Source organism: Limnothrix sp. FACHB-406 (assembly GCF_014698235.1).
Taxonomy (GTDB): domain Bacteria; phylum Cyanobacteriota; class Cyanobacteriia; order CACIAM-69d; family CACIAM-69d; genus CACIAM-69d.
Genome location: NZ_JACJSP010000009.1, coordinates 1 through 115,343, shown reverse-complemented (window position 1 = coordinate 115,343; position 115,343 = coordinate 1). Strand labels below are relative to the sequence as shown.

At 55.3% G+C, this 115,343-nt stretch carries 90 protein-coding genes, 1 pseudogene and 1 riboswitch; of the genes and pseudogenes, 45 read left to right on the top strand and 46 right to left on the bottom strand.

The window, feature by feature from the left end; all coding sequences use genetic code 11:
- Positions 1-124 precede the first annotated feature (124 nt).
- Both H6G53_RS10865 and mnmE read left to right on the top strand, forming a co-directional pair.
- On the top strand, positions 125-766 hold the full coding sequence (locus H6G53_RS10865) for a DUF1499 domain-containing protein (RefSeq protein WP_242030825.1): 642 nt from the start codon (positions 125-127) through the stop codon (positions 764-766).
- A gap of 130 nt (positions 767-896) precedes the next feature.
- Positions 897-2,306: a tRNA uridine-5-carboxymethylaminomethyl(34) synthesis GTPase MnmE gene (mnmE, locus tag H6G53_RS10860; protein WP_190532832.1), complete on the top strand. Its 1,410-nt coding sequence runs from the start codon at positions 897-899 to the stop codon at positions 2,304-2,306.
- Between the two features lie 46 nt (positions 2,307-2,352).
- Here the strand turns inward: mnmE and H6G53_RS10855 are convergent, their stop codons facing one another.
- Both H6G53_RS10855 and H6G53_RS10850 read right to left on the bottom strand, forming a co-directional pair.
- Positions 2,353-2,904 carry a Uma2 family endonuclease gene (locus H6G53_RS10855; RefSeq protein ID WP_190532829.1) on the bottom strand — a complete coding sequence of 184 codons (552 nt, stop codon included), beginning with the start codon at positions 2,902-2,904 and terminating at the stop codon, positions 2,353-2,355.
- A 93-nt stretch (positions 2,905-2,997) separates the two neighbouring features.
- Complete coding sequence (locus H6G53_RS10850) at positions 2,998-3,972, bottom strand: isoaspartyl peptidase/L-asparaginase (protein ID WP_190532826.1); 975 nt, start codon at positions 3,970-3,972, stop codon at positions 2,998-3,000.
- Between the two features lie 573 nt (positions 3,973-4,545).
- On the opposite strand from H6G53_RS10850, the gene H6G53_RS10845 reads away from it, so the two are divergent.
- The gene (locus H6G53_RS10845; RefSeq protein ID WP_190532823.1) at positions 4,546-6,552 is read left to right on the top strand and encodes a CHASE2 domain-containing protein; all 2,007 of its coding nucleotides are present in this window, start codon (positions 4,546-4,548) and stop codon (positions 6,550-6,552) included.
- Positions 6,553-6,874: 322 nt separating this feature from the next.
- Here H6G53_RS10845 and H6G53_RS10840 read toward each other — a convergent pair whose 3' ends face one another.
- Complete coding sequence (locus H6G53_RS10840; protein WP_190532820.1) at positions 6,875-7,117, bottom strand: hypothetical protein; 243 nt, start codon at positions 7,115-7,117, stop codon at positions 6,875-6,877.
- A 524-nt stretch (positions 7,118-7,641) separates the two neighbouring features.
- Between H6G53_RS10840 and H6G53_RS10835 the strand changes: the two genes are divergently transcribed.
- The gene (locus H6G53_RS10835) at positions 7,642-10,665 is read left to right on the top strand and encodes a GGDEF domain-containing phosphodiesterase (protein ID WP_190532817.1); all 3,024 of its coding nucleotides are present in this window, start codon (positions 7,642-7,644) and stop codon (positions 10,663-10,665) included.
- On the opposite strand, the gene recJ is transcribed toward H6G53_RS10835, so the two are convergent.
- The 5 genes from recJ to H6G53_RS10810 all read right to left on the bottom strand — a co-directional run bounded on the left by recJ (position 10,637) and on the right by H6G53_RS10810 (position 15,546).
- Positions 10,637-12,799, bottom strand: coding sequence for a single-stranded-DNA-specific exonuclease RecJ (recJ, locus tag H6G53_RS10830; RefSeq protein ID WP_190532813.1), 2,163 nt, complete (start codon positions 12,797-12,799; stop codon positions 10,637-10,639). The two genes, H6G53_RS10835 and recJ, sit on opposite strands and share 29 nt — an antisense overlap.
- 37 nt (positions 12,800-12,836) lie before the next feature.
- Positions 12,837-13,586: a 3-oxoacyl-[acyl-carrier-protein] reductase gene (fabG, locus tag H6G53_RS10825; RefSeq protein WP_347343125.1), complete on the bottom strand. Its 750-nt coding sequence runs from the start codon at positions 13,584-13,586 to the stop codon at positions 12,837-12,839.
- A 150-nt stretch (positions 13,587-13,736) separates the two neighbouring features.
- A complete protein-coding gene (pyrE, locus tag H6G53_RS10820; RefSeq protein ID WP_190526955.1) occupies positions 13,737-14,345 on the bottom strand; it encodes an orotate phosphoribosyltransferase in 609 nt (202 codons plus the stop codon).
- 62 nt (positions 14,346-14,407) lie between these two features.
- The gene (locus tag H6G53_RS10815) at positions 14,408-14,569 is read right to left on the bottom strand and encodes a hypothetical protein (RefSeq protein WP_190532809.1); all 162 of its coding nucleotides are present in this window, start codon (positions 14,567-14,569) and stop codon (positions 14,408-14,410) included.
- A complete protein-coding gene (locus tag H6G53_RS10810; protein ID WP_099534760.1) occupies positions 14,569-15,546 on the bottom strand; it encodes a cysteine synthase A in 978 nt (325 codons plus the stop codon). The genes H6G53_RS10815 and H6G53_RS10810 overlap by 1 nt, the downstream gene beginning before the upstream one ends.
- A 534-nt stretch (positions 15,547-16,080) precedes the next feature.
- Positions 16,081-16,243: riboswitch (cyclic di-AMP (ydaO/yuaA leader) on the top strand.
- A 6-nt stretch (positions 16,244-16,249) separates the two neighbouring features.
- On the opposite strand from H6G53_RS10810, the gene H6G53_RS10800 reads away from it, so the two are divergent.
- Positions 16,250-17,611: an ArsB/NhaD family transporter gene (locus H6G53_RS10800; RefSeq protein WP_099534766.1), complete on the top strand. Its 1,362-nt coding sequence runs from the start codon at positions 16,250-16,252 to the stop codon at positions 17,609-17,611.
- A gap of 259 nt (positions 17,612-17,870) precedes the next feature.
- Here H6G53_RS10800 and H6G53_RS10795 read toward each other — a convergent pair whose 3' ends face one another.
- From H6G53_RS10795 to H6G53_RS10770, 6 genes are all read right to left on the bottom strand, one after another.
- Positions 17,871-18,209: a DUF86 domain-containing protein gene (locus H6G53_RS10795; protein WP_190532807.1), complete on the bottom strand. Its 339-nt coding sequence runs from the start codon at positions 18,207-18,209 to the stop codon at positions 17,871-17,873.
- Positions 18,196-18,552, bottom strand: a complete 357-nt coding sequence (locus tag H6G53_RS10790; RefSeq protein ID WP_190532803.1) for a nucleotidyltransferase family protein — start codon at positions 18,550-18,552, stop codon at positions 18,196-18,198. Before H6G53_RS10790 ends, H6G53_RS10795 begins: the two co-directional genes overlap by 14 nt.
- Positions 18,553-18,611: 59 nt before the next feature.
- Positions 18,612-18,968, bottom strand: a complete 357-nt coding sequence (locus H6G53_RS10785; protein WP_190532799.1) for a DUF86 domain-containing protein — start codon at positions 18,966-18,968, stop codon at positions 18,612-18,614.
- The gene (locus H6G53_RS10780) at positions 18,955-19,311 is read right to left on the bottom strand and encodes a nucleotidyltransferase family protein (RefSeq protein WP_190355471.1); all 357 of its coding nucleotides are present in this window, start codon (positions 19,309-19,311) and stop codon (positions 18,955-18,957) included. The genes H6G53_RS10785 and H6G53_RS10780 overlap by 14 nt, the downstream gene beginning before the upstream one ends.
- Before the next feature lie 132 nt (positions 19,312-19,443).
- Positions 19,444-19,803 (bottom strand): VOC family protein, encoded by a 360-nt coding sequence (locus H6G53_RS10775; protein WP_190532797.1) that lies wholly within the window; start codon positions 19,801-19,803, stop codon positions 19,444-19,446.
- A gap of 6 nt (positions 19,804-19,809) precedes the next feature.
- Positions 19,810-21,321, bottom strand: a complete 1,512-nt coding sequence (locus H6G53_RS10770; RefSeq protein ID WP_190532890.1) for a UbiD family decarboxylase — start codon at positions 21,319-21,321, stop codon at positions 19,810-19,812.
- A 176-nt stretch (positions 21,322-21,497) separates the two neighbouring features.
- On the opposite strand from H6G53_RS10770, the gene H6G53_RS10765 reads away from it, so the two are divergent.
- Complete coding sequence (locus tag H6G53_RS10765) at positions 21,498-24,014, top strand: HAD-IC family P-type ATPase (RefSeq protein WP_347343124.1); 2,517 nt, start codon at positions 21,498-21,500, stop codon at positions 24,012-24,014.
- Here H6G53_RS10765 and H6G53_RS10760 read toward each other — a convergent pair.
- Both H6G53_RS10760 and H6G53_RS10755 read right to left on the bottom strand, forming a co-directional pair.
- Positions 23,995-25,296: an acyltransferase gene (locus H6G53_RS10760; protein WP_190532794.1), complete on the bottom strand. Its 1,302-nt coding sequence runs from the start codon at positions 25,294-25,296 to the stop codon at positions 23,995-23,997. The two genes, H6G53_RS10765 and H6G53_RS10760, sit on opposite strands and share 20 nt — an antisense overlap.
- Complete coding sequence (locus tag H6G53_RS10755; RefSeq protein WP_190532791.1) at positions 25,286-25,429, bottom strand: hypothetical protein; 144 nt, start codon at positions 25,427-25,429, stop codon at positions 25,286-25,288. Before H6G53_RS10755 ends, H6G53_RS10760 begins: the two co-directional genes overlap by 11 nt.
- On the opposite strand from H6G53_RS10755, the gene H6G53_RS10750 reads away from it, so the two are divergent.
- Positions 25,428-26,846 (top strand): hypothetical protein, encoded by a 1,419-nt coding sequence (locus H6G53_RS10750; RefSeq protein ID WP_190532788.1) that lies wholly within the window; start codon positions 25,428-25,430, stop codon positions 26,844-26,846. The genes H6G53_RS10755 and H6G53_RS10750 overlap by 2 nt on opposite strands.
- A gap of 212 nt (positions 26,847-27,058) precedes the next feature.
- Here the strand turns inward: H6G53_RS10750 and H6G53_RS18725 are convergent, their stop codons facing one another.
- Positions 27,059-27,193, bottom strand: coding sequence for a CU044_2847 family protein (locus H6G53_RS18725; RefSeq protein WP_242030823.1), 135 nt, complete (start codon positions 27,191-27,193; stop codon positions 27,059-27,061).
- Between the two features lie 247 nt (positions 27,194-27,440).
- Here H6G53_RS18725 and H6G53_RS10745 point away from each other — a divergent pair, with 247 nt between their 5' ends.
- A complete protein-coding gene (locus H6G53_RS10745) occupies positions 27,441-27,926 on the top strand; it encodes a transposase (RefSeq protein WP_190532785.1) in 486 nt (161 codons plus the stop codon).
- Between the two features lie 282 nt (positions 27,927-28,208).
- Here the strand turns inward: H6G53_RS10745 and H6G53_RS10740 are convergent, their stop codons facing one another.
- The 3 genes from H6G53_RS10740 to H6G53_RS10730 all read right to left on the bottom strand — a co-directional run bounded on the left by H6G53_RS10740 (position 28,209) and on the right by H6G53_RS10730 (position 36,089).
- On the bottom strand, positions 28,209-30,173 hold the full coding sequence (locus tag H6G53_RS10740) for a GAF domain-containing protein (protein WP_190532782.1): 1,965 nt from the start codon (positions 30,171-30,173) through the stop codon (positions 28,209-28,211).
- Positions 30,174-30,809: 636 nt separating this feature from the next.
- Positions 30,810-34,550, bottom strand: a complete 3,741-nt coding sequence (locus H6G53_RS10735) for a GAF domain-containing protein (RefSeq protein ID WP_190532779.1) — start codon at positions 34,548-34,550, stop codon at positions 30,810-30,812.
- 801 nt (positions 34,551-35,351) lie between these two features.
- Positions 35,352-36,089, bottom strand: a complete 738-nt coding sequence (locus H6G53_RS10730; RefSeq protein WP_099534996.1) for a DUF554 domain-containing protein — start codon at positions 36,087-36,089, stop codon at positions 35,352-35,354.
- A gap of 355 nt (positions 36,090-36,444) precedes the next feature.
- On the opposite strand from H6G53_RS10730, the gene psb32 reads away from it, so the two are divergent.
- The 9 genes from psb32 (at position 36,445) to H6G53_RS10685 (ending at position 46,220) form a co-directional block, all read left to right on the top strand.
- Entirely contained in the window at positions 36,445-37,173 is a 729-nt protein-coding gene (psb32, locus tag H6G53_RS10725; RefSeq protein ID WP_190532776.1) for a photosystem II repair protein Psb32, read from the top strand.
- Positions 37,174-37,813: 640 nt separating this feature from the next.
- Positions 37,814-38,515 (top strand): aldehyde oxygenase (deformylating), encoded by a 702-nt coding sequence (locus H6G53_RS10720; RefSeq protein ID WP_099534994.1) that lies wholly within the window; start codon positions 37,814-37,816, stop codon positions 38,513-38,515.
- 381 nt (positions 38,516-38,896) lie between these two features.
- Positions 38,897-39,928, top strand: a complete 1,032-nt coding sequence (locus tag H6G53_RS10715; RefSeq protein ID WP_099535008.1) for a long-chain acyl-[acyl-carrier-protein] reductase — start codon at positions 38,897-38,899, stop codon at positions 39,926-39,928.
- A 97-nt stretch (positions 39,929-40,025) separates the two neighbouring features.
- Positions 40,026-41,030 (top strand): acetyl-CoA carboxylase carboxyltransferase subunit alpha, encoded by a 1,005-nt coding sequence (locus tag H6G53_RS10710; RefSeq protein ID WP_190528362.1) that lies wholly within the window; start codon positions 40,026-40,028, stop codon positions 41,028-41,030.
- Positions 41,031-41,100: 70 nt separating this feature from the next.
- Positions 41,101-41,532, top strand: a complete 432-nt coding sequence (psb28, locus tag H6G53_RS10705; protein ID WP_370567696.1) for a photosystem II reaction center protein Psb28 — start codon at positions 41,101-41,103, stop codon at positions 41,530-41,532.
- A gap of 242 nt (positions 41,533-41,774) precedes the next feature.
- On the top strand, positions 41,775-42,692 hold the full coding sequence (locus H6G53_RS10700; RefSeq protein ID WP_190532773.1) for a TIGR01777 family oxidoreductase: 918 nt from the start codon (positions 41,775-41,777) through the stop codon (positions 42,690-42,692).
- Positions 42,693-42,893: 201 nt separating this feature from the next.
- On the top strand, positions 42,894-43,577 hold the full coding sequence (locus tag H6G53_RS10695; protein WP_190532772.1) for a class I SAM-dependent methyltransferase: 684 nt from the start codon (positions 42,894-42,896) through the stop codon (positions 43,575-43,577).
- A gap of 87 nt (positions 43,578-43,664) precedes the next feature.
- A complete protein-coding gene (locus H6G53_RS10690; RefSeq protein ID WP_190528358.1) occupies positions 43,665-44,657 on the top strand; it encodes a methyltransferase domain-containing protein in 993 nt (330 codons plus the stop codon).
- A 129-nt stretch (positions 44,658-44,786) separates the two neighbouring features.
- Positions 44,787-46,220 carry a cytochrome P450 gene (locus H6G53_RS10685; RefSeq protein ID WP_190532769.1) on the top strand — a complete coding sequence of 478 codons (1,434 nt, stop codon included), beginning with the start codon at positions 44,787-44,789 and terminating at the stop codon, positions 46,218-46,220.
- A 36-nt stretch (positions 46,221-46,256) separates the two neighbouring features.
- On the opposite strand, the gene H6G53_RS10680 is transcribed toward H6G53_RS10685, so the two are convergent.
- Positions 46,257-47,645, bottom strand: coding sequence for an FGGY-family carbohydrate kinase (locus tag H6G53_RS10680; RefSeq protein WP_190532766.1), 1,389 nt, complete (start codon positions 47,643-47,645; stop codon positions 46,257-46,259).
- Between the two features lie 118 nt (positions 47,646-47,763).
- Between H6G53_RS10680 and H6G53_RS10675 the strand changes: the two genes are divergently transcribed.
- The 8 genes from H6G53_RS10675 (at position 47,764) to H6G53_RS10640 (ending at position 59,030) form a co-directional block, all read left to right on the top strand.
- Positions 47,764-49,182 carry an aldehyde dehydrogenase family protein gene (locus H6G53_RS10675; RefSeq protein ID WP_242030822.1) on the top strand — a complete coding sequence of 473 codons (1,419 nt, stop codon included), beginning with the start codon at positions 47,764-47,766 and terminating at the stop codon, positions 49,180-49,182.
- A 220-nt stretch (positions 49,183-49,402) separates the two neighbouring features.
- Positions 49,403-50,983 carry a phosphoglycerate dehydrogenase gene (gene serA / locus H6G53_RS10670; protein WP_099534988.1) on the top strand — a complete coding sequence of 527 codons (1,581 nt, stop codon included), beginning with the start codon at positions 49,403-49,405 and terminating at the stop codon, positions 50,981-50,983.
- 849 nt (positions 50,984-51,832) lie between these two features.
- Positions 51,833-53,563 (top strand): ATP-binding cassette domain-containing protein, encoded by a 1,731-nt coding sequence (locus H6G53_RS10665; RefSeq protein ID WP_099534987.1) that lies wholly within the window; start codon positions 51,833-51,835, stop codon positions 53,561-53,563.
- Between the two features lie 107 nt (positions 53,564-53,670).
- Positions 53,671-55,269 carry a 2,3-bisphosphoglycerate-independent phosphoglycerate mutase gene (gene gpmI / locus H6G53_RS10660; protein WP_099534986.1) on the top strand — a complete coding sequence of 533 codons (1,599 nt, stop codon included), beginning with the start codon at positions 53,671-53,673 and terminating at the stop codon, positions 55,267-55,269.
- A gap of 80 nt (positions 55,270-55,349) precedes the next feature.
- A complete protein-coding gene (gene secG, locus H6G53_RS10655) occupies positions 55,350-55,580 on the top strand; it encodes a preprotein translocase subunit SecG (RefSeq protein ID WP_099534985.1) in 231 nt (76 codons plus the stop codon).
- Positions 55,581-55,593: 13 nt separating this feature from the next.
- Positions 55,594-56,445, top strand: coding sequence for a peptidase (locus tag H6G53_RS10650; RefSeq protein WP_190532763.1), 852 nt, complete (start codon positions 55,594-55,596; stop codon positions 56,443-56,445).
- Positions 56,446-56,521: 76 nt separating this feature from the next.
- Positions 56,522-56,866 (top strand): DMT family protein, encoded by a 345-nt coding sequence (locus H6G53_RS10645; protein WP_190355617.1) that lies wholly within the window; start codon positions 56,522-56,524, stop codon positions 56,864-56,866.
- 76 nt (positions 56,867-56,942) lie between these two features.
- Entirely contained in the window at positions 56,943-59,030 is a 2,088-nt protein-coding gene (locus tag H6G53_RS10640) for a thioredoxin domain-containing protein (protein ID WP_190532761.1), read from the top strand.
- Positions 59,031-59,234: 204 nt separating this feature from the next.
- Here the strand turns inward: H6G53_RS10640 and H6G53_RS10635 are convergent, their stop codons facing one another.
- From H6G53_RS10635 to H6G53_RS10615, 5 genes are all read right to left on the bottom strand, one after another.
- The gene (locus H6G53_RS10635; protein WP_190532758.1) at positions 59,235-59,732 is read right to left on the bottom strand and encodes a hypothetical protein; all 498 of its coding nucleotides are present in this window, start codon (positions 59,730-59,732) and stop codon (positions 59,235-59,237) included.
- Positions 59,733-59,934: 202 nt separating this feature from the next.
- Complete coding sequence (locus H6G53_RS10630; RefSeq protein ID WP_099534981.1) at positions 59,935-60,453, bottom strand: tetratricopeptide repeat protein; 519 nt, start codon at positions 60,451-60,453, stop codon at positions 59,935-59,937.
- 279 nt (positions 60,454-60,732) lie between these two features.
- Complete coding sequence (rplT, locus tag H6G53_RS10625; RefSeq protein WP_099534980.1) at positions 60,733-61,092, bottom strand: 50S ribosomal protein L20; 360 nt, start codon at positions 61,090-61,092, stop codon at positions 60,733-60,735.
- Positions 61,093-61,218: 126 nt separating this feature from the next.
- Positions 61,219-61,416, bottom strand: a complete 198-nt coding sequence (rpmI, locus tag H6G53_RS10620; protein ID WP_099534979.1) for a 50S ribosomal protein L35 — start codon at positions 61,414-61,416, stop codon at positions 61,219-61,221.
- 157 nt (positions 61,417-61,573) lie between these two features.
- Positions 61,574-61,807: a DUF3134 domain-containing protein gene (locus H6G53_RS10615; RefSeq protein ID WP_234407086.1), complete on the bottom strand. Its 234-nt coding sequence runs from the start codon at positions 61,805-61,807 to the stop codon at positions 61,574-61,576.
- A 151-nt stretch (positions 61,808-61,958) separates the two neighbouring features.
- On the opposite strand from H6G53_RS10615, the gene H6G53_RS10610 reads away from it, so the two are divergent.
- Positions 61,959-62,546 carry a PAP/fibrillin family protein gene (locus tag H6G53_RS10610; protein WP_099535004.1) on the top strand — a complete coding sequence of 196 codons (588 nt, stop codon included), beginning with the start codon at positions 61,959-61,961 and terminating at the stop codon, positions 62,544-62,546.
- 27 nt (positions 62,547-62,573) lie between these two features.
- Here H6G53_RS10610 and H6G53_RS10605 read toward each other — a convergent pair whose 3' ends face one another.
- Positions 62,574-63,659, bottom strand: coding sequence for an ABC transporter permease (locus H6G53_RS10605; protein ID WP_190532756.1), 1,086 nt, complete (start codon positions 63,657-63,659; stop codon positions 62,574-62,576).
- Positions 63,660-63,795: 136 nt separating this feature from the next.
- On the opposite strand from H6G53_RS10605, the gene tatC reads away from it, so the two are divergent.
- Positions 63,796-64,593, top strand: coding sequence for a twin-arginine translocase subunit TatC (gene tatC, locus H6G53_RS10600; RefSeq protein ID WP_190532753.1), 798 nt, complete (start codon positions 63,796-63,798; stop codon positions 64,591-64,593).
- 121 nt (positions 64,594-64,714) lie between these two features.
- On the opposite strand, the gene H6G53_RS10595 is transcribed toward tatC, so the two are convergent.
- The 4 genes from H6G53_RS10595 to H6G53_RS10580 all read right to left on the bottom strand — a co-directional run bounded on the left by H6G53_RS10595 (position 64,715) and on the right by H6G53_RS10580 (position 68,142).
- Positions 64,715-65,254 carry a COP23 domain-containing protein gene (locus H6G53_RS10595; protein ID WP_099534975.1) on the bottom strand — a complete coding sequence of 180 codons (540 nt, stop codon included), beginning with the start codon at positions 65,252-65,254 and terminating at the stop codon, positions 64,715-64,717.
- A gap of 452 nt (positions 65,255-65,706) precedes the next feature.
- Positions 65,707-66,354: an anti-sigma factor gene (locus tag H6G53_RS10590; protein WP_190532749.1), complete on the bottom strand. Its 648-nt coding sequence runs from the start codon at positions 66,352-66,354 to the stop codon at positions 65,707-65,709.
- 383 nt (positions 66,355-66,737) lie between these two features.
- Positions 66,738-67,394 carry a sigma-70 family RNA polymerase sigma factor gene (locus H6G53_RS10585; protein ID WP_099534973.1) on the bottom strand — a complete coding sequence of 219 codons (657 nt, stop codon included), beginning with the start codon at positions 67,392-67,394 and terminating at the stop codon, positions 66,738-66,740.
- A gap of 193 nt (positions 67,395-67,587) precedes the next feature.
- On the bottom strand, positions 67,588-68,142 hold the full coding sequence (locus H6G53_RS10580; RefSeq protein WP_099534972.1) for a late competence development ComFB family protein: 555 nt from the start codon (positions 68,140-68,142) through the stop codon (positions 67,588-67,590).
- 611 nt (positions 68,143-68,753) lie between these two features.
- On the opposite strand from H6G53_RS10580, the gene ftsH2 reads away from it, so the two are divergent.
- The 4 genes from ftsH2 (at position 68,754) to H6G53_RS10560 (ending at position 73,694) form a co-directional block, all read left to right on the top strand.
- Complete coding sequence (gene ftsH2 / locus H6G53_RS10575) at positions 68,754-70,646, top strand: ATP-dependent zinc metalloprotease FtsH2 (protein ID WP_099534971.1); 1,893 nt, start codon at positions 68,754-68,756, stop codon at positions 70,644-70,646.
- Positions 70,647-70,708: 62 nt separating this feature from the next.
- Complete coding sequence (locus H6G53_RS10570) at positions 70,709-70,864, top strand: hypothetical protein (protein ID WP_190532746.1); 156 nt, start codon at positions 70,709-70,711, stop codon at positions 70,862-70,864.
- Between the two features lie 360 nt (positions 70,865-71,224).
- Positions 71,225-72,340: a phospho-N-acetylmuramoyl-pentapeptide-transferase gene (gene mraY, locus H6G53_RS10565; protein WP_190355623.1), complete on the top strand. Its 1,116-nt coding sequence runs from the start codon at positions 71,225-71,227 to the stop codon at positions 72,338-72,340.
- 391 nt (positions 72,341-72,731) lie between these two features.
- Entirely contained in the window at positions 72,732-73,694 is a 963-nt protein-coding gene (locus H6G53_RS10560; protein ID WP_190532880.1) for a glycosyltransferase, read from the top strand.
- A 74-nt stretch (positions 73,695-73,768) separates the two neighbouring features.
- Here the strand turns inward: H6G53_RS10560 and argS are convergent, their stop codons facing one another.
- Positions 73,769-75,523 (bottom strand): arginine--tRNA ligase, encoded by a 1,755-nt coding sequence (gene argS / locus H6G53_RS10555; protein WP_190532878.1) that lies wholly within the window; start codon positions 75,521-75,523, stop codon positions 73,769-73,771.
- Positions 75,524-75,741: 218 nt separating this feature from the next.
- Positions 75,742-76,272: a pentapeptide repeat-containing protein gene (locus tag H6G53_RS10550; protein ID WP_190532743.1), complete on the bottom strand. Its 531-nt coding sequence runs from the start codon at positions 76,270-76,272 to the stop codon at positions 75,742-75,744.
- Positions 76,273-76,780: 508 nt separating this feature from the next.
- Here H6G53_RS10550 and H6G53_RS10545 point away from each other — a divergent pair.
- Positions 76,781-77,521, top strand: a complete 741-nt coding sequence (locus tag H6G53_RS10545; protein WP_347278345.1) for a tetratricopeptide repeat protein — start codon at positions 76,781-76,783, stop codon at positions 77,519-77,521.
- 93 nt (positions 77,522-77,614) lie between these two features.
- Here the strand turns inward: H6G53_RS10545 and H6G53_RS10540 are convergent, their stop codons facing one another.
- The 5 genes from H6G53_RS10540 to H6G53_RS10520 form a co-directional block, all read right to left on the bottom strand.
- The gene (locus tag H6G53_RS10540; protein WP_199291608.1) at positions 77,615-78,511 is read right to left on the bottom strand and encodes a tetratricopeptide repeat protein; all 897 of its coding nucleotides are present in this window, start codon (positions 78,509-78,511) and stop codon (positions 77,615-77,617) included.
- 221 nt (positions 78,512-78,732) lie between these two features.
- The gene (locus H6G53_RS10535) at positions 78,733-79,095 is read right to left on the bottom strand and encodes a response regulator transcription factor (RefSeq protein WP_099534967.1); all 363 of its coding nucleotides are present in this window, start codon (positions 79,093-79,095) and stop codon (positions 78,733-78,735) included.
- A gap of 59 nt (positions 79,096-79,154) precedes the next feature.
- On the bottom strand, positions 79,155-79,634 hold the full coding sequence (locus tag H6G53_RS10530) for a secondary thiamine-phosphate synthase enzyme YjbQ (protein WP_190532740.1): 480 nt from the start codon (positions 79,632-79,634) through the stop codon (positions 79,155-79,157).
- A 604-nt stretch (positions 79,635-80,238) separates the two neighbouring features.
- Positions 80,239-81,969 carry a ShlB/FhaC/HecB family hemolysin secretion/activation protein gene (locus tag H6G53_RS10525; protein WP_242030819.1) on the bottom strand — a complete coding sequence of 577 codons (1,731 nt, stop codon included), beginning with the start codon at positions 81,967-81,969 and terminating at the stop codon, positions 80,239-80,241.
- A gap of 326 nt (positions 81,970-82,295) precedes the next feature.
- Entirely contained in the window at positions 82,296-82,757 is a 462-nt protein-coding gene (locus H6G53_RS10520) for a hypothetical protein (RefSeq protein WP_190355625.1), read from the bottom strand.
- Between the two features lie 292 nt (positions 82,758-83,049).
- Between H6G53_RS10520 and H6G53_RS10515 the strand changes: the two genes are divergently transcribed.
- The 5 genes and pseudogenes from H6G53_RS10515 to miaA all read left to right on the top strand — a co-directional run bounded on the left by H6G53_RS10515 (position 83,050) and on the right by miaA (position 88,871).
- Positions 83,050-84,138, top strand: coding sequence for an isochorismatase (locus tag H6G53_RS10515; protein ID WP_190532736.1), 1,089 nt, complete (start codon positions 83,050-83,052; stop codon positions 84,136-84,138).
- Between the two features lie 112 nt (positions 84,139-84,250).
- A pseudogene (locus H6G53_RS10510) lies at positions 84,251-84,679 on the top strand (SufE family protein); the annotation flags it as partial.
- 226 nt (positions 84,680-84,905) lie between these two features.
- The gene (locus H6G53_RS10505; protein WP_190532730.1) at positions 84,906-86,234 is read left to right on the top strand and encodes a recombinase family protein; all 1,329 of its coding nucleotides are present in this window, start codon (positions 84,906-84,908) and stop codon (positions 86,232-86,234) included.
- Between the two features lie 423 nt (positions 86,235-86,657).
- Positions 86,658-87,539, top strand: a complete 882-nt coding sequence (locus tag H6G53_RS10500) for a prohibitin family protein (RefSeq protein WP_190528325.1) — start codon at positions 86,658-86,660, stop codon at positions 87,537-87,539.
- 159 nt (positions 87,540-87,698) lie between these two features.
- The gene (gene miaA, locus H6G53_RS10495) at positions 87,699-88,871 is read left to right on the top strand and encodes a tRNA (adenosine(37)-N6)-dimethylallyltransferase MiaA (protein ID WP_190532727.1); all 1,173 of its coding nucleotides are present in this window, start codon (positions 87,699-87,701) and stop codon (positions 88,869-88,871) included.
- A gap of 206 nt (positions 88,872-89,077) precedes the next feature.
- On the opposite strand, the gene H6G53_RS18975 is transcribed toward miaA, so the two are convergent.
- Positions 89,078-90,808 carry an ATP-binding protein gene (locus tag H6G53_RS18975; RefSeq protein WP_190532724.1) on the bottom strand — a complete coding sequence of 577 codons (1,731 nt, stop codon included), beginning with the start codon at positions 90,806-90,808 and terminating at the stop codon, positions 89,078-89,080.
- 1,429 nt (positions 90,809-92,237) lie between these two features.
- Between H6G53_RS18975 and H6G53_RS10485 the strand changes: the two genes are divergently transcribed.
- The 6 genes from H6G53_RS10485 to H6G53_RS10460 all read left to right on the top strand — a co-directional run bounded on the left by H6G53_RS10485 (position 92,238) and on the right by H6G53_RS10460 (position 100,987).
- Complete coding sequence (locus H6G53_RS10485) at positions 92,238-93,476, top strand: EAL domain-containing protein (RefSeq protein ID WP_190532720.1); 1,239 nt, start codon at positions 92,238-92,240, stop codon at positions 93,474-93,476.
- A gap of 1,060 nt (positions 93,477-94,536) precedes the next feature.
- Positions 94,537-95,832, top strand: coding sequence for a response regulator (locus H6G53_RS10480; RefSeq protein WP_190532717.1), 1,296 nt, complete (start codon positions 94,537-94,539; stop codon positions 95,830-95,832).
- Between the two features lie 309 nt (positions 95,833-96,141).
- On the top strand, positions 96,142-96,444 hold the full coding sequence (locus H6G53_RS10475; protein ID WP_234407082.1) for a glutaredoxin family protein: 303 nt from the start codon (positions 96,142-96,144) through the stop codon (positions 96,442-96,444).
- A 24-nt stretch (positions 96,445-96,468) separates the two neighbouring features.
- The gene (locus tag H6G53_RS10470) at positions 96,469-97,995 is read left to right on the top strand and encodes a UDP-N-acetylmuramoyl-L-alanyl-D-glutamate--2,6-diaminopimelate ligase (protein WP_190532875.1); all 1,527 of its coding nucleotides are present in this window, start codon (positions 96,469-96,471) and stop codon (positions 97,993-97,995) included.
- Between the two features lie 247 nt (positions 97,996-98,242).
- Positions 98,243-100,177, top strand: a complete 1,935-nt coding sequence (locus tag H6G53_RS10465; RefSeq protein WP_190355633.1) for a response regulator transcription factor — start codon at positions 98,243-98,245, stop codon at positions 100,175-100,177.
- Positions 100,178-100,609: 432 nt separating this feature from the next.
- The gene (locus tag H6G53_RS10460; protein WP_190532714.1) at positions 100,610-100,987 is read left to right on the top strand and encodes a response regulator; all 378 of its coding nucleotides are present in this window, start codon (positions 100,610-100,612) and stop codon (positions 100,985-100,987) included.
- A gap of 153 nt (positions 100,988-101,140) precedes the next feature.
- Here the strand turns inward: H6G53_RS10460 and H6G53_RS10455 are convergent, their stop codons facing one another.
- The 7 genes from H6G53_RS10455 to H6G53_RS10425 all read right to left on the bottom strand — a co-directional run bounded on the left by H6G53_RS10455 (position 101,141) and on the right by H6G53_RS10425 (position 112,274).
- On the bottom strand, positions 101,141-102,016 hold the full coding sequence (locus H6G53_RS10455; RefSeq protein WP_190532711.1) for a transglutaminase family protein: 876 nt from the start codon (positions 102,014-102,016) through the stop codon (positions 101,141-101,143).
- A 78-nt stretch (positions 102,017-102,094) separates the two neighbouring features.
- Positions 102,095-102,763 (bottom strand): pseudouridine synthase, encoded by a 669-nt coding sequence (locus tag H6G53_RS10450; protein ID WP_099534951.1) that lies wholly within the window; start codon positions 102,761-102,763, stop codon positions 102,095-102,097.
- A gap of 65 nt (positions 102,764-102,828) precedes the next feature.
- On the bottom strand, positions 102,829-104,565 hold the full coding sequence (locus tag H6G53_RS10445) for a diflavin flavoprotein (protein ID WP_190532708.1): 1,737 nt from the start codon (positions 104,563-104,565) through the stop codon (positions 102,829-102,831).
- Positions 104,566-104,985: 420 nt separating this feature from the next.
- On the bottom strand, positions 104,986-106,401 hold the full coding sequence (locus H6G53_RS10440) for an aldehyde dehydrogenase (protein WP_190532705.1): 1,416 nt from the start codon (positions 106,399-106,401) through the stop codon (positions 104,986-104,988).
- 415 nt (positions 106,402-106,816) lie between these two features.
- Entirely contained in the window at positions 106,817-107,863 is a 1,047-nt protein-coding gene (locus H6G53_RS10435; protein WP_099534947.1) for an ABC transporter substrate-binding protein, read from the bottom strand.
- A 412-nt stretch (positions 107,864-108,275) separates the two neighbouring features.
- Positions 108,276-108,806: a DUF4214 domain-containing protein gene (locus H6G53_RS10430; RefSeq protein WP_158234531.1), complete on the bottom strand. Its 531-nt coding sequence runs from the start codon at positions 108,804-108,806 to the stop codon at positions 108,276-108,278.
- A 309-nt stretch (positions 108,807-109,115) separates the two neighbouring features.
- The gene (locus H6G53_RS10425) at positions 109,116-112,274 is read right to left on the bottom strand and encodes an AAA family ATPase (protein WP_190532703.1); all 3,159 of its coding nucleotides are present in this window, start codon (positions 112,272-112,274) and stop codon (positions 109,116-109,118) included.
- Between the two features lie 271 nt (positions 112,275-112,545).
- Between H6G53_RS10425 and H6G53_RS10420 the strand changes: the two genes are divergently transcribed.
- Positions 112,546-113,664 carry a C1 family peptidase gene (locus tag H6G53_RS10420; protein WP_190532700.1) on the top strand — a complete coding sequence of 373 codons (1,119 nt, stop codon included), beginning with the start codon at positions 112,546-112,548 and terminating at the stop codon, positions 113,662-113,664.
- Positions 113,665-113,951: 287 nt separating this feature from the next.
- On the top strand, positions 113,952-115,031 hold the full coding sequence (gene fni, locus H6G53_RS10415) for a type 2 isopentenyl-diphosphate Delta-isomerase (RefSeq protein WP_190532697.1): 1,080 nt from the start codon (positions 113,952-113,954) through the stop codon (positions 115,029-115,031).
- Positions 115,032-115,343: the final 312 nt, after the last annotated feature.

The window sequence follows — 115,343 nt, the reverse complement described above, 5'->3', positions numbered from 1 at the left end:
AGCTCAACTAGGCTAAAAACTGAGCCGATCCAACTCAATTGGCTAAGCTCAGTTCGTCCAATTCAGTTCATTCAATTCAAGACCCAAAATTAACAAACGGCGGATGCAACCTATGGGTGGGGTGATGGGGAAACCACAAGATCAAAATCAGTTCAGAACCCAAAGCCATTCGCTGCGATCGGGCAACGGCAACGCCCCCGGCTGGTTGGCTTGGGTGGCCGCCCTGCTGCTGTGGCTACCGGCAACCACGGCCTGGGCCGCGCCCGGGCCGGTCATGGGTTCTGTTTTTGGCAATTTGTTTGCGGGCAATCGCCCCGAAAACTTGGGCGCAGTGGCGGGTCAACTTCGCCCCTGTCCCAACAGTCCCAATTGCGTCAGCAGCCAAACCCCAATCACGGATTTGCAACACACGATCGCCCCGCTCCAGATTATGGGCGATGCTGATCATGTCTTTGCGGCCCTGACCGAATTGGTGAAAGCGACGGAACGCACCACCGTGATTACTGAATCGCCCGATTATCTCTACGCAGAATTCGCCACACCGCTGCTGGGGTTTGTGGATGATGTGGAATTTTTGCTAGATGGAGAAACCAATCAAATTCAGGTGCGATCGGCTTCGCGATTGGGAGAATCAGACTTGGGACTCAATCGCCAGCGCATCGAAACCCTGCGGGCCCAATTGACCCAAAAGCTGGCTTTGGAACAGGCCGCATTGATCCCCACGCTCTCGAATTCAACTCCTGAGAATTCAACTCCTGAGAGTTAATTTCTTGATCATTCAGCCCCTGAATGAGTTTTCTAAACTCATGGGCTAATTTGGGCGAATTCATGTCCTAGATCAGTCCCCTGATTCCTGAAAACAGAACCATTGCAGAGGATTGCAACAGACCGAACCTATGGGTGCATCGGCCACAAAGCAAGACACGATCGTGGCGATCGCGACGGCGATTGTGCCGCAACAGGGCAGCGTTGGCATTGTGCGGATGTCGGGGCCCGAGTCCTGGGCGATCGCCCGGCGAATTTTTCGGGCCCCTGGCTCCCAACCCTGGGAAAGCCACCGAATTTTGTATGGCTATTTGCACAATCCCCAAACGGGCGAAACCGTTGACGAAGCGTTGCTGTTGTTGATGGCGGCTCCGCGCACCTACACCCGCGAGGACGTGGTGGAACTCCACTGCCACGGGGGAATGATGGTGGCGCAACAAACACTACAGCTCTGTTTGCAGCAGGGGGCGCGTCTGGGGCAACCGGGGGAATTTACGCTGCGGGCGTTTTTGAATGGGCGGATTGACCTGACCCAGGCGGAAAGCGTCGCGGACTTGGTGGGGGCCCAGTCGCCCCAGGCGGCCCAGGCGGCCTTGGCGGGGGTGCAAGGGAAGCTGGCCCGGCCGATTCGCGATTTGCGATCGAGCTGCATGGACTGGTTGGCGGAAATTGAGGCCCGCATTGATTTTGAAGATGACCTGCCGCCGCTGGATTTGCCCGCCGTGACAGCGGCCCTGCAAACCATCGCCAGCCAGATCGATCGCTGGTTGGCCACGGCCGATCGGGGTGAGCTGTTGCGCAGCGGCTTGAAGGTGGCGATCGTCGGGCGACCGAACGCGGGCAAGTCCAGCCTGTTGAACGCCTGGAGCCGGAGCGATCGGGCGATCGTCACGGAGTTGCCGGGAACCACACGGGACGTGGTGGAATCGCGGCTGGTGGTGGGCGGCATCCCAATCCAAGTGCTGGATACGGCGGGGATTCGGGAAACCGATGACCTGGTGGAAAAAATTGGGGTGGAGCGATCGCGGGCCGCGGCCCGATCAGCGGATCTGCTGCTGTTGGTGATTGAAGCGCCCCGGGGCTGGACGGGGGGCGATCGAGCCATCTATGAACAAATCCGCGCCGCCGACCCCGATCGACCTCTGCCGCCAACCGTTTTGGTGGTGAACAAAATCGATTTGGTGGCTCCGGAAACGATTTCATCTCTGTTGCCCCAGGATTTTGCCCAGGTGGTTTACACGGCGGCGGCAGAAGGGCGCGGCATTGACGATTTGGAGCAGGCGATTTTGCAAATTACCCGATCGGGTCGGGTGCAGGCGGCTGATTTGGATGTGGCGATTAATCAGCGGCAAGCGGCGGCCCTGCTGCGGGCCCAACAGGCGATCGGGCGGGTCTGCGAAACCATGGATCAACAATTGCCCCTGGATTTTTGGACGATCGACCTGCGGGATGCGATTCAAGCCCTGGGGGAAATCACCGGCGAAGAGGTCACAGAATCCGTGCTCGATCGAATTTTCAGCCGCTTTTGTATTGGCAAATAATTGGCAAATAATATTAAGCAGCTAATCAACAAATAGCGTTGAGCGGCTAATCCAAACCTTGATAGAGGGCGCTGATTGAAAACTCCAAATCCAAACTGGTTAGCATTACTTGATCGCCCGTTTGGTAAACTGTTAAGGCCCAAGCACCATCGACCTGGCGACGATAACAACTGACCAGGGGTTGATCCTGTGCAATTAACAGATATTCCATTAACGAATCCAGTTTTTGATAGTCCTCAAACTTTTGGGTGCGATCGAATAATTGGGTACTAGGCGAAAGTACTTCTCCAATCAATTTGGGATAGCGTTTGACTTGGCGATCCAGGCGATCGCGCGGGTCACAGGTGACAAAAATATCGGGATAGTAATAGAACTGATCTTGGTAGGCAACTTTGACATTGCCCGAATGAAACCGACAGTCCGAATTGCCCAAGTGCAAATTAATGAGCGTTAACAAATTGAGGGCAATTCGATCGTGGTTATCCGTGCCGCCCGCCATCGCATAAACCAGCCCCTGACGATATTCGTGGCGGTGGGGGCTGGCTTGTTCTAGCTCTAAATAATCCGCAGGGCTGATGTAATTAGGAACGGCAATCATGGCGGCGCGGCGCGGTTTGGCTAAGTCAATTTTAACCAGCTTTAACCAGTTCCATTTAACCAACCCAACGGGCCGTGCCGGGGCCGATCGCCCCTAGCAACTGCCCACTTGCAAACCGTCGGGCAACTCCAGCGTATCGCCCAGGGTCGCGCCGTTGTGGTAAGCCGCCAGCAAGACTTCACTGGTTTTGCCCCAGGAGATCGCCCCGGTGGCATCCAGCCCGATCGCCCCCAAATCGCGACCCCGATCGGCCGCCTCCGCCATCGACTTTTCAAAGGCCGCCGCCAGGCCCAGGCCGTCATCCACCCGGATCACAATCTTGGCCGCCAAGCATTCATCCAAAATGTCTTCGCCAATGCCAGTGCAGCTCACGCCCGCGCGGGCCGTGGCGTAGTTGCCCGCTGGGGTGGCGGAGTCGCTGACCCGGCCAATGCGCTCAAAGCCTTTGCCTCCGGTGGAAGTGCCGGCCGCCACGCGCCCTTGCTGATCCAGCGCTACCACCCCGATCGTGCCGCGGCCCGCCGAGTCCGACCGCGCACCGGCCTCAACTTCGGCGATCGTGGAAGCCATCGATCGCTTGCTGAAGTTGTCCTTGCGCTCCTCGATCCACTCGTTCAGCCGCAAATCCGTCAGCGGGTTATAGATCGGCAGGGCTAGTTCTCGCGCCAACTCCGCCGATCCCACATCCGACAACACCCGATCGCTCTGGGTTTGCAAAAAGGCCGCCAGTTCGATCGGGTTTTGGATCCGCGACACATTAATCGTGCCGCTGAACCGTTGGGCGCTGCCATCCATCAGGGATGCGCTCATGCGAATTTGCCCATCGGACTGCAACACCGATCCCGTACCCGCATTGAAGCGCGGTTCATCTTCCAACAACCGACAGCCCAGCACCACCGCTTCCTGGGCGCTGGCTCCGGCCAACAAACGTTCATAGACCTGTTCCACAATGCCGGACAGCAGCGCCCGAACGGCGGCCACGCCCCCTTTGCCCTGGAGCGAGCTGCCCGCACCGCCGTGGATGATCAATTTGGGTTGGGTGTTGGGTTGTGTAGATGCTTGACTCATGGCGGGTGATCGAAAGGGCGATCGCAAAAAGACCGCCTCAGATTGTCCGGCTTTGGGGGAGGCTTGTCCAGGGCATCGGAAGAGGGCGAAAGCCTTAGAGAATCCATGAAACGGGTCGATCGGGATTTGCTAAGCCTTGACCCGATGCCGACCAAACACCGACCCGATCCCGATCGCGACGGGACTAGGGGGTAAGAAGGAGACCATTCAAGTATCAATTTTGACGAACCAGCCGCCGCCTTGGCCCGCAACGCCTCTTCGTTCTAATTCGGGGATCTTGCTCGTTCTCCAGCCAAGCAGGCTACAAATGTTCCAGAATCAGCGATTCTGAGGATTCAAGGCTAAGGTAGGGGGTGATCGCGGCGACTCTCACTCAATTACTGATCTCAAGCATCATCAATTCATAGCAATCCAGCGATCTGAGTAGATCTAAGGAGGTTCAAGGAGATCCGAGAAGATTTCAGGAGATCCGAGAAGCTTCAAAGAGATCTGAGCGGATCAACGAAGCAATGATTTAGCACCTGACCGGCCCGGCCATCCCCATGACCATCCGCCCACCGTCGCCTGCGTTCCATGTTGGCTCAACCCTTGCTTAAAACCCTTACGAAATGGATTCGCCTCCTGAATCGGTTATGGGCCGGGTCAGTGTTGCTGTCTTGGCGCGATGGGACAGCGATCGCCCTGTTGGTGGCGGTGGTGGTGGTGATGGTGCGGGGGTTGGGCTGGATGCAGGGGACAGAGTGGGCGGCGTTTGATTTGCTGGTGCGGTGGCGGCCGGCCCGTTTGGAGCAACGGGTGGTGTTGGTGGTGGTGACGGAAGCGGACTTGCGCTTGTTTCGGCAATGGCCCCTGTCCGATGAAAAGTTGGCGGACTTGCTGGAAACGTTGGAAGAGTATGAACCCCGGATGATTGGGCTGGATTTGGTGCGGGATTTTCCCATGCCCCCGGGCAACGATCGCCTGGAAAAGTTGCTGCGCCAGTCCGATCGCCTGGTGGGGATCCGCAAGGTCAGTGGCGAGGGCATCGCGCCGCCCCCGGCCCTCATCCACAAACCTGGGGCGATCGCCGCGTCGGATTTGCTGCTGGATCCCGATCGCAAGGTACGGCGGGCGATTTTGTCCCTGGCTGACCAGCAGGATCAAGCGGTCTTTGGTTTGGGAACCCAATTGGCGCTGAACTATCTGGAGCGCCAGCCCAACCCGATCACATTGGAAGCCCTTGATGAAGAAGCGGGCCTCTATCAACTGGGTCGCGCCACCATCGCCCCCTTCCAGGGCAATGACGGAGCCTATGTGGGGGCGATCGATGATGGCTATCAACTGCTGTTGGACTATCGCGGCTTGGCCTGTCCCACGGACAGCCAGCGCAATTGCGGGTTCCAGGTTTATTCGGCCAATGATGTTTTGAATCGACGAGTGCCCCTGGATGCCCTCTACGATCGACTGGTGTTGGTGGGAGTCACGGCGGAAAGTCTGGGCGATCGGTTCTATACCCCCTACAGCGACACAGACCAGGGCCCACAACTGACCTCCGGCGTGGAAATTCATGCCACGATCGCCAGTCAACTGCTATCGGCGGCGATCGACGGTTGGCCCCTTCTTCAGGTTTGGAGCGACTCCTGGGAAATGGGCTGGATTGTGTTGTGGACTGTGGGGGGCACGCTGCTGGGCTGGACCCTGCGCCAACCGTTGCTGTTGTTTGCCATGACGGCTTTGGGCATCGTGGCCATTCTGGCGGCCGCTTGGCAAGCGTTGCAATGGATGGTTTGGATTCCGCTAGTGCCACCGGTTTTGGGGCTGGTGGGCGGTTCCTTTGGGGCCTCGTTGGGGTTGGCGGCCAAAGAACGGCGCGATCGACAAACCATCACCGAGCTGTTTGAGCGCTACGTTACACCGCAGGTGGCCCAGGTGATTTGGCAAAGCCGCCATCAAATTGTGCGGCGCGGAGAATTCATTGGGCAAATTTTGCCAGCCACGGTCATGTTTGCGGATTTGGTGGGGTTCACGTCGATCGCGGAATCCAACCCACCGGAAATTATCTTTCCCTGGCTGAATGAATATATGCAGTCCATGACCCAAAGCGTGCTCGATCGCAACGGCATCGTGAACAAGTTCATTGGCGACGCAATCATGGCCCTGTTTGGCGTACCGGTTCCCCAATCGCGCGATCACCAGGTGGGTGACGATGCGATCGCCGCCGTCACCTGTGCCGTGGAGATGGGTCAACGGCTCCAGCGATTAAATCAACAGTGGCGCGATCGGGGCCGCCCCACCGCCGCCATCCGAATTGGCATCGCTTCGGGCCCCGTGATGAGTGGTTGCATTGGCAATGTCCGCCGGTTGGAATACACCGTTATTGGGGACACTGTGAACATAGCCGCCCGATTGGAAAGTTATGACAAGTCCTTTGATGGGGGGCTTTGTCGCATTTTCATTGAAGAAGAAACCTATCGCCATGTGCGCGACCGCTTTCCCACCCGCTTCATTGGCCCAGTTACCCTCAAGGGGCGAGAACGGGCCACAAATATCTATCAAGTGCTGTTACCTTTGCAGCCAGATGATCTCAACAAAACCCCTTAGAATGCTCGCTGCAACCCCTGCTTTCCCACATTCTGGAAGAGCAAGGTTAAACCGGCCCCGTCGGCCCAAGAATGGAAAAAGACTCGCATCACCCGGTCGGCAGGTTTTGAAAATGGTGCGGGTGAAAGTGGTGTGGGATCGGTCAATCTCGATCCATCCTGTTCCAGCTCTCTTAGCTCAGGCTATCCCAGTCTCCCATGGGACTTTTGGGCAAACACCAGCATTATTCAGCCATTTCTGAAGTATTTTAGAACCACTTTTCAAGTTATTTTGCCGACCGGCTCTTGGGTGATTTTTTCTAGTCATTTTCTTTAGTCATTTTTTAAAGGCATTTTGCTGCTTTTTTCAAAATTCCTTTTCCAATCCACTTCAAAACCCACTTCCTAAGCGCATCCCGTGGCAATGGCCCAATCCCGATCGCCCACTCAGCCACTGATTGACTAGTTTGCTCGGTCACCGATCGCAGGGGCCCCGGAGCTAAACCGGCTCGATCGACCGTCGGCCCAGCGGCCACCAGCCCCTTGATCCAGACCTCAGACGAAATATGAAAGGGTGCAATTCTCATTCATCACCTAAAATGTGACCTTGTTCAACACCAAGCAAGAAGGGGCGAATATCTTTGGAGGAATACCCTTGAGCAAAGATATTCCTCCAAAGATCTTTGTTATGCCATCACTTTGATCACAGCATTGCATCCGGTCTGCTCGGTGACGAATGGCCAAGATTTCTTCTGTTGATTGCCGATGGGTTGCCTATTGATTGCCTCTTAATTGCCTGTCAATCGTTAATTGCCTGTCAATCGCCCATTGCCTGTGTGTTAGTTGCCTGTGTGTTAATTGCCCTGTTCATGACCTGCTAGCGACCTGTTGACGACCTGTCAATCACCTGTTAATCCCCCGTTGATGCCTATCAATTCCCCGTTGACTGCTTGGCAATCGCCCGTGGATCAGATAGCGATCCCCGTTGATTGCCCTCGATCGCCCAGTTGATCGCTCACCTGCCAACTGTCTGTCGGGAGGTCACCACCCACCCCGAAGCCCCAACAATCACGCGGCGGCCCAGTCGCTTTGTGCTTATTTGGTTTTGTCTATGAAGATGCCTTGGCTACCCACGATCGTTGCGAGCGGAACTGTTGTTGCGATTTTGGCCGGCACTTGGCTGTTTGATCAGGCCGATCGCGATCGCCGTTTATACGATCGACGATCACGCATTTCGGCGGAGCTGACGGCCCTGGAAACCCAAATTCAAAGCAACCTGAAGGTGCGGGCCATGCTGGGCTACAGCCTCGCCACCTACATTGCCACCGAAGGGCGGCTCAACACCGCCGCATTTAACACCTTTGCCGGTTCAATCATTGCCGATGATCCGGCCATTCAAGCGGTGCAGGTGGTGCAGGGGCCGCGGGTTTTATACCGCTATCCCCCGTTGTCACCCACCGAAATTAACCCCCGAGTTCCCACTTCAGCCGCTTGTCCGCCCCAATCGATCGCAGCGGGTCGATCGTGGGCCCCTTCTTGGACATTAGCCACGGATTTACCCTGGGATTTAAATCCCGTTTGCCTCCCCCGTCTCCAGTTCGATCGCCCCCGGCCTCTGCTTCTCATCAACACCACCATGCCCATTCGCCAGTTGGCCCCCTCGAGTCAACCCCCCATCCAGGTGCAAGTGGCAATCAAGGTTAACCAAGTGGTGGAAGATTTGCGCGCCAATCGCCAATCGTCGGTGCATCTGGCCGTGTGGGTGCGAGGTCAAGCGCTGGAGCGGCAGTTTGGGGAATTAATTTTGGCTCGCCAGCAACCGGTGCGATCGTTCCTGCAAGTGGGCAACAGCCATTGGGAACTGGCGGCCCTGCCCCGAGATGGTTGGGTGCTGTACTCGCGTCGATCGCTCTGGACTTGGTTAACCGGCTGTGGCTTGGCGATCATTGGCGGTATCCAGATCTATCGCTGGATGCAATTGCCCGCCCGCCTGGCCGATCGGGCGCAATCCAACGAAGACCGCTGGCAACTGGTGCTCCAGGGCAACAATGACGGCATTTGGGATTGGAACCCCAAGTCCGATGAAGTGGTCTACTCCAGCCGCTGGAAATCCATGTTGGGCTATCAAGCCGATCAAATTGGCAACCGCCGATCGGAATGGATTTCTAGAGTGCATCCCGATGATTTGGGTCGGGTTTTGCGGGGCTTTGACGATTATGTCAACCGCAAAATCGATGAATATTCCATGGAATATCGGCTGCGATGTCGCGATGGCCAATACAAATGGATTTCGGCTCGGGGTCAAGCCCAGTGGGATCGCCGGGGACAAGTGCAAAGAATGGTGGGATCCATTACCGACATTGACAAACGCAAGCGCTCAGAAGCAGCCCTCCGAGAAAGCGAAGAACGGTTTCGGGCAATTGTGGAACAGGCCGCGATCGGGATTTGCCAAATTGACCCCAACGGCCGCTATTTACATGTCAATCAGCGGTTCTGTAACCTCCTGGGCTACACAGAAGCAGAACTTTTGCAGCAAACTTTCCAGGATTTGACCTATCCCGGCGACTTGGCCGAAAACCTCCAACAATCCCAGCGGCTTTGGCGAGGCGACATTTCCTCCTTTTCCCTGGAAAAACGCTACCTGCGCAAGGACGGTCAGCTCCAGTGGGTGAATGTGACCGTTTCCCTGGTGCAATCCGCCAGCGACGCACAACCCTACACCCTGGCCCTGGTTGAAGACATCAGCGCCCGCAAACAGGCGGAAGAACAGCTAACCTACAACGCGTTCTACGATGCCTTGACCGGGCTGCCCAATCGAAACTTATTTGTCGATCGGCTGAAAGTTTGCCTCAGCCAATCCCAGCGCCACGCCAATCGGATGTTTGGGGTGTTGTATGTGGACCTCGATCGGTTCAAAGTGGTCAACGACAGCCTGGGACACCATGCGGGCGATGAACTCTTGGTGCAAATTGGCCGCCGTCTGCAAAGTTGCCTGCGGTGCAACGACACCGTGGCCCGGCTGGGGGGCGATGAGTTTGCCGTGATTTTGGATGATGTGGGCACGAGTGAGGAAGCCCTTTGGGTGGCCGATCGGGTGCAGGAACACCTGAAACAGCCCTTTCATATCCATGGCCATGACTTCTACACCAGCGCCAGCATTGGCGTGGCCCTCAGCCAGGATCCCGCCACCCAACAGCCCTACGCCAACTGGCAAAACCTCATGCGCGATGCGGATATTGCCATGTATCGCGCCAAGGCCAACGGCAAGGGCTGCTCCCAAGTCTTTGAGCCAATGTTGCACCACAGCACCCTCACGCAGTTGCAAATCGAAAGCGATTTGCGCCAAGCCCTCAGCAACAACGGCTTAGAGGTCTATTTCCAACCGATCGTCCGCATTCAAGATCGGCGGTTGGTGGGCTTTGAGGCCCTGGTGCGCTGGAACCATCCCCAACAGGGTTGGATCTCGCCGTCCGTGATGGTGGCCGCAGCCGAGGAAACGGATTTGATTGTGCATTTGGGGGAATGGGTGTTGGCGGCGGCCTGTGCCCAACTGCAACAGTGGCGATCGCACTGGCATCGGGATCATAGCCATCTCCCCCTCTCCATTAGCGTCAACATTGCGGGGCGACAGTTTGCCCAAGCGAATTTGGTGCAGCAGATTGAACGAACCCTGATGGAAACGGGCTTGCCGCCGGCCTGTTTGCGGATTGAGGTGACCGAAAGTGTGATTGCGGAGCGGGTCGATTCGGTGGTGGATAAGCTGGCACGGCTCAAGGCGTTGGGGGTGCAATCCTGCATTGATGATTTCGGCACGGGCTATTCTTCCCTCAGCCGATTGCAGCAGTTCCCGATCAATGCCCTGAAGGTCGATCGCTCCTTCGTGAAGGATCTGCCCTACTCGGAAGACAGTGCTGCCATTGTGCGGACGATCGTGAACTTAGCCCGCAGTTTGAACATTCACACGGTGGCCGAGGGCATTGAAACCCCAGAACAGTTGCAATGCCTAGAACAGTTGGGCTGTGACTATGGCCAGGGCTTTTTGTTTGCCAAACCCATGCAGGCGGCCGCGGCGGAGGAATTGTTGAGGGGCGATCGGGTGCTATCGGTCATTCGGCCCCAGTTAGGCCTGAATTAGCGGGATCAGCCCCAGTTAGGGCCCCTTTGGCGGCGGCAATCAGCGATCTAAAAAAGGGATGATTCAAATCCACTGGCTCGGCCGTTTCCCGGTTGGGGCCGAGCAGGCCGGTGGGTTCCCCGTCCACTAGGGCCAGCACTTTGCCCTCGGGGTTGCGGATCCGTAATTCTGGCTGGCCGTCCCGATCGCCCCAGGCGCAGTTGTAGGGGCGATCGCGGAAGGTAAAGTTGGCCCGCTTGGGACTTGGGGGAGCAAGAGGCTGGCGGCTATTGGGGGCAAGGGGCTTAAGCCCCTTGTCTGGTACGGCGGCTGTTACGGCTGGATCGTAGGTGGCCGGGCGATCGGCTAGGACGGGCGATCGAGCCGGGGCACTACCAGCGACAGCGGGCCGGATCGCCACCACATCCAGTTCCAAATTCACCGCGCCGTTCCAGTGGTTTTCCTTGAGCTGATAGGCCACATCCACCACGGGCGGCAACGGAAACGCATCGCCCCAGCGCCAGGCGATCGCCTCCATTTGGCCCGTCCCATCGGACACCGTGAGCCGCAAATGCTTGCGATCCTGCCCCAACTGCCGCTGACCCACCACCTGCAATCCCGGCGACCAAAACACCGGGTCGGGGTTACCAATGCCGCAGGGGTGCAGCATATCGATTTGTTCGTACAGCTCCCCATCCAGCTCGCCCAGGCTGGCCCGCACATCGGGCTGCACCAGCGGGCAAATATGCTCCGGTTGCAAGCAGGTTTGGGCAAATTCCCGCAACCGCGCCTCAAAAGCCGGCAAATTGGCCGCCGGGAGCGAAAAGCCGCCCGCCGCCCGGTGGCCGCCATGCTTGGTTAGCAGGTCTTTGCAATATTCCAGGGCTTCAAACACGTTGAATTCCGGGATGCTGCGGGCGGAACCGCGCACCTGCTCGGGGTTTTCTTCTTCGTAAGTGCCGATGAACACGGGCGCACCGTAACGCTCCACCAACCGCGAGGCAACAATCCCGATCGTCCCGTGGTGCCAATCCGGTTGCACCACCAGCATCACCCGCGCCGCCTTCAGATCCAAATCGCTGGACTGATACCAGGCGTGGGCTTCCTGCTCAATTTGGTTACAAATTTGTTGGCGCTTCTGGTTGATTTCCTCGCATTGCATGGCCCGCTCTAGGGCCTCACCACTGTCATCGGTGGTCAGCAGGTCGATCACCACATTCGGCTGGTGAATCCGCCCCACGGCGTTGATCCGCGGCCCGAGCCGAAAGCCGATCGCCTCCGGTTTTAGGGGGCCTTTGCTGGTGCTGGCCGTGGCGTTGCCGTCCCCTTGCCCATCGCCGGCCACGCTGATCCCCGCCACCTGTTGCAGGGCGCGAATTCCGGGCACGGTAGAAAAGGGCAACAAACTGAGGCCCCGCCTGACCCAGCGCCGATTCACGCCGGTCAGGGGCGCAAGGTCGGCGATCGTCCCCAGGGTGAACAGTTGCAACAGGGATTTCCACGGGGCCGATCGCTCCATCCGCTGGGCCAAAGCAACGGCCAACACGTAGGCCACACCGACCCCGGCCAATCCGGCGTAGGGCGAGGCCGGGTCGATTAATTTCGGGTTCAGGATCGCGTTGGCGGGCGGAATTCGGGGCGGCACATCGTGGTGATCGGTCAGGATCACGGTTAACCCCAGCTCCCGGGCCCGGGCGATCGGCTCGTAGGCGGCGATCCCGTTGTCCACCGTCAGGATCAGGCTGATTCCGTTTTGGTGAAACTCCTCCACGATCCGCTGATTAATCCCGTAGCCATCGGTCATCCGGCTGGGAATCGAGGCGGTCACATCGGCTCCCAAATGACGGAAGGCGCGGATCAGCAGGGCGGTGCTGGTCATGCCGTCCGCGTCGTAGTCGCCGCAAATCCCGAGCCGATCGCCCCGTTCGATCGCCTCCGCCAACAGATCCAGCGCCGAGGCCAGGTCGGGGAACTCCGCGATCGGGCTGGGCAGTGCCTCCAAATCCGGATCGAGAAACAGCTCGGCCAGCTCCGGTGAATCCACACCCCGGTTAATCAGCACCTGCGCCAACAGCGGCGACAGGCCCGTGGCCGCTGCAATCTCAGCGGCGCGATCGGCATCTTCCGGGGCGATCGCCCAGCGCGTGGCTCTCATGATTTAGCTCCGGACTGTGCAGAAAACGAATCAACCCCTAGGCCATTACCATGCCGCCATCGACGTTAATCGTTTGACCCGTGATGTAGGCTGCCGCCGGGTCGGCCGCCAAAAAGGCCACCGTGCCCGCAATTTCCTCGGGCTTGCCGTAGCGACCCAACGGAATCGCCTTCAGGATGCCTTCGCTGTCCAGGCCTTCGGTCATGTCCGTGCTGATGAACCCCGGGGCGATCGCATTCACCGTAATTCCTCGCGCCGCCAGTTCCTTGGCCACCGTCTTCGTGAAACCAATCACACCTGCCTTCGCAGCGCTGTAGTTGGCCTGGCCCGGATTGCCCATTTGCCCCGCCACGGAAGCGATGTTGATGATCCGGCCGGACTTTTGCTTCAGCATCACCTTGCTGACGGCCTTCGTGCCCAAAAACACGCCGGTCAGGTTCAGGTCGATCACCGCCTGCCAGTCTTCTAGCTTCATCCGCAGCAGCAGCGTATCGCGGGTAATCCCAGCGTTGTTCACCCACACATCGACCCGGCCCCATTTGTCCAGGGTGGCTTGCAATAGCGCGTCTACCTCATCGGGCTTGGACATGTCGGCTTTCACGGCGATCGCCTCGCCCCCGTTCCCGGCAATTTCCGCCACCAAGCTTTCAGCCGCCCCACTGGAGGCCGCATAGTTCACCACCACCTTGGCTCCTTCGGCGGCCAGGGCGAGGGCAGCGGCTCGGCCAATCCCCCGAGAAGCCCCGGTCACAACAGCCACTTGGTTTTGCAGGCGGGTTTCAGTCACGGTTAAAAGCTCCCAAAAACAGATTTCAGACAATCAACAAATTTCGGAATCCGTAGGGGCGCACCGCGTGCGCCCAGCCCCCACCCGAATTGATCGAACCGGAGGGCGCACAGCGGTGCGCCCCTACGGAAATTCGGGTTGGGTGATCGCTTAAGGTTGGGTCGATCGCGCCGCGTAATGGGCCTGCACATCGGCGATCGAGAATAGCGCCTCAAAGGCCAAGCCATGTTGCGCGTACAGTTCCGCGCCACCCTGGAGCCGATCGACAATCGCCACCACCCGATCGACCTGGTAGCCCGCTTCCCGCAGGCGATCGACCGCCTTCAAGGCCGACCCCCCCGTCGTCACCACATCTTCGAGCACCACCACCGACGAACCCGGCTCCAACGCCGGCCCCTCGATGTAGGCCATCGTGCCGTGGCCCTTGGCTTCCTTGCGGATAATCAGGGCAGAAATCGGGCGGTTTTCCAGCGCCGACACCACACTCACCGCCGACACCAACGGGTCAGCCCCCAGGGTCAACCCGGCCACCGCCGCCGCCCCCGTCGGCACTTGCCCCAGCAGCAACCGCCCCAGCGCCAATGCCCCCTCAGGATGCAGCGTCACCGGTTTGCAGTTGATGTAGTAGGTGCTTTTTTGGCCCGACGAAAGGGTAAAGTCCCCTTCCCGGTAGGCGCGATCGCACAGCAAATCCAACAGGCGATCGCGCAATTCAGCCTCACCGGCAGTGGCGGCCCAGTTCCCAGCGGTAACGGTCATGGCGACAGATGGAGCGACAGGACGAAGCAAACGAATAGCAACAAAAATTGCGACTCCCTATCCTACCGCGCCGGGTACGCACCACCGATCACCACTGGTTGACCGGGCGATCGCACCACCACCTCCGTAGGGGCGCAACGCCTTGCGCCCTCCGGTTCGATCGCCTCAGAGAGGACTAAGCGCAACGCCTTGCAACCTCCGGCTTGCGGGGATTTAACCTGCATTAATCCGGCATCACCAGCCCCTTGCTGGCCAGCCACTCCGCGTTATACAGCCGCGATTGATACCGCGACCCGCCATCGCACAGCACCGTGACGATCGTGTGGCCCGGCCCCAGTTTTTCCGCCAGCTTCACCGCCGCCCCCACATTGATGCCGACAGAGCCGCCCATAAACAGCCCCTCCTTTTTCATCAACTGAGCCAGCACCGCCAGCGCCTCCGGATCCGTCACCCGAATCGCATCATCGATCGGCACGCCCTCCATATTCGCCGTCACCCGCGAATTCCCGATCCCCTCGGTGATCGAGTTGCCCTCCATCGTCAGCTCCCCGGTTTTCGCGTAGCTGTAGAGCGCACTGCCCATCGGATCCGCCAGCACCATTTGCGCTTGGGGGTTCTGCTCCTTCAGGAACATCGCCACCCCCGCGTAGGTTCCGCCCGTGCCCGTCGCCGCCACCCAAGCGTCCACCGTGCCGTCTGTTTGCGCCCAAATCTCCGGCCCCGTCGTTTCGTAGTGGGACTGACGATTTGCCAAGTTGTCGAACTGGTTGGCCCAAATGGCGTTCGGGATTTCCGCCGCCAACCGACCCGACAGCTTCACATAGTTATTAGGATCGCGGTAGGGCACGGCGGGCACGGTCTTCACCTCCGCCCCCAGCGTCCGCAGCAGGTCGATTTTTTCCTGGGACTGGGTATCGGGAATCACGATCAGACACTTGTAACCCTTGGCGTTGCAAATGTGGGCGAGGCCGATTCCGGTGTTGCCTGCCGTGCCTTCCACCACCGTGCCGCCGGGTTTCAGCAACCCGCGCCGTTCCGCATCTTCAATAATGTAAAGGGCCGCCCGATCTTTAACCGACCCACCAGGGTTCAAAAATTCCGCTTTACCCAGGATTTCGCAGCCGGTTGCGTCACTAAAGCTGTTGAGCCGGATCAGTGGAGTATTACCAACTGTCCCGACGAATCCATTTTTGATATCCATTGCTCGGGGTCTAACGGCGATTTGGTGACTCAATTTACGGTGAGTTTGACTCGTTTATTCACAGTACCGGAACTTGGGAATTGTACCTAGAGCCAAATCCTAGGCGATCGCCCCTTGATTGACCCACCCAAGTTATCCATGCTAGCGTCAAACGGCAGTCTGTCCAAATAACCTGTGATCCATGACACAGGTTTAAATCCACCGAGCCAACTCAAAAGAAATTCATCAAAATCTATCAGTTGCCCAAAGTCTTTAGGCTGATTCCACCTGAGTCTTCATGCATTGCCTCCATGCTTGGAATGACATGCCTAGAGCTATTGATTTTGCAATCACCAAAACCAATAGCAAAATGAAGAAACTTTTTGGCAATTCGTCAAGAAATTTCATCAGTCATGGTTAGCCAACCTCAAGGCAGACATTTCTAGCTGAAGGGCAATTAGACCAAGTTTGGATTTTTTTGAGTAGACACTTGATTGGATTAAGTCGCTTTATGTCATTGATAAACGACATGGACAAATTGCAACTTTCACTATCTCGTAGTCAACGCTTAATCGATCGGCTCTGGTCTTTAAGTCCAATTGAAGCAGGGCGATCGAGCGGGGGAACCAGCCTAAATTTTGGGGCGAATCTTGTGCTGCAAGAAGGCTACTTCCAAGCCTAGCCCGTCAGCTAACCTCGTCAGCCAATGGAAGGAGAATCGGAAATGCTAGAGCAAATCGGAAACCTAGACGCTTGGATTGCCGGAATTGTCTTCATCACCGTCATTGTGGTGATCATGACGGAATGGATTCACCTCACGGTTGCAGCCTTTTTGGGAGCGCTGGTGTTGGTGTTTGCCCACGTAATGAGCTTGAAAGAGGCGATCGGGTACATCAGCCAGAGCCATGGAACCCTCGCCCTCTTCTTGGGAGTCATGATTTTGGTGCGGGCCTTTGAACCCACCAAAGTTTTTGACTACTTAGCCACCCAAATGGTGATTTTGGCCCAAGGCAAAGGCAAAAATTTGCTGTTAGGGATTGTGGGCATCACAACGCCCATTTGTGCTGTTTTACCAAACGCCACCACAGTCATGTTGTTGGCTCCTTTAATTCCCCCATTGGCAGAAGAAGTGGGCGTAGATTTCGTGCCCCTTCTGATTTTGATGGTTTTTGTGGCCAACAGTGCCGGACTTTTAACCATTGTGGGTGACCCAGCCACCTACATTGTTGGGGACGCAGTAAATTTAACCTTCACCGAATACCTAACTCGCCTTAGCCTAGGGGGTGCTGTGGCGATCGGGGTGATTATTTTGCTGCTTCCTATTCTGTTCCGAACCACTTGGAAGAAAGAGCTGAAAAATCTGGACGACTTGCCCCACCCCAAAATTAATCACCCGCGCACATTAGCCTTTGGTGGTCTGATTGTGCTGCTCGTGTTGGTCTTTTTTGTGATTGGTGAGTCGTTGCCCATTCCTGTTTCTCCCGCCGCCGTTGCCCTCCTAGGTGCTGCGTTAGCCTTACTCTTAGCCCATCACAGCAAAATTGACACCGTTAATAACATTTTGCGAGATGTGGATTGGAGCACATTGCTGTTTTTCATGTCCATTTTTGTGCTGATCGGCGGCTTGCAAAAAACTGGCGTGGTCAGTCTTTTGTCAGGAGCCTTGGCAGCTATGCTCGGAACCAATATTTTCTTGGGTTCGATCGCCCTGATTTTCTTTGTGGGCTTGGTGTCTAGCGTCGTTCCCAATATTCCTTTGGTCGTGGCAATGGTTCCCCTGCTCAAGGAATATGTGGTGAATGTAGGGATGGCTGGGCCAGAAATCTTGGCGCAGGATTATTCTGGGAGCTTTCCTCCACAAGTGTTGCCCCTGTTTTACGCAATGATGTATGGGGCAACCTTGGGAGGAAATGGAACCCTAGTTGGCGCTTCTTCTAACATTGTGGCGGCTGGAATTGCTGAATTGCACGGCAAAAGCATCTCTTTTCACCGCTTTTTGAAGTATGGAATTCCGGTGATGCTAGCCCAACTAGTTGCTGCTTCTTTGTATATGATGATTCGGTTTTTGCTACCGGGTCAGTCCTAAGTTTGTCTACCAACTTAAAAGTAACGAGTAGAATACGGGCTGGCAATTGTCAGCCCATTTTTTATGCCAGCTTTCAAGCATGAATAGTCTGAAATCCTAGGGCATATCATCCAATGAAGTTGGTTGAAGCTGAAATGACTAATTGTCGCAGCTCAACCGCCCTAGACAAGGGGCTTAAGCCCCTTGCTCCCCACAATCCCATAACAACGCAAGCATCAGGGTTTTGGGGATTTGATGACAACCTCTAAGCCCATTCTATTCATTGCAGCTCTTGATCTACTGAAGTCAAAACATTCAGCAAATTCGGCAAGTCACTTTGCACAACATCCCAGATTCTTTCAGCATCAACACGATGATAGTCGTGAACAATGATGTCTCGAGTTCCTGCAATTTCTTTCCAAGGAATTTCTGGGTAACGTTGACGAAATTCAGGGGATAACCGCTTTGTTGCTTCACCAATTACTAAGATGCGTCTGAGGACGGCATCTTGCTTTTCGTCGCTGGCCATAAAGTCAGCCATTGTCATTCCTGCTGTATAGGTCAGGATTTTACTGATTGAATCAACAATATCAAATACCGATTCCCTATCCCTCAACATAGATGACCTTGGCAGACTCTAGGATATGTTGACGGCGAATAGTATTAGGATCTTCTAAAACTGCTTTTTTACTGATTAGATCCACTTTTCGATGCAGCATTTCTTCAAGCTCAAACATCATCTTGACTTGAAGGATTAGATTTTTTCGAGCATTGACTTGTTCAGAAAATAACAAGTCAATATCGCTGGGAATTTCGCCATTCAAACGAAAATCGTCTCGCAAAATTGAACCAAAAACCGCTAATTCGGCAATCTGCCACCGAATGCAAAAATCCCTGAGCTGTTCGGGTGTGATGGTTAGGCGATTGTAGACTTCTTGAATTGATATTGTGTCAGTTTTCATATCATTTACTCTCTGAACTAGTGATAACAACTGGGACATTAACTTAGATCATTAATGGGCTATGAATTTTGAGGTGGCGTTGGTAGTAGTGGCTCAATCTGTCGCAAAACATCAGGCAATTTGACCTCAATGATGGGCTTCAGTCGCTCAAAGTCAATACCATCATAGTCATGTACGATCACATCTCTTAAACCTGCCATCTCTTTCCAAGGAATATCAGGGTGAGCATTGCGAAACGTCATTGACAATCGTTTGGTCGCCTCGCCAATAACAATCAGACGACGAATGACAGCATCTTGATTTTTGACAGATTCCAGGAACTCACCCCAATTAGGGATATATTCCATGATTAACTGAATGGAGTCGGCAATATCCAGTAAAGATTGATCATCTCTAGATGCACTATTTTTGGGCATATAGAATCATCTCTGAATTTAAGATTTCTTGGCGGCGCAGCCAATTACGACTATTTTTAATTCCTTGTTTGCTAATCAAGTCAATTCTTCGATGGCAAAGCTTTTCTAGTTCTTCGCGCATCTGCATGATGTCGAAAAGGCTATGACTTGAAGACTGATTCAGGCTGTAAAGCAAATCAATATCACTGACATCATCTCCGCGATCGCAGAAATCGTCTCGCAAAATTGAACCAAACACGGCTAATTCGGCAATCTGCCACCGAATGCAGAAATCCTTGAGCTGTTCGGGAGTGATAGTTAGGCGATCGTAAATTTTCTGAATTGAGATTGCATCAGTTGCCATACTCCTGCTCCACTGATGACCATGATGGCGAAGGCTGCCCACTATTTTAGCCGCACTGACTGTCAGAGATGTGAGTACTATCACAATCAGCGCAGACGATAATTCACGGGTTTGCGACGAGTCAAGAGGGATTTAGGATTGCTGGAGTTCTAATAAATTGCCGTCGGGATCAGGGGCAAAAATGGCGGCGCGACCGGAGGCGCTGGCTTGCCAGGAAATGCCTGCTTCGGTGAGTTGGGTTTTGAGGGTTTCTAGGTCATCCACCGCGATCACCAGGTGGGCATTGCGACCCCAACGATCGTCCTGAATGCTACTCACCACCCGGGGCGCAACAATCAGGTGAATTTGCCAATCGCCGATCGCATACCAAAGACCGGGAAATTTCAGGGGGCGATCGATTAATTCCAGCCCCAACAATCCCCCGTAAAATCTGGCGGCGCGATCGAGATCGGTCACATTCAATGCCACATGTAGCCCCCGGATTACCGCCACGATCGCCTACCTCCGAATGTCGTAACCAAACAAATTGGCATCCACTTCCATTAGGTTAATATCCGCCAAGCCGTATTCTGCCCAACGCCGATCGACCGTGGCGGCCACCTCCGGATCGGATTCCAAAACCTTGCCCCATTCCCGATCAATTTCAGGGTAAATCTTGTCGGTGGCATCAATGCCCATCCGACTGCCGAGACCGGCTTTTTCGGTAGCAAAATCCAAGGAATCTAGAGGATTTTCCGGCAGGATAAACACATCCCGATCGGGGTCAACTTTGGAGCAAACAGCCCACATCACCTGGCGCGGATCGCGAATATTAATGGACTTGTCCACCACGATCACAAACTTGGTGTAGGTGAACTGGGGCAAGGCGCTCCAAAAGGCCAAGGCGGCCCGGCGGGCTTGACCTGGATAGGCCTTGTCGATCGAGATGATTGCCGCCTTGTAGCTCAACCCTTCCATCGGTAGGAAAAAGTCCGTAATTTCCGGCACTTGCGTCCGCAAAATCGGCGTATAAATCCGGTTGAGGGCGATCGCCATCATCGCCTCTTCCTTGGGCGGTCGGCCGCTGAAGGTGGTCAGGTAAATCGGGTCTTTGCGGTGGGTGACGGCATGAACCCGCAGCAGGGGGCCGGGAGCCGCTGGGCCGTAGTAGCCCATGTGGTCGCCGAAGGGCCCGTCGATCGCCGTTTCCGAGGGGTCGATCGTCCCTTCCAAAATCATTTCGCAGTTGGCCGGCACTTCCAAATCCAGGGTTTTGCACTTGGTCAGGTGTACGCCGGAACCGCCGTAGAGACCCGCAAACAGCCACTCAGACAAGTCCACGGGGATCGGTGTGGCCGCCGCCATCAGCAACAGCGGGTCAGCCCCCAGGGCGATCGCCACCTCCAGTTTTTGGCCCTGTTCCGCCGCCTTCCGCAGGTGACGCGCGCCGCCCCGCACCGACAGCCATTGGACGGTCATCGTGTTGTTCGATTGCCGTTGCAGCCGGTAAACCCCCACATTCGGGATCTTGGTTTCGCAATCTTTGGTAATCACCAGCCCGAGCGTCACCACATGGCCCGCATCGTCGGGATAGGGGCGAATCATCGGGATTTCGTTGAGATTCACCTCTTCACCCCGTTTCACCACCTGATGACAAGCGGGAAATAGGTCAATGTCGGGCTTGGCGCGCAACACATCAAACAGCACCTTGCCAAACTCGATCGCCTGGGAAATTTTCTTGGGCGGCTTCGGCTGCTGCAACATCGATAGCTTGCGGCCCAAGGTTTCCAGCTCCTCGGGCGAGTCCATGTTCATGGCCCAGCAGGTGCGCTCCACCGTGCCCAACAGGTTCACGGCCACGGGGCTAGGGCTGCCCTTGACGTTTTCAAACAGCAGGGCCGGCCCGCCCGCCGCCAGCATCCGATTGGCAATTTCGGCGATTTCCAGGTTGGGATCAACGGGAACCGTAATCCGGCGCAGTTGACCGCGCTCATCCAAAAGCTTCAAGAAGCCGCGTAAATCTCGGGGCATGGGGCGATCGCGTGAATTGTCGAAGGGGTGATGTAACGAACCGTAACGATTCCCATTATCCCGAAATTCGGCACTGACCCGCTGTACCAAGGGCGATCGCCCCCGATCGAGCCAGACCCAATCGGGCCGGGTATGATGGCCTGCTAGTTCGATCGCCCGTCCATCGCCTGTCACCCGTGAATCAGCCGAATCTTCCGCCCCATCTCCAAGGTCTGACCCGCAGCGAAGTGCTGGAGCGCCGGGCCGCCGGCCAGGGTAATGATGCCCCCCTGAAAACCAGTCGCTCCTATGCGCAAATTCTCCGGGAAAACATTTTTACCTTTATTAATTTTGTTTTCGTTGCCATTAGTGTTGTTTTCTTATTTTTAGGCAGTTTTAGCGATGCCATCCTGGTGGCGGCGGTCATTTTGAGCAGCGTGGTGATTAACGCCATTCAAGAAGTGGCGGCCAAGCGCAAACTCGATGAAATTGCCCTTCTAACCCGGCCCAAGGCCACCGTGGTGCGCGAAGGTCGTGAACAGGATATTGACCCGAGCGAAATCGTGGCGGGTGATGTTTTAGTGCTGCGATCGGGCGATCAAATTCTGGTGGATGGGGAGTTGATGGCCGGAGAAATTGCCGCCGATGAATCGCTCTTAACAGGAGAGTCAGACCCCATTGAAAAGGAAACCGGCAGCCCTGTTTTTTCGGGAACCATTTGTTTAAGCGGTAGTGGCTATTATTTAGCCCAAAAAGTGGGCCGCAACAGCTTGGCCCACCAACTCACCGAAAGTGCCCGCACCTTTCGCCAAATGCTCACGCCCTTGCAATCGGAAGTGAATTTGGTGATTCGGATTTTTATGATCATTGCCTGCTTTTTTTGGGCCCTGGTGGCGATCGGGTTCATTGCCAAAGCCATTTCCTTCAATGAAACGGTGCAGCGATCGGCCGTGATTGCCGGTCTGGTTCCCAGCGGTTTGTATTTAACCGTCACCCTGTCCTATGCCCTGGCGGCGGTGCGAATGGTGGGCAAGCGGGTGCTGATTCAACAGGCCAACGCTGTGGAATCCCTAAGCAATATAGATGTGCTCTGTGTGGACAAGACCGGAACCTTGACGGCGAACCGAATTCAGCTCACGGAACTGTGGCCGATCGCCCCCGGCCAGGACTTGGCCAACCTGACCCAACAGGTGGGAACCTATGCCGCCAGCACCCGTTCCGGCAACGCCACCAGCGAGGCGATCGCCCTCGGTTGCCCCGCTCCCGGCCAAGAACCGCTCTATGAAATTCCCTTTTCATCAGCCCGCAAGTGGAGCGCGATCGCCTTTGGGCCTGACCCGATCGCCCCACCAGCCGCCGGGCCCGTGGTGGGGTATTACGTCCTGGGTGCGCCGGAAATGGTGAGCGTGGGCCTGGCGGAACCGCTGCCCCCGGAATGGCGCGATCGGGCCCAGACCCTGGCTCGCCAAGGATTTCGGGTGTTGCTGTTTGCCGTCAGTCCCACCATTCCGCCCAAACCCGCCAAACGCGACAGCGCCCCCCTGCCCCAGGATTTGCAACCCCTGGGCCTGTTGGTGTTTAGCGACGAGCTGCGCCCCAGCGTGACGGAAACGCTCCAAGGATTTGCCGAGGCGGGCATTCGGCTGAAGATTATCTCTGGCGACAACCCCGACACCGTGCGGGCGATCGCGGCTCGGGTGGGTTTGGGCGAAAATCTGTCGGCTGTGTCCGGAGCCGACCTGGCCGCCATGACTGAGGCGGAATTTGCCCAAGCCGCGATCGAGCATCAAATCTTTGGGCGGATCGTCCCGGAACAAAAAGCCCGCTTAGTCACGGCCCTGCGACGTGCGGGCAATTATGTGGCCATGATTGGCGATGGCGTAAACGATGTGTTGTCTCTGAAGCAAGCCAACCTGGGCATTGCCATGGAAAGTGGCAGCAAAGCCACCCGCAGCGCCGCCGATATTGTGTTGCTGGGCGACTCCTTCGAGACCCTGCCCTATACCTTTTTGGAAGGGCAACGGATCGGCAACGGCATCCGCGATGTACTGAAACTGTTTATGGTGCGGGTGTTTTGCGTCACCCTGTTGATTTTGTGTACGGGGCAAGTGCTGGGAACCTTTCCGCTGCTGAATAAACACAGCGCTGTGGTGACGATCGTGGCGGTGGGGCTGCCCACCTTTGGATTTCCCCTGTGGGCCCGGCCCGGGAAACCGCGCCAAAAGAGCGTCCTCAAGTCCATGCTGAATTTCACCTTGCCCGCGACCTTGACCCTCACCCCGATCGCGGTGGCGGTTTACTTGGGCTATTTGGTCACCACCATTTGGAACGCCACCCAAACGGGCGAAGAGTTGGTGGTTTTGAACGATGCGCTCTTGGCCGTGCCCCGCAGCGCCCTGGTGACGCTGTTGGTAAGCTGTGGCCTGTTGCTTGTGCCGTTTTTGAAGCCGCCAGCGGGGCCTTGGGTGGCAGCGGAACCCCTCTGTGGCGATCGCCGCTATTCCCTGTTGGCCTTGGGATTGTTGGGGGTCTATGCCGGTTTGGTGGCCCTGCCGGGAACGCGCGAGTTTTTTGAGTTGGCGCTGTTGCAACCGGTGGACTATTTGCTGATTGGGGCGATCGCCCTGAGTTGGTGTTTGCTGTTGCGATATATCTGGCGATCGGGATTGTTCGATCGATTCTTGGGCTTCAAACTCAGCGATTGGAATCATTAAGGGATCGTTCGGGCGATCGCTGGGCTTTTTTGCGCCAACGGATTGCCGGAATTTCGATCGCCCAGTAGGTGAAGCTGGCCAGGGCGATCGACCCTAAAAACACCAACCCCAACCGTTCGCCATAGGCCACCAAGGGCGATCGATTCGTGATCAACGGGCCGATCACCTTCAGTAAGGGATAGTGCCAAACATAAAGACCAAAAGACAACAGCCCGAGCAATTCCCAAGCCCGGAGCGGATTAGCCGCCATGGCCGACCGCGAGAGCGGCCGGTTGCGCCCGGAGCTGAAATAAACCCGTCGTTCAAAGGCAAAAATAAACAGCCCCGTCGCCAACACCGTCAGCCCCGGAGCCACCAACAACACCCGATCGCTCCCTTGATATTTCCACCAGGCGGCCAACCCATAAAGCAACACCATCGCCCCGATCGCCCAGCCTTTCCAGGGCAACCCCAGAATCGATCGGCCCCAAGCCAGGGCCACCCAGGGCCGAACTTGCAACCCTTGCCCTGGCTCGATCGGGTCTGTTTGTCCCTCCGCCAGGTCGATCGTTGGGGGTCGGTTTTGGTGCAGCTTTTGCATCAGCGGATTCAGCCAAAAACCGACCAGAAAGGCATCTAAATTGGCCGGCAAAAAAGTATAGATATAGCGAATAAAATAGGGATTTCCCTCTGTGCTGCCCAATAATTGTTCAATTAACTCAAAAACTCCGAACCGATAGAGCATTAATCCACTGGTCACTGCTGCCATGGCCACCAGTAATAATTGCCCGGTTTTCAGCCAGCGCCGACTCGCCCAAAAAATAAGAGGGGCGATCGCATAAAATTGCACTTCTGTGGAAAGCGACCATAGGGGTGCATTAAACTCAAAGGGCAAAGAATGCTCATAGGTAAAAGTCAGCAACCGCAGCAAATGACCCCAATGATTGGGTTGCCAACTGTGGGGATAAAACACCGCTGCCGATATCAAAATACAGGCATAGTAAAGCGGCAAAATTCGAGTGGCGCGGTTTTGAAAATATCGAATGATCCCAGGTCGATCGAGCCGATAGCGTTCGGTATAAAATCCCTTACCGATTAAGTAGCCCGACAGGCAAAAAAACACCCGTACTGCCACGCCCCCCGGCGCAAACAGCAGCCAACTCCAATCCTGTCCAGCCCAGACCAAGCTTTGGGCCGGCGGGCCGCAGTGGGCCACAATCACCAAACAGCAAGCCACCCCCCGCAAGGTCAGCAATGCATCCCAACGGTTGGGCGGGCGCAAACCAGAACCATCAGCAACCATGGCCAAGTGCCGCCAGCAAAACACTACGGTAAAGTAACACTACGGTTCGCCGCTGCTCGCCCGTCGCGCCCGGTTCAGTCTCTTTTTCATTCAGTTTTTCTTCATTCAGTTTTTCCGGGGACAATTCACCCATGCCTGCCCGTTGCGTTCCTTCCCGCGCTGAATTTTCCCTGAATGGACTGCTGCGATCGCTGCGGTGGGCAATGTCAGCGGGGGCAATCGCCCTGGTCTTGGCCAGCGCCGGGGAAGTGGCTCGCGCCCAGTTGCCTTTCCTGGATAACCTGCCGATTTTTGACATCTTTTCGCGGCCGGCCAGGGATGAATTTCCGCCCAGTCCGCTGGAACTGTTAGAGGCGGATCCGCTGCTGCCGGAGTTTCCCATGAAGCGGGAACTGTCGCCCACGGAGCGCGATCGGCTGCGTTTGGCCCTCGATGAATTGAACCTCCAGGCGGCGGCCACCCTGCGGGCCGGCAAAACCCTAGAAGCCTTCGCCCTTTGGAATCGAGAACTGCGATTGCGGCGGTTTTTGGGCCTGTTTGAAGAGTTGCCAGCCCTGGGACGGGTGGGCGAGCTGGCTTGGCGGGAAGGGGCCGTGGAAGAAACGCGGGTGGTGACCGATCGAATCAAGGCGATCCAAGCGGGGCAAACGGGCCCCAAGCCGGTTTTGCCCGACGAGCAACCGCTGCCCATCCCTGAAGATCCGGCCCTGCTGGAGGCCCTGGGCTTGGCCTATTACCAAGTGCGTGCGCCCAAGTTAGCCTTGGCGGTGTTGGAACCACGCCTGTTGATGGCCAGAACGGCTGATGATCCCACGGGAATTGAAAAATATCTGGTGGCGATCGGTCAATTGCGAGCCAGCCTGTTTGAGGATGCGGCGGCTGTGGATGCCTACCGGGAGCTGCTGGCGATCGAGCGGGCCAAAATTGCTGCGGGTCGTTGGGTGGCGGTTCCCGTACCGCCGGGCACAGAACCCACCATTCCGCTCCATCGCCAGGCCGAGGTGCGCTATGCGCGGGAATTGGTGATGTTGCTGAATCGATCGCGCCAATGGGATGAGGCGATCGCCGCCCAGCGCGATTTGTTGGGGGTCTATCAAGCATTGGGGATTGTGCGGCTCATTCCGCCCTTGATGAGCGAGTTAGCTGCCAATTTTGACCGGGCCGATCGTGTGGAAGAGGCGGTGTTGCAATATCGCGAAACGGCCGCCGCCGCCCGCTCCATCAAGCAGTTGGGCATTGCCCGAGAAGCGCTCGATCGCCTGGCCACTCTCTATCGCAGCCGCCCCGCCTTTGCCGACAAACCTGATCTGCTCGCCAGTCTTTATATCAGCCTGTTGGAGTTGGCCCGCGAGGCGGCGGACGGCTACGGAATGATGGACACCTACGAAAAGTTGGGTGATTTGTTTGTCAGTTTGAATCAGCGCGATCGGGCCCGCATTGCCTACGAACAGGCAGCGATTTTGGCGAAGCAGTTGCAACACCGCGAAAGCTATTTCGCCCGCAAGCTCCAAGACCTGGGCCCCGCCCCAACCCCCTTCAACCAACCGTAGCGGACGAAAACTGGCGAAAGGCTCCCATACAAATGTAGGGTGCATGGGAGAAGGCTTGGAAGGCAATCACAATCTTGATTCATCTCCCATGCACCGCCACCTGTGACGCATCCAACGACCATGATCGGTTGGGTGGCAATCGGGCTGCGGTGCATGGGAGTACGAATTAACCGTTTCGTGACAATTGGAGGTTGCTCCCATGCACCCTACGGCTACTCGATTCCAAAGTCGTAGTCCATGGAGCCGCGCACCAAGAAGGGAATCCCACCTTGACCACCAATTTTGACGTTGAACTTCACGGTCATTTCTTCAACGTTGGCCGCCGAGAACTGGCGAAAGGCTCCCATACAAATGTAGGGTGCATGGGAGAACGCTGGGAAATCAACAACAATTTGGGTTCATCTCCCATGCACCGCCACCTGTGACGCATCCAACGACCATGATCGGTTGGGTGACAATCGGGCTGCGGTGCATGGGAGTACGAATTAACCGTTTCGTGACTATTGGGGCTTGCTCCCATGCACCCTACGGGATTGGTGGGATTTGTGGGGTGGTGAATAATGGATGGGGTGATCTGTTGCGGGGAGGGATGCGATGCCCAATTATCAGCGCTGGAGATCGGAGGGGGGCACGTACTTTTTTACGGTTGTCACCTATGGTCGCTACCCGTGGCTTTGTGAGCCGATCGCCCGGCAAGCCCTGCGCCAAGCCATTCGCACCACCCAAGCCGCCTATCCGTTTTCGATCGATGCATGGGTGCTGCTGCCCGATCATCTCCATTGCATCTGGACGCTACCGACAGGCGACGACGATTTTTCGACCCGGTGGCGGCTGATCAAAACTCGCACCACTCGGGTTTGCACTCGTCAATTACCGATCGATTTACCCAGCAGTCGATCGCGTCAAACCCGAGGCGATCACCCCTATTGGCAACGTCGGTTTTGGGAACACCAAATTCGTGATGAGGCCGATTTCCAAAACCACATCCACTACATTCACCAAAACCCCGTTAAACACGGCCACGCCATCACCCCCACCGACTGGCCCTATTCCACCATCCACCGCTCGATCGACCCGTAGGGTGCATGGGAGAGCGCTGGGAAATCAACAACAATTTGGGTTCATCTCCCATGCACCGCCACCCATTCAACGACCATAATTCGGTTGGGAGGAAATAATAATCTCCATTCACCTCCCATGCGCCGCCCCCCATTCAACGACCATCTCCGCGTGCCACAACCCACCACAAAGAAACGAGCATCCCTGGTCTGTTGGGTGGCGATCGCCCTGTGACCCATCAGCCATTGCGGGGCGCTTTGGTTGTGCTTTCACAGGCTCCACCTTGCACCGCAACCCGTGAGCCTAGATCGGAATTTCCACGGTGAACGTGGTTCCCTCCTGGGCCGTTGAATGGCAACCGAGCGATCCTTGGTGCTGTTCCTGCACAATTTGGTAGCTGATGGCCAAACCCAGCCCCGTGCCCTGGCCGATCGGCTTAGTGGTGTAAAACGGCTCAAAAATCTTCGATCGCAGCGCTTCGGGAATGCCCAAGCCGTTGTCCTGGATGGAAATTTGCACCCGATCGGGCTGGCTGAGGCGCGTGGCGATGTGCAATTGGGGCACAAATCCGGCTCCTTCCTGGGCCCAGCGATCGGCCAAGGCATCGATCGCGTTGCTCAACAGATTCATAAACACCTGATTGAGCTGATTGGCATGGCAAGTGACCGGAGGCAAAGGGCCATAGTCCTTGGTCACTTGAATCGCCGGGCGATCGCCCTGGTCAATCAACCGGTGATTCAAAATCATCAATGTGTTGTCCAGCCCTTCATGCAAATCCACCGCCTTCATGCTGGACTCATCCAAGCGGGAAAAATTCCGCAGTCCCAACACAATATTGGTGATTCGTTGGCAACCGGATTGTAAGGAGCCGAGCACTTGCGGTAAATCGGCAATGAGGAAGTCGAAATCCAAGTCTGCCAGGCGATCGCGCATGGCCGGCGAAAGATTGGGATATTCCGCTTGATAGGCCTGAATAATGCTCACCAAATCATGGAAATAGGCTTCCATGTGATACAAATTCCCCGCAATGAAAGCTGTGGGGTTGTTAATTTCGTGGGCAATTCCGGCCACCATTTGCCCCAAGCTCGACATCTTTTCCGCTTGGATTAATTGGGCTTGGGCCTGGCGCAATCGTTGAAGGGTGTCTTGAAGCTTGGCGGTGCGTTCTTCCACCTTTTGTTCCAAGGAGAGATTGGCGGCTTGCAAGGCTTCGGCCCGGCGGTGGGCTTCCATGGCAATGCTAGCCAGGCTGGCGGCGGTGTTGATCACCTCTCGGTGATAGGCCGTGGGCTGGCAGGGAAACCGGTGCGACAGGGCAAAGGTTCCCAGCACCTCACCGTTGGCGGCCAAAAAGGGCGACGACCAGCAGGCGCGGATACCGTGGCTGAGGGCAAAATCTCGAAAGGATGACCAAAGGGGGTTGGTGGCAATGTCCGTGGCAAAGACCGGCTCGCCGCGATAGGCCGCCGTGCCGCAGGATCCGGCACATTCGCCAATCATTAGCCCATCAACCCCTCGGGCAAATTCGCTGGGCAGGCTGGGGGCGGCCCCGGCGCGCAGGCATTTTTGCTCCGGATCCAACACCAAAATTGAGCAATAGGCTCCGGGAAGTTCCTGCTCTAGCAATTCACAGAGTTGATTAAAAACGAATTGCAGCTTGGCTCCTTGGGCGATCGAGCCGAGAACGCGGCTTTGGGTGTCAATCAAGGCTTCCGATCGCCGCCGTTCGATCGCCCCCGCCAGCACATTGGTCACGGCTTGCAGGAAGTAAACGTCATCTTCCGAGAACGATCGAGGCTGTTCGTGATGAATTTCCAGCAGCCCCAGCAGTTGATCGCGTCCCACCACGCCCAGCAGCAAACCGCTTTGGCTGTTGGCGGGCAAGGGAAGGGGAAAATTCTGTAAATCATGACCCAAGGGCACATTCGCCGCCAGCAATTGCGATTCCACACTGAAGAGCGACTGCACCAGGGGCACGTTAGCCACGGTCACTTCTGTGGGTTCGTTGGCGGCGGCGGGAATGGTGGCCACGCGCCGCAGGGATTGGCGATCGGACAACACGCGCCAAATGCTGCTGTAGGAGACTTTCAGTACCTCTGTCACCGCCTGCACGGCCCGCTCAAACAAGCGATCGAGCTGGTTTTCAAGCAAGGCCCACTGGCTTAAGGCTGTGATCACCATCTGCGCATTGCGATCGCTCAAGCAAGAGTAGGTCGCGCGATCGGGAGCCATCAAAGGAGAGTGGATTGCAGGATTCGCAAAGCTCATAGGGATTGAATGCGGTGGAGTTTCGGTCAGAGTGCTAATGAAAATCTGTATTCACGAAAACGCTATTCACGAAAATGCCATCTACAAAAACACCCAAAAAACCAGTGAGTCGCCTCGGGCATTCTTGTGCTTAATCGGGGTTTGAATCCTGTTGCAGGATGGCTCAAAAACCGAATTTCAAAAGTCGGCATTGATACTCAATTTGCCCTAGCAGTAGGTTGGGTTGAGCTTTGCAAAATCCAACGCAATCCATGCAATTTTTGCAATCTTTGTGGTTGTTGGATGACCCTGCGGAAAGCAAGCCACGGGCCTCAAGCCAACCTACCAATTGAGCAGTTTTGGTAATTTTGTCAGTCAGCCAGCCTGATGGGGGAGAGAGATGTGGGTGCGGGTCTTGAGGGGTGCAAGCGGCCACGTGGCGATCGCTCGCAAATCGCGTTGCTTGCGAACTGCGAACCAAGGGTCGGGATTGCCCTGATGGGGGCCTACGGTAGCGGCTAAAGGCGAAAAACTCGGGAATAGGCTCCCAAAAACGCGAAATTCCCGAATGTGAAGGGTTTTCATGACAAATTAGTTACGAAAACGACCTAATTCGGCTTGGTTAGCGAGCGATCGCTTAACGAATTTGGGCAAACCCTAACGATTGAGTAACCATTTTTGGATTAATTCCATCAGTTGCTTCAGGCGCATGGGCTTGCTGAGGTAATCGTTGGCCCCCGCTTGCAAGCAACGCTCCCGATCGCCCGGCATGGTCAGGGCCGTGAGCGCAATAATCGGCACGTCCGCCAGTTCCTCATCGTTGCGAATTTGCCGCATCGCTTCAATGCCATCCACCCCAGGCATCTGGATATCCATCAAAATCAAGTCGGGCCGCTCCAGGGTAGCCAAGGTCACGGCGGCCGCCCCGTCCCGAGCCACCAACAGCCGATAGCCCTTCGTATCCAAATAGGACGACACGGTGACGATGTTCGCCTCGTTGTCTTCCACCAACAAAATCAGGGGCGCGGATTCGGGCCCATCCAGCAGCGATGTGGTTTCCGTTACCTCAGCCCCTTGGCCGCTGACCGCTGCCGCCGACACGGCCTGCGTGAGGGGCAACGTAAAGGAAAAACAACTGCCCTGGCCCAGGGTGCTGGTGACGTTCACCATGCCCCCATGGAGGTTCACAATCCGCTTCACCAGGGCCAGGCCCAAGCCGGTTCCTTCGTATTGACGGTTCAAGGCACTATCCACCTGAATGAAGGGCTGGAAGAGCCGTTTCAGGTTTTCTTCGCTGATGCCGATGCCGGTGTCAGTGACGCTGAACCGCAGGGCTTCGTAAAGGTTTGGGCTGTTGGGGTCGGGCTGGTCGATCGAGCCGTCCAGGTTGGCATAGCCCACCTCCAGCAAAATGGAGCCACCTTCTGAGGTGAACTTCACCGCATTATTTAACAGGTTGATCAACACTTGTCTCACCCGCCGTTCATCAATGCGGATGGGCGGAAAATCCCGGGGCAATTTGGTGCTCAGACGAATTCGTTTTTCCAAGGCTTGTTGTTTCACAAAAGCCAAACTGGAATCGCAAAGGGGGCGCACTTCCACATCGTTATAGGCCAATTCCACTCGCCCCGCTTCGATTTTGGCCAAATCCAAAATGTCGTTAATCAGGGACAACAAATGATTGCCGCTGCGTTCAATAATTTGCAGCACTTTGATTTGTTGCTCGGAAACGGGGCCAAACACATTCTCTTGCAGCCCTTCCACAATGCCCAAAATGGCATTGAGCGGGGTTCGTAATTCATGGCTCATATTGGCCAAGAATTCATCCTTGAGGCGGGTGGCGCGGGCCAATTCTTCGTTGTTGAGGGCAAGCTGTTGGTTGCGCTCGGTCAGTTGTGCTTGGGCGGCTTGCCGTTGGGTCAGTTCCTGTTTCAGTCGATCGACCAAGGTGGCTTGCTGAATGGCGATCGCCAATTGGTTAGCAATTTGTTGCAGTAACTGAGCCTCAGATTCTTGCCAAACCCGCTTTTCATGGCAAGCATGAACCACCAAAACGCCCCAGAGTTTGTTGGGTGCGGCAGGGGCAACCCAGCGGTGATCTTCGTGGGCAAAGGCTTCCTGCAAAATCGGAGCCACAATTTTGGATTGAATTTGGCCCTCTTGGGAATATTCCCGCAGACAATCAGTCCAGCGATCGTCCATCACGTCGGCCACAATTCTGGCCTTGCCTTGCCAATACCACTCCAAAATTTCCGAAGACCAAACTTCATCTTCCCAATGGCGATCCTTGAGGTGAACTAATCCTTCAAGGACGGCTTCTTCGACGATCGCGCTGCGGCCATCATCAAACAGTTGAAACACAATCACCCGATCGCACTGCATCACCGCTTGCACCTGCTGGGTGACGGTGTTTAAGATTTGGTGCAAATCTAAGGATTGCCGAATGCGTTCGGTAATTTGTGCCAGAACAGTTTGTTCCTGTAACTGGCGGCTGATGCGTAATTCGGCCTGTTGACGCACCTCCAGTTCTTGCTGCACTTGGTAATAGAGACTGGATTGTTGAATTGCGATCGCCAATTGATTAGCAAGCCGGTGGGCCAATTCCACCTCATCCGGCAACCAGTGGCGCGGGCGATCGCACTGATGAATGCACAGCAAACCCCACAGTTCCGAACCACAAAGCAGCGGCATCACCAAATTAGCCCGCACTTCAAATTGGGCCAGAATATCGCTGTGGCATTTGGTGAGACCGTTGTTGTAAATGTCATCCACCACAAAATAGCGACCATTGGCATAAAGCTGGGAATAGTTATCCCCAAAACAATGGTCATGAACACGAAGACTGAGGGCAGAAGAATAGGGCGGGATTACCGATTCTGCCACAAAGCAACCATCGTCGTAGTCAGATGGGGGATAAAACCGAAAAATTCCAACGCGATCAGCCTTTAATACAGCTCGAATTTCATTGCAAGCCACATCAAAAATAGTTTGCAAATCCAAAGATTGCCGAATTCGTTCAGCAATCATGAGTGCTAAATGCTCACTTTCGGCTTGTTTTTTTAAGGTAGCCTCGGCCTGTTTGCGTCTCGTAATTTCCTGAGCTGTTCCCAAAATTCCAAAAGTTCGGCCATGAGCATCTTTGAGCGGAATTTTGTTGGTTTCTAACCAAATTGTCGAGCCATCCACCAAGCCATATTCCAATTCACAGCGGAGAACAGCTTCCCCCGATCGCAAGATTTGTCGATCTTCTTCTTGGATCTGTGCCAGAGTTTCTGGATTCCAAGGTAGTTGATCGTCTCCGACTCCAATTAACTCCTCAGCAGAATTTAGGCCAATGATTGTGGCACTGTAGTTATTAATGCCTTGATATTTCAGGCGCTGATCTTTCCAAAAAACAGCAATCGGAACCGTATCCAAAATCCCTTGCAGGAGTTGTTGGGATGCATGACACGCACGCTCGGCCTGTTTTTGGGCGCTGATATCACGACAAACGCAAATTAATAATCCATCGTCTGTGACGGTGAGGGATAAGCCCTCATCAAAGCTACTCCCATCAGACCGCTTGGCAATAGCTTCCCCTTGCCAAGCCCGATCGCGGATCAAAATTGGAAAAATGTCTCGTTTAAAGCGGTCTAATTCTGCCTCGCTATAGAGACTGCGCCAAGACTTTCCCAAGAGCTGCTCTGGGCTATCATACCCAAACATTTCCAAATGGGATTGGTTGAGGTAAACGTAAGTATCTTCCTTGAGAATGGCGATCCCATCTTTGGCGCATTCAATGGCGGCTAATTGCTGCTTCAAAATTGCGTTTAGGTGTTGTTGATCGCGCAAATCAAGAGAGAGATGGGAATATGACCCGGCGCATAATTCAGAAGATGCAGAGCAGGAAGCGATCAAAGACTGAGCTTGTTGAGCATATTGAGCAATTGGTGGCTGAGAAAGTTCAGGATCTGGCTTGGGTTCTGGCTCAACTTTTTGTTCGATCGCCTGTTTAACCAAACTGCGATGCAACAGCACGGCGGCCACTGTTTTGCGGAGGGCCAAACCGGTTAAATGCTCTTTAACTAAATAATCCATGGCCCCCAGTTTCAGGGCCTGTTCCGCCAAGGATTCTTGGTGGGCTTGAATCAACACAATCACCGGCAGTGGCAATTGACGTTTGATGCCCTCGTGGAGACTTTCGAGCACGTGAATGCCCGTGCGATCGATCAAATCTAACAGCACCACATCGGGCCGGTGCGATCGCCACCACTCAACACCCTGTTCCCGACTCGGCGGAACCAAAATTTCATATTGCCGATGGAAATCACTCTGCAAGATCGCTTGCAAATAACTGGTATAAACTTTTACTTCGCTCTTAGAAGCCCCAATTAATAAAACTTTTGTCGGTGATTGCATCGGCGGAGTAACAGCGGTATTGAGGCGTAGTTGGCTCATGGATCAAGATAGCGCGGTAATTTAGGGAGAGCGAGTTGATTGCGCTGAGGTTTGCGAAAGCCACACAGAGCAAAATCTTCCTACCCCAACCGAATCAGGCGAGCATGATGAAATTCCAAAAGACGTGGAAAAATTGAAAAAGGGTGAAAATTGTTCAAAACTAGCCCTAATTTGCTATTTGCTGCCCTCAGGGTTCGTTCTCCTTATTTCTAGGATAGATGAATTTTGATGGATGATGATCCGTGAACAAGGGAGAATCAGGGTTAAATCAGGTATTAATTTACACAAGTATGGTTTTCTTGAATATTCGTTAAAAATTCGATTTTGAAGAACATGGTCGCGACTGAGTGACCGATGTTTCAAAATCTTTCTGAATTAATTCCCACGATCAGGGTTTTGAAAGTCCTGACCACAAAAAACTTAATGGGTGAAACGAATCACTCAGTCCCAATATTTTTAATAATCCCTGGTTTCTAGGCTAACAGGGCGAAAAGGCATTGTCTACCGTGATGAAGATGTTCTGAATCTTCAAAAATGCCCACTTAAAACAATTAGAACTTGAAAAAAGTTGAAATACTTGAAAAAAGCTGAAATTACAGGCTGTCTGATTTCTATTCCTGGTTCTGGCTGCCGCTGACGGTGACTATTGATACCTCTCGGGAATCGCTGATGCCACCAAAATAGTCCAGCCCTGGAAGGCTCATTTTGGAAGCATGATTGAAAAGCATTTCCCAGCCCCTGCTATGACTGTTTTCAGGTCGGTTAGCCGATCGCCCGGAGCAGAGCATACATAGCCGGAGCGATCGCCAGGGCTGGCAAAAACGAACCAACCCGAATTTGAGTCACCGCCAACAGGTTCAACCCGATCGCCACAATGGCCAAGCCGCCCACACCAGTGAGGGCCAACACCTGGGGATCGGTGGCTGGGTTGGGCACAAATTGGGTCAGCAAGCCCGCCGCCAGGGACAGGGCCCCTTGATAGATCCCCAGGGGCAACACTGAAAAGGCCACCCCCAACCCGGAGCTACCGGCCAGGGCGATCGCCGCCAGGCCGTCCATGGAGGCCTTGAGAATCAAGATTCGATCGTCGCCCGTGAGACCGTTGTTCAGACAGCCCACCAGGGCCATGGGCCCCACGCAGAACAACAAACTGGCGGCCACAAAGCCTTCGGTGAATTGACCGTCGCCCTTGACTTTGCTCTTGAGCCAGTCGCCCCACTGTTGCAAGCGGCGTTCGATCGCCAAGGCTTCTCCCACCAGGCCGCCCACCACCAGCGCCACCAGCCCCAACACAATCCCATCGATCGCAATGCCCTGAAGCCGGCTCAGGCTTTGGGCCATTTGCAACCCCACCAAAATCACAATCAGCGCCACGCCTTGGGTGACGATTTGCAGCATGTTGGCAGACCAGTAGTTGCGCAGTAGCAAACCCAGGCCGCTGCCAACCAAGATGGTGGCAATGTTGATGATGGTTCCGCTGAGGGGATTAAAGGGGGCCATGGGGCGATCGGGGAAGGTTAAGCGAGCAGGTTGAGAAGACGGGGGCGCGAACGCCGCGATCGCGCAACACAATCGACCAGCGTAGGGCCATTTCAGGCGATCGCAAGGGGCTGATTGGTGGGCTGATTGGGATCATGCTTAGGATTTGCTGGGGAGCCATTGGGCCGCGCCAGTGAACAGACCAGCTTTTGAATCTGTTCCTGAATCAAGTTTCTGAATCCCCTGAATTCAATTTCTGAATTATTTGAATGAGTTGCGAGCAATTTGGCCGCGCCAGCGGAAACACCGGCTTTTAAAATGGGCCAGGGAGCCAACTATCAACGCTGCCAATCTTTGTCATAAATTCTGATCATCCATGACCCCACTCAGCTCCTTTAATCCCCCACCCCGTCACTCACAGCCCCCCTTGGGCCGCCGTTTGTGGGCCCTGACCCTGGCGCTGGTGGCCGCCGTTGGCCTTTGGTTTAGTGCCAGCGCCCCTGCCGCCGCCACGGGGGTGTATGACATGCCGACCTTTGACCCGCAAACTTGGGTGCTCGATCGCGCCGATTTGTTCAGCCGCCTCACCAAAGGCAGTCTTGAGAAGTCCCTGCGCGATGTGGCCCAGTCCACGGGGTCAGAAGTTCGGTTTGTGACGTTCCGCCGCTTGGACTATGGCGAAACGATCGATAGCTTTGCCCAAGAACTTTTTGAAACCTGGTTTCCGGAAGCCGAAGACCAAGCCAACCAAGTGTTGATGGTGTTTGATGCGGTCACCAACGATGCGGCGATCGAGGTGGGCAGCAGCGCCCAAGCAACCCTCACCGCCGACATTGCCACCAGCGTGGCCCAAGAAACCCTGCTGGTGCCAATCCGCGATGGCAACTACAACGAAGCGTTCATCGCAGCTAAAGATCGGCTGGCAGTGGTTTTGGCTGGCGAACCGGATCCCGGCCCGCCGGTTGTCGTCAGCAAAATTTCCGTAGAAAGCACCTTCAAAAAAGCTGAAGAGACCGATCGCAATGGCTCCACCATCCTGGTCGTGGTGCTGTTGATTTTGGCCACCGTGATCCCCATGGTCACCTACTTCGCCTACGTGCGCTGAGGCCGATATTTTTGGGCCTGCGCTGGCGGAGATGTCTTCAGACCTAGACCTGAGGTTGGCTGAGTGCTTCCGAGTTGCCAGAGTCTCTGGGACTATGGCAAAAGCCATAACCTTGGCTATGGTCGTCTTTCAAGTCATCTCGCGTTGCGGGGTCTGGCCTGGGGCGGTCTAATGGGAGGGGCAAAAATTTCTGGCCCTTCCCTGAATCAAGACCAATTTCGCCGAAATTCAGGCACAATGGCGGGCACAATTAATAAAATCATTAACACTCTTGATAGTAGTAATTCCTTCCGGTTAGTTCTGCTCATCTTTAGGCTCAGTTCTAGGACGCTTCCTGACCAATTCAAGGGGCACTGACCCATAGCCCGCCATCAGCCCGAATCAACACAGACCGGCTCGATCGGCTCCTACCCTGGGCCAGATGCTTGCCAAATTCAATCGCTGATTACCCCCCATCCTGACTGCGCTCCCCCCCTGGGAACCTATGGCTAGGGTGATAGAATTTCAAATATTTGTTCGGGACAGCGCCGGAAAGCAGCCGCGCGTAGGTGTTGCAGCTCTCAGTGCAGCCCTCCAGTGATGAGCAACCCGATCTCAGTCAACGTTTTCCGACCGTTACCCACGAGGAGAAAAACTACCTATGCCGCAACTCGAGGCACCCGCTGCGATCGACTACCAAAGTGAAACCTACAAAGATGCCTACAGCCGCATCAATGCGATCGTGATTGAGGGCGAAGACGAAGCCGCCAGCAACTACGTGCGTCTAGCCGAGCTGATGCCCACCCATGCCGAAGAATTGGCTGACCTGGCCAAGATGGAGGCCCGCCACAAAAAAGGCTTCACCGCCTGCGGCAAAAACCTGAACGTGACTCCCGACATGGACTTCGCCAAGAAGTTCTTTTCGGATTTGCACGGCAACTTCCAAGTGGCGGCGGCCGGTGGCAACATCGTCACCTGCTTGTTGATCCAAGCGCTGATCATCGAAGCCTTTGCGATCTCGGCTTACAACGTCTACATCCCCCACGCCGATGACTTTGCTCGCAAAATCACGGAAAACGTGGTCAAGGATGAATATCTGCACCTGAACTTTGGCGAGCAATGGCTTAAGGCGAACTTTGAAAGCGCTAAGGATGAGCTAGAGCGTGCCAATCGCGAAAACCTGGCGATCGTCTGGCGCATGTTGGACGAAGTGGCCGCTGACGCACTGGTGCTGGGTATGGAGAAGGAAGCCTTGATGGAAGACTTCACGATCGCCTACCAAGAAGCGCTGCAAAACATTGGCTTCACCACCCGTGAAACCCTGCGAATGCTGACGGCCGGCCTGGCAGCCGCTGCCGCCTAAGGCGAAGGGCAGACTTGGGGGATTCCAGTTCACGCCGGGCCCCCCAGCCCAATTCCCGCCGCCCGATCGCTGTAGATTTGCGCCCAGCTTGGGGCCATGATTTTCCAAGACTGTTGCTGTGCAGTCTCCGACCTCGATCGTGATGATTTGGCGATCGGGGTCATGTTCTTGAACGCAGTCACCCCAGCCCGGCCCGTCTTGACAGGGCTTGCAAAAGGGCAGAACCAGTAAAAGGCCAAATCAGTAGCCAAAGCGGCTGATTCTGGCCCAAACCGCTGCTTTGATCACTCTGTGATGGGCTTGTGCAATGGGTTGGATTCCTGCGCTTCCCTGTTCGTTCCCTTCGTTTCCTTATCCCCCTTCAACCCGTTTAGCAAAGAGATGTTTGGTCTTATCGGTCACTCCCCCAGCTTAGAAAGAACGCACGAAATCGCGCGCGAGTTGGGTCTTCCCGAATGTGCCGATCGGGATTTGGAGTTTTGGTGCAGTGCGCCGCCCCAAGCGGTCGATACCGTGCGGGTGAAGAGCGCCACTGGACAAGAAATCGAAGGTCAGTATATTGACTCGGGATTTTTGCCGGAAATGCTCACCAGCAATCGCGGGAAAACCGCTGTGCGCAAGGTGCTGAACGCGATGGCCCATGCCCAAAAGCTGGGGTTGTCAGTGACGGCGCTGGGGGGCTTTTCCTCGATCGTGTTTGAAAATTTCAATTTGTCTCAAACCCGTTTGGTGCGGAATGTGGAGCTAGACTTTGCTCGTTTCACCACCGGTAACACCCACACGGCTTACATCATCTGCCGCCAAGTGGAAGAGATGGCCAAGCGGTTGAATCTGGAACTGTCCCGAGCGACCGTGGCCGTTTGCGGAGCCACGGGTGATATTGGCAGCGCCGTTTGTCAGTGGCTCAATGCCCGCACAAATATCCAAGATTTGCTGTTGATTGCACGTCAGGAAGATCGCCTGCAAGCGCTGCGGGATGATTTGGGACGCGGCAAAATCCTGTCCTTGGAAGAATCTTTGCCCCTGGCGGACATTATCGTTTGGGTGGCCAGTATGCCCAAGGGAGTAGAAATTGATCCGACAATGCTGAAAAAGCCTTGCCTGATCATCGATGGTGGCTATCCGAAAAACATGGGCACCAAAATCCAAGCGCCGGGTGTGCATGTGTTGAGCGGTGGTATTGTGGAGCACACCCTGGACATTGACTCGCGGATCATGCGGGCGATCGGGATGGTGAACCCAAAGCGCCACATCTTTGCCTGCTTTGGAGAATCGATGCTGTTGGAATTTGAGAAGTGGTACACGAACTTTTCGTGGAACCGCAACCAAATCACGATCGAGAAGATGCTGCAAATTGGAGAAGCCTCGATTAAGCACGGTTTCAAACCCTTGTTGCTCGATCCTGTCGGCTAAAGACCCCACGCGCCAGCTTTGGGGCCCCGTTGCCCACCGGGGCCCCTGCCGAAGTTGGCAACCACGACCGTTGCGCGATCGCGCCTGTGTTTGACCTATGGCTACTGCAAATCGAAAACCTCTGTATCTGGACTTTGAAAAGCCGCTCGTGGATCTGCAAGAGCGCATTGAGCGGATCCGTCGCCTCGCGGAGGAGAACGGGGTGGATGTGAGCGATCAAATCCAGCAGTTGGAGGAGCGATCGAACCAGTTGCGCCAAGAGGTCTATGGCGGTTTGTCGGCGGTGCAGCGGTTGCAAGTGGCTCGCCATCCCCGCCGCCCCAGCACCTTGGACTACATCAACGCCATGACCGATGATTGGCTGGAGTTGCACGGCGATCGGCGCGGGGGAGATGACCCAGCGATCGTGGGCGGCGTGGCCAGCTTGGATGGGATGCCCGTGGTGATTTTGGGCCACCAAAAAGGCCGCGACACCAAAGACAATGTGGCCCGGAATTTTGGCATGGCAACCCCCGGCGGCTATCGCAAGGCCATGCGCCTGATGGAACATGCCGATCGATTCGGAATGCCGATCATTACCTTTATTGACACGCCCGGTGCTTGGGCGGGGGTCGATGCCGAGCGGCTGGGCCAAGGCGAGGCGATCGCCTATAACCTGCGGGAAATGTTCCGGCTCAATGTGCCCATCCTTTGCACCATCATTGGCGAAGGCGGCTCCGGCGGGGCCCTGGGAATTGGCGTTGGCGACTGGCTGATGATGTTTGAGCACTCGGTCTACACCGTGGCTTCGCCGGAAGCTTGCGCCTCAATTTTGTGGCGAGATGCGGGCAAGGCGGCCCAAGCGGCCGAAGCCTTGAAGATCACGGCGCGTGATCTGAAGGATCTGGGAATTTTGGATGAAATTTTGTCGGAACCCTTGGGCGGGGCCCACTCCAACCCGCTGGAAACGGCCGAAACCCTGAAGCAGGCGATCGTGCGGGCCTTGGAACAACTCCTGAGCCTGTCACCCCAAGCCCGGCGCGATCGCCGCTATCAGAAATTCCGCAAAATTGGTCAATTCACCGAGGGGCCGATCGAATCGCTGGCGACCTCCGCTTCGTAGTCGTTGCCGTGGGCAGCTCCAATTAAGCGTCTGTATCCGATCATAGAAATGAGCATCCTGTATTTTTCCCGTGGGGATCAGTCTCGCAGGGGCCTTGGAGGTATCTATGAGCGATGCGACCAGCGGCGCGATCAACCGTGCGATCGCCCCATCTATGGAGTTTTTTGATGGGGTGGTTGAAGATCCCAGCAACGTGAGCCTGCGACGGGATCCGGCCACGGGCGCAAAGATCGTAATGATGGTTTTTGAGCAACTGAACTGCATTGAGCGCTTTCGGGCCGTGACCAATCGGTTTTCCGGGAGTCTGCGCCTGCGAGACGAGGAAGGCGACATTTTGGTAGAACCTTCCAGCGTGCGGTTTATCTTCGGCGGGCCCGAAGGCGATGATTTTGAGCGGTTTGAATGCCAATTTCGGATTGAAATCCCGGAACAGTGGGATCGGTTCATGCGGTTCATGAATCGCTATGCCGATGCCAATGGAATGGGCTATGCCCCGCGCTAGGCGATCGCCATGGCCGGCGATCGGGTGGGTGAATCAACGGCTAATGCACGGCTAATTCATGGGGGCTGATCGACAAATCGACAATGGATCGACAATAGGATGAGTCGATCTTTAGGCATGGCTGATGCGTTCTCGGGATCTGAGTCCTTCAAAGCCACTCAGCCAAAATCACTCAGATCCGTTGTGCCCATCCATCCATTCAGATCCCGCGTTTCTACCGTTTTTCTGGCGAAGAGTCCCCCATGAAAGTTGCAATCACTGGAGCAACCGGTTTCGTTGGCCGTGCCTTGGTGCAGCGGTTGAATCAGCAAGGGGATTCCCTGGTGCTTTTCAGTCGCGATCGGGCAAGGGCGGAGCGCTGTTTTCCCCGATCGGCCTTTCCCAACCTGTCAATTGTGGGCTATGAACCCACGGCCGCTGGCGATTGGCAACAGGCGATCGCGGGGTGCGATGGGGTGGTGAACCTGGCCGGTGCGCCGATCGCGGAAGGCCGCTGGACCACGGCCCGCAAGCAGGAAATTTTAGACAGTCGCCAACTGGGAACCCGGCGAATTGTGGAGGCGATCGCGGCGGCCAATCCCAAACCCGCCGTTTTGGTGAATTCCTCCGCGATCGGGTTCTATGGCCCCAGCGAAACGGCCACCTTCACCGAGGCCAGCTCGGCTGGCCAGGGCTTTTTGGCCCAGGTTTGCCAAGCTTGGGAAGCGGAAGCCCAGGCCGTCACGGCCCAGCAAACCCGGTTGGTGATTTTGCGCACGGGCATTGTGCTGGGAGATGGGGGTGCGCTGGGTAAAATGCTGCCGGTGTTTCGGGCCTTTGCGGGCGGCCCCTTGGGCACGGGTCAACAGTGGTTTTCCTGGATTCACTTGATAGATGTGGTGAATCTGATTGAGCGATCGCTCAAGGATCCCAGCTTCAGCGGGGTTTACAACGCCACCGCTCCCAAACCGGTGCGGATGGGGGAACTGTGCCAGGTGCTGGGCAGTTTGCTGAATCGCCCCTCTTGGTTACCGGTGCCCGCCTTTGCACTGGATCTATTGCTGGGGGAAGCGGCTCAGGTGGTGTTGGAAGGTCAATGTGTGCTGCCCGATCGGGCCCAACAGGCGGGCTTCCAATTTGACTATGGGGATTTGTCGGCGGCCTTACGGGCGATCGTCTAGGGCTTGTCGGGGCCGGGGGAGCCAAAACGGTGGATGCCCCCGCTGCCCGGTGGCTCCTGTTCCTTGCTGGCGCAGAGTCTCCGGTATTTGGACTTCTGGCTTTTTCAACCTTGTTTCCGGTTTTGGTTGCAGCCCTATTGCCAGCCCTATTGCCAGCATTAATATCTTTGGCATCCGTAATCTCGCCCGACCTCTTCTGCCATGTCTCCTCGCACGCTGGATCTGAGCGATCGCCTCTATGACTATTTGTTGGCCGTGTCCCTGCGGGAAGCGCCAATTTTGCAGGAACTGCGGCAGGTAACCGCTCGCCACCCCGCCGCCCAAATGCAAATTGCGCCGGAACAGGGCCAGTTCATGGCCCTGTTGGTGCAACTGATTGGGGCTGAGCGGGCGATCGAAGTGGGAACCTTCACGGGCTACAGCACCCTTTCGGTCGCCTTGGCCATGCCCGATCGGGGGCGGATTGTGGCCTGCGATGTGAGCGCCAACGACACCGCGATCGCCCAGGAATTTTGGCAGCGGGCCGGCGTTGCCCACAAAATCGATCTGCGAATTGCGCCGGCCCTCGAGACGCTCGATCAATTGCTGGCGGACGGTCAGGCAGATTGCTTCGATTTCGCCTTCATTGACGCGGACAAGAAAAATTACCCAAACTATCTCGATCGCTGCCTGGCCCTGGTTCGACCCGGTGGTCTGATCGCCATTGACAATGTGCTGTGGGCCGGGCGCGTGGCCGATCCCACCAACCAGGAAAACAACACGGAAGCGATTCGCGAATTCAACGCTCGGTTGCACCAAGACCCTCGGGTGGATCTAAGCCTCGTCCCGATCGGGGATGGGATGACCCTCGCTCGCCGCCGTCCCTCCCCAAATCTGGCAAGCTAGACATGGGCCGCCCCTTGGAGGGGTTAATCAACAGCCCAACTCGATAGATCCTGTCCATTGCTTCATGACCGCTTGGTTGCCTTTGCCATGACCCTGCCCCTATCCCTCCCGATCGCCCTTGGCCTGTTCGTTGGTTTGCCCCTTTTGGGTCTGGCGTTGTATCTGTGGTCTCCTCGGAAGTACCAGTCCGCCAACTCCGTCGCCAACGCCTATGACGAGTGGACCACAGACGGCATTTTGGAATTCTATTGGGGTGAGCATATCCACTTGGGTCACTATGGCTCTCCCCCGCGCCGCAAGGACTTTTTGGCGGCCAAAGCGGATTTTGTCCATGAAATGGTGCGTTGGGGCCAGCTCGATCGCCTGCCAGCCGGCACAACCCTGCTGGATGTGGGCTGTGGCATTGGCGGCAGCAGTCGCATTCTGGCCAAGGACTATGGTTTCCAGGTCACAGGCATTACGATCAGTCCCCAGCAGGTGGCCCGGGCCCAATCCCTGACCCCGCCGGATGTGACCGCACAATTCGCGGTGGATGATGCCATGGCCCTGTCGTTCCCCGATGCCAGCTTTGATGTGGTTTGGTCGATCGAAGCGGGGCCCCACATGCCCGACAAGGCCGTTTTCGCCAAGGAACTGCTGCGAGTGCTCAAACCCGGCGGAATTCTGGTGGTGGCTGACTGGAACCAGCGGGACGATCGGCAAGTGCCCCTCAACGGCTGGGAGCGCCCCGTCATGAAACAACTGCTGGAGCAATGGGCCCACCCGGCCTTCGCCAGCATTGAAGGCTTTGCCGAAGACCTGGCCGCCACGGGTCTCACGGATGGCGATGTGATGACGGCTGATTGGACTCCTGAAACCTTGCCCTCTTGGCTTGACTCCATCTGGCAAGGGGTAGCCAGACCCGCCGGCCTGATCAAGTTTGGCATTCCGGGCCTGGTGAAGTCTTTGCGGGAAGTGCCCACCTTGCTGCTGATGCGTTTGGCCTTTGGGGCCGGGCTTTGTCGGTTTGGCATGTTCCGAGCAGTGCGGGCGGCGGCTCCGGTTTCGGCTCAACCGGCCACGACTGCCACCGCTCGTTAAGGCAAAAGGCTCGCTCAAGTCGATCGCCCCAGTCGATCGCCCCAGTCGATCGCCCCAGTCGATCGCCCAAGTTGATCGCCCAAGTTGATCGCCCCAATCGATCGCCCAATCTGACGTTCCTCGCAAGTCATGCTTTTTCCCAATCCTGTGCCGAGTCCCGCCGGGTGGCAACTGTTTCGCTGGCTATTTGATCCGCTAACTTTTCTGGATCAATGCACCGATCGATGGGGGTCAACGTTTTCCCTGGGACTGGTCACCGGGTTGCGCATGACCCTTGTGGCGGATCCAGAGGCGATCGCGGATGTGTTTTCCCTGGATCCCAACCAGATCGAAAGCGGTTCCATGAATTATCTGCTGGAGCCGCTGGTGGGTCTCAATTCCCTGCTGTTGTTGGATGGTAATCCCCACCGTCGCCATCGCAAGTTGCTGTTGCCGCCGTTCCATGGCGAACGCATGACAACCTATGGGCGGTTGATTTGTGACTTAACCCGCCAACAGGCGGCGGATTGGGGATCGCAGCAGGTCATTGCTGGGCGCAAGGTCACCCAAGTCATTACGCTGAAAACCATCCTGAAAGCGGTGTTTGGGCTGGTGGATGGCGATCGCTATGGCCAAATCCAAGTTTTGGCAGCCAAAATTCTAGACCTGCTGGGATCGCCCTTCACCTCTAGCCTGTTGTTTTTGCCGTCCTTGCAGCGGGATTGGGGTCCCTGGAGTCCTTGGGGTTATTTTCTGAAGTTGCGGAATCAGCTTGATGTCTTGCTCTATGGGGAAATTGCCGATCGCCGCGCTGAGCAAGTCCAAGCTCAACAGGACGCTGCTCAACCGAACCCAGCCACCAATCGGGGGCCGAGCGATCGCACCGATATTTTGAGCTTGTTGTTGGCGGCTCGCGATGAAGCGGGCCAGCCCATGAGCGACGAGGAAATTCGCGACGAATTAATGACCCTGCTGCTGGCCGGCCATGAAACCACCGCCACGTCCTTGGCTTGGGCCCTGTGGTGGGTGACGCAGTTTCCGGCCATGGGCGATCGAATCCGGGCGGAAATTGCCGAACTGGGGCCGGATCCGGAACCGATGGCGATCGCCAAACTGCCCTACCTGAACGCTTTTTGCCAGGAAACCTTGCGCCTGTATCCCGTGGCCCTGATTGGCAGTCCGCGCCGCTTGCTGAAGCCCACAATGATCGGGCGCTATGACTATCCCGCCGGGGCCATTGTCTCGCCCAACATTTACAGCGCTCACCGTCGGCCGGATTTGTATCCCAACCCAACCCAGTTCCAACCCGAACGATTTTTGGAGCGATCGTTCAGCAATTCGGAATTTTTGACCTTTGGCGGCGGCAACCGAAGCTGCATTGGCATGGCCTTTGCCCAGTTTGAAATGAAGCTGGTGTTGGCAACGCTGCTGATGGACTGGTCGGTGGCCTATGCCGGGGTGTTGCCTCCCCGCCCGGCCCGCCGAGGGGTGACCGTGGGGCCTGATGGGCCGCTGCGATTGCGGATGACCCGGCGCGATCGGGTGGCTCCTGCCCCAGTGCCCAAGCCCCAAACGGTGGCCTAGGGCTGATCAATCGGGCGGTGAATGATGGGGCCGCGATCAAGTCGGCCCAAGCAAACCGGCCCAAGCCAGCCAGGCCGTGCCATAGGCCGCCTCCGTCTGCTTTGCCGATCGCACGGGGCAACCCAAATGGCGCGATCGAATGGCCGTCCATACATCATTTTTTGCCCCACCGCCGGCCGTCTGCACCGATTGCAGCGGGCTGGCTCCCAATTGCTGAAGTAACTGATAGCCTTGGGCCTCAATCCGGGCTAGGCCTTCCAAAATGCCTTGCAAAAAGGCGGCGGGATCCGCCGGTCGGGGCGTGAGGCGCGGTGGCAAATGGGGATCACAAATGGGGAAGCGATCGCCCGGTTCCAGCAGGGGGTAATAGTCGAGGGGGCTGGGCTGCTGGGGATCAATTTGGGCAGTGAGCCGTTGTAACTCTTGGTCAGAAAAAAAGTGCCGCAACACCCGGCCGCCGGCATTGGAAGCCCCGCCCACCAACCAGCGATCGACCGAGGGGGGGCTAGCGGTCGTGTTGCCACTCCCAGGGGCCAAGGAGGCCATGGCCAAGCGGGCCATTAACGATCGCCCCAGAAAGTGGCTATAGACCCCATGGGCGCGATCGGCAACGGGCTGCTCGCTCAGTAATTTAATCGCTAGGGTAGACCCCAAGGACGTGACCGCCTGGCCGGGTTCCTGGACTCCACTGGCCAAAAATGCGGCAATGCTATCGGTGGTGCCGGTGCAAATTTGGCAATCGATCGGGAAATCCCAGCGATCAGCCCACAGGGGCAAAATGGTTCCGATCGCCTGGCCCGGTTGTGCAATCTTGGGCAGCGATGGCCCAATATCCAAACGGCGCAGCCATTGGGGATAGGTTTGGCGGATCGGGTCGCCCCCCAACTTCAGCGCGTTGTGATAGTCCGTGATGCCAAATTGACCGTGCAGTTGGGCCCCGAGCCAATCCGCTTGATGGAGCAATTGGGGCGGATCCACCGTGGGCCACTGACCGCCATATTCTGTGGCCCGCCACCATAGCAGCTTGGCTAGGCTGGAGGTGGCGCTGTGGGTGACGTGATCTGCCGGGGCGATCGCGGCAATTTGGGGCAAAACGGATTGGCCCCGATCGTCATCGTAGGCGAGAGGATCGGTCAGGGGATGGCCCTGGCGATCGCACAGCAGCACGGTTCCCGAAGTGCCATTGATGGCGATCGCTCCCGTTTGTTGCCGCACCGATCGGGGCAAATCCGCCAGCAGCGCCGTCAATTGCGACAGCCAATCCGCTGCACTCCCCGATCCCGTCCCCGATGCGCTCACCTGCGCCTGGGCCACCACGGCTCCCTGTCGATCGACCACCATGGCTCGGGCCCCGGAGGTTCCAAAGTCAATGCCCATGGACAACTGATTAGCCCATCGTTCATCAAGGCCCCAATCCTGACCCATCATTCCTGCCCATATCGCTAGTTAGTCAATTGCCAATTAACTTGCAAACTAAATTGCAAATTGCTTGTAATTGCTTGTCGTTGAATCAATGGTTAACGTTGAAGCTTGATTGCTGCCTTTGCCCGATTTTGCCCCTATGCCCCAGCCGATCGCGCCTTCTGCCACCTCGCCCCAGGAACTGGTGAAAACCCAGCACGACTTTTTTAAGTTGGGCTACACCCGCGATGTGGATTATCGGCTGCGGCGGCTTCAGGATCTGCGCCGGGCCATTGAAGAACAACAGGATCAGCTCCTGCGGGCCTTGCAGGTGGATTTGGGCAAACCTCCCTTTGAAGCGGTGCTGGCGGAGTTGGAATTTTGCCTGCTGGAAATTGACCACGCCCTCAAACATTTGCGGAGTTGGACTAAGCCCCGATCGGTCGGGTTGCCCGTCACCCTCTGGCCCGGTCGAGCCAAGGTGCAGCGGGAGCCATTGGGTGTGGTGTTGATTATGGGGGCCTGGAATTATCCGGTGCAGTTGACCTTGGGGCCGCTGGTGGGGGCGATCGCGGCGGGCAACTGCGCGGTGATTAAGCCCTCAGAGGTTGCCCCCCAAAGCTCCCGGGCGATCGCGGATTTAATTCGTCGGGCCTTTGACCCGATGTATGTGGCGGTGGCGGAAGGGGGAATTCAGGTCAGCCAAGCTCTGTTGGAAGAACCCTTCGACCATATTTTCTATACGGGTGGCCCCACGGTAGCCAAGGTGGTGATGGCCTACGCAGCCCAGCGACTCACACCGGTCACCCTGGAGCTGGGGGGCAAAAATCCTTGCATTCTCGATCGCTCGGCCGACTTCCCGATCTCGGCCCGGCGAATTGTGTGGGGCAAGTTTTTCAACGCAGGACAAAGCTGCTTGGCTCCTGACTATGTGTTAGTGCCGCGCGATCGGGAAGCGGAGTTTCTGGCGTTGGCCCAAGCGGCCATTACCGACTTCTTTGGCCCCACCCCCAGCCTCAGCCCGGATTTTGCCCGGATTGCCAATGACTATCACCTAGAACGGTTGTTGCGGCTGATTCCCGGCTCGGGCCAGGTGGTGATCGGTGGGGATGCGGATCCGAGGCAACGCTACTTGGCCCCGACCCTGTTGGCGGCAGTGCAGTGGAGCGATCCCGTGATGCAAGAGGAGATTTTTGGGCCCATTTTGCCGGTGTTGGCCTATGACCACCTGGACGGGGCGATCGCCCAAATCAACGCCCGGCCCCATCCCTTGGCTTGCTATGTGTTTGCCAACGATCGCACCATTAGCCGGGCGATCGGCCGGGAAACCACCTCGGGATCCCTTTGTGTGAATGATCTGTTGGTGCAAGCCACCGTGCCCGATTTGCCCTTCGGCGGCGTGGGAGCCAGCGGCATGGGCCGCTATCACGGCCGGGCTGGGTTTGAGCTATTTTCCTATCAGCGCAGCCACCTGTGGCGATCGGCCAAGCCGGAATTTCCAATGCGCTATCCGCCCTACGACGACAACAAATTATCCTGGCTATCGCGATTGCGGTCTTAACCGTTCCTTAAGCCCAAAGAAACCCTAGGGGACGATCGTGATCGTGATCACCCCCTGTAGAATAGGAGGCTGCAAGTTAGCCCAACCCGCTCCTAAATCACCCAATCGCAGATCCTCAGTGATTTGTCGCGATTTTGGCTGGCAACTTTGGGCCAACCCCTCGCTTCGTCAACCCGCAGCGAACTAGACCTTTCCTATCTGCCAACCGCACACTCGCCCCATGCCGAAGGTACTTGTCTCCGACCCGATCGACAAAGCCGGCCTCGACATTCTGTCGCAAGTGGCCCAAGTCGATGTCCGCACCGGCCTGCCCGAAGATGAGCTGGTGCAAATCATCGGTGAATATGACGCGCTCATGATTCGATCGGGTACCCGCGTCACTGCCCGTGTGATCGAAGCCGGCCAAAGCCTGAAAATTGTTGGCCGCGCTGGGGTCGGAGTCGATAACGTGGATGTGCCCGCCGCCACCCGCCAAGGGGTTGTGGTTGTGAACTCGCCGGAAGGCAACACGATCGCCGCCGCCGAGCACGCCCTGGCCATGATGCTGTCCATGTCGCGCTACATTCCCGCCGCCAACGAATCCACCAAGGCCGGCAACTGGGATCGCAAGAACTTCACGGGCGTGGAAGTTTACAAAAAGACGCTCGGGGTTTTGGGCTTGGGCAAAATTGGTTCCCATGTGGCCTCCTGTGCCAAGGCCATGGGCATGAAGTTGCTGGCCTATGACCCCTTTATTTCCAAGGAACGCGCCGAGCAGTTGGGTTGTCGCTTGGTGGATTTGGACTTGCTGTTCCGTGAGTCGGATTTCATCACCCTGCACATGCCGAAAACACCGGAAACGGCCAACCTGATTAATGCTGAAGCGCTGGCGAAGATGAAGCCCACGGTGCGGATCGTTAACTGCGCCCGGGGCGGCATCATCGACGAGCAAGCGCTCTACGAAGCCCTGAAGGAAAATCGGATTGGCGGCGCGGCCCTTGATGTGTTTTTGGATGAGCCGTTGGGAGATTCGCCCCTCAAGGGCTTGGGCAAGGAAGTGGTGCTGACTCCGCACTTGGGTGCTTCCACCGAAGAGGCCCAGGTGAACGTGGCGATCGACGTAGCGGAGCAAATCCGCGATGTACTGTTGGGGCTGCCAGCGCGATCGGCCGTGAACATTCCGGGTCTTTATCCCGATGTGATGGAGCAACTGCGGCCCTACCTGAAGTTGGCGGAAACCCTGGGCACTTTGGTGAGCCAACTGGCTGGCGGTCGGGTGGAATCCCTGACGGTGCGCCTGCAAGGGGAATTGGCAGAAAAAGACAGCAAACCCATCACGATCGCAGCCCTGAAAGGTTTGTTGTCCCAGGCTTTGCGGGAACGGGTGAACTACGTCAACGCCAGCATTGAAGCCAAGGAGCGGGGCATCCGGGTAATTGAAACCCGCGATTCTTCCGTTCGGGACTACACCGGCTCGCTGCACCTGTCGGCGGTGGGTTCGTTGGGCGAGCACTCGGCCACGGCCACCCTGCTGAGTGACGGGGAAATTCACATCACCGGAATTGATGATTTCCCGATTAACGTCACCCCCACCCGCTACATGCTGCTGACCAAGCACCGGGATATGCCGGGGATCATTGGGAAAATTGGTTCGCTGCTGGGGAGCTTCAATGTGAACATCGCCAGTATGCAGGTGGGCCGCAAGATTGTGCGCGGCGATGCGGTGATGGTGCTGAGCATTGATGATCTGCTGCCCGATGGCCTGCTCGAAGAGATTGTGAAGGTTCCGGGTATCCGCGATGCCTTCACGGTGGTGCTTTAGCGATCGCTCAGATTAGGGTTCAGATTAGGGTTGGGAAACCCAACCCCTACGGCGGTGGCAATGACGACGGATCCTAGGGCCTGTCGTCATTTCCTGAGATCAGACAACAACGGTTGATTTTTCATGCCCCAATCGTCGTAACAAGGGGCTTAAGCCCCTTGTCCCCCACGATCTGACAACGGTGGAAGCAGGGTTTCAGGCGATTTGACGACACGCCCTAGGCTTCTTTGCTGAAAAACTATCCGGAGCTAATGACTGGAGGGCTGAAAACCACTCCATGTAGATGCACCCCGATTGAAACCTCGATTGCTGGCTGGCCCAGCTCGAGGTTTTTTCTTGCGCAAAAATCGGCTGATCACAAAAATCGGCTGATAAGTAGATCGATGGGCTAACCCATGAGTCAGCCTATGAGCAAAATTAATGGTCACTCCCTGACAAAAAAACTAGGCGATCGGGCCTGACCCTGCTACCATACGGCCTAAGTTTTGTTACAAAGACAACAGTTTGCTGGTCGCATCTTTATTGATGCTGCTCACCGAGTCTGGCTGAGTCTAGCTGGATAAAACCTAAAAGGGGTCGGCAATTGGTCGGAGCAACGGCAAAACCGGATAACCGATTAAGCGCGATCCATAACGTTGGCAAGCTGTCCTATACCCATTTGGCTTCGATCGCCCGATCGATCCCAATCATTTCACTGTGGTATGAGCCTCAAGCCGGAACCACTACCGAAGGGAGTTTCACGCTCAAGGCTTTTACGCTTTCGTGCATTGGTCTAAGATTCCCTTCAGTTTGAAGCTCAACCAGTTCAACCACGTTAACGACCAGCAAACCTGAAACCGGGAGGCAAACGTGCTGCGTTTGGAACGCATCCAAAAAATTTACCCAACGGGCCAAGTCCTGCGGGATGTGAGCTGGGAGGTCAAGCCCGGCGATCGGGTTGGGTTGGTTGGTGTGAATGGGGCAGGTAAATCCACCCAACTCAAAATCATCATGGGTGAGATTGAGCCAACGGCCGGGCAAATTATTCGCCCGGCTGATTTGCGCATTGGTTATCTCAACCAAGAGTTTGATGTGGATCCTTGCCGCACGGTGCGCGAAGAACTGTTCTCGGCTTTCACGGAAGCTTGCGAGGTGCAGGATCAAATGCACCAGGTGCAAAACGAGATGGGCGCGGCGGATCCCGATCGCCTAGAAGCCTTGCTGCGCGATCTCGACCACCTACAACGCCGGTTTGAAGCCCTGGATGGCTATGGTCTAGAAGCCCGGGTCGATCGACTGTTGCCGGAGTTGGGGTTTGAGCCGGACGATGGCGATCGGCTGGTCAGCTCCTTCAGTGGCGGCTGGCAAATGCGGATCTGCTTGGGCAAGGTGATGCTGCAAGAGCCGGATCTGTTGCTGTTGGACGAACCGACCAACCACTTGGATCTCGAGTCGATCGAGTGGCTAGAAGGCTACCTGAAGCAACTGGGCAAGCCGCTGGTGCTGATTTCCCATGACCGAGAATTTCTCGATCGACTCTGCACCACGATTGTGGAAACCGAGCGCGGTGTGTCCACCACCTACTTGGGTAACTATTCCCAATACCTGGCCCAAAAAGAAGAAAATCGCAGCGCCCTCCAGGCGGCCTACGATCGCCAGCAAAAGGAACTAGACAAGCAACAGGCCTTTGTCGATCGGTTCCGGGCCAGCGCCACCCGCAGCACCCAAGCCAAGAGCCGCGAAAAACAACTGGAAAAAGTGGAGCGCCTCGAAGCTCCCGTGGCCGATGTGCGCACCCTGCGGTTTCGGTTTCCGCCCGCCCCGCGCAGCGGTCGCGAGGTGGTCAAAATTGAAGACCTGACCCACGCTTGGGCCGATAAGATCCTGTTCCTGGGTGCGAACTTGACCGTGGAACGGGGCGATCGAATCGCCTTCCTTGGGCCCAATGGTTGCGGTAAATCCACCCTGTTGCGCATGATCATGGGTCGGGAAGCCCCCACCGAGGGAACCGCCCAAATTGGTCAACACAACGTGATCCCCGGGTATTTTGAGCAAAACCAAGCCGAAGCCCTGGATTTACACAAAACCGTCATTGACACCCTGCGGGACGAAGCCCCAGACTGGAAAGAGGAAGAGGTGCGCAGCCTCTTGGGCCGTTTCCTGTTCAGTGGCGAAGCGGTTCTCAAGAAAGTTGAATCCTTGAGTGGGGGCGAAAAGGCGCGTTTAGCCCTCGCCAAAATGCTCGTTCAGCCCGTTAATCTGCTGATTTTGGACGAGCCAACCAACCACTTGGACATTCCTGCAAAAGAAACCCTCGAATCAGCCCTGACGCAATTCGATGGCACTGCCTTGATCGTGTCGCACGATCGATACTTTATTTCGCAAGTTGCCAACAAAATTGTGGAAGTTCGTGAAGGCGAACTGCGCGTTTATCAGGGCAACTATCGCTACTATCTCGACAAGATTGCCGAGGAACAAGAGCAAGCAAAGTTGGCAGCCATTGCCCAAGAGAAGGCGGACAAAGCGGCCGCCAAGCGCGAGAAAGAGCGCGAAAAGCAACGGGCCAAGCAGGACGCGAAAAAAGCAAACACCGGTTTGTAAATACCTTGTAACGTCTGGGATGCGCCACAAACCATCCCAGGCTTATAGGTTAAATCTCGGTGCTATTATGGCGGGAAAATTAAGCAAATATGAAGAGCAATCAGAGTATGGTGGAGTCAACTGTCTCCCCTGTCGTGCTGATCATTCTTGACGGCTGGGGCTACCGCGAAGATCGCAACGGTAATGCGATTGCCGAAGCGAAAACCCCGATCGTTGATAGCCTTTGGGCAGCCTATCCCCACACACTGATCCGCACATCAGGTAAGGCGGTTGGCCTGCCCGAGGGGCAAATGGGTAACTCCGAAGTGGGCCACCTGAACATTGGTGCGGGTCGGATTGTGCCCCAAGAGTTGGTTCGCATTTCCGATGCCGTTGAAGACGATTCAATTTTGAGCAATCCTGCCCTGGTCGCCACCTGTCAGCAGGTTAAAGCCAGTGGCGGCAAGCTCCATCTGATTGGCCTTTGTTCCGATGGGGGTGTGCATTCTCATTTGGATCATGTGGCCGGGTTGCTGAAGCTGGCAACGCAACAGGGAATCACGGAAGTCTGTATTCACGCCATCACCGATGGTCGCGACACCCAGCCCAACAGTGGCATTGAGTTTCTGACTCGACTGCAAGGGCTGATTGATGACGCGGGGGTGGGTCAAATCACGACGGTTTCCGGGCGCTACTACGCGATGGATCGCGATCGCCGCTGGGATCGGGTGCAAAAGGCCTACCAGGTGATGGCAACGGAGGGTGAAGTGGATGGGCGATCGCCCGTGCAGATCCTTCAGGACTCCTACGCGGAAAAGGTTTTTGATGAGTTCATTCTGCCGGTGCGGGTGGCTCCGGGGGCCGTGGCGGCCCAAGACGGCGTAATTTTCTTCAATTTCCGTCCCGATCGGGCGCGGCAGCTCACCCAAGCGTTCATGGATCCTCAGTTTGATGGGTTTGAGCGCGAACTGGTGCAACCGATCCATTTCGTCACATTCACCCAATATGATCCCGAGCTACCCGTGGCCGTGGCCTTCGCGCCGCAGGATCTGAAAAACATTTTGGGTGAGGTGTTGGCGAATCATCGCCTCCGCCAGTTTCGAGCCGCCGAAACGGAAAAATATGCCCATGTCACCTACTTCTTCAATGGTGGTTTGGAAGATCCCTTTGAAGGAGAAGATCGGGTGCTGATCCCGAGTCCGATGGTGCCAACTTACGATCGCGCGCCGGCCATGTCTGCGGACGCGGTAACCGATGCGGTGGTTTCCGCCATTCAAAAGGAGGTCTACTCCTTGGTGGTGGTGAACTATGCCAATCCAGACATGGTGGGCCACACCGGACAGATGGAAGCGGCCATTCAGGCCATTGAAACGGTTGATCGCTGTTTGGGCCGGGTGTTAACGGCGGTTTCCAAGGTGGGCGGCACGGTGCTGATCACCGCTGACCACGGGAATGCGGAATACATGTTCGATGAGGCGGGTAATCCCTGGACGGCCCACACCACTAACCGTGTCCCATTCATCGTGGTGGAAGGGGAGCGCCGCAAGGTGGTCGGCCATGGCTGCGATGTTCAGTTGCGGGATGATGGTTGCTTGGCGGATATTGCGCCGACGATTCTGCAATTGCTGAATTTGCCCCAGCCCTCTGAAATGACGGGCAAGTCGATCGTAGCTCCGGCGGCCTATGAAGCCAAGTTGAATCGCACGCCGGTCACGGTAGGCGTTTAGACCCACGGGGGCCGCTGGGGGTCTCCATCCGGCCGTAAAATGTTGATTCCGCTATTGCTGGGTACAATCCTGCGTTTCCTATGTTGACCACGATTTTGGAAATAATCTGGGCCCTGTCTGCCCTCGGTTTGGTGGTGTTTGTGCTGTTGCACAGCCCCAAGGGTGACGGTCTCGGCGGCATTGGCGGCCAAGCTCAACTGTTTTCGAGCACCAAGAGCGCGGAAGCCACGCTAAATCGCATTACCTGGACGCTGGCTTTGGTGTTCATGGGTTTGGCGGTGGTGCTGAGTGCCGGCTGGCTGAAGGGTTAGGGGCGATCGCCCAATGGGTGGGGTGTCCCGCAACCGACAACGATGGCAGAGCGCGATGGTCTATGGGGCGATCGCGCTCTGCGGTGTTTTGAGCAGTTGGGTCTGGAGTGGTCTGGGAATTGGGGGGCTAGCCGATCGGGGGGGTGATTCGCTCGCCCAAGCAACGGAACCACTGCCGGCCCTGCTCTCCCAACTACCACCGCCCCAGGTACACCCGTTGCCAACCCGTTTGCAACAGTGGCGCGATCGCCCGGCGGCCCAATCAAGACTTGTTCCGCCGCGTAACGGGGCCGGGGATGACTTCGACCCAGATTCCTCTAGTCCAGATTACTTCGACCAAATTGAACCCTCGATCGTGGGTCACCTGATCTGGTCGCAGTTTCCGATCACCGTTGCCCTTGCCCCCACACCGCCCCGCGCGGCAGCTTGGCGCAAGGCCGTGACCCAGGCGATCACCGATTGGCAACCCTATCTATCGCTGCAACTGCTGGACGCTGGGGATTCAACCCCGGCCGACATCACCATCGCCCTGGGCAATCCCACCCTGCGCAATGCGGCCGGTTTGCCCCGAGCCGCCAACGCCCGCACCACCTATGAGTTCTATTGGGATCTACGGGGCGATCGCCCCCGACTAGCCCACCGATTTACGATGCTGTTGCGGGGCGATCGCGCGTTTGCTCAACTGTTGGGCACGGCTCGCCATGAGTTGGGCCATGCCCTGGGAATTTGGGGCCACAGTCCTAATCCCCAAGACGCGCTTTATGCCGCCGCCGTGGCCAATCCGCCCCCCATTTCCGATCGGGATCTGAACACCCTAGTAAAAATCTATGAGCAACCCACCCGCCTCGGTTGGCCATTAAACTAGGGCGATCGCCAGTCAAAATGCGCTCAGTCCTGCTTAGAATCCCATCTCTTCTGAATGGTGTTAAACCCTTCTAGCTATGTGGAACCTCATTGGCTTATTGATGATTTCCAATATTTTTATGACCTTTGCTTGGTATGGTCATTTAAAAGATTTGAAGACTGCACCCCTGTGGGTTGCAATTGTCGTAAGTTGGCTGATCGCCTTTCTAGAATATTGTTTTCAAGTACCTGCCAATCGCCTGGGCACGCAATACTTTAATCTACCGCAACTCAAGGTTTTGCAGGAAGTTATTACGATGGTGGTGTTCGCTGGATTTAGCGTTTGGTATATGAAAGTTCCTGTGACACGCAATTACTTTCTGGCTGCTATGTTGCTAGCGGGTGCTGCTTATTTGATTTTTAGTGATCAAACCAAATCTTAAGCAAACAAAATCTTAAAATCGTCGCCACCGAAACTTAACCGTTCAAATTTAGCCAATCCCAGTCGCCTAAATCATCATGCCTAATCGCCTTGCTAGTAGCCAGAGTTTATATCTACAAAAACACGCGAATAATCCCATTGACTGGTGGCCTTGGTGTGAGGAAGCCCTTGCTCAAGCGAAACAGGAAAATAAACCGATTTTTTTGTCCATTGGCTATTCCAGTTGCCATTGGTGCACGGTGATGGAGGGTGAAGCCTTTTCAGATCCGGCGATCGCGGATTATCTGAATGCGAATTTCTTGCCCATTAAGGTCGATCGGGAAGAGCGCCCCGACATCGACAGCATCTATATGCAAGCGCTGCAAATGATGATTACCCAAGGGGGCTGGCCGTTGAATATTTGGCTGGATCCCTACGATTTAGTGCCGTTTTATGGGGGAACCTATTTTCCGGTGGAGCCGCGCTATGGCCGGCCAGGATTTTTGCAATTGTTGCAAGCGCTGCGCGATCACTACGACCAGCAGCCGGAGCAAGTGGCCCAAATTAAGGGGCAAATTCTGGCGGCCCTGCAACCAACGGTGGATTTGGCGACGGGGGCCAATTTGTTCGATCGCACCCTGGTTGAGCAAGGTTGGCAGGAAAATGCAGCGGTTTTGGCCGAAGGGCGATCGAGCAATCGGTTTCCAATGATTCCCTATGCGGATTTTGTGTTGCGGGGCTATCGGGTCACCAGTCCCGAGCCTTGGAGCGACCAAATTCCAGAAGCCCTGCGCCCCAGTTTGCAACGGGGGGTGGCCCTGGCCCTGGGCGGCATCAACGACCATGTGGGCGGCGGCTTTCATCGCTACACCGTTGATCCCACCTGGACAGTGCCCCATTTTGAAAAAATGCTCTACGACAATGGGCAAATCGTGGAGTTTTTGGCGAATCTGTGGAGTGCGGGGGCCCAAGATCCCTCCCTGCGATCGGGAATTTTTGGGGCGATCGACTGGCTCCGCCGTGAAATGACCAATCCCGATGGCGGCTTCTATGCGGCCCAAGATGCCGACAGCTTCACCGATCCCGCAGCGGCGGAACCGGAAGAAGGTGCATTTTACGTTTGGGGCTGGGATGAGCTGGAATCCCTGCTGGAACCAGAAGCCCTCTCGGCATTGGTGGAACAGTTCACGGTTTCAGTGCCGGGCAACTTTGAAGGTGTGAATGTGTTGCAGCGGCGATCGGGCGGAACCTTGCCGGATGGGGTGACAGAGGCGCTCGATCGCCTGTTCACGGTGCGTTACGGCCAGCCCCGCGCCCAGTTGGCCCAATTTCCACCCGCCCGCAACGCCACCGAGGCGAAAACCGTCGCTTGGCCCGGTCGCATTCCCGCTGTCACCGACACCAAAGCGATCGCCGCTTGGAATGGTTTGATGATTGCCGGGTTGGCCCGGGTGGCCGCCGTGTTTCAGGACTTGCCCGCCTACCAGTTAGCTGCCGGAGCGGCCCGCTTTTTGCAAACTCATCACGGTGCGGGCGATCGCTTCTATCGGCTGAACTACGACGGACGACCGGCGATCAGGGTCCAAGCAGAAGACTACGCCGAAGTGATCCGCAGCCTGCTGGAACTGCACCAGGCCGCAACAGCCCTGATCGCCACGGGGCAAATTACTCCCTCAGAGGCGGATCAGTGGCTGGCCTTGGCGACCCAACTTCAGGCGGAATTTGATCAGCACCTGTGGGATGCCGATCATGGCGGATATTTCAACGCGGACGATCGCCCGGATTTAATCATTCGCGAGCGGAGCATCATCGACAACGCCACCCCCGCCGCCAACGGCACAGCCCTGGGCAACTTGGTGCGCCTGGCCCTGCTCACGGAAAATTTGACCTATCTCGATCGCGCTGAACAGGGCTTCCGCAGTTTCCATCGTTTCTTAGACGAGCACCCCCGCGCTTGTCCCAGTTTGCTGGCAGCCTTGGATCAGTTCCAGCGGCCCGTGCTGGTGCGGGCCAAGGCGGAAACCCTGACCCTCTTGGCCCAGCAATATTTGCCCACTACGGTTTTGCGGCTGGATCAGCAATTACCGCAAGGGGCGATCGCCCTGGTTTGCAAAGGGCTAACCTGCCTGCCTGCCGCCACGGATCAAGCTCAACTCTGGTCTTTGCTGAAGCAATGCCAGGGGTAGGCTCGCAGTGGCTAGTTCCAGCTCGCCACGCTAGGAACGGTTATCAATTCACCCAAAACCCTGGTTCCACTGTGGTGAGATCGCGGGGGACAAGGGGCTTAAGCCCCTTGTTACGGCGCTTAGAAGATGGAAGATCAACCGTTTTCGCTGGATTCCAGGCAGTGACGACAGATCCTAGCGTTCATGTTTGCGATCGAACCAGCCCTAGCGATTCAGGTATTTCATCGCCAAGCCCATCAAATCCGACATATCAATATCCCCATCCCCGTCGCTATCCAAATAGCCACTAAGGAGCGAATTGCCTTGCTCGTTGGACTTTAAAAAGTTCAGCATCAGGGGCACTGCCATCGGCAAAATCGGTTCGATCGACCCGGCGGGCAGCCCTGTGCGGGCCTCAATTTCCCCCAGCATTTGTTCCACTTGGGGTTGATTCAAAAACGCCTCGATCGCCGCCGCATTGGGTTCCGTGCCGCCCAATTGATCAACCAACGCTTGGGTTTGGTCAAAACCATTGGCCGCCTGGTTAGCCTGCAAGCCCTCTTTCAAATATTTCGCCACAATTCCCATCACCGCTTGGGTGTTCGCCAAGTCCAATCCCCCTTGGCTACTGATGGCTTGGAAGGTTTGCAACATGGCTCCCAAGTCCCCTGAACCACCGGCCAGGGCAGGATTTCTCAGCAGCGAAGACAACATATCCAACATGGTCGAATCCTCAAGTTTTCCAATCAAGATCGCAAGCAGGCGTTAATTCCCAGGTTTTAATTCCCAGGTTTTAATTCCCAGGTTTTAATTCCCAGGTTTTAATTTCCAGGCTTTGATTGCCATCAACAGCCGTTGGTTAACCCCGTCGCGACAAAAACAAACAAGGGCAAGGTCTGTGGAATCCTTGCCCCTGCTGTTGATTTTATGCGCGCTTTTGCAATGACTCCAGACGGCGCTTCGCCACATCATTTTTGGGATCGGCCGCCAAGGCTGCTTCATAGGCTTCCAAGGCTTGCTTCACCAGTTGTTTTTTCTCGTAGGCAAATCCCAAGTTATTCCAGGCGGTCACGTAGCCGCCGTTGAGTTTGACGGCTTCTTTGTATTGCCGAATGGCCAAATCAAACTGCTCTTGGGCCACGTAGGCAAATCCCAAAGCGTTGTAAACAATGGCCAAGTTATCGGTGGATTCTTCTTCACCTTTCTTGAGCGATCGCTGGAATTGCTCGATCGCCTGGCCATACATTTTTTTATCCATGTAAATACTGCCCAGTTCATAAAACGCCTGAGCACCTGCTTCCCCACTGCTGGCGGCTTTTTGCAAGCGGCTGAGGGTATTTTCTAGGCGACGAGTTTTGAACACCTGACGCAGTACAAAAAAGGCCACGATCGACAGCAGCCCCACCAAAATTGAAATATAGACAATACCAACTGAGCCTTCCATAGGGATTAAAGCAAGAGGATTGAAAGGGGGACTCGTTAATTAAAAAAATTGAAATTGCTAGGGCTTTTCGTTGACCAGCAGCTACATCAATAGCACCACATCAATAGCATCGCATCAATAGCAAAGGGCGCGATCGCCCGCGCCCTCACTATCCAGAAGGATCGATGTTGCTATCACGCCTGAGCACCACTGGCCATCGCCATCATTTTGCTGAACGAAGTGCTGAATTAAGCTGCACCCATCGGCTGGATTGATTCGCAAAATCAAGCGATCGCACCCTTAGCCCGCAGCTTTTGCCTTGGCAGCTTCGGCCACCTTGCCAAACACTTCAGGATCCAGAACAGCCAACTGGGCCAGCATTTTCCGGTTCAACAGAATATCAGCCTTCTTCAGGTTGCCCACCAATTGGCTATAGCTCGTGCCATTGATCCGAGCAGCAGCGTTGATCCGTGCAATCCACAGGCGACGGAAATCGCGCTTGCGGCGACGGCGATCGCGATAGGCGCTCCGCAGGGCCTTCATTACCTGCTGGTTAGCGGTGCGGAACAGACGCGAGTGGGAACCACGGAAGCCCTTGGCGAGCTTCAGAATCTTTTTGCGGCGTTTGCGAGCAACATTGCCGCGCTTAACACGTGCCATAGGGGTTGACTTTGCTTGAAACTAAAGCAATACAGAAAAAACAGAGGAAAGCGGGGAAGCGCCGATCGAGATAGCGGCAACTAGCATTGACAGGTTCCCCGGGCAAAAGCTGCGAGGATTTTGTCCTTAGAGATAAGGCAACATGAGTTGCACGTTGTCTGCATCGCGCTCGTGCACCAGAGCCGCACCGGCCAAACGACGCTTACGAACAGCGCTCTTCTTTTCTAGAAGGTGGCTACGCAGGGCGCTCCGGCGGGCAAATTTACCGCTACCGGTCTTGCGAAAGCGCTTGGCGGCAGCTTTGCGAGTTTTGAGTTTAGGCATGGACTTACCTCGGGGTTGGGCGCTTGGTTGGCGCGATTTCAAATCCTATCACTGCTAGCCCCATTGCGTAAATGATCGACCTATGCGGTCAAGGGGGCGCTGGGGGCAATGAAGCCTCTGAGGTCGATCGCGCTAATTGGTTGAAGGGTAACAGGGCCTAGGGTTCGTCGCTGGCCATGTCATCGTCGTCATCCAGCTCGTAGCCCGTTTCTTCGCCCACGAGCATATCGGCGATTTCTTCGTCGCGCTCGTTGTACTCAAAGTCCCGTTCATCGCGATCGCGCAGCCGACCTGATGATTCCAGCCAGTCCAAGATCGAAGCGTTGGTTTGGGCCGGGATCACGCCCGCACGAGCACGGCGCGGTTCTTCACGCAAAGCAGGAGTGTTCATCAATAGTTTAGGGATAGGTTGCTAGCGATATGGTGGATAGGGGCTTGTGCCTGTTGGGCTGGAAGCGGATCCTAGTGTTTCCACAAGAGGCCTCCCCTGTCAAGTGTGCCACGATCGCTCCGCCGCGTCCTACTGGATTGTTGAATTCATCATGCTGGGAAAATCAGATTTGCTTGCGGCCCTGGTGGGTCAAAACTTGGGTTTAAAAACCACGACCTCGGACAAGGCGGCTATTTTGGCGCTGATCACGCGGCTGGAGGAACGCAACCCAACCCCCAGCCCGATCGAGCAGCCGGCCAAGCTCGCGGGCGATTGGCAACTGCTTTACACCACCAGTCGAGAACTATTGGGTATTAATCGCCCCCCGATCGCCAATTTGGGCGCGATTTATCAATGCATTCGCCCCGATCGACAAACGATCTATAACTTGGCGGAACTCAACAACAACTTCCCTTGGCTGGAGGGCTATGTGGCGGTGGCAGCCCGGTTCGAGGCTTTGTCGGCGGTGCGGGTGGCGGTGCGTTTTCAGCGAATTGTGGTGGGTTCCCAGCGGTTAGCGAACTATCGCCAAATTACCGATTGGGTCGATCGGGCTGAACAGGGCGATCGGTTTCGAGCACTGAATTTCACCTTGAACCCCGTCCAGCAACAGGGTTGGTTAGACGTGACCTATTTGGATGATGATTTGCGAATTGGTCGGGGCAACGAAGGAAGCGTGTTTGTGCTGCGGCGAGTCTAGGTTTTTGCCCCAAGGGTTAAGCAACAGCTATTCACTCAAGCGGCTCGATCGCTCCGTGCTGCGTGGATCCAAAGCATCCCGTAGCCCATCACCCAACAAATTAAAGGACAGCACTGTCAGCACCACCGCGATCGCCGGGGGCCAAACCAACCAAGGCTGCAATGTCAAAATCGAAGCATTGGTTCCCAAAGACAACAGATTGCCCCAGGAAGGATCGGGCTGCTGAATCCCCAGCCCCACCAAGCTCAACACCGATTCCGCCACAATGAAACTCGGCACGGCCAAAGTTGCGGAAATAATCGTGTAAGTGGCCGTTTGGGGCAACACATGAAGCACCACAATCCGGAGAGTCCCGGCCCCCATGGCTCGGGCCGCCTGCACAAAGGGCCGCTCCTTGATGGACAACACTTGGCCGCGAATCACCCGTGCCAGGCCCGACCAACTGATGAATGATGTGATGGCCACAATCAGGAAGAACCGCTGGGCACTGCTCAGGCCGGGGGGCAAGACGGCAGCCAAAGCCACCAACAGGTAAATGCCCGGAATGGTCATCAGCACTTCCGTGAGCCGCATGATTGTGCTGTCAATCCAGCCGCCAAAGTAGCCAGAAATGCCGCCAACTAACAGCCCGATCGGGAAAGAAATTGCAATTCCTACTAGTCCAATGCTGAGGCTGATGCGGCTGCCATAGACCAAGCGACTGAACTGATCGCGCCCTTGCTCATCGGTTCCTAACACGTTCCAGCGCCCGGGCCCATCGGTGCCAAACAGATGCCACCGAGCGGGGATCAATCCCCAAAGCCGGTATTCAGGGCCCGTGGTTAGCAGTCGCAGTCGAGAAGGCTGCGATCGATCCACCCGCAAAGGGCGATCGCCCGTCTGCAAATCCGTTGCCCCCAGCGTTGTGGGATAAACATGGGGCCCCAAAAACTGCCCAGCCTGATCCTGCCAATGAATCACCGTGGGTGGCAGCAGGCCCCCCTGCGCTTGGACGCTGTAGGGGTCATAGGGAGCCACAAACTCCGCAAACAGGGCAACGGTGTAAAGCAATCCGAGCACGATCGCGCCCCAGCGTGCCAGCGGACTTCCCTTCAGCTTTTGCCACCATTTCATCGTTACGGAGGCCCCTTAGAATGTTAAGAAATGAATCTGTGCTGACCAATCTTAACTGACCAGCCCCAGCGGGTTTTCCCGGCCGTCCGGCGCTGCCCAGCCTCACCGCCTCGATCGCCCCATTTTTCCTTCCCCTATGACCGCTTCCTCTGACCTCGACCAGCCCCACATCACCCCGCCGGCCATGCCGTCGCCCGAGCCGATCGACCCGATCGACCCCAATGATGAGCTGCCCGATGAAGTGGAAATGTCCCTTTTTGAGCACCTAGAGGAGTTGCGATCGCGCCTCTTTGCGGCCTTGGGGGTGGTGGTGCTGGCGATGGGCCTTTGCTTCGTCTTTGTCCGGCCGATCGTGCGACTGTTGGAAGCACCGGCCAATGGGGTGAAGTTCCTGCAACTGACACCCGGTGAATTTTTCTTTGTCTCGATCGAGGTCACTGGCTACTCGGGTTTGCTGCTGGCAACCCCCTACATCCTTTACCAAATTATTCAGTTCGTCCTGCCCGGCCTCACCCGGCGCGAGCGGCGGTTAGTGCTGCCCGCCGTTGTGGGATCCAGCGTCCTGTTCATCATGGGGCTAGTGTTTGGTTACCAAGCCCTTGTGCCAGCGGCCCTCAACTTCTTCGTGAGCTATGGCGGCGATGTGGTCGAACAGGCTTGGTCGATCGAGAAATACTTTAAATTTGTGCTGCTTTTGCTCTTCAGCACGGCCCTCACCTTCCAAATACCCGTTTTGCAAGTGATGCTGGGTTTATTGGGAGTGGTTTCCTCGGGGCAAATGCTGGCGGGGTGGCGCTACGTGCTGTTGGGCGCGGTGATCCTGGGCGCGGTGCTGACTCCCTCCACCGATCCCTTGACCCAGGGACTCTTGAGCGGCGCAGTCCTTGGCTTGTATTTCAGTGGTGTTGGGGTGTTGCGCCTGCTGGGTCGTTAATTGGGTTGTTAATTGGGTTATTAATTGGGGTCTTGATTCTACCGAGGCATTTCCCCCGTACCCCACGTTGAGGGCCGTCCATCCTGCAAGAGGCCTAAAGAAAGCGACCTAAAAAAGCGACCTAAAAAAGCTGATTCACCAAACTTTCCAAGTTCACGTAGGGTTGACCGCCCGATTCTTGTACCGGGTTGCCGCTGCTGAGAACGCGCGTGTTGAACAGTCGCTCCAACACTTCACGGGGATCGTTCGATCGGCGGTTGGTTTGGCTGAGGGTAAAAAGCACGTTGTTGCGATTGCAGCCCGATCGCATGTTGCCCACACTACAAACCACCGTGTGGCTATTCACCCGTCCCACGGTTAAGTAGATATTACTGAGGCGATTACCGTTCTCCCGCAGCACGCCGTTCAACCGGCTGGTGACTTCGCCGCAACGGCGCTGGGGGGTGTAGCCCGCATCGCTAAATTCTTCACTGGTCCAGGCAATGACCGGAGCTGTGCGCCCATTTCGCTGAACGGCCACGGTGGCGTAATAGCCATTGACCTGTTGGCATTGGAAGGAGGCTAAGGATTTAATAGCGCCGGCTCTGGCGGTTTCAGCGGTCATCCAAGGTAGGTTGAGGGCCACCAAACCAGCGATCGCCCATTTCATAGCTGACTTCATCGAAAACTCCTGGGTCTGAAACCCCGTACTTTGAGGATGACTTGGCGTTAAGTTTGACTGTATACCGGGGAATATTCGGAAATTCAAGTCTGGGAAGCGAACAGAAAACCGTAACTCCCGCAACCCTTTGAAATCAGGTCAGCACATTGGAGTAGCTTACAAAGCGCAATGGCTGGGGTCTATGGCCTGAAAGGGGAGCGGATTTCGGCACTATCAAGAACAGCACCACCTGAACGGCATTTCGTTGATAGCTTCTCAGACGTGCTAAACCCCCAAAAAGCTCCCAGGGATCTCTAACCTGGTGTCTCAAAATCCCAAGGACAGGGGCGCATGGTGACTGATCCTCAGGGCGATCAACGCTTGCGCAAAGCGAGGCAGCAACTTAATCAAAAGAATCGGCAAAACGCCACAGGGGCGCAATGCCGATCCGAGGGCTGTTCCGTTTGAGCCGTCTATTCAATGATCAGGGCACGATCGACCACCGATCGCGGCGTTTGACCAGTGGGCGAAGCGGCCGGCTCCGTGGGGGCCAGCGTTGGCGATTGGCTAGACAAGGCCAGGGACTGCTCAGGGGTCGATCGATAGCTCGCCATTTGCCAGCTTGGTTCCTGCCAGCCCGTGCTGATGGAAGCCAAGGCCGCCGTCACCACCGCCGCGATCGCGGAGCCACCAACCCATTGCAGTCGCTGTTTCCGGCGATCGAGCTTGGCCAACACGCCTTGCACCGTTTGCTCGATCGGGGCCGCAGCGGGCACCGGGATCTGAGTGATTGAGCGGCTCAAACCACCCATCGTTCTAAAAACCTGTTGCACCGCTGAATCCGTCGCCAACCAGGTTTCGACCTGTTGTCGCTCTTCAGGGGTGACTTCATCATCAAGATAAGCACTGAGCAACTCAAACTGCTCAAGGCCAATGGGGGAACCCGAACCCCAAGATTCCGTAATCGCAGGATCGGAGTTTGGGTCGAGGTAATCCCGCTCTAGGCGATCGCCGTCTAGGTCTTGGTTGAGGCTGCGATCAGAATCCGATGCCGCAACCCGAGACCAGAACGCTTCGGACCAATCAGGGTCTTGTCCATGGGGACGCATTTCAGAAGTCATAGCAGCACCACAGCCCTTAACAAACCAATCACAACAGCACTCGCGACACACCGTTCAATCACACAAGACCTTGGAACCTGCTAATTGGTTCCAGCTTTAGTCTAAATCTTTAGGAACCGAGATTTCTACCCTGAAACGCTTTCAATGATCAGCATTCGATCGCTGATTTCCTGATGACTTCGCTCGGTTTTTTCTTGGGTATTTGGCAAGTTCTCATTGGAACATCCAAGCAACCGGAACTTTACCGATTCAACCCGTTTTTTGAGTATACGGAGTAGCGAATATAACCTCAAACTTCTCCGCAATTCAAACCCCAATTCAAGCCCTAACTCAAGCCCCAATTCAAACCACTGGCTTAGTCCATTGAGATGAATGGCTCAGCACTAGTGATTGAGGTAATTTTGCAGTTGCGTTTGCAAGCGGGCCCGGGCCCGAGCAATTCGCGATTTCACTGTGCCCAATGAAACCCCGGTCATTTCCGCAATTTGCTCGTAGGGCAAATCTTCAATTTCCCGCAGAATGATCGTGGTGCGGAAGGCTTCAGGCAAATCGGCGATCGCCTCTCGCAGCTTCTCGTAGAACTCTTGCGAGGATAGGTTCTCTTCGGGGCTGGGGTCAGGGGAGGCAATTTCCCAATCCAGTTCGCCATCGTCCAGTTGCCGTGTGGCATCTAAGGAGACGGGGGCCCGATCGCGCTTCCGTTTGCGCAATTCGTCATAAAACAAATTGGTGGCAATGCGGCTCAACCATCCCCGGAACTTTTCTGGCTCCTTGAGGCGGTGGAGGTGGCGATAGACCCGCAACCACACCTCCTGCGCGAGGTCTGCCCGATCGGACCAGTCCGGCGCAAGGTGATATAGCACGCGATCCACATGGGGCTGGTAGCGCCGCAGCAGTTCTGAAAAAGCAGCCCGATCAGGCTGCAAGCCTGCTTGGCAACGCAGCACCAAATCAGCGCTTGATAATTTCTGAGGCGGCACAGGCGTTTGGGGCAAGGCGGCCTCGATCTTGGACCAGGGCACGGGCGGGGAGTAGCTCATACGCGCATCTGGGTTGATGGATATCCCATGCTTTCCAGACGCGGGGGTGGTCTTCAGAGTTCCTGGCTTAAGGATTTTGCGATCGCTCGGGTCTAAAATCACCCGTTCTGGCGCAAGCTTTGGCGGCTAGCGGTAACCCGTCGCTGGGCTGAAAACCAGCAGCGACGGGCAAAACGAATTAAATAACCGGGGTCTAGCGTTTGGTACTACCGGGCACATCGGCCTCGAAGGCTGGGGCCGAAGATTGCAACAGGGCGCTAACTTGCGAGAGCACATCGCCGCTGGGCTTGCCAAGGGGTTGCCGCTCTGGGAAGAATTCCGGCTTGGATTGGCTGTGAACAATGGCTTCGTTCACCTGGCTGGCAATCAGGTCTTGGAGCTGTTCCTTGGCCCGTTGGCGTTGGTAGTTGGCTCCCTCCTCAGTGGTGGCATAGAGGGGCGGCAAGCGATTGAGGGCATAGGCAGCAATATCGCCCACATCCAAAGCCCGATCGCTGGTGGTTTCAATTTCCGCGACTCGGGTAATGGCCTCCGTGAGCACCAACTCTTCCATGACGTTGATAAATTGCTTGCGCGGCAGCACAACCACTTCACCAGTCAGCAATGCACCCATCAATCGATCGAGAGCCATATACTCCTCGATCGATAACTCGGAAGCTGTATCGCAAATCCGCCCCACTTCCGCTTCCATGGCCGGAGTCAAATAGCCATCGCGTAACGCTTGTTCAACAATTTTTTCGATGCTCATAACTCTGCGTGATACCAGGATTCGAGGTCAGTCGGGGTCAGATTGACGGGACTTATAGACAGGGTAAAGTATGCGCGGAAAGCCAGCGACCTAATCCCTCCCTCAAGACGTAATGATGATTTGACGTAATGATGATTTGGAGGTGCGGTGCGATTTTCTGCCGTAGCCACTCACACCGGTCTAGAAACGGTTTGATCTAGAAATCCAATCTAGAGGCAAACGTTTTCCATCACCATTTTTTTAATCACTATTTTTGGGTGGCCATTCTTTCACAATTTTCCGCTGCTAATTTGACGTTTGCCAACTTAACCCTACGGCCGATGGCTACCCCGCTCCCATTTAACCTTGCTGGTTTCTCCCTCAATCTCAGGGAACGGCAGGCAGGCGATCGCCCGCTAAGTAATTGTAACTAGCTCCTCAAGGCATCAAACCCAGTCATGGCAGTGGTTTTGGAGCAAGTTCCCCGATCGCCACGGGCCACCACCGGAACCGAACCAAACTGAGTTCGGTTGCTGGCTGCTTAACAGTAAGTTACATTTGGTTAAGACTCGGGATCGCCCGAGCCGCATAACAGGCACATAACAGGCATTGATTGAGGGGCAACTCATCAGATGAAATTCTCTTGGAGAGTCGCGCTGCTGTGGACGTTGCCCGTCCTGATCGTAGGGTTTTTCCTATGGCAGGGCGCAGTTTCGGGCCCCACAGCAGACATGGGTAAAAACGCGGCGAATACCCGGATGACCTACGGCCGCTTTTTAGAATATTTGGATGCAGGCCGGATTGTTGAAGTTGACCTGTATGAGGGTGGCCGCACGGCGATTGTCGAGGCTGTCGATCCTGAGCTGGATGGTCGTCTTCAGCGTTTGCGGGTTGATTTGCCCGTGGCCGCGCCAGACTTGATTGCCAAGCTGCGCGAAGCTGGGGTGAACCTGGATTCGCACCCGATGCGCAACGATGGGGCCCTGTGGGGTCTCCTGGGGAATTTGGTGTTCCCGATTTTGTTGCTGTCGGGGTTGTTTTTCCTGTTCCGGCGATCGAACAACGTTCCCGGTGGCCCTGGCCAAGCCATGCAATTTGGCAAGTCGCGGGCCCGGTTCCAAATGGAAGCCAAAACCGGCGTGATGTTTGATGATGTGGCCGGCGTGGACGAGGCCAAGGAAGAACTGCAAGAAGTTGTGACCTTCCTGAAGAAGCCGGAGCGCTTTACGGCGGTGGGCGCACGAATTCCGAAGGGCGTGTTGTTGGTGGGCCCTCCGGGAACCGGCAAAACCCTGTTGGCCAAGGCGATCGCCGGGGAAGCGGGCGTACCGTTCTTCAGCATCTCCGGTTCGGAATTTGTGGAAATGTTTGTGGGCGTGGGCGCTTCCCGCGTGCGCGACCTGTTCAAAAAAGCTAAGGAAAACGCCCCCTGCATCATCTTCATTGATGAAATTGATGCGGTGGGTCGCCAACGGGGCGCAGGCATCGGCGGCGGTAACGATGAGCGTGAGCAGACCCTGAACCAAATGCTGACCGAAATGGACGGCTTTGAGGGCAACACGGGGATCATTGTGATCGCAGCAACTAACCGCCCAGATGTGTTGGATTCGGCCCTGCTGCGACCGGGCCGGTTTGATCGCCAGGTGACGGTGGATGCGCCGGATGTGAAGGGCCGTGTGGAAATCCTGAATGTCCACGCCCGTAACAAAAAGCTGGCGGATGAAATTTCCCTAGAGGTGATCGCCCGTCGGACTCCTGGCTTTACGGGGGCTGACCTGTCGAACCTGCTGAATGAAGCGGCTATCTTGACGGCTCGCCGCCGCAAGGACGCAATCACGATGCAGGAAATCGATGATGCGGTCGATCGGGTGATTGCTGGGATGGAAGGCACGCCCTTGGTCGATAGCAAGAGCAAGCGCCTGATTGCCTACCACGAGATTGGCCACGCGATCGTGGGGACGCTGATGAAGCACCACGACCCGGTGCAGAAGGTGACCCTGATCCCGCGCGGTCAAGCTCGCGGTCTGACCTGGTTCACCCCCAGCGAAGATCAGATGCTGATTTCGCGATCGCAAATCATGGCTCGGATTTCCGGTGCTTTGGGCGGTCGTGCGGCGGAAGATGTGATCTTCGGTGATGCGGAAGTGACCACCGGGGCCGGCGGCGACCTGCAACAGGTGGCCAACATGGCTCGGCAAATGGTGACCCGCTTTGGGATGTCGGACATTGGCCCGATTTCCCTGGAGACCCAATCGTCTGAGGTGTTCCTGGGTCGCGACTGGCTGACCCGATCAGACTACTCCGAAGAGATCGCAGCCCGGGTGGATGCCCAAGTGCGCTCGATCGTGGATCACTGCTATTTGGAAGCCAAGCGGATCGTTCGCGAAAACCGGACGGCGATCGATCGCCTGGTGGATCTGCTGGTGGAAAAGGAAACGATCGATGGTGATGAGTTCCGCCAAATTCTGGCCGAATACACCACGATTCCGGACAAGGAACAGGCCTCGACCCAGTTGGTGTTTTAGGCTGAGCCAACCTTGAGGACGTAAGCCACAATCTCAATGAAATGACCGGGAGCGATTGACCCATGGGGCGATCGCTCCCGGCTTTTTTGCGGGATCGCCTGCCCGATCGCCCCGAGCAACACCTGGGCGTGACTGGCCAGCGGGGGCGATCGACTGGATTTTTCGAGCGATCGGGATCAGCAGTGCAGGATCAAAATTCAGCATTGGCAATTGGCTGATCCTGTGCCACAACAATTCTTAATGGATTTTTGATGAGGATTTTGCCAGTCGATCCGGGTTCGGAATTCCAAGGAGCGGATCGCCGATCATCAGGATTCGTGCTTTAATGAGCGCCTAAGGTTGCCCATCCCGTATCTAATCAAACGGGTCATGGTTTTAGCCCCTCAGCGCGGTTTCCTAACATCGTGATCGCCCATGCTGCAACACCGTTAACGACCATCTTCGCGCGATGCCCAGGGTCTACCTCCAGGGAGTCAGGGAATGATGGAAAACGTTAAATCGGGAACGCGGCACGGATAGAAGCGATGCTTGGACAGATGGTGTGTGTGTGGTGTGACGAGTGAGTTACTGGTTTTGTCGTGGATGCTAAATTTCCAGTTCAAAAATCCTTTGCACTAACCGGCACGCAGCTATTTTTGCTGCTGACGGGTTGCCTGAGCGCTGCCGCAGTGACAATCGATGGCCTGTCTGGGCGATCGCCCTATGGCCTGGAATCGCTCACCTTGCCGCTGGTGACAGCCGCCGCTGTAACCGCCGCGATCGGGTCTTGGGTAGTGCCCCTGTTGCGCCGTCTCAAAACCGGCCAGGTGATTCGAGAAGATGGCCCCCAATCCCACTTTGTGAAAGCGGGAACCCCCACCATGGGCGGCATCTTCTTTGTGCCCACGGCCGTGGTTTTGACCCTACTTTTAGGAATAGGTTGCGGTTGGTCTGGTTCCCAGTGGGCCGATGCACTGGCGGTGGGAGCCTTGACCCTAGCCTATGGTTTCATCGGTTGGATTGACGATTGGCAGGTCTTGCGCCGCAAATCGAATAAAGGCATTACCCCGCGCCAAAAACTGGCGCTGCAAGTGCTGTTTGGTGGATTGTTTTGCCTTTGGTTGGGGCTGACAAAATCTTGGGATTTAACAACGGTGGCCCTGCCCTTGGGGTTTGCACTGCCCTTGGGAATTTTGTTTTTCCCGATCGGCTGGTTCACCCTGGTGGCGGAAAGCAACGCTACAAACCTTACCGATGGCTTGGATGGACTGGCGGGCGGCACTGGGGCGATCGCCCTCTTGAGCCTGGGAGCGATTGTTTACCCCACTTCTCCGGCCCTGGGTCTCTTCTGTGCTTGCCTGTCGGGAGCCTGCCTGGGCTTTTTGGCCTATAACCGCAATCCAGCCCGCGTGTTCATGGGCGATACGGGATCTTTGGCCCTCGGCGGTGCGTTGGCTGCCGTGGCCCTGTTGACCCACTCGCTCTGGAGTTTGGCCATTGTTGGCGGGGTGTTCCTGGCTGAAACCCTTTCGGTGGTGTTGCAGGTGAGCTATTACAAAGCCACCAAAGGCCCGGACGGCAAGGGCAAGCGACTCTTCAAGATGGCCCCGCTGCATCACCATTTTGAGCTTTCTGGCTGGTCAGAATTGCAAGTGGTTTCCACGTTCTATCTGGTGGCTGCGGCCCTTGGTGCTCTGGGACTCTGGTGGCGTTGAGCATCCCCTTCGTTGCAGTTGCAATTGCAATTGATCTGGTTGCTAGCGCAATTCCCTGCCATCCAAGACTCAAACCCTCAGACACGCCTGAAACGATACCTGAAATAACGCCTGAGATTGCGGGGCCCCGGGCCCCGTTTTTTGTGGGGCAATCATCCCGTGGAATGGCAAACTCAACAGTATCCTGAAGGGGGCAAGCTGCCGGGGCTGTGGCGATCGCCTGACCGATCGAGCCGATGGCCTGGATAAACCAGCGAATTGAGTCAGAGCATCAAGCCCATTGGTTAAGCAGCATGATTTTTGGATGTTCCTTGGCGTTCTAGCAAGCATGGACGATTCTGATCTGGATTCGAGGGAACCGGTGAGCGCAGAGGGGCGATCGACCGTTGCCATGGAGCCGGAGTCTTGGCCCATGGTGTCCGTGATTGTGCCGATTTATAACGGCGAGGCGGACTTGCCTCCCTTAGTTGATTGCCTGTTGGCTCAGGACTATCCCCCCAGCCAAGTGGAATTTATTCTGGTGGACAATCGCAGCGGCGATCGCTCCTGGGATTGGCTGCAGCGGGCCCAGCAAATGGCTAGCGATCGGGGATGGCAACTGCATCCTCTCCAGGAATTGACGATTCAGTCGTCCTATGCGGCGCGGAACCGGGGAATTCGGGTAGCGCGGGGGGAAATTCTGGTGTTTACGGATGCGGACTGTCGCCCTCAACCGCAATGGCTGCGATCGCTGGTGGGAGATTTTGCCGATCCCGCAATTGGGATGGTGGCTGGGGAAATCACGTCCCTGCCGGGCCATACCCTGTTAGAACGCTATGCTGATCGCCAAGAAACCCTCTCGCAAAAACACACGATCGACCATCCCTTTTTGCCCTATGGCCAAACGGCGAACCTGGCGGTGCGGCGAGAAGTTTTCCAGGCGATCGGGCTGTTTCGTCCTTATCTGACCACCGGAGGCGATGCGGATTTGTGTTGGCGGATGCAACAGGCCACGGATTGGGCGATCGCCTTTGCGCCGGGGGCCATTGTGGAACACCGCCATCGGGCCACCTGGCAGGAATTTGCCAGTCAATGGCGACGGTATGGCCGCTCCAATCGCTACCTACACCAGTTGCATGGTGTGCCGCTGATGCGTCGTCGATCGGCCCGCCAGGAATTGCGCCGTTGGGTGCGCTGGAGCCTGCGAGAGTTACCCCTGGCTTTTGGGCGCTGGCTGTTTAAAAAAGGCTCCCTGCTCGATGCCCTATCAACGCCCATTGAACTGTTGGGCAGTCGTGAACGTTGGCGCGGGCAAGTGCGGGCCCAGTTACCCGATCGCGCGGATTGGATTGAGCCATTTGAGGCATTGAAATGAACTGTTGCTGAACCTTTTGGGTTCGCTTCTGAGATAACCAATTAGCTTGTTAACTTGGCTCGGAATTGATGAGCTTAGATTCGATCGAGCACTGCAATACCCAACAAATTCAGCCCCAGTTTCAGGGTACGTGCCGTGGCATCACAGAGCACTAATCGGGAAGTGCGATCGGGTTCTGCGGCATTCAAAACCGGGCAGCGATCATAGAATTTATTGAATTTTTTGCTCAGTTCAAAAAGATATTCACAGAGACGATTGGGCATCAATTCCGCCGCGATCGCCTCTAGAACTTCATCCAGTCGCAAAAGGTGCTTGAGCAATGCCCACTCGCTCTCGTCACTGAGGATGAGTTCGGCACTGTCCAAGTTCTGAAAATCAATTTCACCCTTACGGCTAATGCTTTGAATCCGAGCGTAGGCATAGAGCATATAGGGTGCTGTGTTGCCCTGAAGCGCCAACATTTTGTCGTAGCTAAAGGCATAGCTACTGGTGCGGTTTTGGGACAAGTCCGCATATTTCACCGCGCTGAGGCCCACAATTTGCGCCACCTGTTCAATGAACTCGGGAGTTTCACTGCGCTCTTCTGACTGCAACCGCTGTTCCACGTCGGCCCGCGATCGATCGATCGCCTCCGCCAACAAATCCTTCAGCTTCGGTGTATCTCCCGATCGGGTCTTCAGCTTTTTGCCGTCCTCACCCAGCACCAAACCAAAGGGCACATGCACCAGTTCCACTCCCGCCGGAACCCAGCCGGCCCGCTCGGCCACCTGAAACACCTGGGCAAAGTGGTTTGCTTGCCCCGAATCGGTGACGTAAATGATTCGATCGGCCCGGTCTTGGGTGGTGCGATAGCGAATGGCGGCCAAATCCGTTGTGGCGTAGTTGTAGCCCCCATCGGACTTTTGAACAATCAGGGGCAGCGGGTTCCCGTCCTTATTCACAAAACCGTCTAGGAACACGCAGCGGGCCCCCGCATCCTCCACCAGCAGGCCCGCCGTTTCCAGGGCGCTCACCACCTCCGACAGCAGGGGGTTATAAAACGATTCTCCCCGTTCCGTGAGTTGGATATCGAGTAGGTCGTAGATTTTTTGGAATTCCCGCCGGGATTGATCGCAGAGCAATTGCCAGGCGCGGCGGCTGTCGGGATCGCCGCCCTGCAAGCGCACAACCTCTTGGCGCGATCGCTCTTTGAAATCCTCGTCCTCATCAAACCGCTTTTTCGCTTTTTGATAGAACGCCACCAGATCGCCCAGGTCGATCGCATTGGCGTTGGTGAGGGCTTCCGGAGCCACTTCCCGCAGATGGGTAATCAACATCCCAAACTGCGTGCCCCAATCGCCCACATGGTTCAGCCGCAACACGTCGTGGCCCAAAAACTCCAAAACCCGGGCCAGCACATCGCCAATGATCGTGGAGCGCAAATGGCCCACATGCATTTCCTTGGCAATGTTGGGGCTGGAAAAGTCCACCAAAATGCGCTGCGGTTGCGCTACGGGGTCAATGCCCAGTCGATCGCTCCCTTGGCTCAATCGCAATTGCCCCAACAGGTAGTCGGCCTTGAGGGTCAGGTTAATGAAGCCCGGCCCCGCAATGGTAGGGGGTTCGCAGAAATCCTCGATTGCCAAGGCCGCCACGATCGCGCTGGCGACCTCGCGCGGTGGCTTGCCCCACTGTTTCGCTAAGGACAGGGCCACATTGGCTTGGTAATCCCCAAACTTGGGATTGCTGGCCGGAACCAGCATCGGATCCGTGCCAACCAACTCCGGGCCAAAGGCTTTGACCAGGGCGGTTTCCAGGGCTGAACGAAGGCGGGCGATCGCGTCTTTCACCGGCAAAAAGGGGAACGGTTTCCAGAAAAAAATCTCGCCCACAAGATAAGGCGCGGGGCGTTCGGCCGCGGCCAAACGTGGAGTTCCCCGCGCGCGAAGAGCAAAGGGCAATAGAAGATTTTACTGGAATTGGGGGAGAGCGAGGCCGCCCGCAAGCCGGATTCTGTTGGCTAGGTCAGTTGCGATCGGGTTAGCTAGGGCTAATTAGACTGCTGGCCCTAGCGATTCCGGCAGCGCACCCGCTCCAGATCGCCTTCAACATTGCGGGGAACTCGCCGTAAATCGACACCGGAGCGGTAGAGGGTTGCAGAATCCCAAAGCTTGGCCCCTTCAAGGTTGGCCCCTTCAAAGTTGGTATTTTCGTCCACGATCGCCCCGCCCAAGTCCACATTGCGCAGATCAGCTCCCCGCAGATCAGTTCCGCTGAGGTTGGCATCCACAAAATTGGCAAACCGCAGCTTGGTGTTGCGCAGGTTGGCACTGGCCAAGTTGGCGCAGGTGAAGTAGCTGCCCTCAAAGTTGCTGTCGGAAAGATTGGCCAGTTGCAGTTGGGCCTGACGCAGCCGCGCATTAACCCGACTGATGCCGCTGAGGTTGGCTTCCTGAAGATCGCAACCTTGGCAACTGCGGGCGCTGCCGCTGATGAACTGCTGGGGATCGGTGGTGTTTTGGGCCCAGGCCACGCTGGCCAAGCTGCCTGCCAACAGGAAGGTGATCGCGGCAGTCCAAGTTTTGTGGGACGTTTTCATGGGTTGACCTCTCAGCAAATCGGCAAGGATGGACAGGGTACGCGCCTTAGGCAGACATCGGTGAAACGGCTGTAATGGCAGGGAACGATCGCGCTAGGATGCTTATCGGTGTCCCCCAGAGTTCCAACCTATGCGAGTTTTACGCTTGTTCCAACTGTTGTTGGCTTTGGCTGGCTCGATCGTGACCGGTCGTCAATGGGGTTCGGGTCAAGGTCAGCACAGGGAGCACCGCAGGGAACCACAGGGGCGATCGGCGGTGACCGTGATGGGCAACCGGGTGAGTCGTTCTGGGTCAATACAACTCGATCGTCAGTTCGCCCGGATCGCTTGCGGGACAGTATTCAAACCGATATCTCAATTCGTAACTGCCCGTTGGCTCCAAGTCCAGGGGAGGCTTGAGTCAGAAGGGGCTGAACGCTTTCAATGGCGGTGCTTGCAGGGAATGGGGCGCAGCTTGGCGATCGGGCTGATAGGATTCCTGATTTGTGCCAGTTGGGCAATTGTGCCAATGCCGAGTTTGGCCGATGAGTTGCCCCTTGAAGCCCGCGTTCAGGCCGCGCGATCGCTCTTTGACCAAGCTTTTGAGGCCACCAATGGCGGGCAATTTGCCCAGGCCGAGCGTTACTGGACGCAAATTTTGGAACTTTTTCCCGACAATGCGGAAATTTGGAGCAACCGGGGCAATGCCCGCGCCAGCCAAAATCGGCTTCAGGAGGCGATCGCGGACTATAACGAAGCGATTAGCCGTGCTCCCAATGCGCCGGATCCCTACCTGAATCGGGGGGCGGCTCGGGAGAATGCGGGCGATTTGACGGGGGCGATCGCGGACTATGACCACGTGTTGGAATTGGATCCCAATGATGCGGCCGCCTACAACAACCGGGGCAACGCGGAGGCGGGCCTTGGCCAATGGGCGATCGCGGTTGACGACTATGCCCAGGCGGAGCGCTTGGCTCCCGATTTTGCGATCGCCCGGGTGAACCATGCCCTCGCCCTGTTCCAGGTGGGCGATCGGGCGGAGGCCTTGCGCCTGTTGCGGAATTTGGTGCGGAAATATCCCACCTTTGCCGATGCGCGGGCGGCCCTGACGGCGGCCCTGTGGGATGCGGGCGATCGCGGCGAGGCCGAAAGCCAGTGGGTCTCGGTAGTGGGTCTCGATCGGCGCTACAAGGATTTGGAGTGGGTGGCGAAGGTGCGCCGTTGGCCGCCCGCCATGGTGACCGCCCTGGAAAAATTCCTCAAGCTTTAACCTCTAGAGCAATCCAGCGGGCAAGAACTGGCATTGTCCAGCCCTGCTGGATTGAGGTGAAGTTGAGCGAGTTGCAGTTGAGCGAACTGGCATTTAGCGAGCGGCTGCCCGATCGCGCTTGAGGCGATCGAGCAACACTTGTGCATCCTTCAACAGTTGAGTGCCCCAGAGGTTGTCCTTCAGGTACTGCAAATCCGCATAGCGCTCATCGGTGTCCAAAGCTTCCTGGGCCAGGGCCAACCCCTTCAGGCAGTTGGGATCTCGGGCTTGGCTTTGGCAACCGGCAGCGGTGTAGGTGGCCGTGGCGATCGCTAGTTTGGGTTCTGCGGCGGTTGGATCCACGGCCAAAGCAGCTTCCCACTCCTTGAGGGCATTGTCCCGATCGCCCAACTCATACAGCGCCAAGCCGATATTGTTCACCGCTGGCCACATCCGTGCTTCCAGGGTCACCGCTTGCCGAAACTGCTCGATCGCCTGCTGGAACCGGCCCATGGTTAGGTAGACATTCCCCAAGTCAAACCGGCCCGTGGGCGAGTCCTGAAGCTTGAGGCCCGCCTGCAACGTGGTTAGCGCCTCATCCCAGCGCTTCTGTTGCCCGTAGGCCGACCCTAACGCCAACAACACCGATGGATCTTCCGGAGCCAAGGCCCGGGCCGATTCCAGCACCTGAATGCCCCGATCGATCTGTTGAGATTGGAGATATAAACCGCCCATCAACCGCAAAACCTGCGGATTTTTGGGAGCGAGATAGGCCGCCACTCGAATGCGGGCCAGGGCCTCATCGTATTGCTCAAACTGCACCAAACGCGCCGCATCTTGGGCTAGATCCAAAGCCTGCTCAGACCACTGGGGATCAATTGGCGGTGCATAGGGCAGCAACACTTCCGCCCGGGCCGGCATGGATAGCCCCATGCAACCCCAAAGCACAGCCAGAACCTGGAGCGCTCGGATGCTCTGTTGTTTCAAGCTCAGTTTGCCCAGTTTGCTCACAGTCCTGTTTATCCAATGCTGCTGACAACGATCGCAAGGCCATCTTAGCAACCTGAATTAATCCGGCGGGCGGTTAATCCGGCGTGGCGGGTGAACAGGGGCACAAAACTGGGTTGGGTTCAAGACTTGATCGCCCAATATCCCTGAAATTCCGCGCGATCGCAGGTGTTGCCAGGGAGGGGATTGGCCCAACTTCGAGATTCCAGACGCTCCTTCAGGTGCTACTTCAACAGTTGCCGCACCGTGTCGATCAGCTCTTCCGGTTGGAAGGGCTTGGCGATGTAAGCATCGGCCCCTTGTTTCATGCCCCAGTAGCGATCGAACTCTTCGCTCTTGCTGGTGCAAAGCACCACGGGCACGTCCTTTCGGTTGTTATCCGACTTCATCCAACGACAAAATTCATAGCCATTCATCCGGGGCATCACAATGTCTGTGATCACCAAATCCGGAGCACTGGCCTCAAATTGCACCTGTGCCTCTACCCCATCGCCCGCCAAAACCGTCGTCATGCCGTGTTTTTGGAGGAGTGCGGCAATCATCTCGCGCATCGTTGCGCTGTCATCGACAATTAGCACCTTACTCACGACATCCTCCTTCGCAGTTGGCGGCGGTTGCTGACCGCCATCCCTCGCAATCGGGCGAGTTAACCACCCATGATATGTACCACAACTTCGCGCGTGCGACCGTGCTGTCGATGTTCCCAGAGATAGATTCCCTGCCAAATCCCCAGTCCCAGTTGACCATGCACGATCGGAATTTGTTCAGAAGTGTGGGTCAAGGCGGTGCGAATGTGGGCCGGCATGTCATCGGGCCCTTCGGCACTGTGTTGGTAGGGAGCCGATTCGGGGACGAGGCCGGCGAGGAAGGCTTCCAGGTCTTGTAACACGTCAGAATCGGCGTTTTCCTGGATCACCAGGCTGGCGGAGGTATGCTGCACAAACAGCGTACAGAGGCCGGTGGTCACTCCCGATCGCGCCACCAGTTCCGAGATCGCGCTGGTGATGTTGTGCAACCGTTTGCCTTGGGTTGAAAGGCGCAGCACCTGTTGCACATGGGTCGTTTGCGATCGCTGGTCGATCGCCCCAACCGAAATGACAGTGGCGGAGGCGCTAGAACGACTCATGGAAACTGGAATAGGGACTGAAAAAGTTCTGCATGGAGCGATCGAAATATTTCAAAAAGCAATTATTCACAAACAACCACGAACAATCACAAACAATTATTCATGGATCCGGATCGGTCGCTCTATTCCGATGCAATGCCGCCATCAAAAATAGGGTTGACATCCTCCCCACCGCAAGCGAACGGGGATTCCCAAACCTCGCGATTTGGGTTTCTGCTTCATCGTGCCAGCCCTCTGAGATTGGTTCTCTTCGGGTCTTGCGGTTGCTCCACAGACTGAAACCGCTAGCCCAGCGGCCACCTGTAATTTAGCATGACCTGAAAGGGCGGGGTTTTAGACCTAAATTTTTCTATAAATCGATTTTTAGCGAGATTTATGGACAAGATTTCCGCCATTGACAGCTTGGGTTCACCAATTTTGGGGGAAGGCTGAGTCCTGGTTGGGCGGTGGTTGGGTGCTGGTTTTGGGTGGTTATTTTGGATGATCGCTCCCCATCGTTCCCAGCGGCAACGGGGCAATGGGAGCCATGAATTTTTGGAATTCGTGCCTGATCGCGCCGATCGCCGTTGGGTCAAGGGAATTCGCCAGCGGCGGAACTCCGCAATCAAAAAGCTCGCCACTGCACGGAAAAATAGAGGCCATTTTCCTGCCAGGTGTCTTGGTCTGGGTTGTCCACCTCCACCAGGGGAATGGCGTAGTCTAGGCGCGCTGTGAATCGATCGCCCTGTTGCCATCGGAGGCCCAATCCGAGACCAACGAGGGTTTGGGGATCGGGATCGGGTCGATCGCCCCGGTTCCAGCCGGTTCCCACATCCAGAAAGGGCACAATTTGCATCACCCCTTTAATTTTGGGCGCGCGGAACAGGGGCAGGCGCAATTCAGCCGACCCAAACAGCCCGCCATCGGTCAGCAGCAAGTCTTGGCGATAGCCCCGAACGCTTTCAAATCCCCCTAGGCCAAACTGCTCCACGGGCAAGAGCGGGCGATCGGCCCATTGGGCCTCACCCCGCACCAGCAGCAGCGTATCGGGCGCAAATTGGCGCACCCACTGGGCTTGGCCACGCCAGGCCAAGAATTGACTATCGGGCGACTCGCGATTGATGGTGGAGTCAAGGGCATCCAGTCCCAAACTCAGTTGCGATCGCAAGGCCAAAACGTAGCTTTCGCTGCGACTGGTCCACTCGTGAAACCACCGCAGGGCAGTGACGCTGGTTTGCCCTTGGTCATCGGCTCCCGGGGAAAGGGGAAAGTCAATGCCGAGCAGGCTGGTTTGGCTGTCTAGGTGCGAGAGGGTCAAGCCCGTGACGACTTCATAGTTGGGCTGCTGCACCAGGGGGCGGCGATAGGTCAGTTCGTATTGGTAAGAGTCGGCTTGGATGTCGAGGGGGCCGAAGGGATCTTCAACGATGCTGCTGCCGGTCCATTGGAAACGGGCCCCGATCGTGCTGTTGCGGCTGTCGATCGGGATGGTGTAACTGGCTTCGATCGAGTCGCTGCCGTCGGTATTGGTGTAGCTGAGGCTGATGCCATCGCCTAGCCCCAGCAGGTTGGCTTGGGTGATGGTGGCGCGTCGCCGGACTGTGCCCACGCTGGGCGATCGCCCATTATCCACCGATAGATCGCCATGGAGGCTGTCGGCTTCCGTGAGGGTGATCCGCAGCAGGTTCGTGCCCGGCTCGGTTCCTGCCGAAAGTTCTGCGGAAACGGTCTCAATGAGCGGGTCAGCCTGCAATAGTTGCAGAGCGGTCAGCAGGCGATCGACCTGAAGCGGCGGCTGGGTGGCCCGTTCAATGCGCCGTTGCACGTAGCTGGGGCGCAGTCGCCGTAACCCCTGCACCTCGATCGCCTCTAGCCGGCCTTCCAGCACCCGAATTTCCACAATGCCCTGGGCCGGATCAATTTCCTGGGGCGGCAAAAAGGCTCCAGAGGTCTTGTACCCTTTGTTGACATATTGCTGCGTCACCGCCGATCGCGCTTCCAGCAACTCCGCAAAGGTGAGAGGGCGATTGGTGTAGGGCCGCAGCAGGGTCGCAAATTCACTATCTGTAAAAATCGTGCTGCCCGTGACCCGAAAGGCCTTCACAACAATTTGACCGGGAATCGGCGGCAGGTCAGAGGGTGAGGCGGGCTGCTCGATCGGGGGCGGCTGCAAAGTGGGCGGGGGTTGGTCTGGCTCCGGAATGGTGATCGAATCCGGCAGGCGATCGGGACGGGGCAAAGGGGGAGTTTGGGCGATGGCCGCCACAGCCCCACCGCCCAAACAGCCCAAGCTCGCCAGCGATCCCAGCAACCACCACCAATGGAGATCCGCGCAATGCCTGAATACAGGCTTCAAGTCACGGTTCTGATGGTTCAATTCAGGCTTTGAGATGGGGGATCTAAAGACTGGGGATCTAAAGGCTGGAGATCTGAAGGTCAAAGATCTCAAAGCTGGAGGTCTAAGCGCTGGAAATTGCAAAGATAGAAATTGCAAGGCTAGATATCGCAAGGCCATAGGTTAAGAGACTGATCGACCAAACGATCGCACCAACCGTAACAGATCAGGCAATCGGGGTCGAGCCATCTGCAATCCTTGGCCACAACCCGTTTGTGTTCAAAAGTGGGTAACGGGGTTGCTCCAAAACCATCCATCACAATCATGCTTTGGCGGAAGCTGTCGCTCTAGCGCTTGCATTGCTCAAAACGGGCGATCGCCAGGGCTGTCAGGTCGGCCAATCCCGGGCCTTGGTGGGTACTGGCCGCATTGGGTAGGCTGCCGGGCGGAGGCAGGGGTGCGGGAGCCTCCTGGGCCGCCCACTCCTGGGCTAGGCTCGTGGGAGCGGCTATGGTGGCCAGACGAGATTGGGTGCGCAATCCCAACTGACCGTCGCTATAGTCGCTCCAGAGGCGATCGACTTCCAGCAGCAAATCACAGTCCGTCTGCATCAGGCTGTCCACCTGAGCATTAGGAGCCAAAATTTGCCAAGTCAAGACATTGGCCGTTTGCCAATGGCCGCTGGCCAACTGCTCCGCAAGACGGCTGAGGGTCTCGTTGCGAGGCCGCATGACCACCAAGGCCGCAGCCCCGGCCCAAAGCAGGATCGCAATGACCGATAAACGCTTGAAATTCACGGCCGATGTCATGACTGTTCCCGGTTGCCCCTCCATTGCGCCAGGACAATTGGCTGCCTCAGCGGTTGTTAGTGTAGTGGCCGCTGGGCTTGGGTAAGTTGACACGAGTGAATGATGCTGGGGGCTGTTTAACAACATAAGAAGCTCGTCTGCGAGAGAGCCTTGAGCGATCGCTGCTGCTGAGGCTAAGCAACCAATCCCTTCTGTTTATTCATTCTGAGGAAAAATCAGACTATCCGAATAATCTGGCATTCATTTTTGAACCATTTGAATACAGACTTTTCACATTGGAGAAAATTGCTTGATGTCCTTATCATTACCGATTCCTGACTGGTTTGAGGGCGATCGCGTTGGCGAAGTTTGGCGTGTACCCTATGCCCAACTGGCCACCGCAGCTCAACAATGGGCGAAGGCACATCAAATTACACCGGCACAGGAGGATTCGCGACGGATTGCCCTGTTAATGATTGATGTGCAAAATACGTTCTGCATCCCTGATTTTGAGTTGTTCGTGGGCGGGCGATCGGGGCAAGGGGCAGTCGAAGATAATGTCCGCCTATGTCAATTTATTTACCGAAATTTGAGCTTCCTCACGGAACTCATCCCCACATTGGACACCCATGGGATGGCTCAGATTTTCCATCCAATCTTTTGGGTCGATGCCGCAGGAAACCATCCTGCCCCCTTGACTAACATTGACTGGGAAGCGGTCAAAACCGGCCGTTGGCGACCCAATCCCCAATTGCAAGCCAGTTTCCAGCTTCTGCCTGATTCCCTTGGCCAAGGGGCATCGCCCGATCGCTCTCCAGAAGCCGGGAAGGTACATGGCAACTTGGCCACCTACGCCGCCCACTACACCAAAACCCTGGAAGATTTAGGTAAATATCCCCTGACCATTTGGCCCTACCATTCCATGCTGGGTGGTATTGGTCATGCAATGGTTTCGGCCGTTGAAGCCGCCTGTTTTACCCATGCCATTGCGCGGCAAATTTCAACACGATTTGAGCTGAAAGGTGGTCATCCCCTAACGGAAAACTATTCGATTCTCAGCCCTGAAATTCTGAGTGATGAACATCAACAACCGATCGCCCAAAAGAATCAGGCTTTGATTCAGCATCTTTTTGAATTTGACGCGGTGATTATTGCTGGGCAAGCAAAGAGTCATTGTGTGGCTTGGACAGTGGCTGACTTTTTGCGGGAGATTCAAACGCAAAAGCCGGAATTTGTCGATCGAGTCTATTTGCTGGAAGATTGCATGTCGCCCGTGGTGGTTCCTGGGGTAATTGACTTCACGGAATTGGCCGATCAAACCTTCCAAGACTTTGCTTCAGCGGGAATGCATTTGGTGCGGTCTACGGACTCGATCGAGCAGTGGCCAATGTTTAATCGCTAATCCCCAAAGGCGAAACATTCAATCCGAGAACCTGCGCTGAAGTCATTTCGGCAAAATGGTAAACTAGAAATAGTTTTTCCAAAAAAAGCTCATTCAACTCGCGCTTCTGCCCATGACTGTTCCCACCTCTGCCCTGCCGGAATCCTTGGCTAAATTAGTTCAGCGATTTTCCCGAGTTACCAATCCTAAGCAAGGTTACGAGCAACTCATCTGGTTTTCGAAGCGGCTTCCTGAGCTAGATGAAGCGGATCGTAGCCCTGAAAATAAGGTTCATGGCTGCACTTCGCAGGTGTATGTGGCTTCAGCACTCACCGATGGCAAAGTTTGGTATCGGGGGGATTCTGATTCCCAACTAGTGAAAGGCTTGGTGGCATTTTTAGTGGAAGGATTGAATGGTCTAGCGCCGGATGTGATCATTGCTTTGAAGCCAGATTTCATTCAACAAACAAAACTCAATGCTAGCCTGACTCCTTCGCGGGCTAATGGGTTTTTCAATATTTTCAAAAAGATGCAAGATCAGGCGCGATCACTTAAGTCAGAGTCCCATGCGGATTTAAATGCTTTGGGTTTATTGTCCTCCCCACCGAGCCTTGAATCTAATCATGAAGGGTCTGAAAAGGTGACTGATTGAACTGTTGATGAACGCTCAATGATTCAAACGTGGTGATTCAAACAAAGTGGGAATGCAAACAAAGTGGTGATGCAAACACGGTAACGCAAACGCAATGAACCAAGCGCGATGAATCAAGTGCAATGAGCCAGACGCGATGACTCAAACGGTTGCCTATATTTATCATGACCCCATTTTGGAATCGGTGACAGAGCCGATCAATTGGGAAATTGATGTGCAAAACCTGTATGTGGACTTGGGCGATCGGCAGGCGTTGGGGCAGCTCATGCAGTTGGTGAATCAGGGAGCAATTCACACGCTTCTCATCCGACAAATTCGCGACTTGGGCGACTCGATCGATTCCATTCTCCATGTTTTGAATCAGTTAGAACATGCCAAAGTGGCGCTGCGGGTGATGCAGGGTGACCTCCCCAAGGGAATCGATCCTAACTGGATTCAACAGTTGCAATGGCTTCAGGAACTGAACCAAGACCAGCACCGACAGGCCATTCAAAAAGGCCACGCCCGTAATCGATTAGCAGCCTTGCCGCCGCCGGGGCGTGCTCCCTTTGGCTATCGACGGGGCAAAGATCGGTATGTGATCGATCGAGCGGCGGCCAGTATCGTAAAAGATTTTTTTGAAAACTTTTTGCTCTATGGTTCCTTGCGAGGAGCCGTGCGGTTTATTAACCAAAAACATCAAAAGAAAATTTCAATTTCAACGGGTCGTAATTGGCTGACTAATCCTGCTTATCGAGGCGATCTAGCCTATAAAAATGGTGATGTGATTTTGAATACGCACCCCCCGCTGGTCTCTCGCGAAGAGGCGGCCCAGGTCGATCGGCTCTTGCGACGTAATCAGACCTTAGCTCCCAAAACGGCCAGCGCCGCGCGTTCCTTGGCGGGGTTAGTGAGCTGTGCCCAATGCCAAGCAAAATTAGCCATAACTTCCACGCGATCGCGGGGATCCAAAACCCCCAACTATCTTTACTTGCGCCCCAATCCTTGCGGAAAAGGCCCATCAGCTCCCGATCGATGCCCATTAGCGGACTATAACCAGGTTCTGAAGAAAACAATTCAGCGCATTTGCCGAGAATTGCCACAACGAGTGAGTCAAGCGCAGTTGCCCAATATTGAGCAATTAAAGTCCCAAATTCAACAACAACTTCAAGCCCAGGAAGCACGCCTAGCCCAGCTTATTCAGCTTAAGGAAAATGGAATTCTAGATGAAAATACATTGCAAATTCGTTCCTATCAAATTCGGGTCGAAATGGGAACTTTGCAAGATCGACTCTCGCAATTGCCCCCTGCCAGCTTATCGATGATTTCCCGATCGGTGTCAATTCCAGAATTTTGGCAAGATCTATCCGAAGCCGAACGACGTTTTTACTTTCGCGAATTCCTGAAAGGCATCTGGCTAACTTATTCAGCCAAGGGAAAGGGAGAACCGACTTGGCGGGTGCAATCTCTGGATTTTGTTTTTTAAGATATTTTAAAAAATATTTAAAATCCGAGCTGACGATTAAGGGCATTTTGGAAAATCAAACATTGATATTTTTCTGGTTTCATTGATGAGTGAAAGCAGAGAACTTTCGTCTCTTTTTTGTGATTGACTTTCAAGAGAACCTATAAATCTAAAACAGATTTTGAATAGTCTTAGTGTTTTTGGTGGCTAATCATTGGGGGTTTACGCTGCAATTTAAACTGACCTCAAAATCAAATCTTAAATAAATTTTGCGTATTTTTACTTTCTCGTAAAATAAATTGCCCATCTCCACAACTTATAAATCGCTGTCTATAATGTCGCCTATGGGGCAGTTTAATCACAGCTTAAAAGCTGGTCGTTCAGGCTTTTGATTAGGCTTGAACTTTAATATTCAATGGCAGTACTAGTGCTTTAGGCGGATCTATGTTTACGTTTTTTCTAATGCTATTGATTGGTGGTGGTGCAGCCTTTGCTGCTTTGAAAAGTGATGATTTACCTGTCCCATTGCCTATTCGATGGGCCGTACGGGGCGGCGGTGGTTTTGTGGCAGTTTTTGTGGCGCTCTATGTCATTAGTCGTTTCGTTGCAAATGTGCCGACGGGAAGCGTTGGTGTGCGCGATTCCTTGGGTAATGTGGAAGAAAGTCCATTGTTACCTGGGTTGCATTTCAACACACCCTTTTCGCGAGTGGTGATGTTTTCGACACGCTTAAAAAATATTCAAGAAGGTATTGAAGCAACATCCCAAGAAGGTTTGATTTTTGATTTGAATGTTAGCCTCCAATATCGAATTGATCCGCGAAAAGTGTCCCAGGTTTATCGAACCATTGGCACTAGTGAATCAGAAATTGTCGTGTCTCGATTTCGGGCAATTGTTCGCTCAATTACTGCATTACATCCAGCCGAGTCTATTTATTCAACCAAGCGGACAATGATCGCTGAAGAAATGCGCCGACAGTTGGCGCAACAACTGGAGCCTTTGGGATTTGTGGTGGAAGCGGCTCTGTTGCGAGAAGTGAAATTGCCAGAAACTGTCCAAGCAGCAATTCAACAGAAATTGAAAATCGAACAAGAAAGCAAGCAAATGGAATTTGTGCTGTCAAAAACTCGTCAAGAGGCTCAACGCAAACAAATTGAGGCCCAGGCGATCGCCAACTACAATCGAACGGTTGCTCAGGGCTTGACCAATCAGGTCATTCAATTGAAGCAAATTGAAGCCATGCAAAGTCTAGCGGAATCTAAAAATACAAAGGTAATCATTACCAATGGCAATTCACCGATTTTGGTTTCTCCAGGTGGTAATTAGTGCAATGCCAAGAGATCTGTAATTGATTGCTGTTGAGCTGACTCAGTTCGATCGAGCCATCTCTTGAATTGAGTCATGGATTGCGCTAAATCAATTTGCTGAAAAGCTGTGACCCAAAATTACCTATAATCTTGAGACTCTATTGATTAAACATCTGAATTGGCGACGCAAATGTCGGAACTCACCATGGCAGCGGATGAGCATTACCTCGATCGCCCATTGAATTCAACTTCAGAAGGTGCGGATTTTACGCCTAAGCTGATTGTGATTGTGGGGCCAACAGCTTCGGGCAAGTCTGCCTTAGCGATCGAGATAGCGCGGTCTTTAAACTCCGTGATCTTGGGAGCAGATTCTCGCCAAATTTATCGCAATTTTGATATTGGAACTGCTAAGCCATCGTTGAGCGATCGCGCGGTGGTTCCCCACGAGTTAATTGATATTTGTGATCCAGTTGAGGTCTTCACGGTTGCTGAGTTTCAGACCCAGGCAAATCAACTGATTAATCATTATCATCAACGTCAAATAATTCCCCTATTGGTTGGAGGAACAGGACTTTATATTAAGTCTGTGGTTCGAGGGTTACGCATTCCCCAAGTGCCACCCCAACCAATCTTGCGATCGCAATTGGAGCAACTGACTCGCCTCGATCGCCGCCAACTTTTGTTGACTGTTGACCCTGTTTCTGCCCAACAAATCCATGAGCGTGATGATGTGCGAACCATCCGAGCACTGGAAGTTTTTTACGCCACAGGTCAGCCGATTTCTAGCTTGCAAGGGGAAGCTCCCCCCGCTTATCCAATTTTGCAGATTGGTCTAGACTGCCTCGGTACTAAAAGTTTAGATGGCCTAATTGCTAACTCGCGATCGACTACCGATTCAAACGATTCAAAGAGGGCGATCGAACAACCCGATCGTTCCCAAATTCATCCTCAAAATTCTTCTCGTAAGCTACCTAGAAAGCGCGGAAAAGAAAAATCAGCCCCAGATGAAAATGATCGGTTATGGCAACGAATTCAACAGCGCACTCGCTCGATGTTTGAGCAAGGATTTGTGGAGGAGGTTCATCAGTTAGTGGAACTTTACGGTCAAGATTTGCCCCTATTTCAAACCTTGGGCTATCGCGAAGTGTTGCAAGCAATGAATGGCGAAATAACTTGGACAGAAGCAGAACAGTTAACCGCTGTTCACACTCGCCAATTTGCAAAACGGCAGCGAACTTGGTTTCGGGCAGACCCTAACATTCATTGGTTGGATGCCGATCACCCAAGGCTCTTGGAAATGGCTCTAGGGTTGGTGCAAAATTTCTTGATTGACAGTAAAAAATTCGATTAAAATTCTTGATTGAGCTGATGTAAAAAATGACAAAATGCTTCATCAAATCAACCAAAAATTGACTAAGAACCAACTAAGATTTAACCAAGCCAGTAGGTTGGGTTGAGGTACGAAACACAACAACAGTAAGATTCGCGGTGGACTGAAAACTAATCAAGGTTTAACCAAGAATCATATCAATAGCTAATCAAATTTCTGAATTTTTCTTAGGAAGACGATAGCCTTGGCTCTTGAGAAATGGTGTAAGTGGTTTGGATAATTCCTTCAATGTTATTACTTCGATCCAGACTAGTACAGTCAAGGGAACCTGGTGCAAGATGATTGGCTTCTGGATTTTGAGATTCCGGAAGCTCGCTCCAATTTTGAGGTAAAGAAATATGGAAAGTGCTGCCCTTTCCTAGTTCACTGGTAACCCAAATTTGTCCGCCATGCTGCTCCACAATCCGACGACAAAGGGTTAAGCTAACACCCAGTCCGCCGCGCGATCGGGAGTCGGAGGAGTCCACTTGATAGAAGGGTTCAAAGATTTGCTCTAGGTCTGTGGGAGGAATGCCGCAGCCATGGTCAGTGATATGAAAAATCACATCCTGCGGCGAAAGGGTGACCGCAAATCCTAAGACTGAGCCAGGGGATGAAAACTTGATTGCATTATCTAAAATGCGATCGAACAAATCTAAAATGGCATCGGGATCCGCCCAAACGGTTAAGTCGTTGGGAATTGAATAAGTAATGGATAAATTTTGAGCTTGTAATCGATTGACCACGCGATCGTAGGCTCGATTGGCCAAATCTTGAACCCAACAGCGTTGTTTGGCCAGGCTTTCGGTAGAGGCTAAATCGGCCAATCGCAACACCACATCAATCGCTTGCCCCAGCCGTTCTGCACTTCGCAGGGCCACCGCAATTAATTGTTGTCCTTGCATGGATTGCAAATCACAACGCCCCGTGGCCAAAAGCTTAATTGCACCCTGCAAAGAGCTGAAGGGGGTGCGTAACTCGTGGCTCACGATCGAGACAAATTCATCCTTCATTCGTTCGATCGCCTTGTATTGGGTAATGTTGCGACACATCAGCCGCACACCATCACCCAACTTGCAGGCATCCACCCGAAACCAACTATTCAATCGCCGATCGAACACCTCGCGCGATTGGTTGGCTTCCTCCGTCACCACCGGCAGCAACCAGGTGAATAACTCTTGGCTGGCCCTTGCCGCCTGCTCCACTTCCGACTCGCCCATCACCACCGGCTCCGCGCTAAACGGCACGGCCGCCCGTGCTCCCGGATCCGTGCCATGGGCCAGCAAACTACGCTGGGCCAGCACCGCCGCCGAGCAGCCCGTTGCCCGCTCCGCCGCCGGATTCACCAACCGCCACTGGAAATTCACCACCCGATCCCGGTCATCCCGCATCACCTGTAACACCGCGATCGCGTCCGGCGACAGGTTCAACACATCCATCAAAAATGATTGGGAATCCGCTAGCCGCAACTCCGCCTGTTTCCGTTCGATCGCATAGCGCATCGATCGCACCAACAGCGTGGGCGAAATTTCCCCCTTAATTAAGTAGTCTTGGGCCCCCAACCGCAGGGCATCAACCCCCGCTTGCTCATCACCCGTTGCCGTCAACACCACCACGGGAATCGTGGGCTGAGCGGCCTGCAGTTGGCGCAGCGTCCCCAGCCCCACCGAATCCGGCAACGACAAATCCAGCAACGTCACATCAAAACGCTGCTGTCGAATGCAAACCAGCGCCTCTGCCAAGGTGCCCACCGCCACCAGATCAACCCCCGACAGCAAAAACTCCGCCTTCCGCAGCATGAGTTGCACAAGGCGAACGTCGATCGGGCTGTCTTCAACCAGCAACACCCGGGGCGAAAACAGCGAGGTCGCTTGGTTGAGCAAGGGATTGCCCTGAGATGCAGAATCAGAAAACGTCATACGCCCGACTGTTTGGGCCTGGTACAGCACTTGCAGAGCCACATAAGTTGCACAGAAGCAGCAGACAACATCGCTACCCGAAAAACTTTTGAATTTTAACTGCGATCGACAGGCTCTCTAGTTCATCTTATGCGTTCCCCTGAATTGTCCCCATCGTTTATTGCCTGACCCGCAATCCGATTCGTGATGAGAGCCACCCGATTCGCAATCGCCGAACCCTGGTTTCACCTTTCTTTCAGATTCAATTTTATTTGCAGAGGGAGATGAGATGCACCTGATCAGAGACGGATTTGAGCGTCTCCTGTCACCCAGCCACAGAGAATTGATTCGGTATTAACAGAGAATTTAACAAAAATCTGATGAATGAAGCAGTTAAATCAAGCACTTTGGTCTGGAGGATAGAGGTAGCTCCAAATAACAAATCGCTCCATGGCAATGTTTGAATTGCAACGGGATCGCGACATGACCATCAAGCCTTCAACTACACCCGCAATTACGACAGTGCAACCGCCATCGTTTATACCATCATTACGCGAAATTCCGTGTTAGTCATCAGGGAAATACTTCGCACGGGGCCCTTGTCGCGACCTGTTATGGGCAGGTCACCCTCAATTTCCCCAAGCAACGGGCGGCTTGTAGAACTTATCCGGTCTTCCCCTCCATTACAGCATTTGAACCCTCCCGCCGCTCGGGATTTGTTTGATCGCCCTGAAGTTCACCATCATCCGCCCCGATCGCTAGTTCAATTACCATCAGTCCATCCCAAAATAGTTTGATTTTTAAATCTCCTTAAATAAATCACTTATAATAAATCTCGTCAGGTATCTAATCAAATATTTGGCCAATTCCGATTCGTCAGGATCTTGTCTGTATGTTGCTCGCGCTTGGGTCGCAAAATTTGTTCAACAACCTTGGAAACTATCTTGAAAACTATTTGTCATGTAAATTGATCATTATTAAAAGAACTTAACTTGAATTTTTATTCCAAGCATCCCTTTAAATTGGCAACATCAGATCACGATTTTTGATTTGTAGCGGCTCTTAGCTCATTCTTGTCAGAAAACTTGCCAAGGATCAAAACTTGATGGAGTGCTATCAATTCATTCTTGATTGATTTTGAGTACGTCTGCTTTTGTGAGCTTTTTCCAAAAAAGATTGAAAATTATATCTTTTCAAGAAATTTTTAACAATAAATATCAAAACAAAGTTGAAAAATCGCAAAAATATTCAAAATAATTTCATGTTCTGAATCGAACATTGATCGAAATGGCTTGATAAAGGTAAAGAGAACTTGAGGTGTTCAGTTAATCTAAAAAATGCCTCATATACCTATGAAATTTCGCGCAATTCTCGACTTTTTCACCTTTTCTGCCTAGTCTGGCATTGAACAGCGGTGGATCCACGATACCTACTAGAGCGAGTTTGGATAATGTTTCTCATTTCTGACTCAGAGTTATCGCCCAGGGCGATCGACTTACCCGAACCAAACCCATTCGATTCCCCTTCCCCCGCTCTTGCAACGGCCTCCTTGCCCGCCCACGCACCCGCTAACCTACCCGCTAATTTGTCTGCAAATTTGCCCCCAAATTTGCCCCAAAGTTTACCCACAAGCAATCACCTCAATGCCAAAGATCATCTGAAAACTACCGCTAACACAAACAGCAATACCAACATCAACACCAACAGCAACACCAGCGTTTCTCTGGGGTACGAATTGCGGGCTTCCCTCGCCTCAATTCACGGGGCCCTGCGACTGCTCACCAGGGATCAAGACTCGGTGACCGACCCCAACGCACGGCGGCTGTTACGAATTGCCATGTCTAACACGCATCGGTTGCTGAGTTTGGCCGTTGCGATCGAGGGCGAAACCCAACAACCCAACGTCCTGACAACCGCCGCGATCGAACGCCTAAGGCTGGCCAACGAACTGCAAGGGGCAGTTGAGCGGGGAGAATTTGTGCTGGTTTACCAACCCGTGATTTGCTTGGGCAGCGGGCGCGCCGTGGGTTTGGAAGCGTTGGTGCGCTGGGAACATCCCTCTCGAGGATTGATGCAGCCCAATAGTTTCATCGAGATCGCCGAAAGTAGCGGTTTCATTGCTGAATTGGGCCTGTGGGCCATTCGGGAAGCCTGCACCCAGCTTCGTCACTGGCAGCGGACGGGGATGATTGACTCAAATCTGTGGGTTAGCGTGAACCTTTCCCCTTGCCAATTGTTGGAACCGAACCTGCTGGGGCAGTGCGAAGCCATCTTGCGCGAAACGGAATTACCCCCCCATTGTTTGCACCTGGAGCTAACGGAATCCGTTGCTTTGGACTTGGGCATGGATGTGCTGGCAATTTTGCAAGGATTCCGGCAACTGGGCATTGCGATCTATGTGGATGACTTCGGCACGGGCTATTCCTCCTTGGCCCGACTCCATGAGTTCCCGATCGATGCGCTGAAGATCGATCGCTCATTCATCCTGCGGGAGCAGTGGGAAATCGTGCGAATGATTGCCCTCCTGGCCGAGCACTTGGGAATTCAAATTGTGGCCGAGGGGATTGAGTCGGTACACCACCTGCACACGCTCCAAGGCTTGGGGTGTCAGATGGCCCAAGGATTTTTAATCTCGCGCCCTTTGGATGCGGCGGCGGTGATTGACTTCATTCAAGATCTAGACTCCTAGGAAATCACGATCTGACGGATTGAGTCACTCAGTAGCCAATTTAACCATTAACTCATTTAGTCAGATTTGCCCAAAAACCGAATAACCAGCAGCGGCTACTGGTCTATGGGGGCGTTCTTTAGCTGTTGCTGGCAAGTTCACCAGTTACAAATTCACGGATTATGAGTTTATCATTCGCGGCTGTCGGTTTGGAAGCATAAACACAGCCCCAGCAGCTATTACAAACCTAATTATTGAAACTGTGCACTAGATCACATCCACGATCGTCACTTAGCTCCTAATATAGCTACCGTTTATGGAATTGGTGTTCAGCCCTGCTGTAACGATGAAGGTGCAACTATTGTCTAACGCATCACTCTCTGATTGTGCATTGTTGCTCTCTATGATCTTCACTACCAGGCTACTTCCCAATCTCTTAAGAGTTTTGCATCAAGTCTGAACACCAACCGAGTCACTGCTCAGCCGAGAGATTAATCCAGAATTCAAGCCGAAAACTCTATTGGACAAGAGTCAAAATTGGTTTGAATTCAGTATTAACACTTAATGATCGAGAGTTGAAATGATCGCTCTTGGTATAAACCTGGCTGAGTCATAGGCTCCGTAGCTGATGGGTGTTAATTGTCACATGCTGGCATTCAACATAGTTGAACGATCGATCATCCTTTCCGAGTTTTTCACAATTTTTTCCTAAAATTTTGTGCATAATTTGGGGGTATTCCTGCCAAATTGACCATGCTTCTAATCAACTCTAAACGAGGAGATGAAGCTGATTAATGAATGACTGAAAATGTCTGAAAAATATCTGAAAACCATGTAATCATTTACCAAATCTTAAAGAATGGGAATGCAAATCAACTACTGAGTTAGTTTCAAGATTGATCGTAAGAGTAAATCCATTAGCTGCAAATAAGCTCTGAGAAATTCTGAGAAATTCTGGGATTGCTCTGGCGATTGATAGACCAAGAGGGATGCACATTACTGAAATCACCTAAGATCTTCAGTTGCCTTTCCCCGGATGCAAGTCACTCCTATGAACACAGGCGCAGTTGCGAGGCACGCTATGTCAAACCAAGTTGTCGGTCTGCTATCCCTCGCGCGGGCCATCGCCCAGGTGAACCACAATCAGGTGTCTGGAACATTGATGGTTCGGCAGGGCCAAATCCATTGGCGGCTGGAGTTTCATCAGGGTAAGTTGGTTTGCACCACGGGCAGCGACCATCGGGTGCGGCGTTGGCGGCGTGCTCTGATGGGGCAACAGATTGAGCCGGCGGAATTAACGACGGGGCAGCCTCCGACTTCTTACGATCCTTGGGAATATGCGCTGTTGAGTCGGGCAGTGATGGCAGGCCGGCTAGATAGCGGTAAGGCGGAGCAGGTGTTGGCGGCGCTGACCCTGGAGGCGCTGACGCAAATTGCGACCGATACGGCGATTCGGGTGACTTGGGAGGCGCGATCGAACCGGTTGCTAGACTGTGCGGCGGTTGGTTCGGGACTGCATTTGCCGGGCGATCGCCTTCAACAATTACTGAAGGATGCGCGGGACTTGAGCCAACTGTTGCCGAGTGACCGGCCGGCCCAAGCTTGGATCGATCGGGGGCTGTCGTTGGATGCCGGCATTGAGCTGGATGATAGCCGTCAGCACACTACCCTGAGCTTGCAACCGCTGTTTAATGGCCGGCGCACCTTTTGGGATTTGGCCCTGAAGTTAAACCAATCCCCTGCCATGACGGCTCGGATGCTGGGTTACTTTTTTCGGCAACAGTTGCTGACCTTTCAGGTGTTGCCGGATTTGGAGTTTTACCCCATGCTCTCATCCACGGGTTCCGCAGCAGGTTCCGCCACCCCGGCGACTAAAGCCGAACCGCCTTTGGTGGTTTGCATTGATGACAGCATGGTGGTGCTGCAACGGCTGGAACGAATTGTGACCCAGGCGGGCTATCGGTTCTGTGGAATGCGGGATTCGGTGCAGGCGCTGACGCAGTTGATTGAGCTAAAGCCGGATTTGATCCTGCTGGATGTGGTGATGCCGGTGGTGAATGGCTATGAGATTTGTGCGCAAATTCGCCGGGTGAAGGCCCTGGAGCATACCCCGATCGTGATTTTGACCGGGCACGATGGCACGATCGATCGGGTACGGGCCAAGTTGGCGCGGGCTTCCGAGTTTCTCTCGAAGGTTTCGGATAGCGGGCGAATTCTGGCGACGTTGGAACGGCACTTGCCGAGCCACAATTCCACCCGCCCACATCCACCCCATCCAGATCCGTCCCTGTCCGGTCGCACTGCCAATGGGCAAGATCAGGGGGCTGGCTTCAACCTGAATTCATCGCCCAGCGCGTTCAAGTCTGCTTTGGCCTGAGAGAATCTTGAAGAGGATGGCGAAAAAGCCAAACTTGCATCAGCTCCATAGACCAATCTTCATTCCAGATCCATCCCAGCCAGATCCATCGCAGTACGAATCCGGCGGATGAGCGGTTTCTGTTGCGCCCGAATTGGCCAAGATGCGCCCAAAGTGGCTCCTCGATGTTGTTGCTGGGGGTAGTTGCTGGGAGTATGATTCCGGCATCGGTGGCCGTCAGGATTAGTGATCAGTGAGCGATCGACTAGCCATTCATGAGACCTCATGAGCCATCAGCCGTCATTCAACAAGTCATTCAACGCCCGTCCCTTGTCTCATCATCTGCCCCATCATTTGATTTTGTATAGCAAGCCCGGTTGCCATCTCTGTGAGGGATTGCAGGAAAAGTTGGAAATGGTGAACCTGTCGAGCGATCTGCGCCTCACGATCGAGCTGCGGGACATCACCACCAACGATCGCTGGTTTGCCGCGTTTCAATACGAAATTCCGGTGTTGCGTTGGCTGGCGGATGGGGAATCTGAATTGCCGATTCCGCGGCCGTCGCCCCGCTGTTCGGTGGTTCAGCTCGAACAACACCTCCGGAAAGCCTTTGCCACAATTGAGCCATCCTAGGAGAGGCAACCGCCCATGGAACCCATGACTTTGCGCGAACTGCTGGCCAGCGTCTCCACAGAACTGGTGATTCCCGACCATCCGGCACTCGATCGCCCAGTGAAGGGGCTGACGACCAATTCCCAGGCTTGCCAACCGGGCGACCTGTTCGTTGGTCTGCCGGGGACTCGGGTTGATGGCGGTGAATTTTGGCCCAATGCGATCGAGTCGGGGGCGATCGCGGCGGTGGTGTCGCCGGCCATTGCTGCCGCCCAACCAACCCAGCCGGCCGGGCCCTGCCTGATTGGGGCCAGGGACGTGGTGGGGGCTTGCGCAGATTTGGCGGCGGCGTTCCATGGCCACCCAACCCAGCAGTTGCAATTGGTGGGGGTGACGGGTACCAATGGCAAAACTACCACCACGCAACTGATTGAGTTTTTGTTGAAAACGGCCGATCGCCCCACGGCGCTGCTGGGCACGTTAGTGGTGCGTTGGCCGGGCTTTGAGCAAACGGCGATTCATACCACGCCCTTTGCGGTGGAGTTGCAGGAGCAGTTGGCCAATGCCCGATCGGCCGGGGCGGACTATGCCGTGATGGAAGTTAGCTCCCATGCCCTGGCCCAAAGACGGGTGCAAGGTTGTGAATTTCAGGTGGCGGTTTTCACCAACCTGACGCAGGATCACCTGGACTTCCACAACACGATGGAAGAGTATTTTGCGGCGAAGGCCCTGCTCTTCCAGCCCAATTATTTGCGAGGCCGGGCGATCGTTAACCTTGATGATCCCTATGGAGCGGCCCTCGCAGCTCAGCTCGATCATGATCGCTGCTGGTGCTATAGCATTGACGACTCCGCAGCCGATTTTTATCTGAGTGATTTGAGCTATGGCCTCGATGGGGTCAGCGGCACGCTGCACACGCCGGCTGGCGCGATCGCGTTTCGATCGCCCCTCGTGGGTCAATTCAACCTGCAAAACTGGCTGGCCGCCGCCGCCACCGGGTTGCACTTGGGTTTGGATCTCTCGGCCATGGTGCAGGCCCTGGCCCAGTTCCCCGGTGTGCCAGGCCGAATGCAGCTAGTCCAAGTGACCGATGGGCCCTTGCCCCAAGACATTAGCGCGATCGTGGACTATGCCCACACGCCCGACAGCTTGGACAATGCCCTGCGGGCGGCCCGTCCGTTTGTGCAAGGGCGCTTGATTTGTGTGTTTGGTTGTGGGGGCGATCGCGATCGCACCAAACGGCCCATCATGGGCGGCATTGCGGCCCAGGAGTCCGACTGGGCGATCGTCACTTCCGACAACCCCCGCACCGAAAATCCCCAGCGAATTTTGAATGATGTGGTGGCCGGGATTCCCGTCGCTGCGAACTACACCGTGGAGGGCGATCGCGCCAAGGCCATCCAACGGGCCATCCTGGAAGCCCAACCCGGCGATTGTGTCCTAATTGCGGGCAAAGGCCACGAAGACTACCAAATCCTAGGTACCGAAAAAGTGCATTTTGACGATCGGGAACAGGCCGAAGCGGCCCTACGCCTGCGATTGCAAGCAACCATGGCAACTAATGCACATTAATGCAAATTAATGCAAGTTGCAGCAGGTTGAAGCAGGTTGAAGCAGGTTGAAGCAGGTTGAAGCATCTGGATCGGACTCCATGGGATTCAGCGATCGAAAAATCAGGGGCGCATCCCAAGCTCCGACCCCGCCCGCCCGCGATCCCTGGGTCAGGTCTGTTAAAAACTGTTAAATCTCATCCCGGAGCGCCCCCGTTTGGATTTGCCCATGATTCTGTGGAAGATTGATACCGTTTCTGCGAAGTTGCGTGAGATTCCTGTTAGTTGAAGATGACCCAGCCATTTCCCACACGCTCGGCGCAGCCCTGGCGGAGCAGTTCTATGTAGTGGATGTGGCTGAGGATGGGCAAGAGGGACTGGACTACACCCGATCGTTTACCTATGACCTGATTATTCTGGATGTGACCCTGCCCCGACTGGATGGCCTGAGTCTGTGTCGCCATCTGCGGCGGGAAAAGTACACGGGGCCCATCTTGCTGTTGACCGCCAAGGGCGAAACCGAAGACAAGGTAAAGGGTCTAGATGCCGGGGCCGATGATTATGTGGTCAAGCCTTGCACCGTCCAAGAACTGATGGCGCGGGTGCGGGCCCTGTTGCGCCGCCAGCGATCGACCGATGCGCCCGTGTTGGAATGGGGCCCCCTGCGTTTGGATCCGAGCGCCGGTCAAGTGACCTATAGCAATCGCCCCATCAACCTCAGCCCCAAGGAATACAGCCTCCTGGAATTGTTTTTGCGCCATCCCCGGCGGTTGTTTTCCCGCAACGCCATCCTCGAACACCTGTGGTCTGTGGGCGATTTTCCCGGTGAAGAAACCGTCAAAGCCCACATCAAAGGCGTGCGGCGCAAGTTGGCCCTGGTGGGAGCGCGGGATCTCATTGAAACGGTTTATGGCATGGGCTACCGGCTACGGCCCGGGAGTGCTCAGGTACCGGAACCCCAGGATGGGGATGTGTCCCTGCGGTTGCGCTCAGCGCTCGATCGCGCCTGGGAACGCTTTGAAGGGATGATCTATGAGCGACTGGAATCCCTGGAGCGAGTCACAGCGGGCATTGGGGCCGATCGCCTCTGCGAAGCCGATCGCCTGCGGGCCCTGGAAGATGCCCACAAACTGATCGGCTCCTTGGGGCCGTTTGGCTTAGTGCGCGGTTCCCAACTGGCCCGCGCCATTGAAGAACAGCTACAACAACTGCAACCCTACGCCCAGGATCCCCATAGCCCTCCTGACCCCAACAGCTTTGGTTTCGCCGCCAATTCGGCCGCCACGAGTCCAACGGCCACCAATCGCCACAGCGTCCTGCAACTAGCCCACCAAACCCTGATTTCCCTGGTGGGTGACCTGCGCCGCGAAATTCAAAGCCGCCAGCAAATCGAACACAATCGCCTACGGCTGGTTTATTTGGGCAATAACAGCCGCTGGTCTCAGGCCCTGGCCGCCGCCATCGCCCAAGAAGGGGCCCTGATTGACCTGGCGCTGCCCAGTTCTCCTACCACTTGGCTCACACAACCTGCCACCGCCTTGCCCAGTGTGGTAATTATGGATTGGAGCGATTCGGAGCGGGCCGATTTTCTGGCGGTATTGCCCAGCTTGCGCCAGCGCCAACCATCCCTGATCACGATCGCCCTGATGGAGCAGTTTGACCCCAATGATCTGCTGCAATTTGCGAACGAAGGCTGGGACACCGATTGGGCAGTCGATCGCCCGATCACGCCCCTGATCCAAGCCCTCAGTCAGTACCAAACCGAACAACGCATTGGGGGCAATCTGCGAATTCTGGCCATTGGCCTGTCTAACAACGCCAACAACCTGGTAAGGCGCTGTTGCCAGCAACAACAATGGACGCTGGCCGCCGTTTCCCAACCCCAACGAGTCAGCGCCAGCATGGCCGCCAGCCGGCCGGATCTCATTTTGCTGGCGGCCGATAGCAGTCCCTGGGGAGGCGTTTTATGGACGAGGGCCCTCCGCAGCGAGGGATTTGGCGGGCGGCGAATCCCGGTGATTGTTTTTGCCTCCGAAGCCTCGCCCCAAACCCTCGATCGACTCTACCAAGCCGGGGCAACTGCCTGTATCCTAGAGCTTCCAAGTGCTGAGGAATTGGCGGATAGTCTGCGACAACAGCTCATTCGAGCCAGTCGATCAGAATTGTTCAATGGCCGAGCCACCAAACCAATCAGTAAATATTAATTGGCTTTAATTGGCTTGATGAACTGGAATAATTAACTGGAATGAATTAGATTCATGGACTTGACTCAACTTAACTGAATTTAACCCATTCAATCAACTGGTTGCACTCAATTAATCAATTGGTAAATTGAGCTAATGAACTCGATTAACTCAATTTGATTAAATTCATTAATTTGATTAATTAGTTGAATGACTTGGTTAAATTAATCAATTGAGTTTGTTCGGTGAAACTGATAACCCAATTAATTAAACTGATGAACAAGGCTGATGGTGCTGCTGGCACTCCCTAAGCCAGTTAGACTGCTTGACTGAATCCGATGGCACTTGATTGAATTCCTGGACTAGCCATGGCTCTTGGGTGCATACGAAAAAAGTCCACAATTCATATTTTCTGCAATTTTTCCGCAATTCATATTTTCCTCTCCATCTCCGATGACTAAACAAGTGCTTGTTATTGATGATGAACCAGACATGCGAGAAATTGCGCGCATTGGTCTGGAAGTTTGTAATGGTTGGCAGGTGTTGCTGGCGGCTTCCGGTGCTGAAGGAATTGCCGTGGCTGCGGCCCAACAACCTGACGCAATTTTGTTGGATGTGATGATGCCACAAATGGATGGCACGGCAACCTTGGAAGCATTGCAAAAAAATCCCTCCACCAGTCATATTCCTGTCATTTTGTTGACCGCCAAGGTGCAAGCGGCCGATCGCCAACGCTATGCCCATTTGAAGGCGGCCGCAGTGGTTACCAAGCCATTTGATCCCTTGGTGTTGGGAGATTCCATTTGTCAGATTTTGGGCTGGTCTTCCTAATAATTTCCAATACAGCCTTATACCTAAAATAATCGGCACGTCATATCGCAAATGCCATGAAGCAACGGTTCGGTGGGCAGTGCCCACCCTACGGGCGACTACAGGCGACTGTACTTAGTAATTAAGGCAAGGGCTGCAATCCAGTTGAAATAATCAGGATCTAATTGGATCCAGCGGCTCGATTTCTAATTCAAAGGTCATGTGGGCCGAGGCCGATCGCCCGCGAAACGTGCCCGGCATGGGGGCCGTGTTTTGAGGAAAAGCGCTGGCAGCCAGGGGAATATGCCGATCGGCCGTGACCAGCCCTTGGGTGGGGTCATAGCCTCGCCACCCGGCCCCCGGCAAAAAGACTTCAACCCAGGCGTGCAGGTGCTTTTCGGGTAATTTGGGGTCACCCGCCTCATAGCCGCTGACAAACCGCACCGCCAAGCCCACCACCCGGCAAACCTCCATAAACAACACCGACAAATCACGACAGGAGCCGGTTTTGCGCCGCCAAGTCATGCCCGGTGGCATTGGGTCACCGGTTTCTCGCTGCTGATAGCAACAGTGGTTATAGACTGTTTGGTTCAAGTCGCCCAAAAATTCCAGGGTGTTGCCATGGTTTTTGTAAAGCAACCCTTGGGCCAACTCCCAAATGGCGGGATCGAGTCGATCGCCCCCCAACCGTTGATCGCTCAGGTAAGGTCGCACTTGGGCCAGCGTTGAGGCGGGATAGTCAAAGGGGAGCGACAGGGCCCAAGGTTCCAGCAAAAAGTTAAACGGGTTCGATCGCAGGGTTTCCACAATGCTGGTGGCCTTCACATGCAAGGACTCCACCAGATCTCGGTTAAACCAACTTTGAATGACCGTGTTGCCTTCCAGGTCAAAAATATCGGCTAAACCCAGGGGGTGCGGTGACACCTGAAGCTGAAAATCGTGCAAGACCTGGGATCCATCGCAACGGGGCCGCAATCGCAGGGTATGGGGGCCAAGTTCGACGGGTTGGCTATAGGTGTAATGAATTGCGTGATGGATGCGATAGCGCATGGCCCGGCCTAACGAACGATGGGGATTCCATGGCCATTTTAAGGAAGTCGCCCTTGGAAGTGGGTTTTCCGAGGCGGCTTACGATCGCGCCGATCGCCCCCGACGTTTGGCCGGGCGACTTCGGGGCGATCGCGCAGTGGGTTCACCCCTGGCCGCCGAGGCTGGCTGGGAAGATTGGGCGATCGCCCGCAGGCTGGCTAGTTCCGTTGCGGTCAGAAAGCGCCACTGGCCCGGCTCCAACCCCGCCAAGGTGAGCGATCCGATCGCCACCCGCACCAAGCGCAAGGTGGGATGGCCCACGGCCGCCGTCATCCGTCGCACCTGGCGATTGCGGCCCTCGGTGAGGGTTAACTCCAACCAGGCGGTGGGCACGGATTTCCGAAACCGAATGGGCGGATCGCGAGGCGGCAGGGTTGGCTCCTCGGGCAACAGACGCACCTGAGCGGGGCGGGTTCGGTAGTCTTGAATGGTCACACCCCGTTGCAGTTGGGCGATCGCCTGATCCGGGGGAATCTGTTCCACCTGGGCCCAGTAGGTGCGGGGATGGCCCCAGCGGGGATCACTTAACCGATGTTGCAGCGGCCCATCGTCTGACAGCAGCATTAACCCTTCGCTGTCCCAATCCAACCGCCCGATCGGGTAGATCTCAGGCACATCAATAAAGTCCTTCAGGGTGGCCTTGCCCTCGGAGGGGCTAAATTGGCTCATCACCTGAAAGGGCTTATAAAACAGGACGTAGCGGGCCATGGTCGGGCGGCAAAAAGGGGCAAGGGGTAGTGTGGTATTGCAGTACGGTATTGCAGCGCGGTGTTTTAGTATTGGCTGCCCGATCGCCGGTGGTGAACCGCCGTGACTCCTGTGGTGTCGAGCACTTTGCCGCTGTTGGCAGTGGCATAAACCACCCAGTGATCGCCACATTCCATGCGACTGCGCACGGTGCATTCCAGAAAAGCCAGAGCATCGGTCAACACCGGGCAACCATTGCTGGCGGTTTCCACCTGTAACCCCTCGAACCGATCGGCCCCTGGCGGGAAGTTTTTCATGAAGTGCCGCCGCAGTTGTTTGCCTTCCGCCAACACGTTCAGGACAAACTGCGAACCCTCATGCATTAGGGACTCGATCGCCCGTTCCTTGGCCACGGCGATCGTCACCCCCGGTGGCTTGAAGGTGGCTTGGGAGACCCAGGAGGCCAGCATGGCGGTTTGCACATCATCCTGGCTGGCGGTGACCACGCACAGGGAACCCACCACGCGCCCAACGGCCTGGGCCGTGCGATCGGCCGTACCGGCGGCCGGTTTGGGAGCGCGACGTTTGTTGGCCCGTTGCAGGGCCTGGGCAAAGTCCGTGCCCGCCTCTTCGCACTGTTGCAAGACCGCTTGGGTGGGGGCAAATTTGACCCGGATCGTGGGCATGGCAAATTGGTAGCCCCCGTCCTGGAGCTTGCTTTCCAACAGGTCGATCGCCTCGCCGCTCCAACCAAAGGAACCGAACACCCCGGCGGGTTTGCTCTTGTCAGCGCTGTTCAGAACAATGCCCAGGGCCGTTTGGATTTGGGTGGGAGCATGGCCGCCCAAGGTGGGGGAGCCGATGATGAAACCGGCGCATTTCTCGATCGCCCCTTTAATTTCCTCGGGATCCAAATATTCGCAGTTGATCGACTCCACCGCCACGCCGGCCTTGGTGATGCCTCGGGCAATGCTTTGGGCCACGGCGGCCGTGTTGCCATAGGCCGAGGCAAAAATCAGGGCTACGGAAAGTTCCTTTTCTGTCTGCTGTTGCGTCCAGTGGCGATAGGCGTGGCGCAGTTCCGCAAAGCCATAGCGCACGATCGGCCCGTGGCCCGGCGCGTAGGTGGCGGCGGGCAGGTCGTCTAATTTATCAAGGGCGGTGCTGACCTGTTTGGACTGGGAAGCGTGCAGGCAGTCGTAATAAAACCGCCGATCGTCCTCGTAAATCTGCCAACCCTCATCAAAAATCTGATCGCCGCAAACATGGGCCCCGTAAAGCTTGTCGGTGAAGGCAATTTGGCTGGCGGGGTCGTAGGTAACCATGCCATCGGGCCAACGGGGAGTCGGAATCGGAATGAATTTCAGCAGGTGACCTTGGCCCAGATCAAGAGTTTCTTCGCCACGCACCACCTCGATCACCAAGTCCCGATCGGGAAAGAGCGATCGCAGGGTGATGGCCGCCGGGTTGGAGCAAATGAAGCGGGGGGGCTGGCTGGCTTCCAGGAGCCTTTCAATGGTGGCGGCCCGGTTGGCGTTCAGGTGGCCCAAAATAACGTAGTCGATCACCCGATCGCCCAACCGCTGCGCCAATTTATTCAAAAACACATCGGTGAAGGTTTGCCCCGGCGGGTCAATCAGGGCCACCTGATCGCCTTGAATTAGATAGGCATTGGCGGTAGTGCCTTTTTTGAGGGAATATTCAATCTCAAATTTCAGGCGTTCCCAGGTGCGCGATCGCAACACGGTGGTGCCAGGGCCGATCGGCATCACTTGCACGTCGCGGGGTTTGGCCGTTGGGGGGGTTGCTGTGGCGATCGTCATTGCTGTGGCTCCGTGGTTCAAGCCTGATCCCTATAGTTGCCATCCTAGCGGGATCGTGGGCGCAATCAACGGGCGATCGCTTTGCAAAATGTAATCGGCTGGTTAATCAAATCTGAGAGGGGAGCTGAACAGAGCCTTGAAGTCTTGGCACAGCACCCCTGGTTTTGGGCGCAAGGGGCTGCATTCGCTTCAACTTAAGCTGTTTTAACCGCGAAAATGGCTGATTCCCTCATCCCCCAGCCCCTTCTCCCAAGTCGGGAGAAGGGGAGTCAGAATAGCCCCTCTCCCGCTCTGGGAGAGGGGTTGGGGTGAGGGCAACCCGAGAGTCGCTAGAACGACAATTTCGTTAAGTTGAAGCCAGTGAAGGGGCTGAAGCCCCTTATCTTTGCGGATCGGGAGGGATCGGGAGGATCGCCGGTTCTAACCCATACCCAGCAATTTTTTAATCAGGCCGACCTTTTGGGCATAGGGGGCATAGCGCCAATCTAAATCGAGCCAAGTGGCCTTCTTCAAAACGCTGCGATGGTGCGAGAAGGTGTCAAAGCTGGCCTTGCCGTGATAGCTGCCGATGCCGCTGTCGCCCACCCCGCCAAAGGGCAGCGACGGACAACCCACATGCATCACCGTTTCATTGATGCAAGCGCCGCCGGAACTGGTGCGATCGAGCAAGTAGCGTTGGGTTTGGGTATTTTCCGAAAACACATACAGCGCCAGAGGTTTGGGGCGACTGTTCACTTGGGCGATCGCCTGATCCAGTTGGTCGTAGGGCAACACCGGCAGAATGGGCCCAAAGATTTCATCGGCCATCACGGGGCTGTCCCAATCCACATCGGTGAGGATGGTGGGGGCAATGTAGCGATCGGCCCGGTTGTGTTGGCCGCCCAAGAACGGTTTCCCAGACTCCAGCAACGCAGCCAGGCGATCGAACTGGCGATCGTTAATAATTCGCCCAAAATCCCCACTCTGGGCCGGATCGGTTCCATAAAATGCCGTGACCGCCCCGCGCAATTGGGCCAGCAACTCCGGCATCACCGCCCGATCGACCAAAAGATAATCCGGTGCGATGCAAGTTTGGCCAGCGTTGAGGAATTTGCCCCAAGCGATCCGCTTCGCCGCGATCGCCAAATTGGCATCCGCCGTCACAAAGCAAGGACTCTTGCCCCCCAACTCCAGGGTGACCGGCGTGAGGTGCTGGGCCGCCGCTGCCATCACAATGCGCCCAATGGCCGTCCCACCCGTGAAGAAAATATGGTCAAACTTGTTGGCCAACAGGGCTTGGCTGGTGGCAGCATCCCCTTCAAACACCGCCACAAAAGACGGGTCAAAGGTTTCCCGAATCAGGGTTGCCACCACTGCCGCCGTGGCCGGAGCCACTTCCGAGGGTTTCACGATCGCGCAATTTCCCGCCGCGATCGCCCCCACCAACGGTGAAATCGCCAAAGAAAAGGGATAGTTCCAGGGGCCAATAATCAACGCCACCCCCAGGGGTTGCGGTTCAATCCAAGCGGAACCCGGCCATTGATCGATCGACAACTTGGCCTTTTGGGGCTTGGCCCATTGGGTCAAATTTTTCAGGGCCCCGTCAACTTCTGCGATCGAAGCCAATTCAAAATAGGCCTCATATTCCGGTCGGCCCAAGTCCTGTTGTACCGCCGCCACGATCGCGTCCTGCTTGGCCTGAATCGCTTGGCGCAGCTTGGTTAATTGGTCGCGCCGAAATTCCAAATCGCGGGGGCGACCGGTGGCAAAAAACTGTCGTTGGCGATCGAGGGTTTCCCGAATTTGGGCCTCAAGATCCCAATGAGCCGAATTGGTCGGTTGCGTGGCGATCACCATAACTGTTGATTAACCCTTGAATTAACCCTCGAATGACTCGAAAGGGAGTTGTCCCGCAAGTGTGCGCTAATCACTAATCTACTGAAAAATTCCGATTCCAGCTTCGGAACGGTAACCAGGATCTAGCATCCGTTCAATCAAGTTCAATGGGCACTGGAAGGCTTGTTTTTTCAACCGATCTGCCCCAGGCAAGGGAATCAAGCCCCTTGTCTTCGATCGCGCGATGATGGAATTAGGCGCTTGGACAGATGCTCAGCAGCATTAGCTAGCCTTAGGCCGTGTCGTCAAATCGTCCGAAACCTTGATTCCGCCGTTGGCAGATCGTGGGGGACAAGGGGCTTAAGCCCCTTGTTACAACGACTGGGATACGGAAAATCAATCATTTCCGCCTGATCCTAGGAAATGACGACAGGCCTTAGGCCGAGGTGGGCAAATCTTGCACAAAATCGAGGGTGAAAGCCTTGCGATAATCAAGTGTTTTGGGATAGACCCCATACTCAACCATGTTTTCAAAAAATTCCTGCCAGCGGGCTTCGGTCATGTAGCCAATGCCATTAGTAATCGCATCGCCCGAAAGCACAATGCCATATTCCTTGAGCTTCCCGAGTCCATAGGTCAAGCGATCGTCTGTCATCTCCGGATAGTCTTTTTTAATCAAGGCATTGCCAGGCGCTGGATCGGCTAAATAGCTATACCAACCTTTGGCAGAAGCCTGCACAAAACGTTTCACCACATCGGGCTTTTCGGCAATCATTTGGGATGTGGTGTCGATGGTGGTGGCGTAGGGTTTATAACCCACATCAGCTAGCAGGAAAACGCTGGGTTTGAAGCCGCCTTCTTTCTCAATGGTGTAGGGTTCTGAGGTAACAAATCCCTGTTGGGCAGAAGTTTTATCAGCTAAAAAGGGTGCGGGATTAAAGTTATAAACCCGGCGCTGACTATCCGTAAATCCGTATTTTTTAGCCAACAGTCCCCAAAAATCTGAAACGGCTTGGGGCGTGACAAACAGGGGCTTGCCCTTCAGTTCCGACAAATCTTTTACGCCGGGATGGGCCACAATGCAGCGGGGATCCTTTTGGAAATAGGCGGCGACGGTGATTTTGGGAACGCCTTCTGCGACAGCATTCAGGGCGATCGTGCTGTTGCTCATGGCAAAGTCCACCACTTTCCCAAACAGCAGTTGTGTGCCCGTGGCCGCCTGGGGGCCGCCCATCCGAATTTTTACATCCAGGCCATATTCCTGATAAATGCCGGTGGCCAGGGCTTGGTAAAAGCCGCCATGTTCCGCTTGGGCAACCCAGTCTGTGGCGAGGGTGACCCGATCGAGGCCCTTTTCGCCGGTTGGGCTGGGTTCGCTGCTGGTGTTGTTGCCACAGGCGGTGACCAAGCCGGAACCGAGGGCGATCGCCCCGTATTGCAGCAACCGACGACGAGTGAAGGCGGAATCGTTCAACGGAGACATAGGGTTAATTATCGGGAAAATTGAGGATTTTGAGTTCAACGGCTCGATCGGTCAGCCCTGATTAGCCCTGCCCCTTGAATTCTAAACTTCCCATGCCTTGCGCCGTCATTTTCAAGCTTCGTTGCCAAACTTCGTTGCCAAACTTCGTTTCTCAGCCGCGTTTCCAGGTCTTATCGCTAAATCTGCGCTCAATCTGTTCTAAATCTGCGCTGAATCTGTGGGATGCCAGCAATTTCTAAATCGGTTTCTAAATGAGCGGGATCGCAGCAAGCCCACGCTTGCTTTCGATGGCAGCGTGGGCTTTTGGATTTTGGAATTCGTTTTGCGATTTCGGGCCGGTTGGGTGCGGCTCCTGGCTGTCCAGAGCGAGACCTTCGCCAGACTCTTCGCCAGATTGGGGGTAACCGATCGCCTAGCTGGTGAGGCTGCGGCGGCGGGATTGGGCTTCGTAGCTGGAGCCAATGTCGGTGCGAACGCGACTCAGTTCCCAGCCTCGTTCCAGGCGATCGCGATAGGTATCCAGGCCTTCTTCGTCGGCCGCGCGATCGAGCACTTCTCGATAGATGCGGTGAATCGCCACCTGCGCTTCGGCACTGTTGGCAATGGCCCAGCGCACTTTGCGCACTGACCAACCCTGTTCCAGCGCTCGAGCGTAGGTGCGCAGCCCGGCCAAATCTGCCGGACGACCCAGAACGGATTGATAGAGGCGATCGACCTCGGCCGCATGGCCAGGATCGATGCCCGTTGCCAACAGCGACTCATCCCAAGCGCCAGCCACACTCACGTACTGCGCGCCGGACTCCAGGCAGAGGGACTGTTGGCGATCGCCCACACAAAGGCTGCTGGCCTGGCTGGGCAGGGCGATCGCGCTGGCGGCGAGGGTGGTGGCCAGCACGGTACTGAGCGATCGACGGGGCGATCGGCTCGGGAGCATTTGGAGCATCTCGTTGAGCTTCAGCATCAGATGCCAACCTAGGTTGCAAAGTCGGGTAGCAACGGCAAAGTTGTCTCCCCATTCTAAGGGGAAAGTTCCGAACCTCAAAAGGGATCCGGCACTTGTTCACGAAACTTTCACAGAAAACTTTCACAGAGGTTGAATGGCGGAAATTGGATTGCCCAAAGACTCCGCAACGAAAACCCGACTTGAGCTAGGTGGGGGAAGGGGCGTGGGCGCAAGAGGGCCCGCGCTAAATCTGGGCGCTAGGTCAAAAGACTTAGAGAAAACCCTAGAGAAAAAACTGAGGGCAAAAACTTAGAGAAAAACGGCCAATTTTGAACCTTCAGCGGTTTTTTGCACTTCAATGCGGGCGGTGAACGCCTCCTTGAGTTGGGGAATGTGGGTGACCGTGAGGATGCAACCAAAATCTGGGGCGATCGCATTAATGGCTGCCACCAGTCGATCGCGCCCCGCATCATCTTGGGTGCCAAATCCTTCATCAATGATCAGGAGTTGCAACGCCGTTCCCGATCGCTGGGCTAACAGTCGCGACAGGGCAAGCCGAATTGCAAAATTAATCCGAAAAGATTCGCCCCCGGAATAGGTTTCATAGGGACGAGTGCCTTGAGCATCGGCAATTTGAATTTCTAGGGTTTCGATGGTGGCGCTAGCTAAATCGGTTGCCTTCTGTCGCTTAGTTGCGGTTTTTTTGAGGCGTTGAGTCACAAAATTAATGTGCAGTTGGTTGGCACTTAATTGGGACAAAATTCGATTGGCTTCCGCTTCCAGTTGAGGCAAGAGGGTTTCAATCGCCAAGGCCTGAATTCCGTTTTTGCCAAAGGCCTTGGCTAACTCATCGTAAACGCGCTGTTGATGATGTTTTTGCTGAAGCTGTTGTCGATCGCGCCCGATTTGCTCCGCCAGTTGTTGCAAAAATTCCTGCTGTTGAGAAAGTTGGGCTTGCTTGGCTACCGTTGATTCGATCGCCCGTTGCAGATCATTGAGTTGTGCATCGAGCTGTTGTAAATCCTGGCTCGGATCCGGTTGGTTAGCCAGTTGCGATTGCACCTCTGCCCACTGTTTTGCGAGTTGATTTTGGGTTTCGGTTTGGCTCTGTTGGGCTTGGGCGAGCTGACGTTGCCGATCGAGCAGTTGGGGCGCTTCCTGTTGGCATTGACGCAGGGTTTCTGCTCGGGCTAACCACCCCTGAGCCGATCGCAATTTTGCCCGTACTTGCTCATGGCGATCGGGTTGATAATTTAGCGCTGTCAGTTGTTGGTTAATCAGGGCTAATTGAGCGGTTAATGAAGTGGGTTCGGCCGGGTCTAAGTGACTGGCTAAGGTTTTTTGAAGTCGATCGCGCTCTGCCAATAAATCTGGTCGGCGTTGTTGCAATTGCTCTAGCTTGCGTTGGGCTTGGTTCAGCTCATGTTGCTTCAGTTCCACCCATCGCCAGCGATCAACCTCAGCCCGCGCCAAAGCCAGGTTTCGATCGTCAAAATTCAAGGCTGTTAGGCGATCGTCTAACTCAGCTAGTTCATGCCGCAAATCTGGGAGCGATCGCCCCAATTCTGGTAACGGTTCGGGGACTGATCCGCCCCGATCAAACCAATCTAAAGTCGCTGTGAGCTGGGCGATTGTGGCCTCCTGAGCCGTCAAAGAAATTTGCTCTTGCTCCAGGGTTTGCAGTTGTTCTTGCAGCTTGCCCCGTTCTTCAATCAAACGATTCAGGGGCTGCAATTCCTGTTTGAGGTCTCGATATTCCTGGCGCAAAATCTGAATTTCACGTTCTGTCAAAGCCAACTGCTCTTGGAGCACCCACAGGCGATCGCGCAGTTCCGTTTCTTCGAGTTTTTGCTTGGCTTGCACTCGCTCCAGGTGATGTTGATCCAAGGGTTGGTCGCACAGGGGACAAGCACCGTAATCCTCTAAGATTGTGTGATTTTTCTGGTTTTGACCCTTTTGAATCGCTGGTTGTTCTGCCAATAGGGTCATTTTTTCAGTCAGTTTTGCAAGCTGATTTTCTAAATCCACCCGCATTCCTGTTAAGCGATCAATAAACCCTTTTCGTTCAGTGCCTTTCTCTTGCACCCGATCTTGATAAACTTTGCGATTTTCAAGGGCTTGAATTCGCTGATCAATCTGTTCCCATTGCTGAATGAGTTGGGGACGACGCGCCACGGAAGCCATCGCTCGTTGCTGCAAATTCTGCAATTCCTCCAGGCGAGCTACCAAGCGAGATCGCACCCGATCGCCCTCTTGAAGAAGCTGTTGTCGCCGTTGCACCAAAGGAGCCGCCTGGGTTTGCATTTGCTCCAATTGGTTTAAATGGTGGCGTGCAGTTTGCCACTGAGTGGCCGCCGACTCCACCTCCGATCGCTGATTCAGGATGCTGTGTAATTCCTGTTCCTGTTGTGCCAAATCCTGCAAGCGACTATGCAATGTGCGCTGCTCATTTTCCAATCGGTTCACTTCCCGATCGAGCGCTTGTTGTTGCCGGTTTCGCTCCGTTGTCCATTGATGATATTGCTGGGATTTTTGACCCAAAAGCTCATCTTCCCGTTGCCATTGCTGAAGCTGCTGAATTCCCGCTTCAATTTCCGTTTGAGCGGCCAGGGTGCGATCGATTTCTGCTTGTCGCTGGGCCAGCCGTTGACCTTCCTGGGCTAACCGTTCCAGCTCTTGGTGAACGGTTTGTTGCTGCTGCTGAATCCATTGCAATTGTTGTTGCTGGGTTTGGCGTTGCACTGCAATCGATCGTAACTGCTCCAGTCGGGTTTCTGCCTTTTGCCGATCGCCCCGTAACGTCTTGAGCTGCTGCTCAACGGTGGCTAACTCTTGGGCCAAACTCGTTCGATCGGCTAGCTTTTGCTCCTGCGATTGAATCGACTCCTCCAGTTGCTTGGCTTCACCCTTCAGCAGCTTTGAGCGTTCCCTCGCCTGTTCTGCCAAATCATCGTATTGCCCCAGCTTCAACAAATCCGCCAAAATATCCTTGCGATCGGCCGGTGTTTTCAACATGAATTCATCGGCTCGTCCCTGACGCAAATAGGCGGAATTAACAAAAGTGTCATAGTCCAGCCGCAAGCGCTGCAAAATAGCGGCTTGGGTCGCCCTTGACCCCCGTTCCGTCAGGCTGCGAAAGGCCCATTGATCGGGATCGCCCTCATCGATCGCCATCTGAAATTCCAAAGCAGTGGTTTGGCCCAATCGGCGTGTTCGAATCACCCGATAAACCTCATGCCCAAACCGAAAGGTAAAGTTAACGGTTGCTTCCGTTTCGCCCGCGAAGATCACATCATCTTCAGTGGAAGCGCGACTTTTACCCCAAATTGCCCAAGCCATGGCTTCTAGGAGTGATGACTTCCCTGCACCATTGGCTCCACAAATGCAAGCCGTTTGTAGCCCCCCAAAGTGTAGGGTTGCTTCTCGATAGCTAAGGAAATTTTTGAGGATGAGCTGTTCGGGGATCACGGTTAACCTCTGCCCTGCCTCTCCCAACCCACTGCCGATGAATGAGCTGGATTAATCTTGCTGAATGAGTTACTTTTCAGGCTCATTTTGACATTTTTGGTACGCCTTTTGGGTGCTCATTCAAAAACAGGCTATAACCAGAAACGGCAGCCCCCGTATGGGGGGCGATCGCCCAATCCCTGGCTACGGTGCGACCCGGGCAACGATCCAGCCCCCTCCAATGCCTACCCTTCTCAACCACTGATCGTCTATTTTTTAGGCTCTCTGAACCATGGCAAAAATTGGTTATTTGGTTAACCGCCGCAGCGGCAAAAAAATTCGGGTTGGCGCTTGTGTCAAATCCACAAGCAAGCCGCCGAGATTTAGTCTGTTTCAGTCAAAACTTGGTGCTGATCAGTTGCCCAGCCGCGTTGATTTGCGTCAATACATGACCCCCGTTGAAGATCAATCCACCGTGGGCAGTTGCACCGCCAACGCGATCGCCGGAGCCTATGAATATTTAGCGCAGCGGGCCCACGGAGAAGCGGGCGACATCAGCCGCTTGTTTATCTACTACAACACGCGGCGCGCGGAAGGAACCGTAGGCGACGGTGGCAGTTCCATCAGCGGCAGCATCCAAGTGCTCGAAGAAGTTGGCGCTTGCACCGAAGAAACCTGGCCCTATGTTCCTGAAGACTTTGACACGGAACCTTCCCCCGAAGCTTACGAGGAAGCACAGAACTTTTTGGTGGATGAAGCCCGTGAAATTCCCATTGATTTAGCAGCCATGAAAGGTTGTTTAGCAGAGGGTTATCCCTTTGCCTTTGGCTTGATTCTCTACGATTCTTTTAATCAAGCGGGAAAAGGCGGCCGCGTTCCGTTGCCCAGCCGCAATGAACAAGTTCGCGAAACCCACGGGGCCCACGCCATGCTCTGTGTGGGTTATTCCGATCGCAATGAAGCCTTTATTGTACGCAATTCTTGGGGATCGGATTGGGGTGATCAAGGCTATTGCTATATCCCCTATGACTACATGGCCAACACGGATTTGTGTTTCGATTGCTGGGCAATTCAGCAAGTTTCGGATCTAGATTTTTCGGCTGGTATTGACAGCGAAGATGACGAAGAATTTGCCAGTGACTACAACTCTGAGGACGATGAGAGTGATTATGACTACTCAGAGGAAGAGGACGAAGAAATCAGCGTCTCAGTAGACTACGACGGCGAAGAAGGCGACGAGGACGAAGATTACGAAGATTCGGAAGAGGAGGAGGAAGAAGATTACGACGAAGAGGAGGAATATGACGAAGAAGAAGTAGAAGAGGACTACGAAGAAGAAGAGGAGGAGGAAGATTACGACGAAGAGGAGGAAGAAGAAGATTACGACGAAGAGGAGGAAGAAGAAGAGTAAGTTGCTGATTGGGCGTTCGCTCGATCGAACCTTTGGCTTTTCTCGGTTCTCCAGTAATTAATCAATGGATCAGCCGATCGAGGATTGACCGATCGAGGATTGACCGATCGGCTGATCGACCATCTCGGGCAGGGGGCCTCAGCCCCTTGTCTGAAGCAATTTCAAGGCTTTTGGCCATGGGCTTTGCCACAGCCATTGGCCAGCCTCAATGTTGCAAAAGTTGGCGGGGACTCATACAGGGCGATCGGGTCACGCGACACTAAGGGATGGTTCTTGTTCCCAGCGCCATGCAATCCACCGAGTTTTTGCCCCAACCCGCCCCCAGCACCGCGCCCGAGGCCGCCCAAGCGACCCAAAATCGCAAAGCCGACCACCTGCGAGCCTGCTTGCAAGACGATGTGCAGTTCCGGCAGGTGGGCAGCGGCTTGGATCGCTACCGATTTGAGCATTGCTGTTTGCCGGAACTGGATCGATCGACCATTGATCCCAGCACTCAATTTCTGGGCAAACCGCTGCGGGCCCCGTTGCTCATTTCCTCCATGACGGGCGGCACAGACCAGGCAGAACAAATCAATATGCGGTTGGCGGCGGCGGCCCAGCGCTGGGGCTTAGCCATGGGCGTTGGCTCACAGCGGGTGGCGGTGGAGCGGCCGGAGGTGCGCCGAACCTTTGCGGTGCGATCGGTCGCTCCAGACATTCCGTTGTTTGCCAACCTGGGGGCGGTGCAACTTAACTATCGCTATGGTTTGGCTGAGTGCCAGTCTTTGGTGGATTGGTTGGCAGCAGATGCGTTGATTTTGCATCTGAATCCCTTGCAAGAGGCGGTGCAAACCAGGGGCGATCGCAACTTTGCTGGGTTACTCGATCGCATCGCAGACCTTTGTGCCCAACTGCCCGTGCCTGTGATTGCCAAGGAGGTGGGCAACGGCATTTCGCGCACCATGGCTGAAAAGTTGCTGGCGGCCGGTGTCCAGGCGATCGACGTGGCCGGCGCGGGGGGCACGTCTTGGGCCAAAGTGGAGAGCGTGCGGGCTTTGGATCCTAAACAGCGTCGCTTGGGCGAAACCTTTGGTGATTGGGGCATTCCCACGGCTGAATGTATCACTGCAATTCGCCAGGTAGCCCCGACGATTCCGCTCATTGCGTCCGGTGGTCTGCGCAATGGTTTGGATGCGGCCAAGGCGATCGCCCTCGGGGCAAATTTGGCGGGATTCGCCATGCCCTTTTTACATGCGGCTAACGAGTCCGACAGTGCTTTGGATTTTCTGTGTGATGTGTTGATTGCGGAATTGGAAACCGCCATGTTTTGCACCGGCAATCGCACGATCAAAGATCTACAAACCCGCGGCCGACTGCAACTTCAGTAGGCGACTGTGCCTGATGGCAATCGCTTCTCGGGCGCTGAGGGGATGATCCCTTCAGCGATTCCTCAAGATGGGGTCAAATTGGATCGCTGCTTGAGCCAGACTTTAAAATAGTAGAACTTTGAGTGATCACAATCACAATCAAAATGTAATTTGCAGTTTCCCGAGTTAGGGACGCATCCCGCTTTCCTAGGGCTAGGGATTAAGATCAAGACCAGAAGTGTTGAATGACAGATTCAGGTTATAAAAAAGGGGTAAGAAGATGTAATTCTTACCCCAAACAATCAAAAAGTAGTACACCAATGTTACGCTCAT

Bases quoted from the DNA above. Each gene is read 5' to 3' on its own strand.
- pyrE (WP_190526955.1), bottom strand. From the start codon at position 14,345: ATGACCGTTACCGCTGGGAACTGGGCCGCCACTGCCGGTGAGGCTGAA.
- H6G53_RS10840 (WP_190532820.1), bottom strand. From the start codon at position 7,117: ATGAGAATTGCACCCTTTCATATTTCGTCTGAGGTCTGGATCAAGGGG.
- rplT (WP_099534980.1), bottom strand. From the start codon at position 61,092: ATGGCACGTGTTAAGCGCGGCAATGTTGCTCGCAAACGCCGCAAAAAG.
- H6G53_RS10455 (WP_190532711.1), bottom strand. From the start codon at position 102,016: ATGCGCTATCGCATCCATCACGCAATTCATTACACCTATAGCCAACCC.
- H6G53_RS10685 (WP_190532769.1), top strand. From the start codon at position 44,787: ATGCTTTTTCCCAATCCTGTGCCGAGTCCCGCCGGGTGGCAACTGTTT.
- H6G53_RS10690 (WP_190528358.1), top strand. From the start codon at position 43,665: ATGACCCTGCCCCTATCCCTCCCGATCGCCCTTGGCCTGTTCGTTGGT.
- H6G53_RS10515 (WP_190532736.1), top strand. From the start codon at position 83,050: ATGTCCTTATCATTACCGATTCCTGACTGGTTTGAGGGCGATCGCGTT.
- H6G53_RS10745 (WP_190532785.1), top strand. From the start codon at position 27,441: ATGCCCAATTATCAGCGCTGGAGATCGGAGGGGGGCACGTACTTTTTT.
- H6G53_RS10605 (WP_190532756.1), bottom strand. From the start codon at position 63,659: ATGAAATGGTGGCAAAAGCTGAAGGGAAGTCCGCTGGCACGCTGGGGC.
- recJ (WP_190532813.1), bottom strand. From the start codon at position 12,799: ATGAGAGCCACGCGCTGGGCGATCGCCCCGGAAGATGCCGATCGCGCC.
- H6G53_RS10435 (WP_099534947.1), bottom strand. From the start codon at position 107,863: ATGTCTCCGTTGAACGATTCCGCCTTCACTCGTCGTCGGTTGCTGCAA.
- H6G53_RS10810 (WP_099534760.1), bottom strand. From the start codon at position 15,546: ATGGATATCAAAAATGGATTCGTCGGGACAGTTGGTAATACTCCACTG.
- H6G53_RS10790 (WP_190532803.1), bottom strand. From the start codon at position 18,552: ATGAAAACTGACACAATATCAATTCAAGAAGTCTACAATCGCCTAACC.
- H6G53_RS10505 (WP_190532730.1), top strand. From the start codon at position 84,906: ATGACTCAAACGGTTGCCTATATTTATCATGACCCCATTTTGGAATCG.
- H6G53_RS10530 (WP_190532740.1), bottom strand. From the start codon at position 79,634: ATGAGTCGTTCTAGCGCCTCCGCCACTGTCATTTCGGTTGGGGCGATC.
- H6G53_RS10835 (WP_190532817.1), top strand. From the start codon at position 7,642: ATGAAGATGCCTTGGCTACCCACGATCGTTGCGAGCGGAACTGTTGTT.
- H6G53_RS10445 (WP_190532708.1), bottom strand. From the start codon at position 104,565: ATGACGATCGCCACAGCAACCCCCCCAACGGCCAAACCCCGCGACGTG.
- H6G53_RS10760 (WP_190532794.1), bottom strand. From the start codon at position 25,296: ATGGTTGCTGATGGTTCTGGTTTGCGCCCGCCCAACCGTTGGGATGCA.
- rpmI (WP_099534979.1), bottom strand. From the start codon at position 61,416: ATGCCTAAACTCAAAACTCGCAAAGCTGCCGCCAAGCGCTTTCGCAAG.
- psb32 (WP_190532776.1), top strand. From the start codon at position 36,445: ATGACCCCACTCAGCTCCTTTAATCCCCCACCCCGTCACTCACAGCCC.
- H6G53_RS10450 (WP_099534951.1), bottom strand. From the start codon at position 102,763: ATGGCCCGCTACGTCCTGTTTTATAAGCCCTTTCAGGTGATGAGCCAA.
- tatC (WP_190532753.1), top strand. From the start codon at position 63,796: ATGACCGCTTCCTCTGACCTCGACCAGCCCCACATCACCCCGCCGGCC.
- H6G53_RS10845 (WP_190532823.1), top strand. From the start codon at position 4,546: ATGTTGGCTCAACCCTTGCTTAAAACCCTTACGAAATGGATTCGCCTC.
- H6G53_RS10700 (WP_190532773.1), top strand. From the start codon at position 41,775: ATGAAAGTTGCAATCACTGGAGCAACCGGTTTCGTTGGCCGTGCCTTG.
- H6G53_RS10715 (WP_099535008.1), top strand. From the start codon at position 38,897: ATGTTTGGTCTTATCGGTCACTCCCCCAGCTTAGAAAGAACGCACGAA.
- H6G53_RS10855 (WP_190532829.1), bottom strand. From the start codon at position 2,904: ATGATTGCCGTTCCTAATTACATCAGCCCTGCGGATTATTTAGAGCTA.
- H6G53_RS10710 (WP_190528362.1), top strand. From the start codon at position 40,026: ATGGCTACTGCAAATCGAAAACCTCTGTATCTGGACTTTGAAAAGCCG.
- H6G53_RS10635 (WP_190532758.1), bottom strand. From the start codon at position 59,732: ATGTTGGATATGTTGTCTTCGCTGCTGAGAAATCCTGCCCTGGCCGGT.
- serA (WP_099534988.1), top strand. From the start codon at position 49,403: ATGCCGAAGGTACTTGTCTCCGACCCGATCGACAAAGCCGGCCTCGAC.
- H6G53_RS10650 (WP_190532763.1), top strand. From the start codon at position 55,594: ATGGGTGGGGTGTCCCGCAACCGACAACGATGGCAGAGCGCGATGGTC.
- H6G53_RS10550 (WP_190532743.1), bottom strand. From the start codon at position 76,272: ATGAAAACGTCCCACAAAACTTGGACTGCCGCGATCACCTTCCTGTTG.
- H6G53_RS10580 (WP_099534972.1), bottom strand. From the start codon at position 68,142: ATGAGCATCGAAAAAATTGTTGAACAAGCGTTACGCGATGGCTATTTG.
- H6G53_RS10735 (WP_190532779.1), bottom strand. From the start codon at position 34,550: ATGCAATCACCGACAAAAGTTTTATTAATTGGGGCTTCTAAGAGCGAA.
- H6G53_RS10780 (WP_190355471.1), bottom strand. From the start codon at position 19,311: ATGGCAACTGATGCAATCTCAATTCAGAAAATTTACGATCGCCTAACT.
- H6G53_RS10520 (WP_190355625.1), bottom strand. From the start codon at position 82,757: ATGACATCGGCCGTGAATTTCAAGCGTTTATCGGTCATTGCGATCCTG.
- H6G53_RS10770 (WP_190532890.1), bottom strand. From the start codon at position 21,321: ATGCCCCGAGATTTACGCGGCTTCTTGAAGCTTTTGGATGAGCGCGGT.
- H6G53_RS10595 (WP_099534975.1), bottom strand. From the start codon at position 65,254: ATGAAGTCAGCTATGAAATGGGCGATCGCTGGTTTGGTGGCCCTCAAC.
- H6G53_RS10570 (WP_190532746.1), top strand. From the start codon at position 70,709: ATGGGGCGATCGCTCCCGGCTTTTTTGCGGGATCGCCTGCCCGATCGC.
- ftsH2 (WP_099534971.1), top strand. From the start codon at position 68,754: ATGAAATTCTCTTGGAGAGTCGCGCTGCTGTGGACGTTGCCCGTCCTG.
- H6G53_RS10585 (WP_099534973.1), bottom strand. From the start codon at position 67,394: ATGAGCTACTCCCCGCCCGTGCCCTGGTCCAAGATCGAGGCCGCCTTG.
- H6G53_RS10815 (WP_190532809.1), bottom strand. From the start codon at position 14,569: ATGCAGGTTAAATCCCCGCAAGCCGGAGGTTGCAAGGCGTTGCGCTTA.
- H6G53_RS10640 (WP_190532761.1), top strand. From the start codon at position 56,943: ATGCCTAATCGCCTTGCTAGTAGCCAGAGTTTATATCTACAAAAACAC.
- H6G53_RS10460 (WP_190532714.1), top strand. From the start codon at position 100,610: ATGACTAAACAAGTGCTTGTTATTGATGATGAACCAGACATGCGAGAA.
- H6G53_RS10560 (WP_190532880.1), top strand. From the start codon at position 72,732: ATGGAGCCGGAGTCTTGGCCCATGGTGTCCGTGATTGTGCCGATTTAT.
- mnmE (WP_190532832.1), top strand. From the start codon at position 897: ATGGGTGCATCGGCCACAAAGCAAGACACGATCGTGGCGATCGCGACG.
- H6G53_RS10545 (WP_347278345.1), top strand. From the start codon at position 76,781: ATGCCGAGTTTGGCCGATGAGTTGCCCCTTGAAGCCCGCGTTCAGGCC.
- H6G53_RS10695 (WP_190532772.1), top strand. From the start codon at position 42,894: ATGTCTCCTCGCACGCTGGATCTGAGCGATCGCCTCTATGACTATTTG.
- H6G53_RS10785 (WP_190532799.1), bottom strand. From the start codon at position 18,968: ATGCCCAAAAATAGTGCATCTAGAGATGATCAATCTTTACTGGATATT.
- H6G53_RS10720 (WP_099534994.1), top strand. From the start codon at position 37,814: ATGCCGCAACTCGAGGCACCCGCTGCGATCGACTACCAAAGTGAAACC.
- H6G53_RS10615 (WP_234407086.1), bottom strand. From the start codon at position 61,807: ATGAACACTCCTGCTTTGCGTGAAGAACCGCGCCGTGCTCGTGCGGGC.
- H6G53_RS10680 (WP_190532766.1), bottom strand. From the start codon at position 47,645: ATGGGTCAGGATTGGGGCCTTGATGAACGATGGGCTAATCAGTTGTCC.
- H6G53_RS10740 (WP_190532782.1), bottom strand. From the start codon at position 30,173: ATGAGCTTTGCGAATCCTGCAATCCACTCTCCTTTGATGGCTCCCGAT.
- secG (WP_099534985.1), top strand. From the start codon at position 55,350: ATGTTGACCACGATTTTGGAAATAATCTGGGCCCTGTCTGCCCTCGGT.
- H6G53_RS10755 (WP_190532791.1), bottom strand. From the start codon at position 25,429: ATGGGTGAATTGTCCCCGGAAAAACTGAATGAAGAAAAACTGAATGAA.
- H6G53_RS10645 (WP_190355617.1), top strand. From the start codon at position 56,522: ATGTGGAACCTCATTGGCTTATTGATGATTTCCAATATTTTTATGACC.
- H6G53_RS10610 (WP_099535004.1), top strand. From the start codon at position 61,959: ATGCTGGGAAAATCAGATTTGCTTGCGGCCCTGGTGGGTCAAAACTTG.
- H6G53_RS18725 (WP_242030823.1), bottom strand. From the start codon at position 27,193: ATGGGAGCCTTTCGCCAGTTCTCGGCGGCCAACGTTGAAGAAATGACC.
- H6G53_RS10730 (WP_099534996.1), bottom strand. From the start codon at position 36,089: ATGGCCCCCTTTAATCCCCTCAGCGGAACCATCATCAACATTGCCACC.
- H6G53_RS10470 (WP_190532875.1), top strand. From the start codon at position 96,469: ATGACTTTGCGCGAACTGCTGGCCAGCGTCTCCACAGAACTGGTGATT.
- gpmI (WP_099534986.1), top strand. From the start codon at position 53,671: ATGGTGGAGTCAACTGTCTCCCCTGTCGTGCTGATCATTCTTGACGGC.
- H6G53_RS10630 (WP_099534981.1), bottom strand. From the start codon at position 60,453: ATGGAAGGCTCAGTTGGTATTGTCTATATTTCAATTTTGGTGGGGCTG.
- H6G53_RS10480 (WP_190532717.1), top strand. From the start codon at position 94,537: ATGTCAAACCAAGTTGTCGGTCTGCTATCCCTCGCGCGGGCCATCGCC.
- H6G53_RS10485 (WP_190532720.1), top strand. From the start codon at position 92,238: ATGTTTCTCATTTCTGACTCAGAGTTATCGCCCAGGGCGATCGACTTA.
- H6G53_RS10590 (WP_190532749.1), bottom strand. From the start codon at position 66,354: ATGACTTCTGAAATGCGTCCCCATGGACAAGACCCTGATTGGTCCGAA.
- fni (WP_190532697.1), top strand. From the start codon at position 113,952: ATGCAATCCACCGAGTTTTTGCCCCAACCCGCCCCCAGCACCGCGCCC.
- H6G53_RS18975 (WP_190532724.1), bottom strand. From the start codon at position 90,808: ATGACGTTTTCTGATTCTGCATCTCAGGGCAATCCCTTGCTCAACCAA.
- H6G53_RS10750 (WP_190532788.1), top strand. From the start codon at position 25,428: ATGCCTGCCCGTTGCGTTCCTTCCCGCGCTGAATTTTCCCTGAATGGA.
- H6G53_RS10850 (WP_190532826.1), bottom strand. From the start codon at position 3,972: ATGAGTCAAGCATCTACACAACCCAACACCCAACCCAAATTGATCATC.
- H6G53_RS10795 (WP_190532807.1), bottom strand. From the start codon at position 18,209: ATGTTGAGGGATAGGGAATCGGTATTTGATATTGTTGATTCAATCAGT.
- H6G53_RS10800 (WP_099534766.1), top strand. From the start codon at position 16,250: ATGCTAGAGCAAATCGGAAACCTAGACGCTTGGATTGCCGGAATTGTC.
- H6G53_RS10865 (WP_242030825.1), top strand. From the start codon at position 125: ATGGGGAAACCACAAGATCAAAATCAGTTCAGAACCCAAAGCCATTCG.
- H6G53_RS10430 (WP_158234531.1), bottom strand. From the start codon at position 108,806: ATGCTCCAAATGCTCCCGAGCCGATCGCCCCGTCGATCGCTCAGTACC.
- H6G53_RS10500 (WP_190528325.1), top strand. From the start codon at position 86,658: ATGTTTACGTTTTTTCTAATGCTATTGATTGGTGGTGGTGCAGCCTTT.
- H6G53_RS10420 (WP_190532700.1), top strand. From the start codon at position 112,546: ATGGCAAAAATTGGTTATTTGGTTAACCGCCGCAGCGGCAAAAAAATT.
- H6G53_RS10440 (WP_190532705.1), bottom strand. From the start codon at position 106,401: ATGGTGATCGCCACGCAACCGACCAATTCGGCTCATTGGGATCTTGAG.